This window comes from Metabacillus crassostreae, assembly GCF_016908395.1.
GTDB classification, from domain to species: Bacteria; Bacillota; Bacilli; order Bacillales; family Bacillaceae; genus Metabacillus; species Metabacillus crassostreae.
Map to the genome: position 1 here is coordinate 1 of NZ_JAFBDU010000009.1, position 115,343 is coordinate 115,343.

Consider the following 115,343-nt stretch of genomic DNA (forward strand, 5'->3'; position numbering starts at 1 on the left):
TGCGGGTGTGGCGGAATTGGCAGACGCGCTAGACTTAGGATCTAGTGTCCTTGTGACGTGGGGGTTCAAGTCCCTTCACCCGCATCAAAGTTTTTTCGCAAAGCGAAAATAACTTACAATAATTCACTTATGAGAATATTGCGGAAGTAGTTCAGTGGTAGAACACCACCTTGCCAAGGTGGGGGTCGCGGGTTCGAATCCCGTCTTCCGCTCCAGTAGAAAGTGCCGGGGTGGCGGAACTGGCAGACGCACAGGACTTAAAATCCTGCGGTAGGTGACTACCGTACCGGTTCGATTCCGGTCCTCGGCACCAAAGTTTTTTTGTGAAGTAAAAAAACTTACCTTAATTATCAAACAAAAATTAAGCAATCTTAGCGCCCGTAGCTCAATTGGATAGAGCGTTTGACTACGGATCAAAAGGTTAGGGGTTCGACTCCTCTCGGGCGCGCCATATAAACGGGAAGTAGCTCAGCTTGGTAGAGCACTTGGTTTGGGACCAAGGGGTCGCAGGTTCGAATCCTGTCTTCCCGACCATTCTATTCCTAGTTTAATGGGGCCTTAGCTCAGCTGGGAGAGCGCCTGCCTTGCACGCAGGAGGTCAGCGGTTCGATCCCGCTAGGCTCCACCAATTTTTAAATACTTGATTTTATTTACCATTATGGCGGTGTAGCTCAGCTGGCTAGAGCGTACGGTTCATACCCGTGAGGTCGTGGGTTCGACTCCCTCCGCCGCTACCATTTTGGACCTTTAGCTCAGTTGGTTAGAGCAGACGGCTCATAACCGTCCGGTCGTAGGTTCGAGTCCTACAAGGTCCACCATTATCCGAATATCCGGAGGAATACCCAAGTCCGGCTGAAGGGATCGGTCTTGAAAACCGACAGGGGTGTCAAAACCCGCGGGGGTTCGAATCCCCCTTCCTCCTCCATATTCTTATAATGTAAACTTTACACTTTATTATCGCGGGGTGGAGCAGTCTGGTAGCTCGTCGGGCTCATAACCCGAAGGTCGCAGGTTCAAATCCTGTCCCCGCAACCAATTTTTCTTAGAAGTATTTATTTCTCTAGAAAAGTACAATGATGTTTATTTTCACTACGTGAAAAAACTTGGTCCGGTAGTTCAGTTGGTTAGAATGCCTGCCTGTCACGCAGGAGGTCGCGGGTTCGAGTCCCGTCCGGACCGCCATTTAATTTTTAAAAGATTAGTTTACACTGCTAATTTTGTATAGTGTAAAAGGGTTTCAAAAAACGAGAACTTCGAAGAAGCGACTGATCGAGCACCGGAGCGTATGTAAATACGTGAGGATGTGAGTGAAAGAGCTGATGAAGAGATTCGAAGTTTAGTGGAAGCCGTAAACCTAGATCTATCCTGGTATAGTGTAAAAGGGTTTCAATAAGCGAAAAGGTCGAGAAAGCGACTGATCGAGCACCGGAGCGTATGTGAATACGTGAGGATGTGAGTGAAAGAGCTGACGAAGAGATTTGAAGCTTAGTGGAAGCCGTAAACTTATTTGGCTCAGTAGCTCAGTTGGTAGAGCAATGGACTGAAAATCCATGTGTCGGCGGTTCGATTCCGTCCTGAGCCACCTTTATAATTTAATTAATGTCTATGGCGGTTGTGGCGAAGTGGTTAACGCACCTGATTGTGGTTCAGGCATTCGTGGGTTCGATTCCCATCAGTCGCCCCATCTTGCGGGTGTAGTTTAGTGGTAAAACCTCAGCCTTCCAAGCTGATGATGAGGGTTCGATTCCCTTCACCCGCTCCAAAAATGGGCCTATAGCTCAGCTGGTTAGAGCGCACGCCTGATAAGCGTGAGGTCGATGGTTCGAGTCCATTTAGGCCCACCATTAAAATTTATTTTTCCGCAGTAGCTCAGTGGTAGAGCTATCGGCTGTTAACCGATCGGTCGTAGGTTCGAGTCCTACCTGCGGAGCCATATGGGGAAGTACTCAAGTGGCTGAAGAGGCGCCCCTGCTAAGGGTGTAGGTCGTGTAAGCGGCGCGAGGGTTCAAATCCCTCCTTCTCCGCCATATCAAATTTAAATAAATACGGCCCGTTGGTCAAGCGGTTAAGACACCGCCCTTTCACGGCGGTAACACGGGTTCGAATCCCGTACGGGTCATCCTAAAAACACTACATCATATATGTAGTGTTTTTTTATGTCTGCAATTTGTAATGGATCTAGGTAAAGAGTAACGTAGAGGATTTTTAATGTGCAAAGAACCTTAGAGGTTAGTAGTTGAAATACACTTCATGTAAAGCATTTTTACCTATTTAGCCAATGTAATGAAGCTATTATAGTTTTAATATATGAAAATTCTTAAGGTGTAGATGTACAAACGTTCTAAGGTGTTTTTAGATACCTTGTAGAGATAAATGAAATAACTTATTAAGATATATACATAGTGGGTCTCAAAGGTCTCTTCAGTCGTGCAGCTATGAGGAGTCTCCCAGAATGACTTTGGAAAGCAGTTGCATCTGTAACGGAAACCACCTGCAAAGTTTAACAGAATCTTAAAAATAAACGAACCTCTTCAGTTTTTCCACTTTTATAAACAACTTCAGTGAAACATGCATGCCAGATTCATCTTCATGTCATTAAGATGAATTCGATGAAACGAAATATATGTCATTTTATACAAAGACCATTTTTAGAAGTTATTTATTCAATAGCATTATTTAATGCCTAAATATACATTAACAGAAAGATCATTTTTCTAAAGGTTACGGCAGACGGTGATAAAATGAGATTAACTCCAACGATCTTAAACTACAAGCAAACACTCCTGTAATTAAGCCCTATTTGATAGCATCAAGGCATACATGCATATAGTATTGTCTATTGTTCTGTACAGGATTTATAAAATGTTTTTAAAAAAAGATGTTTATTCAAACACAAGTTAATAACTAGAACTTGATAATAGCTTAGCAAGATTATTATGTAATGAATAATTTTTTCTAGTAGCTAAATTTTAGTGTGTTATTGCCTTCTCATAAGATTATGATCCCCGAAAATTACTTCACTTTATTAATTTATTAGGTAAAGTTATAAAATTAATTATAATTTTTTTTTGAAAACCCTTCTACAAATTCCTACAAAATGTCGAATAAATTACTATTCAAAAATAATTATTGGGTTTTTTGATTATAGTCTTATCTACTAGTTTAACTGATTTTTATACATCAAATAACATTATTTTTAAATTGATTAATTTTAGCTACTTTTCTAGAAGTACCAAGCGTTTAAGTGCTTTTTATATAAAGGTACAGAATATAGTTTTTATTTTAAAAGAATAATAATTTACGATTTTTTAATTTTCTTTGTAATTTTATGTCGTAAGAAAGAACCGTTTACATTAAAGGGAATTGATAGTAACTCTTGAATATGTAGCATAGATAATAAAGGAAAGGGTGACTTGTGTGACGCTCATATGTCCAACAGACTTTGATATTCATTTGTTTCATGAAGGGCAGTCTTTCGAAAGTTATACGTTTTTAGGAGCACATCTTCAAACAAGAGAGGGTGAAGTGGGAACTAATTTTTGTGTTTGGGCACCACATGCGAAGGAAGTAAATGTTGTTGGTAACTTTAATAATTGGTCCGGTCAGGCAAATAAAATGATAAAGGTAAATGATGAAGGAATATGGAGTCTTTTTATACCTCATATCTGTGAAGGAGAGCTATATAAATATGAAATAGTGACATTTGATGGTCGTGTTTTGTTAAAAGCAGATCCCTATGCCTTCTTTGCAGAAGTAAGACCGAATACCGCTTCCGTTGTTTGTGATTTAGCAGGATATGAGTGGCAGGATCATAAATGGAAAAAAAGAAAGCGTCTAAGGCAGCCCTATAATCGTCCTGTGTCTATTTATGAAGTTCATTTAGGTACATGGAAAAAGAAAGAAGATGGTGAACTATATAGCTATAAAGAGATAGCAGAAATGCTTATTCCTTATGTGATAGAGCATGGATTTACACATATTGAGCTTCTTCCAATAATTGAACATCCATATGACAGATCTTGGGGCTATCAAGGAACAGGATATTTTTCAGCTACAAGCCGGTTTGGTTCTCCAAAAGAATTAATGGAGTTCATTGATGCATGTCATGAGGAAAACATAGGTGTCATTATTGATTGGGTACCAGGTCATTTTTGTAAAGATGCTCATGGACTATATATGTTTGATGGTTCACCAACATTTGAATATCAGAACGAATATGATCGGGAAAATATGATCTGGGGTACTGCAAATTTTGATCTTGGGAAACCAGAGGTGCAAAGCTATTTAATATCCAACGCTATGTTTTGGATAGAGAAATTCCATGTGGATGGATTTCGTGTAGATGCTGTTGCAAACATGTTATATTGGCCTAATTCAAATGAACTCGTAGAAAATCCTTATGCGGTAGCCTTTTTAAGAAAACTAAATGAAGCTGTATTTGCTAAAGATCCTGATTTATTAATGATTGCTGAAGACTCAACCGATTGGCCGTTGGTAACCTCTCCTACCTCGTCTGGTGGTCTTGGCTTTAACTACAAATGGAATATGGGATGGATGAATGACATTCTTTCTTATATGGAGGCCTCTCCAGAAGAAAGGGGTGATCTCCACCATAAAGTAACCTTCTCCCTTATTTACGCTTTTTCAGAAAATTTCATTTTACCACTCTCACATGATGAAGTTGTTCACGGAAAAAAATCTCTATTAAATAAAATGCCTGGTGATTATTGGCAGAAGTTTGCGCAGTTGAGACTTCTATATGCTTATATGATTGCTCATCCAGGGAAGAAATTGTTATTTATGGGTGGGGAGTTTGGTCAGTTTGATGAATGGAAAGATCTGGAACAATTAGATTGGATTCTAGATGATTTTGAGATGCATAGCAAAATGAGAGTGTATTTTAAACAGCTACAATCACTTTATCAAAAACAAAAACCTTTATATGAGCTAGATCATTCAGAGGAAGGCTTTGAATGGATTGATGTTAACAATAAAGAACAAAGTATTTTTTCATTTCTTAGAAAAGGTCAAAAAGAAAATGATGTTTTAGTTGTTATTTGTAATTTCAAACCAAATGTATACCATGATTTTAAAATTGGAGTACCCCTTGATACTGAATATGTTGAAGTTATAAATAGTGATGCAGAAGAGTTCGGAGGATCTGATCAACTAAATCCAAGAAATTTAAAGGCAATTGAAGGTGAGTTTCACGGTAATCCTTACCACATATCAATGACTGTTCCACCATATGGTGCTGTTATATTACGTGCTGTAAAAAAGAGAGGAGATAATAAACATGGTCAGAAAAAAATGCGTCGCGATGTTACTAGCAGGGGGTAAGGGAAGCAGATTAAGCTCACTTACAAAAAATTTAGCTAAACCAGCTGTTCCGTTTGGTGGTAAATATCGAATAATTGATTTTACATTAAGTAACTGTACGAATTCTAGCATTGATACTGTTGGTGTTCTTACACAATATCAACCATTAGTTTTAAACTCATATATTGGTATTGGAAGTGTATGGGATCTTGATCGTAAAAATGGCGGAGTAACTGTTTTACCACCCTATACAGAATCATCTGAAATGAAATGGTATAAAGGAACGGCTAGTGCTATCTACCAAAATATTAATTATATAAAACAATATGATCCAGAATATGTGCTGATCTTATCAGGTGATCATATTTATAAAATGGATTATTCAAAAATGCTAGATTATCATATTGCCAAAAATGCAGATGCCTCCATTTCTGTAGTAGAAGTTCCATGGGACGAAGCAAGCCGTTTTGGAATTATGAATACAGATGAAGATATGCAGGTAGTAGAGTTTGATGAGAAACCAGCTAATCCGAAAAATAATCTAGCATCAATGGGGATTTACATTTTTAAATGGTCCGTTTTAAAAGAGTTTCTTGAAATGGACGATCGAAATCCATATTCTAGCCATGATTTTGGAAAAGATATTATTCCATTATTACTTGATGAAGGACGCAACGTTGTGGCTTATCCATTTAAAGGATACTGGAAGGATGTTGGAACAGTCAAAAGTCTTTGGGAAGCAAATATGGATCTCCTAAATGATGAATCACAATTAAACTTATTTGACCGTGATTGGAAGGTATATTCTGTCAATTCAAACAATCCTCCGCAATTCATCGCTGATGATGCAGAAGTAACTGATTCCTTAGTCAATGATGGTTGTGTGATTATGGGAAATGTTGATCATTCCGTTTTATTTCAAGGTGTGCAGGTTGGAAGCCAGACGAAAATAAAAAACTCTGTATTAATGCCTGATGTTGTAATCGGGGAAAATGTGTTATTAGAGAATGTGATTGTACCAAGTGGGATAGAGATTCCAAACGGCACAGTTATTTGTCCATCAGATGTGAATGAAGTTATTCTTGTTACTGAAGATATTATTGACGAAATTTCTTTAGATATAGACACTCTTTCATCTAATTAATAGCTATAAATATATATAACAGAACCTGATTTGCTAGTTTTCAATGTGTAAAACTAGTCCTAATTGGGATTTCTGTTGACAAAAGGGGAGAATTTTATCATATGAATAGAATGTTAGGGATTATAGATGCAACAGCTTTTAGACCTGAAATAGAGGATTTAACATTACATCGCTCTTTAGCAGCGATACCATTTGCGGGCCGTTATCGTCTTATCGATTTTGTTTTGTCAAATATGGTCAATTCTGAGATAGATAGTGTTGCAATTTTTCCGAAATATTCTTATCGCTCGTTAATGGACCATATAGGTTCAGGTAAGCAGTGGGATTTAAATCGCAAAAAAGATGGTTTATTCTTTTTCCCGTCTCCTCATTTGCATAATGAGTATGATGAATTTGGTTCTTTTCGTCAGTTTTCAGATCACCTAGATTTCTTTTTAAGAAGTACACAGGAATATGCTGTTATAACTAATAGCTATACGGTGTGTAATATTGATTATAAGCAAGTGCTGAATCGCCATATTGAAAACCGTTGTGATATTACTGAAGTTCGTCAAAATGGTGAGTCACTTCAAATGTATATTATGTCTACAAAATTACTTATGGATTTAATTGAGGATAAAACAAAAACAGGTTGTAAAACCCTAACAGATATTATTTTGGAAAACCGTAAAAGTTTAACAATATGTGACTATGAATTCACTGGGTATGCTGCAGTTATTGATTCAATGGATAGCTATTATAAGCATAGCTTAGAAATGCTTAATCCTGCGATATGGAATGAAGTTTTCCTTAGTGATCGTCCAATACTTACAAAAGCTAAAGATGAGCCACCAACAAAATATGGCAAGAGCTCTTCAGTGAAAAATTCTTTGATTGCTAATGGATGCAAAATAGAAGGGACAGTAGAAAATAGTATTATTTTCCGTGGTGTGCATATTGGTAAAGATACGGTTATAAAAAATAGCGTGATTATGCAAAAAACAACTATTGGAGATAATTGTTTATTAGAGCATATTATTGCTGACAAAGATGTGAAGATATTGAACTCTTCGCAACTAAATGGAACTGAAGAAAAACCACATGTTTTAAGAAAGAAAACCATTCAAGGAGCGATGATGAATTCGTGAAAGTACTATTTACTGTTTCAGAATGCGTCCCTTTTATAAAATCAGGTGGCCTCGCAGATGTAACTGGGGCTTTACCGAAGGAATTAAAGAAGTTGGGTGCGGATGTTAGAGTCATTTTACCAAAATATAGTTTGATCCATGAGGAATATAGAGGCATGATGAAAAAGGAAACTGAAATAACAGTTCCTGTTGGATGGAGACAGCAATTTTGTGGTATTGAAACAATGGAATATGAAGGGATACGGTATTATTTTTTAGATAATGAATATTATTTCTATCGTGATTCTTTATATGGTCATTATGATGATGCTGAACGCTTCTCCTTTTTTTGTAGAGGTGTATTAGATGCTATTAAGGCAATTGATTTTCAGCCTGATATCATCCACTCCCACGATTGGCATACTGGGATGATTAGCTACTTATTAAAAGAAGAGTATATGCAGGATGATTTTTATAAAAAGATGAAGACGGTATTTACCATTCATAATCTACAATTTCAGGGTATTTTTCCATTCAGTATTTTACAAGATCTTTTAGGTATCAATCATGAGAAATGTGCAAGTATTGAATTTTATGGAAATGTTAACTTTATGAAAGCTGCCATTGAGACATCTGATTTCATTACAACAGTAAGTCCCACCTATAAGGATGAAATACAGACGGTTTATTATGGGGAGAGGCTAGATGGTCTTTTATCTGCGAAAAGCTCTTCACTATCTGGAATACTGAACGGAATTGATGATGAGGTATATAATCCCGCAACAGACACTGCTATTGTTGAAAATTATCAAGTTAAAACAAGTAATAAAAAAATAATAAATAAACTTGCTCTACAATCATTCTTTGGGTTACCTGTTAATGAAAATATTCCAATTATATCAATGGTAACAAGGTTAACAAAGCAAAAAGGTCTTGATTTGGTAACTCGTGTACTTGATACATTGATTAATGAGAACATACAAATGATCGTACTTGGAACTGGGGAAAAGGAATTTGAAGATTTCTTTAGAGAGATGGAAAGTCGCTATCCAACTAAATTTAAGGCATACATAGGTTTTGATGAGAAATTGGCACATCAAATATACGCTGGCACAGATATGTTCTTAATGCCTTCAAAATTTGAGCCATGTGGACTTGGGCAATTAATAGCCTTACGATATGGCACGATCCCAATTGTTCGAGAAACAGGTGGTTTAAATGATACAGTCCGATCTTATCGCGAAGATACGGAAGAAGGAAACGGATTTACTTTTAGAAATTTTAATGCTCATGATATGCTTCATACAATTCATCGTGCAATTGAATTTTTTAACAAGGAGCATGTTTGGCATCAACTCGTTCAAGAAGCAATGAGCCAGGATTATAGTTGGGGTCAATCTGCCCAAAAGTACCATGAGCTTTATAATCAATTAGCGACTAGGAGTGAAGTTCATGTTCTCTAACAGTGATCGGTTTAAGGAAAGTTTTCTGAAAAGACTTGAAAGCATGTGTGGAAAAGGGTTTGAAGAGACGACAAAGCGGGATCAATACCTGACGTTAGGTAATATGGTTAGAGAATATATTAGTAGTAAATGGATAGAAACGAATGAGCTTTATCGATCTGAAAATAAGAAACAGGTTTACTATCTCTCAATCGAATTTTTACTGGGGCGATTACTTGTCCAAAATCTATTAAACCTAGGGATAAAAGATGTTGTTGAGGAAGGATTAAATGATTTAGGCATCGATTTGGGTGATATCGAAGAATGTGAATCAGATCCCGCCCTCGGTAATGGTGGTTTAGGACGCTTAGCAGCCTGTTTTTTAGATTCTTTGGCAACGTTAAACCTTCCAGGTCATGGCTATGGAATTCGTTATAAACATGGCCTTTTTGATCAAAAAATTGTAGATGGATATCAAGTGGAATTACCTGAACAATGGCTAAGACATGGAAATGTATGGGAAGTAAGAAAGCCAGATGAAGCTGCTGAAATTTTGTTCTGGGGAAAAATCGAAACAAGCTATGATAATAATGAATTAACTTTTAAGCATGTTGGAGCTGAAAAGGTGTTAGCTGTACCATATGATATGCCTGTTGTAGGATATCATGTTGATACAGTGAATACGTTAAGACTCTGGAATGCAGAACCTGCAGCATTTGCTCCTAATCAGGATATTTTATCCTACAAAAGAGATACTGAGGCTATTACTGATTTTCTATATCCTGATGATACCCATGATGAGGGAAAGATCCTAAGGCTGAAGCAGCAGTATTTCCTTGTTTCTTCAAGCTTGCAAAGCATTATAGCATCGTATAAGAAGGAAAATTCAAATATTAAAGAATTGCATCATTCAGTTGCCATCCATATAAATGATACTCATCCAGCACTTGCTGTACCTGAGTTAATGCGTTTGCTTATGGATATAGAAGGTTTAACATGGGATGAGGCATGGAAAGTGACAACAAATACACTTTCTTATACGAATCATACCATTTTATCCGAAGCTTTGGAGAAATGGCCAATTTACCTGTTTAAGCCACTAATGCCTAGAATTTATATGATCATTGAGGAAATTAATGAACGTTTTTGTGCAGAGCTTTGGAATAAATATCCGGGAGATTGGCACAAAATTGAACATATGGCAATTATCGCTCATGATTTAGTTAAAATGGCACATCTTGCAATTGTCGGCAGTAACAGTATAAACGGTGTGGCAAAAATCCATTCAGATATATTAAAGCACAGAGAAATGAAATCATTTTATGATATTTATCCAACAAAATTTAATAATAAAACAAATGGAATTACTCACCGTCGCTGGTTATTAAAAGCGAATCCAGGGTTAACCAACCTGATTAAAAATACGATTGGTGAAGACTTTGTTCATCAACCTGATAAATTAATAGATTTAAAGAGACATATCTATCATCCAGATTTAAAAGAACAATTTGCCAATGTAAAACGTAAAAGAAAAGAAATTCTTGCGAAAAGAATTGCAGAGAAAAATGGTATTGTAGTTGATATTGATTCTATATTCGATGTTCAGGTTAAAAGAATGCACGCCTATAAACGACAACTATTAAATGTTCTTCATATTATTTATTTATATAATCGTCTTAAAGAGGATGCAAATTATACAATTCAGCCACGTACCTTTATCTTTGGAGCTAAAGCATCTCCAACCTATTATTATGCAAAAAAAATCATTAAGTTAATTCATTCTCTGGCAGACAAAGTTAATAACGATCCAAGGGTTTCTAAGGTAATCAAAGTGGTCTTTATGGAAAATTACCGAGTTTCCTTGGCAGAAGATATCTTTCCTGCTGCAGATGTTAGTGAACAAATATCTACTGCAAGTAAAGAAGCATCAGGTACAGGTAATATGAAGTTTATGATGAATGGGGCTTTAACTGTTGGAACCTTAGATGGAGCAAACATTGAAATTATGGAGGAAGTAGGAAAAGACAACATCTTTACTTTTGGGTTAACAGCTCAGGAGGTTTTAAATTATGAGGAAAATGGTCGTTATCGATCAATGGAATATTACCATCATGATTTAAGAATTCGTCAAGTTGTTGATCAATTAACAAATGGCTTTTTCTCTGAAGATGAAGGTGAGTTTGAATCAATTAAAGATTCATTACTTGTACAAAATGATCAATATTTTGTATTAAGAGATTTTGCATCATATATTGATATACAAGAAAAAGTTGGAGTTGCTTATCAGCAGCGTGATAAGTGGCTGGAGAAAGCATTAATTAATATTTCGCATTCAGGCTTCTTTTCTAGTGATCGAACGATCCAGCAATATGCTGATGATATCTGGAAGATTGACCCGATGGGAGTTAGAGTTTAATCCTTTTAACCTGAGAAGGTTTAAGTATTTAGTTAAAACAAATCTTTTATTCTTTCATATAGAATTAGTGTGTGGCTGATGGGTTTGATTACTGTTACTCACTTTCTGGAAGATGATATAGAAAAGCTCAGATTATCACTATCTGAGCTTTTTTAGACTAAATTAGATGGATAATGTTATTTTTTCCCGGAAAAACGAATGTCTGAAACGTAAATCAACAACTAAGGTTAAAGCCTTTCAGTGAACAAAATTTTAAAGTCAATCCATTAAATTTTGTTCAGTTTTTCAACAACATTTAGTCTAATAACCTACCAAGTCCACCAAGGATACTACCTTCTCCTCGAGAATCTCCCCCAGATGATGGTGCACTTGCAATCACACGGTCTGCTAAACGACTAAATGGAAGTGTTTGTACCCACACTGTTCCTGGGCCTTGTACTGTTGCAAAGAATAATCCTTCTCCACCGAAAAATGCTGATTTTATTTTACCGACATACTCGATATTATAATCAACCTCTTTACTTAGTGCGACAAGACAGCCAGTATCAATACGGAGCTTTTCACCTGGTTGTAATTCTCTGCGAATTATTGTTCCACCAGCATGTAAAAATGCTAATCCATCACCTTCAAGCTTTTGCATAATAAATCCTTCTCCACCAAAAAATCCAGTACCTAATTTTTTCTGAAAATCAATTCCTATTGATACACCTTTAGCTGCACAAAGGAAGGAATCTTTTTGACAAATAACCTTTCCTCCTAGTTCGCTTAAATCTACAGGTATAATTTTTCCTGGGTAAGGAGCTGCAAAGGATACTCGTTTTTTACCAACACGAGCTGTATTTGTAAAAACAGTCATAAAAAGACTTTCTCCTGTAATCACACGCTTCCCAGCTCCAACAAGCTTTCCTAAAAATCCTTTTTGATTATTATCACCATCACCAAAAATGGTTTCCATGTCGATTCCATCTTCCATCATCATCATTCCACCAGCTTCAGCAACAACACTTTCATTTGGATCTAGTTCGATTTCAACACATTGCATATCATCTCCGTGTAATATGTAATCAATTTCATGTGCATTCATTTAATATCCCTCCAATTATGTAGATAACAATCAATTCGCTAAATTTACTCGTTTCCCTGCCAACGTCATGAAATTTAGTGGTTTTTAAAACAATAAAAACTGGAGGCTGGTACATAATTAAAATGACATACAAAAAGACGAATAAATCTAAATTCAGCTAAGTTGAAAGAAACAAGTTCGTTCCATTGCGCTGCAGACATAAGATTCGCTGGGGCGGGTGCAGAGGAAAGGCTAAGACCCCACAGGCGCGCAGCTTACGAGGAGGCTTAGCTTCCTCCCGCAGGAGTCAAATGTCTTCCGCTCCATTCCACTAGTTCTTAAAAATAGTATGCACAATCAAAAAATCTATTCAAGATAGCAAATAAAAACCCGAAATATTAGGCGAATAATTAATTGGAATATTCCCTAATACTTCGAGTTTATTATTAGCTTGAATACTTATGTCCCAGCCTTATTTATGTCTTATCTTCTGTATATGGATCCTTCTCATAAGGAGGCAAATCTCCAAAGATTGTCATGCTTCCTTCTTCATCTAACATGTCTTCATACTCTTGATGAAGCTTAGAAGGAAATATTGTGATTTCTTTTCCTTCTATATCTGTGCCAATAAAGTTTTCATAATCCTCTACATATCCATCAGGTTCGTCTGATTCCATATAAACATCATTATAATGTTCTTGTGGATAAGAAAGATCTGAAGGTGTTTCAGATGAGCCAAAGCTATTGACAATTTGATAGGCATCTTCTGCATCAAATGCTACATTTTCATCTTGCTCATCATAGTTAAACTTTCCAAAAGGAGGCATAAGGACACCTTCTTCAACAGGACGATTATGTGAAACAACCTGTTCTGGTGCATGCTCTTTACATGTGGTGGCAGTTGGAATGACTTCAAGTCTTTCAAGAGCAATGTCAACTCCACAAACCTCACATTTACCATATGTTCCTTTTTCAATCGCTTGTAATGCTCTTTCAATATCAGCAAGCTCTTCTTCAGTATGTTCATTAAGAGCTATATCTTTTTCACGCTCATATAGTGCTGTTGCATCATCAGCTGGATGGTTATCATAACTTGAAAGCTCACCAATAGATTCATGTGGATGTGATTCTTCTAGTCCGAAATGTCCAGTCATTTCAAAGCGTTGATGTATTTCAGCTTTCATTGATGCAAGCTGTGAACGGAAGGTTTCTACTTGTTGTGAACTAAGCAATTATTCCACTCTCCTTCCTTTAATCTCGTTCTATACCTATTATGAGCAGTTATAGTTAAAACATGTTTGTTAAAAAATGTACAAAAAAACACGGCCAAAAAGGTCCGTGTTTTACACTGGAAAATTAAATAAACTTACATAAAGTAGCTAATAAATAAACCAAGAGCTAGTAAAAATCCAAATTGGATATTCGTTTTTGCTGTAGCTTTCATTGCAGGCATCATTTCGATTGGGAATTTCTTACCTATAAAAAGTTTTACTGCCGAGTATGCTTTTGGTAAGCTGATTAAGACAAGTAATGACCAAACAGAAATGAAGTTAGCAGCTATTAAAATAAAGATAATTAGATAAGAAACGATAAACATTCCTGCTAAGAAGACGATTGAATTCTTTCTACCTAATAATATTGCTAGCGTTTTTCTTCCATTTTCTTTATCTCCATCAAGATCACGAATATTATTTGCTGTTAAAATAGCTGCAACTAATATTGAGATTGGAATTGAGATAAAGAAGGCTTTGCTAGTTATTGTTTGAGTTTGAATATAAAAGGCTATTAATACAATAACATTTCCCATGAAGAAACCTGCTACTATCTCACCAAACGGTGTGTAGGCAATTGGGATAGATCCACCTGTATAAAAATAACCAGCTAACATACAAATAACACCAATAGCTGCGATCCACCAGGATGTCATAAAACAAATATAAATGCCAATAAGTGTTGCAGCAAAGAAAAAGACAAAGGCTAAGTTTAAAACAGTTTTTGCTTTTATACCATTTCGGACAATTGCACCACCTATACCAACTGATGCTTCATTATCTAAACCACGTTTATAATCAAAGTACTCATTAAACATATTTGTCGCAGCTTGAATTAATATTGAAGCAACAAGCATCGCGATGAATAATGAGAGCTTTATGGATCCTTCGTGCATGGCTAACACAGTTCCTATTGTAACAGGAATAAAGGCTGCTGATAAAGTATGTGGACGAAGAAGCATCCACCAAACTTTCCAGCCTGTATCCTTTTTAACAGAAGGAATGTGTGGCGATGTTTGAGGTTGCATACAATCTCTCCTTTTTTTTGCAAAAAACAAACGGTTCATAGAAACGACTCCATAACATAGTTTAGAAAAATAACCAAAGGGTGTCAATGGTTTTTCGAATTGTCATTACAGCTTATTATTACCAGATATCCCTGTAAAATCATTAGATGTTCGATACGTTTTCATTTTAATCCTGTTCCTCTAGTTATATAATAAGGATATAATATGATTTTAGTATGACAAAACAAGGTAAATATACAAAATAGATACTATTGACACACCTTCATGCTAGGTGTATCTTTATAAAAGCAATTTTTCGGTGTCGGGGGGATAAGCTTGATAACAACTTTGGATCATACAATTAAAGAATTAATACAACAAACATTGGAAGAGGCAAAGCAAACAAATCAGTCGGTCATCGTAAGTCACATAAAAGAAGTGGATGCAATTGACCCCCTACATTTCTTAGCTTCTAGTGAAGAACTATTTTTAGGAGAACGTTTTTTATGGTCAACACCTGAACGTGACTTTACACTGGCAGGAGTTGGAAATGAACTTATTTTAGAAAACAATCATTCAACAATCGAACGCTTTTCGGCAATTGAAAAAGAATGGAAGCGTTTTAAAAAGAGAATTATTAATACCAATAGCAAAGATAAACAAGATGGTACAGGTCCACTTCTATTTGGTGGCTTTTCATTTGATCCTATAAAAGAAAAAGATCCTTTATGGGAAGCTTTTTCAGAAGCAAAGTTTACATTACCAACAGTAATGGTCACTATAATAAACAGTAAAACTTATCTTACGGTAAATAAATTAGTTACACCACATGATGATTTATTGGATTGTTTAAAACATTTTGAGCAATCATATTCTCAAACAACACATCATCATCTTATAGATTGTGAAAAAGTTAACGAATTTTCTACTATTGAATATAAAACATCTCAGTGGCTTAAAGCTGTTGATAAAGCGACAAATGAAATCCGTCTCAAGGAAATGGATAAAGTTGTTTTAGCTAGAGAAGTTCACTTGAAGTTCGCTGAAAAAGTAAATCCATATCAAGTGTTAGATCGTCTTCATAAAGAGCAACCAACAAGCTTTATTTTTGGATTTGAAAACGGGCTGCAGCATTTTGTTGGAGCAACACCAGAGCGTTTAATCAAAAAGCAGGATAATGAAGTACTTTCTACTTGTTTAGCGGGATCAATTAAAAGAGGAAAAACACAAGAACAAGATATACAACTCGGAGAGCAGTTATTAAAGGATGCAAAAAACTTAATAGAACATGACATCGTTGTTAAAATGATTAAAGAAGCTTTAACAAATTGTTGCTATGAGGTTATTTCACCTAACAGTCCAACATTATTAAAGACAAAGAACATACAGCATCTTTATACACCAGTAAGAGGATATGTTCAAAAAGGTCATTCCTTGCTTTCAATAGTCGAAAGTCTTCATCCAACACCAGCTCTAGGAGGCTTTCCAAAAGAAAAGGCTATTGAAAAAATTAGAGAGCTTGAGCCAATGCATAGAGGCTGGTATGCTGCTCCAATTGGCTGGTTAGATGCTGATGATAACGGAGAATTTGTGGTGGCTATTCGTTCGGGTTTAATTGAAGGCCATAATGTTGCATTATTTGCAGGCTGTGGAATTGTAGAAGAATCTAACCCAAAGTCAGAATATCTTGAAACAAAAATAAAACTAAAGCCAATGATGTCAGCATTAGGAGGAGTAGATAATGAGTGATAATTCTTTAACACGCTATGTAGCAAGCTTTGTTGATGAACTTTCACGGGCTGGGGTTGAACAGATCGTTATTAGCCCTGGTTCAAGGTCTACTCCTCTTGCAATGTTATTTTTAGAGCACCCAGATGTAACAACATATATTAACATTGATGAAAGGTCTGCAGGTTTTTTTGCCTTAGGCTTAGCTAAGTCTGGAAACAAACCTGTAGCTTTAGTCTGCACTTCAGGTACAGCTGCTGCAAATTATTACCCAGCTATTATTGAAGCTCACTATTCCAGAGTACCACTACTTATCTTAACTGCAGATCGGCCTCATGAATTAAGAGATGTAGGTGCTCCACAAGCAATAGATCAAATCAATATGTATGGCAAGTATTCTAAATGGTTTGTAGATCTTGCGTTAGCAGAAGAAAATGATGACATGCTAAGGTATTCACGAACTATAGCAAACAGATCGGTTGGAATATCAACAGCAAATCCTCAAGGTGTTGTTCACTTGAATTTTCCTTTTAGAGAGCCTTTAATTCCTAACCTTATGCTGCCAAATTTATGGGATACTCATGAAAATCGAAAAACATATTTACATACATCAGTTGGTGTGTCTTCAATGAGAATCAAAGACATTTCAACAATTATTGAACATATTGAATTTGAACAAAATGGAATAATCATCTGTGGTGACAACCAAACTATTTCATATATAGATGAGGTAATAAAATTGTCTGATCACCTTAAATATCCGATTTTAGCTGATCCGCTTTCACAAATACGAGCGGGTAAGCATAGGAAAACTGGTGTGATTGATTGCTATGACACAATATTAAAGGATCCTGACATTACAAAACATGTAAAGCCAAATGTTGTGATTCGATTTGGAGCTATGCCTGTTTCTAAGCCCTTAATGAAGCTCCTAAAAAACAATCCTGGAATTATCCAGATTGTTGTCGATCCAAGTGGTGAATACCGAGATCCGACGTTAAATTCATCTCATTTGATCACCTGTAATGAAGATGAATTTTGTAAAGAAATGATAAAATCTATTTCTAGAAGAGAGATAACAGCTTATTATAAGAAATGGATTTTCTCACAATTAACTCATGATCAGGAAATAGAAGAAGCTCTAACAAAAATGACAGATCTTTTTGAAGGTAAAGTAGTACAAGCATTGCAAAAGTCTCTTCCTCAACAATGCAAATTAGTTGTTGGCAACAGTATGCCAATTCGTGATGTAGATACCTTTTTTCGAAATACTTCAAAGGAAATTGAGGTTTACTGTAACAGAGGAGCAAATGGAATTGATGGGGTTGTTTCAACCGCGTTAGGTATTTGTGCTAAAGAAAGTGAGCCAACATTTCTATTAATAGGAGACTTGTCATTTTATCATGATTTAAATGGTCTTTTAGCTGCAAAAATGAACAAGTTAAATTTAACTGTGATCTTAATAAACAATGATGGAGGAGGCATTTTTTCATTTTTGCCACAATCATCTGAAGAAAAGCATTTTGAAAGATTATACGGAACTCCAACAGGTTTAGAGTATGCAAAAGTTGTTGAAATGTACGGTGGAGAATTTAATAGAATAAATAGTTGGGAAGGCTTTCAGTCATATTTTGATTCAACTTGGGCAAATGAAGGGTTAAAAGTGCTTGAAATACAAACAAATCGAAATACTCGTGTCAAAGTTCATCGGGAATTGTTAGATCATGTTTCCCAGGAAATAAGAAAAGTGTTGAATGATGAAAATTAACGGTATCAATTATCATGTTGCAATCCAGTTAAGAAAACAAGAAGCTGAAACTCTTGTCTTTCTTCATGGTTTTACAGGTTCTTCAAGCAGTTGGTTAGAGGTGTTGAACTATTTTCCTTCATACAACCTTATTTGCATTGATATCATTGGTCATGGAAAAACAGAAAGTCCTCTAGATTCATCAAGGTATGAAATGAAAGAAGTTATCAAGGATATAATCACGATATTAGATAAACTAAATCTCGATCAAGTAAATATGATAGGATATTCTATGGGAGGAAGACTAGCATTATCTGTAGCAGCTTCTTACCCAAATAGAATTAAAAGATTAATTTTAGAGAGTAGTTCACCCGGACTAGATGACCCAGTTCAAAGAGAAAATCGTAAAAAAGCTGATTTACAATTAGCAGCCGATATTACTAATCATGGTATAGTAGAGTTTGTTAACAAGTGGGAAAACATCCCTCTTTTTGAGTCACAAAGGCTCTTGCCAGCTAAAAAACAGGAAAAAATAAGACAGCAAAGACTAAAAAACTCACCTACTGGTTTGGCAAATAGCTTGATTGGAATCGGAACAGGCACTCAACCTTCACTATGGGGAGAGTTATCACAACTATCAATCCCAGTGCTTCTACTATGTGGAGAATGGGATGAAAAGTTTTGTGATATAGCAATAAAAATGAATAATCTTCTACAAATTTCTGTGAAAAAACAAATAAATTTCGCAGGACATGCAATTCATGTAGAACAACCACAATTTTTTGGTAAAATAGTAAATGAGTTTCTTATTAATAATGATATTTTTGAATAGGAGGAAATAGAAATGGCAATTGAATGGGTTTCAGAACGAAAGTATGAAGAGATTCTATATCAAACATATAATGGAATAGCAAAAATTTCAATTAACCGTCCACATGTACATAATGCATTTACACCAAAAACAGTAATGGAATTAATTGATGCATTTGCTTATGCAAGAGATGATCAAAACGTAGGCGTTATTATCTTAACAGGTGAAGGTGGTAAAGCGTTTTGTTCAGGTGGAGATCAAAAGGTTAGAGGACATGGTGGGTATGTTGGAGATGACCAAATTCCACGACTTAATGTGTTAGATCTACAAAGATTAATTCGAGTAATACCAAAGCCAGTAATTGCAATGGTTGCGGGTTATGCAATTGGTGGAGGTCATGTATTACACATTGTATGTGATTTAACAATTGCAGCAGATAATGCTGTATTTGGACAAACTGGTCCAAAGGTTGGTAGCTTTGATGCTGGTTACGGTTCAGGCTATTTAGCACGTATCGTAGGACATAAAAAAGCTCGCGAAATTTGGTTTTTATGTAGACAATATAATGCACAGGAAGCACTTGACATGGGATTAGTGAATACAGTTGTGCCATTAGAGAAGTTAGAAGAAGAAACAGTTCAGTGGTGTGAAGAGATACTAGAAAAAAGCCCAACTGCAATTCGTTTCCTAAAAGCAGCATTTAATGCTGATACAGATGGGTTAGCTGGTATTCAACAATTTGCTGGAGATGCAACTTTATTATATTACACAACAGATGAAGCAAAAGAAGGACGCGACGCATTTAAAGATAAGCGTGATCCAGACTTTAAGCAATTCCCTCGTTTTCCTTAAAACTAGCTATATAAACAGGTTATTTCAGATTTTAGACAAATAAACAAAAACAGCTTGGTGATTTCATCTCATCAAGCTGTTTTTATTAATGCTTGGAGGTGCTAATTATGGAACAATATATCCCGAATTGGTTAAAGCAACGAGCCGAACTAACTCCGATGAGGTTGGCAATAAAAACGAAAACTAGAGAAATTACATATGAACAACTTTATGAAAAGGTACAGCAGCGAGTAAATTATTTTTCAACTAACAATATAAAAAAAGGACAGCATGTTGCTGTTTTAATGAAAAATAGTATCGAGATGATTGAAACCCTTCATGCTCTCTTTGCTATTGGAGCAATTTCAGTTTTATTGAATACACGTCTTTCGAATCAAGAACTAGCTTGGCAGATATCTGATGTAGAGGCAACTCACGTAATATGTCATAAAGAACTTGAACCAAAATTAATAGAGGTAGAAAAGAAAGTAACTGTCATTATTTGTGAAGATACTAAGTTGGATGAAAAATCGTTAGCCATTCATGGTTATTCATTTGATCAAGTTGCAACAATTATGTATACATCTGGTACGACTGGAAATCCAAAAGGAGTAATGCAAACCTTTGGCAATCACTGGTCAAGCGCAATTGGTTCAGCTTTAAATCTAGGTTTACAAATGAATGATCGTTGGCTATTAGCGGTCCCTCTTTTCCATATAAGTGGCTTATCAATTTTAATAAGAAGTGTAATTTACGGAACAAGTATTGTTTTGCATGAACGCTTTGATGCAAGAAGTATGAATGAAGCAATAATTAAAGAAGAAGTAACAATCGTATCAGTTGTAACAACAATGCTTCAACAAATGCTAGAAGATCTCGGATCGAAGCAATATCCAGTCAGCTTTCGCTGTATGTTAGCAGGGGGAGGTCCTGTTCCTAAACCATTGCTTGTTGAATGCTTACACCGGCAGATACCTGTTTATCAAACGTATGGTATGACAGAAACAGCATCTCAAATTGCGACATTAGCACCAGAATATTGTCTGGAAAAGTTAGGTTCAGCTGGTAAACCGTTATTTTCTTGTGATATAAAAGTTGAAAAGGATGGTAGAGAATGTAGTTCGAATGAAGAAGGAGAAATTCTTGTTAAAGGACCTAATGTGACAAAAGGGTATTGGAAGAGACATGATGCAACAGCTGATAGTTTATCTAACGGGTGGTTTCATACTGGTGATATAGGCTTTAAAGATGAAGATGGTTTTTTATTTGTTTTAGATCGACGCTCTGATTTAATTATCTCTGGTGGAGAGAATGTTTATCCAGCAGAAATTGAAGCGGTATTATTGTCACATCCTCTTGTGGTGGATGCAGGTGTTATCGGAGTTAAGGACTCTAAATGGGGAGAGGTACCACATGCGTTTATTGTAACAAAGAAACAAGTTAGTAAAGAAGAGTTGAAAGATTTTTGTTTTAAGAGCCTAGCATCTTATAAAGTACCTAAAGAAATCACAAGCATGAATGAGCTACCGAGAAATTCATCAAATAAATTATTACGTAGATTATTAAAAGAAACAATAAAGGATATGACAAATGATCAAAATTAAAAAAATCATATTACATCTTATTACGCAAACATTAAAAACACCATTTATCACAAGTATCGGTCAAGTAACAGAGCGTGAAAGTATCCTTGTTGAAGTGATTGATGTTGATGGATTTACAGGATGGGGGGAGGTAGTTGCTTTTTCTACACCATGGTATACAGAGGAGACTATTTCTACAAGTCTTCATCTTTTAAAAGACATATTAATTCCTTTGACGATTAAACAGAATATTAATCACCCTGATGAACTCCAGGATATTTTCAAGAAAATAAAGCGAAATAATATGGCCAAAGCCTCTCTTGAAGCAGCAATTTGGGATCTTTATGCCAAAAGGGAGAATAAGTCATTATCTGAGACTTTGGGTGGAACAAGGAAAGAAATTGATTGTGGTGTTGTGGTCGGAATTTCATCTACTGCTAACATGATTGAGCAAATAAATCATTATATTCAAGATGGCTATAAACGATTCAAAATTAAAATATCACCAAAACAAGACATTAAGATACTAGATGAGATCAAAAGTCATTTTCCAAGCTTACCTTTAATGGCAGATGCAAATTCTTCTTATACGTTAAAAGATAAGGATAGATTGAAAGAGCTTGATCAATTTAATTTATTAATGATCGAACAACCTCTTGGAGCAGATGATATTATTGATCATGCTAAACTTCAAGAGAAGATCGAAACCCCAATTTGTCTTGATGAAAGTATTATCAGTCATGTAGATGCAAGACAGGCCATTGAACTTGGAAGCTGTAGAGTGATCAATATCAAGCCAGGTCGAGTAGGCGGTCTAACAGAATCAATTAAAATACATAACTTATGTCAAGAAAACAAGATCCCTGTATGGTGTGGAGGAATGCTAGAAACTAGTATTTCTCGTGCACACAATATTGCTTTAGCATCACTTCCTAACTTTACAATTCCTGGAGATATTTCCTCTTCATCAAGATATTGGGATCATGATATCGTATACCCAGAAATTAAAGCAGAAAAAGGCAAAATGACTGTTCCAACAAAAGAGGGTATTGGATTTCAGGTAAATATAAAAGACATAGAAAAGCTAAGAAAAGCCAATATGGTATTTGAAGCTAAAGACATAATGTGAATTTTTATGAAAACTAATTTAATCATGCATTATTAGAGCTAAAATTGAAATTTGTTTATATAAAAATTCAATTTTAGCTGAGATTTACATTTTAAAATTTATTTTTAACAGTTAGTAGGTTTTATTTCATTCAGCTTATAATGTTGTGGAAGAAGAATCTTAGTCAAAAAATGAATTAAGTTTCTCTTTCTGCTCTTATCTTTAGAGTCTGACTCGAAAGTCCATGTGTTTAATCATGCGTGGATTTGGGTCAGACTCTCTTTTTTTTAGTACAGATATCACTATACATTGTTGATTTCACCAGCTTACGAAAGTAAGAGATTTTCCAGATAATAGTTATTTTCAAAAATAATATTGACAATCATGGTTGTATCCATTAGTTTTGTACTAAGGAAACTTTTTTAGTTTGATAAACAAAATGTGATATTAACTAAAATATTGGCGCATATACTACATATAGATCATAGACTACTTTTGTTATTGTTTCTGTAAGCATAGTGTTGAAGAAATGAGGATTGTGGAAAGCGGATGCTTGTAAACATAAAAGTACACAAAGCTTTCTTAAGTTACGTTTGAGATTTTAGTAATAGCTTTGTAAATCAATATTGTTGGAGATCTATAAAGTCCAGTAACTACAACAAAAAAAAGCTAACTAGATAAGTAAACAGCTATTTACAGATTCTTGAAATCAATAATGTTTAACAAAGCTAAAATAATATAAATGAGTGGAGGAATGAAAAGATGAAAAGATGGTTAGTAGTAATTTTTACAATTGTTTCAATGGGGCTTTTAGCAGCATGTAATAGTGAGGAAACAGCGACTGATGGTTTAGATGAAATTAATGTTACTACTACAACAGGTCAAGTTGCGGATGTTGTCAAAAATATTGGTGGAGATAAAGTAAAGGTTGATTCATTAATGGGACCTGGCGTTGATCCTCATCTTTATCAAGCATCACAAGGGGATATTAAAAAGTTAGACGAAGCAGAGATTATTTTCTACAATGGTCTTCACTTAGAAGGGAAAATGGATACCATTTTTGAAAAGATGTCAAAAGATAAACCAACTGTTGCAGTAGGTGATTCTGTCCCAGAAGAAATGTTATTAGGGGCAGATGATTCAGATGCTCATGATCCTCATATTTGGTTTGATATTGAAGCTTGGATTCATGTTGTGGATGCAGTTGAACAAGAGCTTTCTAAGCTTTCACCAGATGATAAACAGCTTTTTGAAGAAAATGCAGAAAATTATAAGAAGGAACTAGAAGAAATGCATGAATATGCTCTAGAACAAATTCAAACAATACCTGAAGAAAGTCGTGTACTAGTAACTGCTCATGATGCATTTAAATATTTTGGTCATGCGTATGGCATGGAGGTTATGGGATTACAAGGACTAAGTACTGATTCTGATTATGGTTTAAAGGATGTTCAAGTTCTGGTAGATACATTAGTTGATAGGAAAATAAAAGCTGTATTTGTAGAGAGTAGTATTTCTGAAAATTCGATTAGTGCTGTTGTTGAAGGTGCACAAAAGGAAGATCATGATGTAGTTATTGGAGGAGAACTTTTTTCTGATGCTATGGGTAAGGCAGGCACTGAAGAAGGCACGTATACAGGCATGTTTAAACATAATGTTGACACAATTGTAGGATCACTTAAATAAAAGGTACTAGAACTTTTTATCGTTATTTTGTTGAATTAAATGTTATTAAGAATAGAAAGTAAGACTGCTATTTTTTTGGTGAGTTTTATGGAATATTACTTTTTCAAGAACTGATTAAAGTAGAATCAATTCTTAAAAAGTTTTATTAAACAGCATATAAGGTTGGTGTGTATAGATGATTCCTGTTCAAGTTGATAATTTAACAATTGCATATCATCAAAAGCCTGTTCTTCAAGAGGTCAGCTTTGAGGTTCCAGAAGGAAAGCTAATAGGAATTATTGGACCTAATGGTGCAGGGAAATCAACGTTAATTAAAGGAATTTTAGGATTAATTCCTACTGCTTCTGGTGAAGTAAAGATATATGGAGATAAATATAAGAAAAGTAGAAAACGTGTCGGATATGTGCCACAAAGAGGATCGGTTGATTGGGATTTCCCAACAAATGCACTTGATGTAGTACTAATGGGGAGATATGGTCATGTAGGCTGGTTTAAGCGCCCAGGTAAGAAAGATGTAGACTTTGCAAGAGATTGTCTGAAAAAAGTAGGCATGCTTGAATACGAAAATCGTCAAATCAGTCAGTTATCAGGTGGTCAACAGCAAAGGGTATTTTTAGCTAGAGCTCTAGCTCAAGATGCTGATGTGTATTTTATGGATGAACCATTTGTTGGTGTGGATGCTGCAACAGAGAAAGCAATCATCGCACTTCTTAATGAATTAAAAGCAAAAGGCAAAACAGTACTTGTTGTTCATCATGATTTACAAACTGTGGATGAGTATTTTGATTGGGTATTGTTATTAAATATGAGAAAAGTTGCTTTTGGACCAACTAAAGAAACGTTTACCATTAATAATTTGCAAAAAACTTATGGTGGTAAATTAACATTTTTACAAGATCAATCGCTTGTGGTGGATGAAGTTAATAGTTAAAGTATAGAGATTTTGAAAAAATTCCTGAAAGGATGTGGATTTTTTTCACATCTGCTTCATTAAAAAAATAGGAGTGAAGCAAAAATGCTCGAACCCATATTATTACAATTGCAAAACCCTAATACACAATGGGTTTTACTAGGAACGATGCTTCTTGGAATAACTAGTGGTGTTGTTGGTAGTTTTACATTATTAAGAAAACAAAGCTTAATTGGAGATGCAATGGCACATGCTGCTTTACCAGGAGTATGTATTGCCTTTTTATTATACGGATCAAAGTCACTTTTATGGTTTTTGGTTGGTGCTGCAATTGCTGCATTGATTTCTTCTTTTATTATACAAGTAATTATTAACCATTCGAGGATAAAAGAAGATTCTGCGTTGGGAATCATTATCTCAGTCTTCTTTGGGTTTGGGATTGTATTATTAACTTATATTCAACATAATGGCTCTGGAAATCAAAGTGGATTAGACGATTTTATTTTTGGGCAGGCAGCCTCAATGGTAGCTGCTGATGTTCAATTGATTACAATCGTTTCTTTGAGCATATTAGTGGTTACAGCAATCTTTTACAAGGAATTTAAGTTGTTAACCTTTGATCCACAGTTTGCTAAAGGGTTAGGAATTCCTGTTAGTTTTTTTAATGGGTTATTGTTATTACTCATTGTTTGCTCAGTTGTTATTGGGTTACAAACAGTTGGCGTCATTTTAATGGCAGCTATGTTAATTACTCCAGCGATCAGTGCTAGATATTGGACAGATAAGCTAAGCCACATGATTATCATCTCTGGGTTAATTGGTGGATTCTCAGGAGTGGCAGGGACATTATTGAGTACCATTATGAAAGGTATGGCAACAGGTCCCTTGATTATAATTGCGGCTACCTTTATGTTTTTAATTTCCTTAATATTTGCTCCGAATCGTGGATTACTTGCTAAAGCACTTAAACAGCTATCTCTTCGTAAAAAGACAGCTATAGATCAAGTGTTTCTTAGTATATATGATATTGCAGAAGGTGGAACTCTACGTGGTATTAAGGATGAAGCCATACTGAAGAAAAGAAATGTACCACTTCGTCTTTTTCAGTATTCAAAAAATGAATTGAACAAAAAAGGATTTATACAAAAAGAAGCAAATACTTGGATGTTAACTGATAAAGGAATTGAAGCAGGTTACGAGCTTGTGTTACAACAAAGGTTGTTTGAAATGTATTTAATGCATGAAATGGAATTTGCTCATTTAGACTTAAAAACACGTGATGATCTTAATCTTCAGCAGCTATCTAAGGAAACGAAAGAACAGCTTTTGAAATTATTAAGCACACACAACAGATCACCACTTTTAATACCAAGATCAGCAGTTGTTAGGGATAGGAGGCTGATGGTGTAATGTCTTATGATGCTTGGATAATAGTAACTGGTTCATTAGTAGGCATTACATGCGCTATGATTGGGTGTTTTTTAGTGTTGCGAAAGATGGCCATGCTAGCTGATGCCATTTCACACACTGTTTTGCTAGGAATTGTTGGTGGCTATTTAGTTAGTCGAAGCTTAGATGGGCCTGCTTTGCTAATTGGCGCTGTTGTAGTTGGCCTTTTAACTGCATTGCTTGTTCAAGTCTTAAATGGAAAAGGAGTTCAAGCAGATGCAGCTATTGGAATAGTTTTCACATCATTATTTGCAGTCGGTGTAGTTTTACTTTCTCTCTTTGCAGGGAATATTCACTTAGATGTAGATCATGCTTTAATGGGGGAAATCACGTTTATTCCATGGGATACAGTAGAGATGTATGGAATGGATTTAGGTCCTAAAGCTGTATGGCTACTTTCATTTGTATTCATCGTAAATCTACTCATCATCATCTTTTTTTATAAAGAATTCAAGATTAGCTCTTTTGATCCAGAGATGGCAGTAGCGATTGGAATTCCTGTTCTTTTTATTCATTATTTACAGATGGGAATGCTATCGATTACAACTGTAGCTTCTTTTGACAGTGTTGGAGCAATATTAGTTGTTGCTATGTTAATTGTTCCAGCTTCAACCGCTTATTTATTAACAGATAAATTATTAAATATGCTGTTTATTAGTGCAGGAATTGGTGTATTTGCCGCTGTTTCAGGGTATTATGTTGCGACTTTACTCAATGTATCGATTGCAGGTGCAATGGCATCCTCAACAGGAGTACTCTTTGCGATAGCCTTCTTATTTTCACCTAAGCATGGCATCATTGCTAAAAAACGTGCACAGAAAAATCTTAAAAAAGTAGCCAGTGTTAGTTCTACAACGACAATATAGTTTGACACAAAACAGGCAGACTCATTTTTAAAAGTCTGCCTGTTTTGTTTGTATTATAATAAAATAGACTTATTTTTAGCATCTAACTCCAAACGACATGCACTTTTCTATTCCATTAACCCATATTCAACTGCACGACTAGCGACAAGCTGATCTACATCATGTGGAAGATCATCTAAAGAACCAAATTCATAATCCCAAATGTTTGTAAATGAATCGACAAACATTGGAAATGAATCAGCACTCGAATTTTTAACATCCTTACGAAATGCATCGATTAAATCTTCTCTCATCATGATTCCCCCTTCAAAATTTACTATAGTAGCATTTGATAAAACAGTGGAAAATATTTATTTTTTCAGCTTAAAAATCTCCAAAAGCTAGTAAAAAAGAGTTAAGATTCATTTTGCTTTAAATAGCGCTTATCCTTCATAAATAACTTCCAAAAGTAAATAAAGCCAGGGAAAAGTATTAAAAAGCCTACAAGATAAGTAATGATTAATGTTCTAAATGTATTAGGATGAGTAAAACCAGAAAGAATTGTTACATCAGGGTAAATCATATATGGAAGATGTGCTCTACCATAGGCCAAGCTTGCCAATAAATATTGAATCGTTACAGCAACTACTGCTAAACGAGGTCTTCCTATTGCAAGCTTATGCTTTTTAGATGGAAGAAACATAGCTGCACCAGCTATAACAAAAAAGATAACAGAGCCAATTAAAAAAGGTGTATATTCAAGCATGTTTGTGTAAAGCCAGTTTGCTTCATTTTTTAATGTGAACATGATCAAAAATGCCATTAGCAAAGAAATCGGACCAAGGATGATCGCATCACGACGATAAACACGATATGCTTCAGGCTCACCAGCCACATTAGAATAATCAGCAAGTAATAAGGAGGAGAGAAAAAGGGTACTGCTTATAGCAAAAGCCATAAAAGCATAGATATTAGGGCTTGTAAACATAGCTCCAAATTGGAGTTGATGAACTCCATTAACAACCTCGATATACTCACCATGTGTGATTGGTAGAACTAGCATAAGCAGAGCCGGAATAATAAATCCTGAAATTCCAGATACATATGTTAACGCCTTTTCGTAATCTTTTGCCACATGAGAAAACACTAAAAACCCACTTCGTAATGCAAGTAGTATTAAAATAAAGCTTCCGGGTAAAAGCAAGACGGTCCCTAAAATGAAGGTTGCTCCTGGAAAAAAACTAACTAACGCTATAACAATTGCTACTATAAATACATTTGTAACCTCCCATGTAGGAGAAAGATAGCGGTTTGCAATATTTGTTGCATTTGTTTTTTCTTTATTAATATAAATCATTGACCAAAATCCTGCTCCAAAATCCATCGTTGCCATAACGGCATAGATGAACACAAAGCCCCAAAGAACGGTTATTGCTAGTAATGAATCTGCTGTCATAATGATTCACCCTTTTCTTATATTAGTAGACACTCAAATTATTGTTGTTTGATCCACCAGCATCAATTTCATCCTCAACAGGATGTCTTTTAAAGTAGTATTTTAAAACAGCTAAAACGGCAACACCTAAAACAAGATAAATCAGTGAAAATAAGACAAATAACATACCAATTTGAGTTGATCCTGTCACAACATCTTCAGTGGCTAAGATACGATAAATAACCCAGGGTTGTCTTCCAGTACAAGCAAAGATCCAGCCAAATTCAATTGATAACAGGGACAGTGGTCCTGCTAAAACAAAGGCATACATAAATAACTTGGGGAAATGTGGTTTTTTTAATATCTTAAACCAAGCAAATCCAGCCATTGATAAGAAGATTAAGAAGCTACCAATTATAACCATGCCATTAAATAGTGTGTGTACAAATAAAGGTGGCCAATATTCTTCTGGAAAGTCATTTAAACCAACAACAACTGTTTTAAAACTATCTCCTGCTAAGAAGCTAAGTGCCCATGGTATTTCAATTCCATATTTAACTTCTTGGGATTCTCGATCTGTAAAACCTCCAATTGCAAGTGGCGCATACTCCTGTGTTTCAAAAAGCCCCTCAGCTGCAGCCAGCTTTTCTGGTTGATACTCATGGAGCATTTGTGCTGACTCATGACCATTGATAGCAGTTAAAAATGAGAAAATGCCACCGATGACAAGACTAAGAATCAATGCTTTTCGATGAAATTGATAAACTCGTTCATTTTTTCGACTTTTGAGCATTTTAAAAGCAGCAATTGTGCTAATCATAAATGCGCCTGTCATATAGGCTGAAACAGCGACATGTGCCGCGGAAATGAAAAAACTCGGATTGAAAAAAGCAGCCCAAGGATCAACATCCGTGATTTCACCATTATCAATACGAAAGCCAGCAGGTGTACCTTCGAAGGCATGTACATTTGTAATCAATATGGCTGAAGCACTAGCTCCTAAAAGTACAAGAGAAACACTAATTATTCTCATTCTTGGTGAGATCCGATCAGCTGCGTAAACATAAATGGACATAAATAAAGCTTCAATAAAGAATGCATAAATTTCAATTTGAAATGGGAGCGCCATCACTTTACCGATAACTTCCATAAAACCAGGCCATAATAATGCAAGTTGTACACCGGCAATTGTACCTGTAGGAATAGCGACACCTAACAGTACGGCTTGTCCCTTTGTCCAACGTCTTGCCATAATTGCATAATCCTTGTCCTTTGTTTTTTGAAAAAGAAGCTCTGCACAAAGTATCATTAACGGAAGGCCAACACCTAATGTTGCAAATATAATGTGAAAACCCATCGTTGTTCCAAACAATGACCGTGCTAAAACTAAATCATCCATAATGATCCGCCTTTCTTTTCCTGCCTTGTCGTAAACAACCATAGTGTCCACTATTTTCTAAATAATATTCTATGAAATCTTGTATGTAATGGAGGAGAAATGATAAACGATGAAGAAGATGAGATGAAGTTTGTATATAGGTAATAAAGAAGCTATTCACTAGTAGTATAAATTTGGATTGACCATTATTTTTCTAATAAGCTATGTTAAAGGTTAATGTTGATTTTTAGCACATTGTTGATTGGAGGTGAATATATGAGACTCCTGCTTAGAGAAGCGTGTCAAAGGGAGCCCCACAGGCGCGCAGCTTACGAGGAGGCTCCCTGGGAAAAAAGGTACTTTTTTCCCGGGAAAGCGAATGCCTGTAACGGAAATCAACAACAAAGTTTAACAGAGCCTATTAATAAAAAAAGCAGATCTATCACTGTTTTGTGATGATCTGCTTCTTCGTATAATGTTAGTAAAACAAACGGAATAGTTACATTTGTTGCTATCTATACAACTATTAGTTTAATGCCTGTTCTAGAGTTTTTAAATTTTTAGTCATAAGACTAAAATAATCTTCTTTATTTTTAATATTTTCTTCTGTTATTGATTCTAAGTTACTTAAAGTAAGAGCTTCAGCTCCTATTTCGGTTTGCACAATGTCAGTAACATTACTGCTTACATTTGTTTCGAAAATAATATATTTAAGTTTATGTTCCTTTGCTGTTTCAATAATGTTTTGCAGTTCTTTTTGGGAAGGCTCCTCTGTAGGAGAAAGGCCTAAAACACTAATTTGCTCAATACCATACCTTGATTCCCAATATCCATATGCAGCATGAGAAACAAGAATTTCTTTTTTCTCTGAATTTGCAACAACCTCTTCAAAAGAATGATCTAATTCTTCAAGTTGTGTTTTTAATGTTTCAAAATTCTTCTCAAAAGTCTCTGTATTAGAAGGATCTAAATCAATTAGAGCATTTTTAATATTTTCAGCTAATTGAATCGATAAAATTGGATCCAACCAAACATGTGGATCTGTATCACCATGGTCATGTGTTGCATCTTCACCAGCGTGTTCATCTTCTTCATGAGCGTGCTCATCTTCGTGTGCTGCTTCTTCACCAGCGTGTTCATCTTCTTCATGAGCGTGCTCATCTTCAGCGTGTTCATTAGTTGCAAGTTCAATGCCTTCTCCAGCATTTATAAAAGCTACATCTTCTTTTTCTAATGATTGTTGAACTTTATCAGCAAAGCTTTCGATACCAAATCCAGAATAGATAAATCCAGCAGATTTAGCAATGTCGACCATTGTTTTAGTTGTTGGCTCATAAGTGTGTCCGTCAACACCTGGAGGTAACACACTTTCAACCTCAATTAAATCTCCACCTATTTTTTTAGTGAAATCCTCAAGTGGAAAAATAGTCGTATAGATTTTTAATTTACTTGTATCAGCTTCTTTTTCTGTATCTTCAGTGTTTTGAGTAGTATTATTTGTATTACAAGCTACTAATAATAAAGACATAATTAGGGTAAAGCTTGTGATTAATATTCGCTTTTTCATAATCTTCTCCTTTCGACAAATCAGTATGATTCCGATTAAGACTAACTTATTATATCCTAATCATTCCGATTTGAGAACCATAATTTTTTTAGATATTTAGATCTTAGTAAAATTAAATAGTAATAGTTACGATTTACACAATTGATATGATACCTGATTAATAGTTAAAAAACAAGAGTTATGTTATATTAATTTTAATTAAAAAAATAATGGAGGATTCAGAAATGAGAATAGTTGATGAAATTTTAGTTCATAATGAAAAATTTGTAGCAAATAAAGAGTTCGAAAAGTTTGAGACAACTAAATTTCCAGAGAAAAAACTTGTTATCTTATCCTGCATGGACACTAGATTGGTAGAGCTATTACCACAGGCAATGAATCTTAAAAATGGCGATGTGAAAATTGTTAAAAGTGCAGGTGCAATTGTAGCTCATCCTTTTGGAAGTATTATGCGTAGTATTTTGGTTGCTGTTTATGAATTAAATGCTGACGAGGTCTGTGTTATAGGTCATCATGATTGTGGAATGAGTAAACTTAATGCAGATTCATTTTTATCAAAGGCAAAAGAAAAAGGAATCACTCAAGAAAAAATCGATGTCTTAAAATATTCAGGTGTTGATTTAAAAACATGGCTACAAGGATTTGATAAAGTAGAGGATAGTGTTAAAGATAGTGTTGAGAAAATAAAAAACCACCCACTTTTAGCAGATAACATTCCAGTACATGGTCTTGTCATAGATCCTGCAACAGGCAAATTAGATGTTGTAGTGAATGGATATGAGTAAGTAATAAAAGTATTTTAAGCTTTATTTTACATGCAAAGTAAAGTCATTTGCTGGCTTCTTTTTTTTCAGGAACTGGATCAAAACCACCTGGATGAAAAGGATGACATTTCATGATTCTAATAATTGTAAGATATAACCCTTTCCAAACACCAAATCGTTTAAATGCTTCTAAGCCATAATGTGAGCATGTTGGATAAAAGCGACATGTTGGTGGTGTAATCGGAGAGATGAATTTTTGATAAAAGCGAATTAGAGCTATAAAGAAATGCTTCATAATAAGTACCTACTTTAAAGTGAATTTTTTCAATATTTCTTTTATTGTAAAGCAAAAGGGTATAATTACTTTTATCTATCATACTAAAAGTAGTAGTAGATATGCTATTATTTCTTATCATGATAGATAGAATGTTGACAATATGATAAAAAATAGGAGTGAAATAAATGCCTTCAGTAGAAAGTTTTGATTTAGATCATAATGCAGTTAAAGCACCATATGTACGTCATTGTGGAGTTCATAAGGTTGGTAGTGATGGAGAAGTGAATAAATTCGATATCCGCTTTTGTCAGCCAAATAAGCAGGCAATGAAGCCAGACACGATTCATACGCTAGAGCATTTGCTAGCTTTTAATATTCGTGAGCATGCTGAAAAATACAATCATTTTGAAATTATTGATATTTCACCAATGGGCTGTCAAACAGGTTATTATTTAGTTGTTAGTGGAAACCCTGAAGTAACAGAAATTATTGATTTACTAGAAGATACACTAAAAGCTGCTGTTGAAATAACAGAAATTCCTGCTGCCAACGAAACTCAATGTGGGCAAGCGAAGCTACATGATCTTGAAGGTGCAAAAAGATTAATGCGTTTTTGGCTTGAGCAGGATAAAGAAGAATTAGCGAAAGTTTTTGGATAAATGAATTGATATTTTTGAAAAAGAGGCAATTGAGCTTAATCAATTGCCTCTTTTACTATTTAGTCCAATTTTTCTTACACAGGTTGATTGAAATCAAGTAAATCTAAGGTTATTCAATCAACTTTCATAGTTAATCGTTCAACTTTAGAAGATAATCGTTCAACTTTCATAGATAATCATTCAACTTTTATAGTTAATCCATCAATTGACAATCCTCGACAAGTTTCGAGGAGGCATTCTTACTAGTTTTACAACCAAAAAAATAAAAAAGCTCCAAATCATGATGTGATTTGGAGCTTCTATTAATTAAGTCCTTATTTACGATAACTTAAACTAGCAATTGCATCATGTAAATGAATTGATTCTTCGTTCCGACAATTAACAGTAAAGGCCTGGATGAATGGAAGTTCATATAAATCTGCTGCTACTAGTCTTACCATATCCTCAACGAAACGTGGGTTTTCATAAGCAGTTTCTGTAACCATTTTTTCATCAGGACGTTTTAGGACTGGATGAATCATAGCACTAGCATTTGTTTCAGCTGCTTCTAATAGTGCTGCTTTCCAATCTAGCTCTTCATGATAGTCCTCTGTGAACTCGACATCCATTGTAATATAGCCACGCTGATTATGTGCACTATATTCACTAATTTCCTTTGAACATGGACAGAGAGTTGTGACAGCACATGTTAATGAAGCTGTTGTAGTATAACCAACTGTCTCGTCATAGGTAACAGCAATTGTAGCTTCTGCATGATTTAATCCAACTAGCTCTGAGCTTGGTCCTTTTCTTTCATAAAACCATGGAAATGTTACTTCGATACTTGCGTCCTTTTGTTTTAGACGTTCTGCAAGCTCTTTTGTGAAATCATATAGATTTTTTATTGAAAGAACAAATCCACCATTTTGGCGATATTGTTCAAGCTGCTCAGTGAATCTACTCATATTCGTACCCTTTGAATCATGAGAGATTTTACTAGTCATTTTAAAAGTAGCAATTGTTGTTTGTTGTTTTGGATTTAAATCAGATTCTATAATGATAGGGTGTTTAACATTGCTTATTCCTACTGAATCTATAGTAAAAAGGAAATCCTTTTTAGAGTTTTGTAAATCTGGCATTTGGTCTTTTTCAGTAGGCTTTAATTTTACGCCAGGCTCAACTGAACCAAAAAGAAGATGACGTTCTTTTTTGGGTGGCAAGTTTATCTTTCTAGTCATAATGTTCTCCCTTCACTTACTCGATATTGAGAGTATACTTTAATATGATAGAAAACTTCAACGATTATCTCTTTCCAATGTGTTGATATTTGTAGATGTTGGTAAAATTGTGTTGAAAGATTGAATTGTATCAGAAAAACAGTTTTTAAATATGATAGACATAATCTCGTAACTAAATTAGTATGATATAGTACGAGATGAATTAAAAAGTTAGGAGAAAAATAGATGAATAAATCTGTATCACCCTTTTTAAGAGAGTTTATTGGACTAGGTTTACTAGGGTTGTTTTTCTACTTGTTTTTGTTTGTTGATTTTCAGGACATTTCGTTAAATATTCCTTCTGAATTTTTGACTGTTAATACAATGTTTTTAAGTATTTTACTAGAAGCTATACCTTTTATTATATTGGGAGTATTTGTTTCAGCTCTTATTCAAACCTTCGTTTCAGAAGACTTCATTAAACGTACTCTACCAAAGAATGCAATTGTTGCCATTTTGCCAGCTGCTCTTCTTGGAGCGTTATTCCCTATTTGTGAATGTGCAATTGTACCTATTGTAAGACGATTAATGAAAAAAGGGATGCCATTACATTTAGGAGTTGTTTTTCTAGTAGGTGCACCAATTTTAAATCCTGTTGTGTTTGCATCTACCTATTATGCATTTGGTTCACAACATTATATGGCATATTCAAGAATGGGACTAGCTTTTATTCTTTCGATTGTGATAGGTTTTATAATTTACCTTATTTTTAGAAAGCAACAAGATCAGTTAAAGTGGACAAAAGAGGATTTAGTCATAACTACATCAGATGAAGGAAAAGAAAAAGTTGGCAAGATAAAATCAACTATTTTCCATGCAAGTGATGAATTTTTTGAAATGGGAAAATTTCTAATTATTGGGGCATTTATTGCTAGCCTTTTTCAAACATTTTTAGATCGAACACTTTTAACGGAAATTGGTTCGAATGACTTTTTATCACCAGCCGTTATGATGGCATTTGGGTACATCTTATCTTTATGCTCAGAAGCAGATGCTTTTGTTGCTGCTTCATTCGGGAGTTCCTTTACAACAGGTTCACTATTAGCATTTTTAGTGTATGGACCTATGCTTGATTTGAAAAATACCATCATGCTTTTCGCATTTTTTAAAGCTAGATTTGTTGTGATATTTATGATAGTTGTTACCATTGTGGTATATGGAAGCATTGTTGTTTTTCAACAATTCTTATTGTGATCGGAGGGTAGATAAAATGGAAAATCAAAATAGCCAGTATCGGTTCCATATCTATATAAGAGGCATTATTTTAATTGGTTTTACCTTGTTAATGACTAAATTAGTTGTTACAGGAGATATGTTACATTTTATTGCTCCGAAGATGATGCCTTTTATTTATTTTGCGATTGTCGTATTTTTAATACTAGGAATAATTCAAATTTGGAGAAGTGGATCAAAGAAAAGAGAAGAGCTCTATTGTGATTGTGGTGTTGACCATACAAGTGGGAGTTCTCCATTAAAATCAATTGCCGTTTATTCACTATTTGTTATCCCGATTATAACCGGCTTTCTGTTTCCTGAAGTTGTTTTAGATAGCTCTGTTGTAGCGAAAAGAGGATTTAAATCTTTGGCTGTAAATGAGGAAAAGATAAATGAAAACGAAGATGAAACAAGTGAAGCTGATGAATATTTACAGGACCCTGAAGCATATATGGAGGAACTTGAAGAGAGTGTTGGTGATAAGGTTGCACAATCATCAAATATTCCAGATGTGCCTTTAGAGCATCCAGAAGGATTTGAAATCCAAGAACAGCCTGAGGAATTTTATGCTCAATTAAAAGCAAAGATGCTAAAGGCGGATACTATCGTTTTTACAGAGGAAAATTATATAGCGATGACAACAATACTAGATGAAGATCCTGATGCTTTTTCAGGGAAAACTGTTGAACTAACAGGTTTTATCTTTAGAGAAGAAGATTTTGAAGAGGATCAATTTGTTATTGCAAGATTTGGATTATCCTGTTGTGTAGCAGATGCTTCTGTATTTGGAACTCTTGCAACACTTCCTGATGCAAAACAATATGGCGATGATCAATGGGTAAAATTAAAGGGGACATTATCAACAGTAGCTTATCAAGACTGGATGCTTCCATCTATATCCGTATCATCCATTGAAGCAGTAGAACAACCAAAAACCCCATATGTTTATGAATCTTATTAAAAGTAAAGTAGTTTTCCCTTAATTTTTAGTGTTTTCTATTGTTAGATTATTATAGTTGTACGAAAGTATATCACAATGAAATAATAGCGTGAATTCATATAAGAGTTCGCGCTATTATTTATTATTGGAAATTCATAGTATGGGTATTTTTTAAAAATACTTAGTGGGATTATTAGACACTTTCTTGAAAAGAGGATACTAAATGAAAATTGTAGGTAATGGTATGGGATTAGGATATCGAAATTAAACTTAATTAACCTAAAGGGTAGGTTTTAGTTGGAGATAAATAACTGGTAATGGGAACTGAAAAACCAAATTAAACTTTCATAAGTGGATTTTAAAATTGAATTGCAGCAATAAACGAATTAGTAGAGCTTTATATAATTTAAAGGTTTTTATAAAAGTTTGTTGTTTTAAAAAAATAATTGAACAAAACTATTTAAGGTTGATTGGAGCGGAAGGTGTGAGACTCCTGCGGGAGCAGCGGGACAGGTGAGACCCCACAGGCGCTTGCGCTGAGGAAGCTCTCCGCCCGCCCCAAGGAAAAATCGTTTATTGAAAAGCCGGTAGTTTGGCTTTTTAATATTTTTCCCGCGGAAAGCGAGCAGCCTGTAGCGGAAATCAGCCACCAAAATACTTGTTAAAGAGCTTTAAAAATAAACGCTGTTCAATATATTTAGTATACATATTTATGTAAGTTTATTTTAGGGATTTCAAAGAGAAACATTGCTTATACAATGTTGGTTACACCCCCAATAAGAAACCCTAAAATTGTCATTCCTTGTCTCTTTGTTCCAATCGCTCATCAACAGACGAATCTACCTCATTAGATTTTTCTTTAGGCTTATTAACAGGATCAACTGTATGTTTATATTGATATGCTTTACTTGTTGTAAGAACACTCAAAATTAGAACTACCAAAACAATAATAATCGATATAATAAAAACTACCTTCACGTTAAACCTCCCGTTGAATTGAAATTTTAACTGATATTGATTTCAGCTTTTAAAAATACTAAATCTCTACCATATATCTTAACATGAGTAAATTGATCTCGGTTTAAAAAGTTATGCAATAAAATATCATGTTTTGTCACAAACTATACCGGGTAAAGATAAGTAGAAGACAAGGGAGGAATTTAATATGTCAGAAAAATTAATTGCAACAGTAAATAAGCAGGTTGCTAACTGGACTGTACTTTATGTAAAACTACATAATTACCATTGGTTTGTAAAAGGAAAGAACTTCTTCACGCTACATGAAAAGTTCGAAGAGTTTTACAATGAAGCAAATGTTCATATCGATGAACTAGCTGAACGTTTACTAGCACTTGAAGGCAAACCGGTTGCTACAATGAAAGAGTGTTTAGAATTAACGTCAATTAATGAAGCTGAAGGTAACGAAACAGCCGAGCAAATGGTTAAGAATGTATTTGATGACTTTAGCAAGGTAGCAGACGAGCTCAAGGAAGGTATGGATCTTGCAGCAGAAGTTGGCGACGAAACAACTGGTGATATGTTATTAGCTATCCACCAAAGTCTAGAGAAGCATAACTGGATGTTAAAATCTTTCTTAGGAAAATAAGTTTTCATAAAAAACCGGGTGAAGAACAACCTTCACTCGGTTTCTCTATGTACAGTTTTTCACAAAATGATTTATTGAAAATTAATGAAAAAGAAACCAAGGTACCTTTATGAAAGCGATGTTTTGTTCAGATAAGTTACTAGTTAACATAAATTACAAAAACTCTTTTTCAGCAATCTCTTTAGTTATTTTATCAGAAATATACGGTGCTATTATTTCTTGTAATTCCTGAGTTGACATACTTTGTATCCATTCAAGAATTTGTTCTTTATTTGTTTGGTGTAATATAGATTGTACATATGCAAAAACATCTTCTTCATCAGCTCGAAATCTACTTAAATCATCGTTAATAAACTGACTTTTTCCCATCTGTATCCTCCCAGTAATCATCTATTTCCTTCCACATTATCACTATATTTTTTACAAAAATCTCATGAAATATTCCATTATAACTTAGCGCATAAACCGAATACTATAGGCAAACGCTAAAAAAAGGACGAAGAGAAGGAGCTGTCTTTTATGAATAATGGAAAAAAAACATACTATATAAATGTTGGTAGTGGTGAAATATCTCAATTAAGTACTGCATCACCATGGCATTTTAAAATAGAAGCATCAGATGATGAGATTATTACGTTAAGAGAATATTTTGATCAAGTATACTCTTCAGATATACAAGGTTTCCTTAGATCACATACACCATATATTCAATACCATTATGATCGTGAAAATGATGCAATAGATGACACGAACAAGCAAATTTATCGAATGATTTATGAGCTTGGAGATGAGGAAGCCAAAAACCATATTCGCACACAAGGATTGATCTCCAGAATAGACGAACAAGAATAAACCTTATACAGAGCTTTAACATTGTGATAAGATTTTATTAGATTAGGAAGAAAATTGAGGGATTACTTATGTACCGATTTACTGATTATTATCACAATGAAGTTACCTTATCATTTGAGAGCTATCCATTTTCAAGTGATCCTAAGCATGTTTGGGTTGTTTGTCGATATGAAGATCAATGGTTATTAACAGAGCATTCTGACCGAGGCTATGAATTTCCTGGTGGTAAGGTTGAGAAGGATGAAACGGCTGATGAAGCAGCAATTAGAGAAGTAAAAGAAGAAACAGGTGGGATTGTTAAGAATTTAACTTATCTAGGACAGTATAAGGTTCAAGGTAAGGAAAAAGTAATCGTTAAAAATATTTATTTTGCAACGATTGAAATCCTTGAAAAGCAGCAGCAATATTTTGAAACATTCGGACCAATTCTTCTCGAGAAAATTCCTAAAAACATCAAATATGATAAAAAATATAGCTTTATCATGAAAGATGATGTTTTATACCACAGCTTATTAGAAATTAATAAAAGATGGAATATTGAATAAAAGAGGCAGCACCAGAATACCCTCATGATCAGAGGGTATGTGGTGTTAGCCTCTTTTTTCTGTTGTAATAAGTCTTTTTTCTAATAACTCTACCCCTTTATACATGATCGTCGCGAAAAAGGCGATGATGATTAAGCTTAGAAGTACTAATGTGAAATTAAAAACCTGAAAGCCATATATGATCATATATCCAAGTCCGTTAGCTGAGACAAGAAACTCCCCAACAATTACACCTACCCATGATAAACCAACATTAACTTTTAATGTTGAAACTATTGTTGGATAAGATGCAGGAAGAATGACCTCCTTGAAGATTTGATTTTTCTTTGCATCAAAAGTATGAAGCACCTTCACATAATTGTTATCTACCTCTCTAAATGCGGTGAATACGACAATGGTTGTGATGATAACAGAAATAATTGTTCCCATTGCAATGATAGATACAAAACCTGGACCTAAGGCAACGATCAATATTGGACCAAGTGCTACTTTAGGCATGGCATTTAAAATGACTAAATATGGATCGAGAATTTTTGATAATCTAAAGGACCACCATAATATTGCAGCAAGTACTGCTCCCAGTAGTGTGCCTAATATAAACCCTAGAACTGTTTCGAATAGTGTTACACCGATATGTGATAAAAGAGTACCATCAGTTATTTTTGTAATAAAAAGATTCCATATCTTTGATGGTGAACTAAAAAGCAATGGATCAATCCAAGCTTTTTGGCCGGCAATTTCCCATAATCCAAAGAAACTAATGAAGATTAAAAACTGGTAGAAAAGTACCCAGTTTTTTTCTCGTTTTAAACCACTTTTATATTGCTTATGAAGAAGTTCAATGGCCTCATTCTGTTTCATATTGATCAACCTCCTTCCATATTTGTTGAAAGAGAGTGTTATATAATGGGTGCTGTCTTGCTTGAAATGGTGAAAGCTCTCTAATTTCCTTTGGTACAAGATACGTTCTGTTTACTTTACCTGGTCTTGCTGAGAATACAAAGATTCGATCACTCATTGCAATGGCTTCACCAATATCATGTGTGACAAGCAGAGCTGTTTTTTTGTATTTCTTTAAAGTTTGAACAACTAAATCCTCTAGCATTAATTTGGTTTGATAATCTAATGCGGAAAAAGGTTCATCAAGTAATAATATCTTAGGATTAGTTGCAAGAGTTCTTACTAAAGCAGCTCGTTGTCTCATTCCACCAGATAGCTGACTAGGGTACAGTTTTTCAACATTATCTAGTCCCATATCCTTCAACATTTGCATTGTTGCTGCAGTTGTTTGTGGGCTTTTTTGTCCAGTAATCTTAAGACCAATAGTTACATTTTCATCAATTGTCTTCCAAGGAAATAAATAATCTTGTTGAAGCATATAGCCGATCATCGTATCTGGTTTGATGATTTGTTTATCAGCTATTTTCACTACACCTTCAATAGGTTTAATTAACCCGGCTATAATCGATAATAACGTGGTTTTTCCACAGCCACTTGGGCCTAGGAAGGAAATAAACTCGCCTTCCTCGACAGCAAGATGAACGTCCTCTAAAGCAACAGTTGCTGATTCTTTTGTTAAGTAAATATGATGAACATTCTCAACTGTTAAAAATGACATAGGTGTTCCTCCTAACTACTCGATCACTTCTTTGGCAAGATCTGTATTAACAAGTGTGTTATAATCAATACGCTTTGGTAACTCTCCTGCTTCGTCCATGATATTCTGTAGGTTATTCCACTCATCTTCATCTAAAATTGGATCAGTGGCAAACGAGCCCTGTTCTTTGTAACGATTTACGACTGTTTCAATTAGATCTATTTCTGTATCTTCGAACTGAGGAGCAATAGATTTAGCAATTTCTGAGACTTCTTTTTCTTCAACCCATTTTTGCGCTTTATAGATTGCAGCTGTAAACTTCTTAGCAGACTCTTCATTTTCAATCAAAAACCTATTTTTACTCATGAATGTTGTATATGGAATCATACCGGATTCAGTACCGAATGAAGCGACAATATGACCAGTTCCCTCTTTTTCGAATACACTAGCAGTTGGTTCAAAAAGTTGAACAAAATCACCAGTACCTGAAGCAAAGGCGCTTGGAATGTTAGCGAAGTCAACATTTTGAATAAGCTCCAAGTCATTTTGTGGATCGATATTATGTTTTTTAAGAACAAATTCCCCTGCCATTTGCGGCATGCCGCCTTTTCGTTGACCTAAAAATGTGCTGCCTTTTAGTTGATCCCATTCAAAATTGTCAATCTTCTCGCGACTTACTAGGAAAGTACCATCTGTTTGAGTTAATTGAGCAAAGTTAATAATAGAATCACTAGATCCTTGTGCTTCAACATAGATGGATGTTTCAGATCCAACAAGGGCTATATCAGCTCCATCAGATAGTAGAGCTGTCATTGTTTTATCTCCACCCCAAGTTGTTGTTAATTCAACATCAAGTCCTTCTTCTTCAAAAAAGCCCTCTTCCATAGCTACATATAACGGGGTATAGAAAATAGAGTGGGTAACTTCAGCTAATCTAATTTTTTCAACCTTGTTTTGATTACAAGCTGAAAGTGGTAAAACAATAAGTAGCGTTACAGATAATAAGTACAGCCATTTTTTCATTACCTTTGACCTCCCAGATGCATAGCATCATAATGTTTGTAAAATCTTAAAATAACTTGTAGTACTTTGATAATATGAGTAGAATATTTTTTTGATCTAAGTTAAAATATGTTATTTTATAAAAATGTGTGAATGCCTATTATGATGTTATCGTTATCATATTTTAAATGTCTGTGAAGAGAGTGTGATTCTGCAATGAATGGAAAAATAGTAAGTAAAATCAAATTTCCATCACCTAATCCAAATATTCGGCTATGGATTGTGACATATCTTTCAAATAAGTTAAAAGTAAAAGGGTTGTTAGCTGAACCTATAGAGCAGGGAAGCTACGATGGTTTTTTATATTTACGAGGTGGTATTAAAAATGTTGGAAAGGTAAGAGTAGGACGTATTGTTCAGTTTGCATCAGAGGGTTTTGTTGTAATGGCACCCTTTTATCGAGGAAATCAAGGTGGAGAGGGTAATGAAGATTTTGCTGGTGATGATCGATTTGATGCAATTGCTGCATTAGAAATATTGAAAAAGCATCAAATGGTTAAACCACAGCGTATTCATGTTTTCGGCTTCTCAAGGGGCGGTGTTATGGCTCTATTAGCAGGTATTGTCTCAGAGGAGGTTCGCTCGATAGTTACATGGGGCGGTGTTTCTGATATGTTTCTAACATATTTAGAGAGAGTAGACTTACGCAAGATGATGAAAAGAGTAATTGGGGGATCACCAACAAAATTTCCAAAACGCTATGTATGGAGAACACCTCTTTACGAGCTGGAAAAACTTAATTGTTCAGTTCTAATCATTCATGGAGTAAGAGACAAAAATGTTTCCGTTGAACATGCGTACCGCCTTGAAAAAAGATTAAAAGATCTTCAGAAGCCTGTGGAAAGCTGGTATTTTCAAGAATTCACACATTATTTCCCTCCAGCTATTAATCGGGAAACGGTACATAAGCTCTGCAATTGGATGAAAAATCAGTAACATTTTCTAAAATAGGACAAGGGTGGTATGATGAAGATATAAAAAACTTGTCATAATAAGGAGGTTTCTTTATGGGAATGCCTGTTGAATTTAATACAATGATCGTAACTAAAGGAAAAGAACAGCGTATAGCAGAAAATACGTTTCAATTAACAAAAGATGGCTTTAGAATTTATCCTATTGATATTCCAATTGAAGTCCGTAAAACAAAAACTGGTGAAGTAACAGGAGAAGCAATAGTAGAAAAGCTCCAACTGTCAGAAAACCAAACAATGATCACATATAAATTAATCAATTTGAATTCTACAAATTAATTTTGAATTTGCAGATACAATGAAATCATGCATGTAAATTGTTGATGGTTAATATTGGATAGGTAATTGGTGATTGTGTAGACACAATTTGAAGGTAAAGAAATGATAGAATGTATAAATCAATTACATCCTTTAAAAGAGGTATAGTGATGGCTGATTTCCGCTCCAATCAACCTTAAATAGTTTTGTCCATTAACCTTTTAAAATGAAAGTATGTATGAAGCAAATAAAAACCGCTGTTGTATCAAATCAACAGCGGTTTTTTATGTGGTTATTTGTTAGCTTCCCTTATATTCTCAATCGTGATAAAACATAGATTATTTTATTTGAGATTCTAATTTGAACCTCAAATCTATTTTGTATTTAATGCTAAGGTAGCTGACTAAGTTTCCTATCATTATAAATTCTACATGCACAATATCAGTTATTCTTGCACTGTAGATGTGTACTAATGTGTTTTGAAAAATATAATTACAATTTAATAATTCATTTTATAAATATTCATAATTTGATTTTCAAAGTAATTTGGTGAAGAAATAGTATATCATCAAAGTTTGAAATGATTACCTATCAGAAATCAATCAGGATATTCTATATAAAACTATCACATTGGGACTACCTTCAACTTAAAAATTGTAATTAATATAAAACAAACTAACATAAGTATTTAAGCTAATGATAAACCCTAATTATAAGATAATATTTCATTTAATCATTCGCTTAATAGTTCGGGTTTTTGTTTGCCGTTTACAATAGATTTTACGATTTTGCGTACACTATTTTTAAGAAGCAGTGTAATGGAGCGGAAGACATTTGACTCCTGCGGGTGCAGAGGAAAGGCTAAGACCCCACAGGCGCTTGCGTCGAGGAGGCTTAGCTTCCTCCCCGCGGAAAGCAAATATCTGCAGCGCAATGAAACGAACTTGTTTCTTTCAACTTAACTGATTTAGATTTATTTGTCTTTTTGCATAATTTCTTTAATAATGTCCCAGTTTTTAAACATGAGTGATTTTAATATTGTATAGGTCCACCTAATTTTTCTATGGTTGGAGAAACATTCTTAAACTTCTTAAAATTATCTTTAAACTCTGTAGCCAATTCCTTTGCCTTTTTTAAATAGTCTTCCTGTGAACTCCATGTTTTCTGTGGCTGTAGGACATCATCAGGAACACCTGGAACATGAATAGGAATATTAAGACCGAATACTTCGTCTTTAATTGTTTCAATATGATCAAGGTCACCTTCAACAGCAGCCTGAACCATTGCTCTTGTATACTGTAATTTCATCCGTTCACCAACACCATATACACCACCAGTCCAGCCTGTGTTAACTAGAAAGACTTGAACCTCATGTTCATCTATTTTCTGCCCAAGCATATTAGCGTACACTGTTGCAGGAAGTGGTAGAAATGGAGAACCAAAGCATGTTGAAAATGTTGCTTCAGGTGCAGTGACCCCACGTTCAGTTCCAGCTAGTTTACTAGTATAACCACTTAAAAAGTGATACATTGCTTGTTCTCGCAACAATTTACTTATAGGAGGGATAACACCAAAAGCGTCAGCCGTTAAATAAATAATTGTTTGTGGATGTCCGGCAATACTAGGAATAATGATTTTGTCTAGTGCAGATAATGAATAAGCGGCACGCGTATTTTCAGTATAAAGTGAGTTACTATAGTCCGCTTCTCTAGTATCAGGATCTAACACAACATTTTCTAGTACAGATCCATAGCGAATCGCATTAAAAATTTGTGGCTCTTTATCTTCTGTTAAATTAATGCACTTAGCATAACAACCACCTTCAATATTAAAAATACCAGAAGTAGACCAGCCATGCTCATCATCCCCAATTAAGCGGCGATTAGGGTCTGCTGATAAAGTGGTTTTTCCTGTGCCAGATAAACCAAAAAATAATGCAACATCACCTTCAAACCCAACATTTGCAGAGCAATGCATTGGTAGAATATTGTTGTCAGGTAATAATAAATTCATTACTGAAAAAACAGATTTTTTCATTTCTCCTGCATATTCAGTTCCTCCGATTAAGATTGTTCTTTTTTCAAAGGAAATAATAATAAAAGTTTCAGAATTAGTACCATCAATCTCAGGATCTGCTTTAAAATTTGGAGCTGATATTATTGTAAAAGGCTTTTCTTTTGATTCAGTATTTTGGTTGTTTCCTTCTATAAAGAGCTGTCCGGCGAATAAGTTATGCCATGCAAACTCATTGATTACTTTTAGTGGTAGCTGAAAACGGCTGTCTGCTCCAGCAAATCCGTTAAAGATGAAAAATTCATCACGGCTTTTCAAGTATTCTGTAACCTTGCTATATAAACGATCAAAAACTTCTTCTGAAATAGGTTGATTTGTAGATCCCCAATTAATTCTATTAGCTATTGAACGTTCTTTCACTATGAATTTGTCTTTGGGAGATCTTCCTGTGTAGGCACCAGTAGTTGCGCGGATAGCTCCAGTTGAAGTTAAAATGCCTTCTTTCCGCTCTAAAACTTTTTCGACCAGCTGAGATACTGATAAATTATGTTTTGCGTTGTTTCCTTTAATAAGTGTCTCAAGCTCATTGATTGTCTCTGCAATATTCATCCCCATTACCTACCTTTTTCTAAATAATCAGAAGTTATAGTGTTACATCATGCATTTTTAATAGTATAACACATTAATATTATTAAAACATACTACTTGTGAAAGTTTTTATGTAAGAGTTTTCACTTTTTTATAACTATTTTTATTTAAATTGGGAAGAATATAATTTAGTTACACTTTGGATTATTTTAATATCTATGTAATGCCTGTAACGCAAATCAACAACAATGTTTAACAGCACCAAATTAAAAGAAATAATGTATGCAAGGCTTGTCGTTTTTTGTTGACACCAGTAGGTTAGTACGCTATGATATGTCCTTGAACGGATTCTCTTATCCCGAGCTGGTGGAGGGACAGGCCCGATGAAACCCAGCAACCTGCTATCAAAGGAAAGCGATGAGTGCGCGATTAATTGAAATGCTTCAAATTAAGGCGCAATCAATTATTATATTTTCCGATGCAAAGGTGCTAACCTGAAGCAAGGTGCAAACCCTTGATCGATAAGAGCGAAAGGCGATGAACGATTACAAACCTTTCCTCATGTGGGAAAGGTTTTTTTGATAACAGAAACAGTACTTCTTCATTAGAGTTTTACCAGGACAAGCATGTGGTAAAGGTACATAATACTTCTGTTCACAAAACATGCCAACGTGATTCTTTAAAGATAGTGTTCAACCATGAAAAACCTATTTTTTTGGTGAGAACATACTTAGGGAAGAGTTCCGGATCAAAACATGAAAAAGAAATATGAGGAGGAAGCATTAATTATGACTAAAAAACGTCTTTTTACTTCAGAGTCTGTAACAGAGGGCCATCCAGATAAGATTTGTGATCAAATTTCAGATTCTATTCTAGATGCTATTATTTCTAAAGATCCTAATGCACGTGTAGCGTGTGAAACGTCTGTAACAACTGGTTTAGTATTAGTTGCTGGAGAAATCACAACTAGTACATATGTAGATATTCCGAAAATTGTTCGTGAAACAATTAAAGAAATTGGCTATACGCGTGCAAAATATGGTTTTGATGCAGAAACCTGTGCTGTATTAACATCAATTGATGAACAATCAGCAGATATTGCAATGGGTGTTGATCAAGCACTAGAAGCTCGTGAAGGTCAAATGTCTGAAGAAGAAATTGATGCAATTGGTGCAGGTGACCAAGGTCTTATGTTCGGATTCGCTTGTAATGAAACAAAAGAGTTAATGCCTCTACCAATTTCATTAGCACACAAGCTTTCTCGCCGTTTAACAGAGGTTCGTAAAGAGGATATTCTTCCATACTTACGTCCAGATGGAAAAACACAGGTTACTGTTGAATATGATGAAAACAATAAGCCTGTACGTATTGATACAATTGTAATTTCTACTCAGCATCACCCAGAAATTTCACTTGAGCAAATTCAACGAAACTTGAAAGAACATGTAATTAATCCTGTTGTTCCAAAAGAATTAATTGATGAAAATACAAAATACTTTATTAATCCAACTGGCCGTTTCGTTATAGGTGGACCTCAAGGTGATGCAGGATTAACAGGTCGTAAAATTATTGTTGACACGTATGGTGGATACGCTCGTCATGGTGGTGGTGCATTCTCTGGTAAGGATGCAACAAAAGTTGACCGTTCTGCTGCATATGCTGCACGTTATGTTGCGAAAAACATCGTTGCATCTGGTTTAGCTGATAAGTGTGAAGTTCAGTTAGCTTATGCAATTGGGGTAGCTCAACCAGTTTCAATTTCAGTTGATACATTTGGTACTGGAAAAGTTTCTGAGGAAGTTTTAGTTGATGTTGTTAGCAATAACTTCGATCTTCGTCCTGCTGGAATTATTAAAATGCTTGATCTAAGACGTCCGATTTACAAGCAAACTGCTGCATACGGACACTTTGGTCGTAATGATTTAGATCTTCCATGGGAAAGAACTGACAAAGCAGATATTTTAAGCAAGCAAGCTCTACAATAATAATGAAAAAAGGTCTAATGCATTAGGTGCATTAGATCTTTTTTTGTATTTTACACGAGACTAAAGAAAATGATTGGAAATAAACAAAAAAATTTCAAAGAGCTTTCTTTTAAAGTTATTTGAAGAAATTTGTTTATCCGGGATTTATATTGTGAATAATTAATGAAGTTTACTTTTACAATCATATCAAGTTAACATATATACGTTATGATATAAGCAGGATAAATGGAGGTTGACATAGATGAGAAAATTCTTGTTTGTTACTGTTTTCGCTGTTTTGTTAGGTGGATGTCAAGAATCAGATGTACATAATGAACAAAGTGAGGCAACAAAAGCTAAAACAGAAGATATAGAGGTGAAAGCACCTAAAGTCGAAATTATAGCTAAGGAGCATGTTTCTCTTAATGAAGACATTTCGATTGTAGCGAATGTATATTATGGAGAAGAATTAGTTGATGATGCTGAAGTAACGTTTGAAATAAAAGATGAAGAAAAGAAATCTGAAAAGATAGAAGCAGATTTTATAGGTGATGGTCAATATAAAATAACGTATCAATTTTTAGAAAATGGTCTTTATAATGTGACTGCACATACTAATGTCAAAAGCTATCACACGATGCCAACAAAGACAATTCAGGTTGGTGAGGGTGGTGCAAATGAATCCACAAATCAAGAAGGAAGTACTAGTAATCACGAAGACCATGCAGACCAAGAAGAACATCAGCATAGTTCAGTCAAAATTATGACAGAGGATTTAGCTGATTTTTCGGTAAACAAAGAAGCAGAATTAAGTACAATGATATATAAAGGTAATGATCCTTTAAAAGATGCTACAGTTCGGTTTGAGATATGGAAGGAAGGAAACGATCATCATTATTATGTTGATGCAAATGAATCAACAACGAAAGGGTCTTATATTTCCAATTTTATTTTTGATGAAGTGGGACTGTATCATATTATTGTTCATGTTGAGAAAGCCGAAATTCATGATCATGCTGAGGTTAAAGTGAAAGTACAATAATTTGATATAAGTGCTGTGTATATGTTCTATTTGCTATGGAATATTACCTCTAGAATGGGAGACTTTAGGTCTCCTTTTTTCTTTCACTTTTTTACAGCTTTTCAAATATGCACAATAAATATATAAAAATAGCTTATATAAATAATGGATAATATTCCATTGTTTACAATTTTTTTACTTAACAGCTACCAAAAAATGATAAAATAGATGATGTTGACAAAAATTTTTAGTGGAGGAAATGACATATGAACTCATTATTTAATAAACCAAAAGGGTTTGGAGAAATTCTCGATCATACCTTTCGTCTGAGTAAGCAGCGTTTTTCAGACTTCTTTCTAATACTTCTTATTTTAGTAGGACCAATCTATGTTGTTCAAGCTGTTGTTCAATTATTATTCGGAACAAGTTTTTTTAGAGAAACAGGGACTGGATCAAACTGGTTTGAGCAAGTACTCTCAAGTTTCGAACAAGGTACATATGAATATACTGACACATCAGGAAGTCTCGGTACGGATATTAGTTTACTATTAGTAAGTTTAGTTAGTTTAATATTTTTGCCTGTTGCTCAAGCTGCTATTATTCTAGCTGTTAACCATATTCGAAAAGATGAAGAATATACAGTAGGGTCAGTGATTAAAGGAGCTTTTTCAAGATTTTGGCCATTGATTGGTAGTAGTATTCTATTTTTCTTAATTGTGTTTTTCATGATTACTATACCTCTTGTTGTAGTCTTTATTGCTGGTTTTGTATCAGGAGCGATGAATCCAATTTTAGGAATATTACTAGGCATACTTCTATTTTTAGCATTTGCTGTGGGAATTGCTTATCTATTAACTAGATGGAGCTTTTACTTTGGCTCTGTCACATTAAAAGAAGGCTCACCAGGATTTACAAGAAGCTGGAGATTAACAAGAAAACGTGCTTGGCCTTTAATTGGTCTTTATATTATTTTTTCACTTATTACTAGCACTATTAGTGGAGCCTTTCAATTATCGTTTTCTGTTTTATTAGGAAATAGTGTTTTATTAGGGCTTATTGTTAATACAGTGTCGTTAATAACAGCTTTATTTTTCGCAGTTGGATATGCGGTCATATATTTTGATTTGAAAGTAAGACATGATGCTGATGACTTAAAAGATTTGATTGATGAATATGAAGAACTACAATAACCATAAGACTTCTAACATGAAAGAGGATCGGTTAATTACCTGAGGGGGGAGTCTGATGCTAAATGATGAAAAAGCAAAAAAAGAACTCCAGGAAATCTTAAATCAACGGGAATATTTGGTGTATGAAGAAAAGCCTCCTAGCTTTATTGAGAAATGGTGGAATTCGGTTGAAGATTGGTTATCTGAATGGTTAGAGGGTCTATTTCCTACGATAGAGCCAGCTAGTGGAATTGGTGGTCAAGTTTTATTAACTTTAATTGTTATCATGATTTTGCTACTTTTGGGTGTATTTGTTTTTATCATTCTTCGAAATGGAAAACGTAAACGAGCTCTAAGGAAATATCAACCACTTCAAACAATTGATGAAATGAAATGGTCCTATCAAAAGCATCTTAGAGAGTCAAATAGGCAGGAATTGCAGAGAGAATTTAATTTATCAACAAGGCATTTGTTCTTGGGACTTCTCCTTTATTTTCATGAAAAGAATCTGTTAAAAGCGAGAATTTGGAAAACAAATTGGGAGTATTATGATGAATTAATGAAAGTAAATAAACAATGGGCTAACCAATTTTATAATCTAGCACAATTGTTTGACGAGGTTACTTATGGAGAAAGAATCATTGGGGAAGAAGAATATCATCATTTTAAGAAAATTGTCTTAAACTTAATTGAGGATGAAGAATTTCATCATCATTTATCTGAGCAAGGTGAGAGAAATGGGGTGTAAGCTTTGGCAAATGTATCTATAAAGATGAAAAATTGGATTCTCATTCCTATTTTTTTACTGATTATTTTATTTAGCAGCTATTTCCTTGCCTCAGGAAAGCCAGAGTATTACCAAAATTATGTTTCAAACTCACCTTCCCCAACAGGAACAAAAGCATTTTTTACGTATTTAGAAAACGAAACAAACTCTATTTCTGCTTGGACTAGACCACCTAATTTACTTCCAGCAGAGGATAAAAATCAAGTACTTCTGATGATTGAACCAGCTTTTGTGCCAAGTACTGAAGAAATGGAAGCTTATAAAAATTATATGGAAGCTGGTAATACGATCATTTTATTTAGTCAAAATCCTAAAGGTTACTTTGATGTGAATGTTATCTTTGATCAAGAACTACTGCCAGAAGGAACAATTTATGATGACCAAGGTAATAGCTACAAGGCCGAAGTGAATTCTAGTATAACTCTTAAAGCTCATAATGATGATGAAATTTTATTACATAGTAAATCTGACGGTGTACTAGCTTTGAAACGTTCTTTTGGTGAAGGTCAGTTTATTGTTGCAACTAGTCCTGAATGGTTAATGAATAGAAATATTATCAATGATGATCATACATCACTTATTTTGACATTGATTAATAGCATTGATGGTGAGAATTACTTGTTTGATGAATATATTCATGGACAGCAAAACTCTTCTTCATTTATTGCTGTATATCCAAAGTGGTTTTTATTATTGCTATTACAAGGATTAATCATTACTATCTTGTTTTTATGGTACCAAGGAAAACGATTTGGACCTATTATAGTAGCTAGAGAAGAAAATGTGAGATTTAGTGATGAAAAAATTAAAGCTATTGCTGCATGGTATCTTAGAAGTAAGAATTATCATGATTCTTTATTGATTCAAGCAGATTTTGTTAAGTCACTTCTTCAGGAGAAGTGGAGTATTCCATATAGTAAAGCATGGGAAGATGTATATAGTGATTTAGAAAGAAAGTGGAAACAGCAAAGTAACAAAGAAATAAAAAATTTTCTTGAAGGTTTATCTGAAGCTTTAACTAAAAAGAAGCTAACGAAACAAGAATATTTACTATGGTCTAAAAAACTTGATACCTTAAGGAAAGAGGTGGAAGAAGGATGAATTCACAATTAACATCCTTATTTGAAAAATATGAACAACGAATAGTTGGGCAAGATCTAAATCTTAAACTTTTGTTATCTTCTATTCTAGCTGGTGGACATGTGTTAATAGAAGGTGTGCCAGGAACAGGTAAAACACAAATGGTTAAAACATTGGCAGGGCTTTTAGGTGGAGAATTCAACCGAATTCAATTTACTCCTGATCTACTTCCTAGTGATATAACCGGAAGTACAGTTTATAATATGAAAGAAGGTTCTTTTCAAACCTTGAAGGGACCGATTTTTACAGATGTACTTTTAGCTGATGAAATTAATCGAACTCCTGCTAAAACACAAGCAGCTTTGTTAGAAGCGATGGAAGAAAAGCAGGTAACGATTCAAGGTGAAACCTATCAATTATCAGAAATGTTTTTTGTTGTTGCTACACAAAACCCAATCGAATTTGAGGGAACATATCCTTTACCAGAGGCACAGCAGGATCGTTTTTTATTTAAATTATTAATTGACTTTCCAACTTTTGAAGACGAAAAGCAAGTACTGAAACAAGTATTGGAAAATGAAATGAAAAGTACGTTGAAACAAATACTCAATATGGAATCATTTTTAATGATAAGAAATGAGATCGAACAAATAACCTTAAGTGATAGTGTTTTAGATTATATTATGCAACTTGTAAGAAGAACAAGGGAGACAGATTCAATACAATTTGGAGCAAGTACTAGAGCTGCTATCTCAATAGGAAAAGCAGGAAAAGCTTGGGCATATCTATCTGGACGAGATTATGTCACACCAGATGATATTAAAATTGTTGCAAAGCCAAGTTTAAGACATCGAATTCAATTATCTCCACATGTAGAATTGGAGGGAACAACCGTTGATCAAATTATTGAAGAACTTGTGGGGGCGACTCCTGTTCCGAGATAAAGGAATTCTACCTACAAAGAAATTGCTTGCCTTTTTCTTGATAATGTCTACAGGATTGCTCCTGTTATCAATCTGGGATGTTTCTTGGGTGGTATTAATCTTAATTAATCTACTTTTTTTATTGCTTAGTTTAATAGATTTAGCTTTCATACCAGCTACTAAACAAATCATTGTTGAACGCAGAATTCCTGATGAAATGGAAAGAGGGATTTCTTATCCTATTTCAATCAATATAACAAATCACTCTAAACATCAAGTTAAGTTTAGAGTGATTGATGGAATTCCTCAATCCTTTCAAACGGATTTTCCTATTATGGGATTTGTTCAAGGAGAAAGTTCAACAACTGCTTCTTACAAGGCAATTGCAAAGATAAGAGGTATGTATACTGTAAAAGAGATTTATATAAGATATAGAAGTTTAGTGGGGCTATGGGAAAGGCAAGCCAAAACACATCAAGAACATACAGTTAAAGTCATTCCAGATTTAACATCAACGAGAAATTATCTCGAAAGTGCACAGAAGTTCTTACTACACGAAGGTATGAAGGTACGTAAACAAAAGACAGGGAGCGGAGAATTTACAAAGATTAGAAGCTTTGTTGTAGGGGATGATCCGCGTAAAATAAATTGGCGTCAGACTGCAAAATTACAAGAGGTTATGACAAATGAATATGAGCCTGAACATGGAAAGTATATTACAGTTTTAATTGATTGTGGAAGAATGATGGGTGTTGAGCTTTCCAAAAGTAACAGATTAGAAAAGGCATTAGAGGCGGCATTAACTCTTATCACAGCAGCTCTTCAAAAAGGTGATTATGTCTCTGTTCTAGCTTTTTCTAAGAACGTAAAGGTTTATGTCCCACCTGCTAAAGGGATGGCACATTTACAAACAATTCTTGAGGCAGTATACAATCTAGAAGTTGATGCTTCAGAGTCAAATTATGCAGCTGTTTTAACATATTTACAGACGTTACAAAAGAAGAGGAGCTTACTTCTATTATTTAGTGATGTTCAAACCTTTCTACACGAAGAAAGTGCACTAGTTTATTTAAAACGATTACGTAAGCGTCATTTGTTTTTAATGTTAGGTATCGAGGATGAGTTTTTGTTGAATGAAGTGAGAGCTGTGCCATCTGATGTACAAAAAGCAATGAAAAAAAGCGTTGCTCAGCAGCAACAGCTTTTTAAGAAGCGCGAAAAAATAAAATGGGAAAAGCAAGGCCTCCAAATGGTGGAAGCAAAAGAGGAGAACCTTGCAACTGTAGCAGTTTCCAACTATATTTCAATGATGAATCAAGGGATTTTATAGATTAGTCAATTTTTTACGTTCAAGAAGGGATCTTCCGATTAAAACATAAAAAACTAGTCCGAAAACAGTTAAAATAGCAACAATATATTTTGCTTCTAATGAAATAGGAGCAGGTGTGATATATCCTTCAATAATCCCAGCAATAACAAATAACGGAATGGTTCCAAGTAATAATTGTACAGAATGTTTAGCTTGTTTTTTAAGCTGATATGCTCTTGTATATGGACCAGGGACAAAAAGCTTATATCCCATTAACAAGCCTGCTCCTCCTGCAATAAAAATGGCAGTAAGCTCGATCATCCCGTGCGGAACTATATATGCCCAAAAGTCATATGCTTTATCATGCTGCCAAAATAGAGCAGCTAAAGCACCGATGATAATTCCATTGTAGATTAATAGATAAACAGTTAGAATTCCGAAGGTTATACCACCAGCAAAAGCTAATATAGCAACCTGTATATTATTTGTCATAATGGTCGCAGACATAAAAGGTGAATCTACTGCTCCATCATGATCACCTAAGCTTTCTGGATCAACTCCTTGAGCGATATCAGCAGGTAAAATGGAATAGATGTTAAGTGAATCATTTAAAACTGAAAAATAGCTTCCTACTGCTCCTAATATAAATAAAAGCATAGCAATGATCACAAACTTCCATTGCTTTAAAAATAGTCCGATAAATGTCGTACTAAAAAAATACCGAAATTGTTTCATACTTGAAGTTTGGTCTTTATACAATAAATTATGAGCTTTAGAAACAAGTCCATTTAAATATGTTGTAACATCTTCTGTAGGAAAATAAGTTTGGCTGTATGAAAGGTTTTGCGCTGTTTTTTGATATAGGCGATTAAATTGCTCGATATCATTACCAGTCAATGAACGCCTTTTTTTACTTAATAAAGAGATAAGCTGTTCAAGCTGCTTCCAGTCATCTCGATGTTGTTTCATAAACTGCTTGATATTCATCGTTCCACCTTCTTATCTAAATATATGTATATATCACTTTACCTATCTTATTATAGTGATATTATAGAAAAATAGAAACCATATTAGGGAAAAATATCCAAGAAAGTAGTGAGTGTGTTGCAGCAACATGTTGATATAAAAACACCTGAATATGTTTCATTAAAATTTCAACCTGCCGGGTTAGGAAGTAGGACGGCAGCACTACTAATTGATCATCTAATTTTAACGACCGTTAGTGTGTTGATACTTATTGGAACATTTATCCTGATGTACGATATGCCTGTTGAGTTTATTTTTATGTATGAATTCTATTCCTATCCATTTGCCATTACCATCATTGTTCTTTTCGTTTTAAATTGGGGCTACTTTTTTGCGCTTGAGTTCTTTTATGGTGGAAAAACATTAGGTAAGAAAATGATAGGAATACGTGTTATTCAGGATAATGGACATAGCTTAACTTTATTATCTAGTTTTATTAGAAATTTATTAAGAATAATTGATACCCTACCAGCAAATTATTTATTGGGAATGATTATGATTTTCTTTCACTCAAAACATAAAAGAGTTGGAGATATAGTTGCGGGTACAATTGTTATTCATGAAAGAAAAGCTAAAAATAGTAAGAAGCTTTCACCAATTGAGAAGGAAATTGCTAGGAAGGGTCTGAGAAAAGAAGATCTTGTGATTGAGGAATGGGCATTAAAATCGTTAACATCAAAGGAATGGGAATTGCTCAAGGTTTATAGTAATCGTATTTTGCAATTACCGGTAGATGAAAGGAAGCAATTAACAGAGAGAATTGGAAATATTGTGTTTTCTAAAATTGGTATGGATGTTGTTGGGAAAACAAATGAAGAAGTTGAAAATAATTTATTGATTCTTTATTTGATTTTAAAGGATGAGTGGGAATTTGAGTTGTGATATTTGGGACAATGCGCTTTGGGGTATTGTTCTTTTTTTTGAATAAAATGCTTTTTGACTTTGTTGCTTCTGAATTTATTTGTTAGTAGTAACTGGTTCGTTACATTTCGCTGCAGACACTTGCTTTCCGCGGGGAGGAAGTCAAGCCTCCTCGGCTTCGCCTGTGGGGTCTTGACCTTTCCTCTGCACCCGCAGGAGTCAAGTGTCTTCCGCTCCATTTCACTATAAACAATAAACTACAATAGCTTCAATAACTAAGTTATTGGGGTGTTTAAAAAAAGGTGAATCATTGTGATTAATTTTTCACTTTTTCTTATTAAACATATAATGGACCCCTGCAAAAAATGATCTACTCACATTCAACCAGACGTCCCAAACCAGTTAAATATTCCAATAATTGTATATGTTGACTTCATACTTTTAAATCATTTCCCAAGCTCTATTGTCAATAAAAAATATTGTCACCATAAGTTTGTTTGTAAGTTTTTATCCAATCCTCAATCCAATCCAGTCCGTTTAATTTATCGAGAAAATAACAAGCGTGAATTCGTACTTGAATTCACGCTTGTATCTTTGTAATTTACTTTTTGCAGTGATTATTTGTCCCTGATTAATGTAATGATTTCATGAGGTATTTAAGCATATCTAAACTGATTTTTTTCTGTTATTGCGTCTTCGTATTCTTTTAGCAATTCTTCGAAAATATGATTCCATGTTTGAGTTAATGCGTATTGTCGGGCTTCTTTTTCCATATTTTCTCGTAGTGCTTTGTTTAGAAGTAATTCTGAAATGCGTTCTTGGAATTCTATGACATTTTTAGGCTCACAAAGGTAGCCGGTTTTTGCTTGTTTGATGATATTTTTAACTCCACCAGAATTAGATGCTATTACAGGTGTACCAGATGCTAATGCTTCTAGGACGACATTTCCGAATGTTTCTGTTGGAGAAGGAAAAATAAACAAATCTGAGGATGCATATATTTTTGCAAGCTCAGTACCTTTCAAATACCCTGCAAAGGTCATATTATTTGGTGCTTTTTTCTTCATATCCTCTTTTGATGGACCATCTCCTACAATTAACCAATGTACATCATTTTTAATTGAATCAGGAAGCTGATGTGTGATATTCATTAGTGTATCAATATCTTTCTCCGGAGCTAATCTTCCTACATAGGTTAAAACAAACTTTTCATTAATCTTATAGTTATGTCGAACCTCATCATGGGAATAATTTGGATGAAATAAATTGCAGTCTACACCTCTACCCCATATACGCAATTTAGAAAAGCCTTTTCTCTTTAATTGCTCTAATGTTTCATTAGAGGGAACAAAGATTTTGCGATGTGGTTTATGAAACCAATGCATATATTTCCATAAAACTTTTGATAAAAATTGAAGATCATAGTATTCAAGGTATTGGTCGAAATCAGTATGATAAGATCCAACAATAGGGATATTTAATTTTTTAGCGTAATGTAAACCACACACTCCAATATTAAAAGGTGTTGCGACATGAATTAAATCAGGCTTGAAGCTTTGTAGCTCTGCTTTAACTTGAAGCATATTTGGTAATGCTAGCCTACATTCTGGATATAAGAAAAAGGGTAAGCTTGTGAAACGATGAATATGACTTGAAAACATTGATTCTTTTGTACTTTCAGGTGCAAAAACTCGAAATTCATAATTGTTTTCTTCTAAGTAGTCAGTAAGTCGTTTTAATGTACGTGCAACTCCATTAACATCAGGTGCAAAAGTATCTGTGAAAATAGCTATTTTCATCGAATCCCCCCGGTTACACTTGTAAGTGAAACGTATTTGCAAATATGACTAATGGTTATTTAGAGCAGTTCACTCATAGTGAAGCAGTATAGAATAATTCAGTTAGTATAGTGTATGTTAGAAACCCTGAAGAGCTTCCAAGTAAACATCCAGCTAAAACATCTGAAGGGTAATGAAGTCCTAAATACATTCTTGATAAGCCTATGCTTACTCCAAGAGGAATTAATATCATAGTCAATTGAGGCATATATAAGATAAAAGGTATAATAACCGAAAAAATCGCCGTCGTATGGCCTGATGGAAAAGAATGATCCTCTAATGGATTAGCTGGGACCTTTGTTTCAATAAGTGAGATATAAGGTCTTTTACGCGGATAGAGCTTTTTAACCAATGCAACAGGAAGATGACTAATAAGTAGTGCAGTTGCACTTGCAATAGCTGTTGCTTGAATATGACCTCTAGAGAAAATAATGATGCTCAAAGTGATGGCTATTGTGGCAATGGCGCCTCCAAGATGTGTTATATTTCGAAAGTAGAAATTCAATAGCTTTTGGTCATACAATTGATTCACAATTCGAAAAAGCTTGCATTCAAAATCATACATGTTGGAGATAAGCTTTGTTTTCATTGATTTAGACACTCCTTTAGTTAACCTCTCTTATACTATTTTAGTTCAGAAATATTTAGTTAATAATAAGAAATTGTAAAATATTCCTTCACATAATTTTCACAAAGTTAATGTTTTCTAAATAAAAGGTTACCCTGTGGTTAATATAATCATTCACAGCAGTCACTACGCACAATGGGAATCAATTTTCTAGATCGATAAGTGGATATTAGGAGCTTTATTCGGTATTCAAAAAAATAAACAAACAATAATTTTGCAGTCTTGTCTTTTTATGATTATGACTATTTGAAGAAAGTGAAAAAGAGAATTGTGAATAAATTGAGGGGGAGGAGTTTATGACAATTTCATAAACATTCATGGAAATAACGTGTATGTTCGTTCAGAGGGTGATACCATTATTGTTGTAGTGATTAATACAATTTTGTGAAAAAGGCAACTGGGTTTAACCAATTGCCATGTTAATTATAACTTCGTTGTTTGTTGAAGAGATTTGTAATACTTCCCTTTTTCAACATATTCTTGACGAATACGATCCATGTCATTTAGATCATCATTTGTTAAAGTTCTAACAACTTTTGCAGGTCTACCTAGCGCTAGTGAGTGGGGAGGAATCTTTTTACCAGGTGGAACTAAACTACCGGCTCCTATAAAAGCTCCTTCGCCAATTTCGGCTCCGTCTAAAATAATGGAGCCCATGCCGATTAAAGCCTTTTCACGAATAATTGAACTGTGTAGGATTACACTATGACCAACAGTCACATCATTCTCAATGATAAGAGGTTTGTTGGGACTTTGATGTAAACAGCATAGATCTTGAATATTCACTCGATCACCAATAATCGTAGGTGCTACATCGCCTCTTATTACCGATTGAAACCATATGCTTGTCTCATCACCGATAACAACATCTCCAGTGATCGTTACATAATCAGCAATAAAAGCTGAATCTGATATTTTGGGGCTTTGATCTTTGTAAGGATAAATCATGTTTGTTCGTCCTTTCTTATGGGAATAATATACTTTTTATCGTTAGTTTTATTATAACAAAGGCTCTATTAAACTTAATAGGAGCGATTGAAAAATTGAAACAAACTTATTTTTTAGGCTATTGAAAAGGGAGGCAGCAATTATGTGGAAATGGGAAGCTGAAGTAGAGCTAGCAAAGGGTGTAATCGTCATTGTTCATGGAGCTGCTGAACATCATGGTCGTTATAAATGGCTTGTTGAAATGTGGAGACTAGCTGGTTACCATGTCATTATGGGCGATTTACCAGGTCAAGGAACATCTACGAGAAGAAGAGGACATATTCAATCCTTTGACGAATACATTATAGAGGTTAATGAATGGATTAAAGAAGCAAAAAAGTTCAATCTGCCTTTATTTTTAATAGGACATAGTATGGGTGGTTTGGTTGTTATTCGTTCTTTACAGGAGAAACATCAGGAAGTAAAAGCCGTAATATTATCATCACCTTGTTTAGGTATTTTATATAAGCCTAATAAAGCATTGGAACTTGCTTCAAGAGGGTTAAATATTATTGCACCTTCTTTTAAGGTTGAGTCAAATTTAAATGTTTCAATTGCAACGAGGAATAAATCTGTGCAAGATAATGATGAAAATGATTCTTTATATGTGACAAAGGTTTCGGTTAGATGGTATCGTGAACTGATACATGCAATGGAAGAGGCACAAAAGCAGGTCGGTAAATTCCAGGAAGTTCCGTTGCTACTTATGCAAGGAGGAGCGGATAAAATTGTTGATAAGTCACTTGTAAAAGAGTGGTTTAACAAAGTTGATCTTCTTGAGAAGAGCTATAAAGAATGGGAAGGCTTGTATCATGAAATTTTTAGTGAGCCAGAACGTGAACAAGTATTTGAGAGAGCGAAGCACTTTTTCGATACTCACTGCTTGAATGATAGACCAGAAGATCAATCAGATACTTAAATATAAAAATTTATAATTAAGAGGTGACACCCCCTTTGACAGTACCGCAGCATCCATTAAGATTAATGACGAAAGTGTATCGTGAAATTTTCCCAATTGTCCATTTTTACATTGGTCATTGGCGAGAATATGCAGAAAAAATTCCTAATAAAGAGTTAAGAACTCAAGCAATCAATAGTATAAATGAAAAAGAATTTCACTGTGAGGGTGGAGGAATATTAGCAATTATCTCTGGTACACATAAACAGCAATGTATTGAATTTATTGTTGCGTATCAAACGATAAGTGATTATTTAGATAACTTATGTGATCGAAGTACATCCTTGGATCCTGAGGATTTCAGAATGCTACATCAATCTATGCTTGATGCTTTAACCTGCGGAGCCCCATGTAAAAATTATTACCAATACAGAGAAGATCAAGATGATGGTGGGTATTTACACAGTCTTGTGCAAACTTGTCAAAATGTTTTAGCTGAGTTAAAGCATTATCCTATCATTGCAAAGCATCTTATTGAATTATCTGGTTATTATTGTGATCTTCAAGTACATAAGCATGTAAAAAAAGAAGAACGTGTACCAAGACTTGAAAATTGGTTTCAAAAGCATAAATCAAATCTTCCTGACATGGAATGGTATGAATTTTCAGCATGTACTGGTTCAACATTAGGTATATTCTGTTTAGTTGCGTATGCTTTCCAAGGTGATTTTGAAGAAACGCAGGCCTTACAAATTAGAAATAGCTATTTCCCATATATTCAGGGATTACATATTTTACTGGATTATTTGATTGATCAAGACGAGGATGAGCTTGGTGGTGACTTGAATTTCTGCAGTTATTATTCCTCTGAATCTTCTATGATGAAAAGGCTAGAGTACTTCGTGGAAAAAGCTGATGACCACTTGAAGGGGATACCACATGAGAATTTTCACAAATTGATTAACCGAGGATTATTGGGTGTTTATTTATCAGACGATAAAGTAGCTACACATAAGGATCGCAATAAGCTAGCTAAAAAGTTAATTAGACTCGGAGGAATGACTACTTATTTCTTTTATTTTAATGGAAGAGCCTATAGAGCATTTCAAAAGTTAAATTGGAAAAAAAGCTCTTAATTCTTTAATAATTTGTGGCTGTTTATTGTGGGAGTTTAAGAAGTGTTGTTTACACCTCACAAAGTTAGAGTGGATCTAATTTTGTGAGGTGTTTTTGCTATAGTATTAACATTTTTCTATTGCAACGATATAAGGAGGATTATTTTGTTTGTTTAGAAATTGATATTGAATGACATGGGCTACTTGTGGATCAATTGAAGTGACGTAATTCATCAGTTCATCTCGTTCAAGTTTCCCTTCAGTATGACCATGATAGATCACGATAACAATGATACCCTCTCGCTTCATAAGCCTTAATAATTGCTCAATAGCAGCTTTTGTTGTATCTGGTAATGTAACGATTGAGGGATCTCCACCTGGTAAATATCCTAGATTGAAGATTGCTCCACCAACTTTGCCTACAAGCTGTTGTGGTATGACTGATGTAACTGTTTCATGTCCTTGTTGTACAAGAGTCACACGTTCTTCCAACTTCTCAGCTTTTAGTCGATCATTCGTGTTTATAATTGCCTGCTGTTGTATGTCAAATCCATAAACATGTCCACTTTCGCCTACTAATTTCGCTAAAAAAGCGGTGTCATGACCATTTCCAACTGTTGCATCTACAACAATATCCCCTGCATTTACGGAATTTTGTAAAAGCTGTTTGGCAAACGGTAATATTCTCTGAAGCTTCATATTATGTTTCCCTCAGCTTCTAAATAATACTTTCCTTGGAAGCTGTTACGTCTTTTTAATTCAGCATCAATTGAATTTAATACATCCCATTTATTAACACTCCACATTGGTCCAATCATTAAATCAATGGGACCATCACCTGTTATACGATGAACAATCATTTCAGGAGGAATAATTTCTAATTGATCACATACAAGATTTACATATTCATCTTGTGATAAAAACTCTAGCTTGCCTTTTTCATATTGTTTAACCATTGGAGTTCCTTTTAATAAATGCAATAAATGGATCTTTATTCCTTGCACATCAAGTTGTGAAACAGCTTTAGCAGTTTCCATCATCATTTGGTTATTTTCTAATGGCAATCCGTTAATAATATGAGAGCAAATTCGAATTCCATGTTTTCTTAGCTTATTCACACCTTCTATATAGCATTGATAATCATGTGCTCGGTTGATTAAAAGCGCTGTTCGTTCATGGACAGTTTGTAAGCCTAGCTCAACCCATAAATAAGTTCTTTCGTTTAACTCAGCTAAATATTCAATCACATCATCTGGTAAACAATCTGGTCGTGTTGCTATTGATATACCTACAACACCTTCTTGATTTAATACCGATTCAAACTTTTCTCTTAAAACATCTACTGGAGCGTGTGTATTTGTATAGGCTTGAAAGTAAGCCATGTATTTACCATCTTTCCATTTATGATGCATTTTATGTTTAATTTCGTTAAATTGAGTCACTAAATCATCTGCTCGATTACCTGCAAAATCACCAGATCCAGCTGCACTACAAAAAGTACAGCCACCATGTGCAACTGTGCCATCTCGATTAGGACAATCAAATCCACCGTCTAGAGCCACTTTAAATACTTTATGTCCAAAATGCTGTCGTAAATGATAATTCCATGTATGGTATCGTTTATTATCAGTTGCAAAAGCAAACGGAGAAGCTTGATTCAAAGCAAATCCCTCCTTTTTAGTATCGATCATGGATATTTCATCTAAATATCTTATCATGATGCCTTTTAAAAAAATAGCCATTTGGATTGTTACCATTATTTAAAACACAAGTTTTTAAGAGTACTGTTCATAATAAACTATGATGAAGCTTTCATTAACTTCATATCGTTTGGAGGAGATACAGATGGCAACAAGACAATCCGTTGACGAATATTTACAAAGATGTACAGACGCCCTTGATTACGCTCGTGATCAATATAAAACAGGTATGAAGCAAGAACATTATAATGAGACAGAATATACAAAAGCTCTTCAACAATTAGAAGATGCGGTAAATGATATTAACCACCTATCTTTAAGTGCGAATGATCAACAACAAGATCAGCTTTATCGTATGAGATTACAATTACAGCAAGTTCAAAATGAAATGATCTTAAAGGGGGATACTGAACGATGAAAAAACGTTCCAAGCAAAATAACCCTGAGCAAAAAACGAAAAATGGAATCAATAATAACGACTTAGAGGTTGGACAAGATTATGATCCTATAAAAGAAACAAAAGCTAAAAATGCCAAAAAAGGTCAACCAATAAAATCAAAGCAAAGAGTTGAAATGGAATAAATGAAAAAGGACCTTCTATGGTCCTTTTTTCGTGTTAACTCTTCTACATAAAATAATTATTGACAAATAGTTACCAACATATTATCGTACTAAGTGTACTACATTATATAATACACTTAGTTCAATTTTAACTTGAGAGAAAGAAGGGAGAAACGATGATCCAAATAGATCCGAGAAGTTCTACTCCCATTTATGAACAAATCATTCAACAAATGAAAGAGCTTTGTTTTAAAGGGTTATTAAAATCTGGTGACAAGCTACCATCAGTCCGGGAATTATCAACAATGATTATTGCTAATCCAAATACTGTTAGTAAGGCTTACAAGGAATTAGAAAGACAAGGCATTATTGAAACATTACGAGGACGAGGGACATATGTTTCCGAAAATGCAAGAGTATCATTAGATGAAAGGAAGATGGAAGTGATAAAGGAACAATTAAAGCCTTTGATTATCGATGCATTTTATGCGGGTATTGATTTTAACCATATTCATGAATGGATTGATGAAATAAAGAAAGAAGTAGGGGGAGAATCCCATGCTCGAAATAAAGAATCTCACGAAAAAAATTGACAATATTGAAGTCATAAAAGATATCAATTTAAAGCTAAAGTCTGGTGAAATTTTTGGTTTGCTAGGACGTAATGGCTCTGGAAAAACAACTTTACTACGTTGTATCCAACAAATCTTGAATGTAGACCAGGGTCAAATTTTATTTGAAGATATATCGATTTTAGATCATCCACTAATGAAACGTAATGTGGTTTATCTGCCCGTGCAGAATCCAGCATTTGATCGTTATACATATAAACAATTAGTGAGGTTGTTACGGACCATCTATCCAGATTTTGATGTGACCTATGCTAATGAATTAGTGAATCGTTATGATTTACCAGAAAATAAAAGATACAGAGAATTATCAACAGGCTTAAAAAAGCAATTATCTTTGATTTTATCATTCTCCATCAGACCAGCTGTTATTATGCTAGATGAACCAACTGATGGAATTGATGCCGTTACAAGATATGACTTACTTCAATTAATGATTGATGAAGTGGCTAATAAAGGAACAACAATTTTAATAACATCTCATCGATTAGAAGATATTGAGCGGATTTGTAACCGGATTGCTTTTTTAGAAGACAATAAGTTATCTGAAGTGATAGAAGTTGAAGACTTGAAGGAAGATTATGTAAAGGTACAACTTGCATATGACAATGATGTTGAATTAAAGATTAGAAAAAGAGGGATCCCAATTTTAGAATCAACTGGTGTATTCTACACAGTAATACTAAAACGTGATGATGAAGATAGTCATGAATTTTTAAACCTTCTTGCACCAAGAATTTGGAATGAACTTTCCGTTTCGTTAGAGGAAGTATTTATTGCAAAGTTTGGAGGAAAGAGAAGATGGTAGCGGTGGAATTGATGAAAGTGGAAATGAGGAGAAATTGGATTCAATTACTGATTACTTTTTTAATTCTATCCTTTTTTACACCTTTAAATATTTGGTCTCAATATATGAATTATCATAACTATGAATTTGTTGATTTTCTATATACGGAAGTAACGTTTATTTTCATCGTCTTAATCATAGCATTAGCTCTTGTTCAAATTGGCAGTGAACGAAGCAATGGCATATTGGAGTTTACTTGTTCACTACCATATTCAAGAGCTCAAATTTATTTGACGAAATGTTTCTTAGGTTTAAGCGTTATTTTAATAGGTTGGTTATTTTCTTTTTCTTTAACCGGGCTTATCCTGCGGTTAAATGAAATACACACTATTTATTTTATAGAATACTACTTAGATGGTTTAGGAGCTTTGTTACTATTTTATTCGATCACGATTTCGGCGGGAGCATTTACTGGTACAGCTTTTGCTCAAGGTTTAGTTACAATTACAGTAAGCATTCTTCCACTATTATTAGTTTTGTTAACTATTATTCAGATAGATATACTTTTTAATCTCGAAATAGCTCTTGATGATAAGTTACAGAATGTGTATAGCATATCACCAGTATCTTATCTATTATTTGATTCTGCTCGTTATTCAGAGCTATACATGCCATTTCTTTTAGCATGTTTATTTCTTATCGCTGGTTATTTTGCTTTCATTAAACATCCGATAGAACGGACCGGAGCTTTTTTTACATGGAAATCAATGAACAGACCTGTGCAAATTATTGTCATTTTTATAGGGGTTATAGGTTTTAGTGCGTTTGGTTATTTAACAGATGAACGAATGCTAGGTTATTTGATCGGCGGAGGAATTGGAGCATTTATCGGTTTTATTGTTAGTTATTATCTCATTTTTAAAAAGAAAAAATAGCTAAAGCAAATTGGAGGAGAAAATATGATCGAGGTTCATCAGTTAAGCCATTCGTTTAAGGTTGGTAAAAAAGGCAGTGAAAAAGAAATCCCTGTTTTGAAGAATATCTCCCTGAAAATTAATAAAGGAGAAATTGCTTCAATAGTAGGAAGAAGTGGCTCAGGTAAATCAACTTTGCTAAATTTACTTTCAGGCTATATATCGCCTACATCAGGTGATATTTTGATCCATGATACAAATGTTACAAAATTTAATGAAAAGAAATGGGCAAAATTCCGCTTGGACAATCTTGGCTTTATCTTTCAAAGTTTTCAGCTTATCTCAAGTTTAACAACGTTTGAGAATGTTGAATTACCATTAACTTTAAAAGGGATTGATTCTGCTGAACGTAAAAAAATGGTTATGTCTTTACTAGAAGAAGTAGGCTTACATGAACATACTGAGCACTATCCAAATGAATTATCAGGAGGGCAGCAGCAACGTGTAAGTATTGCTAGAGCTCTTATTACTAAGCCGAGTATCATTTTTGCAGATGAACCAACAGGCAGTCTAGATTCAGAAACAGAAAAGGAAATTTTAGATTTGATAAAACAATTAAATAAAGAGCAAGGAATTACGTTTTTCATCATTACACATGATGATGAGGTAGCAAGTATTAGTAACCACAAGTTTCACTTACAAGATGGTGTCTTAGTTAAAGGGGGTGCTGTTGTTGAAGTTTAACGATCAAATTAAATTCATGTTTAGAAATATGAAAAAAAATCGACTAAGGGTATTTATGACCATATTAGCTACAACAATGGCGTGTGCTTTTTTAATTGTATTGGCATCTGTTGGATTTGGCATTCAAAAAAGTATAACGGAAGAAATTAAATCACAGCAATTGATAACGGAAGTAACTGTCTATGGTAAAGCAGAAACAAAACCAGACGAGTCAGCATTTTTAAGCAGCGAAGACTTAGGAGAACTAGCTGATGTAGAAAATGTTACAGCTGTTGTTCGTCGGAACACAATTGAAATGGAAGCAGAGGTTGCTGTTGATGATCGTACTGGAAGTACATATCCAATCTATATTACAAACATGGAAGAAGAATTAAAGGCTAATTTATCACTATCAAAGGGAGCAATTCCTAAAGAAGAAAATGAAGTTATTGTTGGTTATCATTTTGCACAAGCATTGCTTACTGAAAAGGAAAGAGAAGAATATGATAAGAAGCAAGAAGCTGCCCCTGAAGGAGAGATGATTGAAGAGCCTGTTGGTTTTGAAGTTGATTTGATTGGTAAAGAGTTAACTGTAAAAGTGACGAAATATACCGAAGAAAAGAATGAAGAAAAAAGCGAAGAAAAATCGTTTACCTTTAAAATATCGGGAATAGGCAAAGAACCTTCAAGAGATTGGGAGACAGACCAGAGTATCTATATAAATGATTCTCTTCGTGAAGAAATTTTAGGATTTACTTTTGTAAGTGAAGAAGAAACAAAGGTAGAAGAAATTCCATATAGTCAAGTATTAGTTTATGCGACAAGCTTAGAAAAAGTGGAACAAGTCACGAATGATTTAAAAGATAAAGGCTACAACGTGTATTCAATAACAGAAGAATTAGATAGTGTAAATTTATTTTTTACTGTTTTTAAGGCAGGTCTAGTGTTTGTTGGAACAATTGCTATTATCATTGCATCCATTGGAATTTTTAACACAATGACAATGGCAGTAACAGAACGAACACAGGAAATAGGAATTATGAAAGCCTTAGGTGCTCAGCCAAGCACAATTAGAAGGATCTTCTTAATGGAAAGTGCTTATATCGGGATAATGGGAGCATTAATCGGAGTAGCCATTTCTTATGCAATAAGCTTCGCAGCTAACATGTTATTACCAATTATTTTAAGTGCTGCATTAGGCTCAGAAAATAGTTCTATCGATTTTGTTTTCTCATATATTCCATTTAGTCTAGTGGTAATTGCATCTGCTATAAGTATCGGTGTAGCTATGATTTCTGGTTTTAGACCTGCAGCTAAAGCAACAAATATTAATGTTTTATCTGCTTTAAGAAGAGAAATGTAAAGGTATGTTGGTCATTGTTTAGGAAATGTTAATTGATAGAAAAACATACTTAATATGAAAATGACGATCAAACCAAATCGAAAAGTAATTTGGTCTGGTCGTCATTTTTCATTAGTAAAGGATTTTAATTATTATTATCGTTGCTAATGATCTCTATTTTTTAGATAATTAAATTAAAAAGAGGAATTAACATGACAATCAAAATTAGATTTTCTAAAAAAAGCGACTTTGAGCAATTAATAGATTTAGACCATAAAGTTTGGAATATGAAAGCAACACCTACAATTATAAAATGGAATTCTCTTAATGAATTTAGTGAGAAAAATCCTGAGGGAAGTCAGCTTGTAGCTATTTTAGAAGATAGAGTTGTTGGCTATTTAGGATTCCATCATCCAACACCATTGAAAACAAATCAGCATGTGCTGGAAATAGATATTGCTGTTGATCAACATTATCAAGGAAAAGGAATCGGTAGAAAGCTGCTTGATGAATTAATGAAAATGGCAAAGGATAAAAACATTCACAAATTAGCACTTCGTGTTCTTTCGTCAAATGAAGGAGCAATAGATTTTTATAAAAAATGCGGTTTTACTGAACAAGGAAGATTAGTAAAAGAGTTTCTAATTGATGGTGAATTTGTTGATGATCTGCTTTTGTATAAATTAGTAGAATAGTAAGTAAATACAGCGTTGAAAAGTCGGTAAATTCACATTATTACAACATTAAGTATCTTCATTGCAAAACAAAAGAAAAGGGGCTAATATTCTCAGAAGGATAATAAAAATGTACGGTATTAATTAAAAATCGTTATTTTTATACAATATCTTTTCTAGAGGAGGAGAAATATGCCACGTTCCCTTTGGTTGCTTATAATTGGGATGATGATTAATGTGACCGGAGCCTCTTTTTTATGGCCACTTAATACAATTTATATCCATGAACATCTCGGGAAATCGTTAACAGTAGCTGGCTTTGTGTTAATGCTTAATGCAGCGGCTAGTGTTATTGGTAACTTAGTTGGCGGTATTTTGTTTGATAAAATCGGTGGTTATAAATCAATACTATTAGGTATTATCATTACGCTTGTGTCTGTTATAACTCTTATGTTTTTTCACCAATGGCCTGTTTACATGTATCTACTTATACTCATAGGCTTTGGATCTGGGATTGTATTTCCTGCAACATATGCACTTGCAGGTACAGTTTGGCCAGAAGGTGGTCGAAAATCATTTAATGCCATATATGTTGCTCAAAATGTCGGAGTAGCAGCTGGAGCCTCTTTAGGTGGAATTGTTGCTTCTGTATCTTTTAATTATATATTTATAGCGAATGCAGCACTGTATGCTGTCTTTTTCTTAATTGCATTCTTCGGGTATCGAAATATTGATGGAGCACAAGGTAGCCAAACTTCAATATTAGAGCAAAAAGGTGTTGTCAAAAATCGCACAAAATTCACGGCTCTTGTTATTTTATGTATAGGGTACCTATTATGCTGGGTTGGATATGTGCAATGGCCTTCAACAATTTCTTCTCATACACAAAGTTTAAATATTCCTTTACATCAATATAGCTTGTTATGGACAATTAATGGTGTACTAATTGTATGTGGTCAGCCACTTATTTCATTATTTGTTAAGCGTTTTGCAAAAACCATAAAAAAACAGATGGTGATCGGATTTGTCATTTTTATTGGATCTTTTATTGTCGCATCATATGCTGAACAATTTACAGGATTCTTAGTTGCAATGGTGATATTAACAATTGGTGAAATGCTTATTTGGCCTGCTGTCCCTACAATTGCAAATGATTTAGCTCCTAAAGGAAGACAAGGCTTTTATCAAGGCTTTGTGAACAGTACTGCAACTGGTGGAAGAATGATCGGACCCCTTCTTGGCGGCTTTGTTGTAGATTATTACAATATGAATCTACTTTTCTACATTATCATCGGTCTTTTAACAATTGGAATCTTCACAACCATCCTTTATGACAAAAAACTGAATGTAGCGGTAAAAGGGGATCAAACACCAAGCGAAATTGGGGTCTGACCCCTTTTTGTTTTGTGCAGCATATTTGGGGGAGGCGGTGGATATGGCTTAGCGAAATTTGTCGAATGATGGATTATACATGAAAGTTGAATGATTAAGGTTGAAAGTTGAACGATTATTAGTAAAAGTTGAATGATTAACGTCAAAAGTTGAACGATTACTTAAAAGGACTTTATTTTGCAGCCAACTATATAGAAAAAATGCATTAAAAAAACTCAATTTAGATAAGATGAAAAGTTAAATGTTGTTCTCCAATATAATTTACAGCAATTTATGAGAAGTTTACTCTTATTTTCCTCATGTTGACGTAAACAACCGTGCTTCTTCGATCATTTCCTGCTATTTTGATAAGTTTCTTTATGATACGATAATAGAAAAACAGTTTACTAGGGGGAGGTATCATGTTAAATCAACGTTTTCCATATGCGAAGGAAATTTTTGAGACAGTTATTGAAAACGCTTACGTCTGGATTGTTATTGTTGATGCTGAAGGTAAAGTTATTTATATGAATGAAAATTATTGCCGTTTTTGTGAAGTGAATAAAGATGAAGTGATTGGCCAGTATGTAACCAAAGTAATTGAAAATACAAGAATGCATATTGTGGTTGAAAGTGGAGAAGAGGAAATAGCGGATCTTCAATATATTCGTGGAAATTATATGATTGCAAATCGAATTCCGATTTTTGCAGAAAATAAGGTTGTTGGAGCTTTTGGCACTGTGATGTTTCGTGATACGAAGGAATGGCATGAGATGAACTCCCATGTACGTCATCATCTTTCTTCTATTCAATCATTTATTGATCAACAAGAATCTACTGGAGCCAAATATACCCTTAATGATATCCATTCTAACTCGACCATAATGAACGAATTAAAAGAAAGAGTAAAATCCATTGCAGCGACAGACAGCTCAGTGTTAATTAGAGGTGAAAGTGGAACAGGAAAGGAATTATTTGCACACAGCATTCATTTATTAAGTCATCGCAGTGAAAAGCCTTTTATTAAGGTCAATTGTGGAGCAATTCCAGAGCAGCTTCTTGAATCAGAGCTATTTGGATATGAAGATGGTGCTTTCACAGGAGCTAAGAAAGGTGGAAAAAAAGGTAAATTTCAATTAGCAAATGGTGGTACTATTTTTCTAGATGAAATTGGTGATATGAGTGCACATATGCAGGTGAAATTACTTCGTGTTCTGCAAGAAAAGGAGGTTGAACCTGTAGGCTCATCTAAAACCATTCCATTAGATGTTAGAGTCATTACAGCAACTAATCGCCCTTTAGAAGTACTTATGGAAAGCAATAGTTTTCGTAGTGATTTATATTACAGAATTAGTGTGATTCCTCTGTTTATCCCTCCACTTCGGGAACGGCTAGAAGATCTTGAAACTCTTGTTCGTCATTTTATAAAAAAAGTTTCATTAAGAACTGGAAAGCGAATTTCACTTATTCATGAAGATGTGATGAATACCTTTCATCATTACCACTGGCAAGGAAATATTCGTGAGCTAGAAAACATAATTGAAGCTGCGATACACCTGGCAAAATCTGATGTTATCACACTTGAAGCTATTCCAGATTACATAAAGGAAAAAACTATTTTTCATTCGAAAGAAACTTCATTAAAACAAATGTTAATTGAGGCGGAAAAGAATATTTTGCTATCAACATTAAAGAAATTCGAAGGAGATAAAAGAAAAGCTGCAAAAGCTCTTGGAATCAGTAAATCTAGCATATATGAAAAAATTCAAAAGCATCATATAACTTAATCGATTCCAGAAAATCGGAAAACAGTCCAGAAAACTGGACTGTTCTTTTTTATGTTGCTGTATAAGTCATTATTGATCATGGACAAGTTATCATATTTTAACCAATTCCAGGAATTCGGAAAAAATCGTTTTATATGTGTCTGTTTTCTTAAAGATTAACAGCATAATAGATGTTGGCATATATCTTGCAACTATATACATGTATAAGAAAGGAGGAAGAATATGAAACACATTTTTCAATCATTTCACGAAGCAGTTCAAGATGTTCAAAATGGATCAACAATTATGGTAGGTGGATTTGGACTTTGTGGAATTCCCGAAAACTTAATTTTGGCTTTAGTTGAAACAGGAGTAAAGGATTTGACCGTTATATCCAATAATTGTGGTGTTGACGATTGGGGACTTGGCTTACTTTTGAAAAATAAGCAAATAAAAAAGATGATCGCATCCTATGTTGGTGAAAATAAAGAGTTTGAAAGACAAGTATTAGCAAATGAAATTGAGGTAGAGTTAATTCCTCAAGGCACGTTAGCAGAAAGAATTCGAGCAGGTGGAGCAGGTATTCCTGCATTTTACACTCCAGCAGGTGTTGGAACGCAACTAGCTGAAGGAAGAGAAGTGCGGACATTCAATGGAAAAGAATACTTATTGGAAACAGCTCTAACAGCTGATGTTAGTTTTGTTCGAGCATGGCGAGGAGATCGTCTAGGAAATCTTCAATATAACAAAACAGCTCAAAACTTTAATCCGATGATCGCAGCGGCTGGAAAAATAACAATTGCTGAAATTGAGGAAGTGATGGAAATAGGGGGAATTGCTCCAGATCATGTTCATACACCAAGTATATATGTGCAGCACCTAGTTGTGGGGAAGCAAGTAAAACGAATTGAAAGGCTAACAGTTCGAAGGGAGGAACTATTATGAGTAAAGGTACTATTCGTGAGATCATTGCACGTCGAGCTGAACAGGAAATTGAAAGCGGTTACTATGTGAATTTAGGTATTGGTATGCCTACGTTGGTAGCAAATTATATTCAAACTGGAAAATTTGTTGTTTTACAATCGGAAAATGGTTTGCTTGGTATAGGTCCATATCCAAAAGAAGAAGAGGTTGATGCAGACCTAATTAACGCAGGTAAAGAAACGGTCACAGCAATCCCTGGTTCAAGTTTTTTTAATAGTGCAGAGTCTTTTGCGATGATTCGTGGAGGACATATTGATCTAGCAATATTAGGTGGAATGGAAGTTTCAGAGAACGGTGATTTAGCAAACTGGATGATTCCAGGGAAGATGATTAAAGGAATGGGTGGTGCCATGGATTTAGTTCATGGTGCGAAGAAGATTGTAGTCATTATGGAACATGTTTCAAAAAATGGTCAACCTAAAATCGTTAGAAAATGTAGTCTTCCACTAACAGGAAAAGGTGTTGTAGACAGAATTATCACTGATCGAGCGGTCATTGATATAAGAAATGATGGAATGTTCTTAAGAGAGGTTTTTGAAGGCTATACAATAGAGGATGTTTTAAAATCAACTGAGGCTAACTTAATAGTTTGTGAGAATGTTAAAGTTTCGTCTTCTTCATAAAAAAGTGAAACAAAGGGGGATTTATCATGTTTAGTATGATCGGATTAATAGGCGGTTTAGCACTCTTAATTTTTTTTACGATGAGGGGAATGAATTTATTAGTAGCAGGACCGTTGTGTGCTTTGTTTGTAGCTGTGTTTAGTGGGTTACCACTATTTCCTCAATTAGTTGGTGAAGGAGAAGCTAATTTTGTAGGAAACTATATGACTGGCTTTTCAGGGTTTATCGCTTCTTGGTACTTGATGTTTTTACTAGGAGCAATCTTTGGAAAGGTTATGGAGGATAGCGGTGCAGCTGATAGTGTTTCTAAGTGGATTGTAAGTAAGCTAGGGATGAAAAGAGCTGTTTTAGCAATCGTTATTGCTTGTGCAGTTCTAACTTATGGTGGAGTTAGTTTGTTTGTTGTAGCGTTCTCTGTTTATCCAATGGCAGTTAGTTTATTTAGAGAAGCGAACTTGCCAAGAAGATTTATTCCAGCAGCATTGGCATTTGGTTCTGTGACTTTTACGATGACCTCGGCTGGATCTCCTGAAATTCAAAACTGGATTCCAATTGAATATTTAGGAACATCTCCATATGCAGGCTGGGAAGTAAGTTTGATCGTTGCTGTGTTTATGATGGTATTTGGTTATTGGTGGCTAGGTAAAATGATTAAAAAAGCTATTTCACGAGGAGAAAGCTTTGTCGCACGAGATAATGATCCTGTAAATGAAGATAAAGCACTACCACATCCTTTAACAGGATTAGTTCCATTATTAGTTGTTCTTATTATTTCTTTTATTTTTCATGACTCCCTTCAGCAATCTGCTTTAATTATCGCCTTACTTGGAGGAGTAATTGCTACGTATTTGCTTAATCGTAAATATTTTAGATCATTTTGGAACGCTGTTTCTGAAGGTACACTTGGTGCGTTATTAGCTTTAGGAAATACTGCTGCTGTTGTTGGTTTCGGGGGAGTAGCAAAGGCAGTACCAGCATTTGAGGTTGCAGTAAATGCGATGACAAGTATACCAGGAAGTCCACTTATAGGTGGAGCAATTGCAGTAAGTGTTATCGCAGGTATGACTGGCTCAGCTTCTGGAGGTCAAGCAATTGCTTTACCATTACTTGCTCCACATTACATGGATATGGGTGTTAATACTGAAGCATTACACCGTGTAGTAGCGATATCTTCTGGTGCGTTAGATTCTCTACCTCATAATGGATATGTTGTAACAACAGTTCGGGCAATTTGTGGTGAATCACATCAAGATGCCTATAACCCAGTAGGAGCTGTAACAGTCATTGTTCCTCTTTTAGGAGTTTTATTAGCAATTATTTTATTTTCTCTTGGGTTAGGAATATAAAGAAATCAATAGATTTGGAGGTTAATAATGATGGTTCAAAATCAAGTAGTATTAGTTACTGGTGCGGCAGGAGGAATTGGCTTTGAACTAGCAAAAGCATTTGCAAGTGAAGGTGCTAAAGTAGTTTTGACCGATTTAAATGAAGCACAAGTAAAAGAAAGTGCGAGGGATATTCAAAATGAAGGTAATCAAGCACTAGGATTAAAGTGTGATGTGACAAAGGAGCAAGATATCATACAAGTAATTAACACAACGGTAGATGAGTATGGAAGAATTGATACACTTATAAACAATGCAGGCTTACAGCATGTTGCACATATTGAAGATTTTCCAACAGAAAAGTTTGAGCTACTAACAAAAGTGATGCTTGTCGCACCATTTATTACGACTAAATATGTTTTTCCAATTATGAAAAAGCAGAAATTTGGAAGGATTTTAAATATAGCATCCATTAATGGATTGATAGGATTTGCTGGAAAAGCAGCTTATAATAGTGCGAAACATGGTGTTATTGGTTTAACAAAAGTAGCTGCGCTTGAAGGAGCAGAGCATGGAATCACAGTGAACTCGCTTTGTCCGGGTTATGTTGATACCCCACTTGTACAAAATCAGCTTCAAGATTTAGCAGAAACAAGGAATGTTCCTATAGAGGATGTTCTTGAAGAAGTATTATACCCATTAATTCCACAAAAAAGATTGTTAGCTGCAAAGGAGATAGCTGATTATGCAATCTTTTTAGCAAGTGATAAAGCAAAAGGTGTAACAGGTCAGGCGATTGTTATGGATGGTGGGTATACAGTACAATAAATTTTGAGGATGGACCTAATTAAAGAAATCATCCAAAAAGACGAATAAATCTAAATTCAGTTAGGTTGAAAAACAGGTTAGTGCTATTGCGCTGCAGACACTCGATTTCCACGGGCGGAAGCTAAGTCTCCACAGCTATGCCTGCGGGGTATTGACCTTTCCTCTACACCCGCAGGAGTCAAGTGTCTTGCTCTCCATTCCACTAGTTCTTAAACATAGTATGCAAAATCAAACAATCTATTGAAAACTGCAAATAAAAACCCGAACTATCTGGCGAATGATTAATTGAAAAATCACCTAATAATTAGCGGTTAACATTAGTTTAACTAGTTATGTCCCAGCCTCTTTGTGTTATTCTCTATTTTGAACAAGTCATAATTAAGTTACGTCTTTCTAATTGACTTGCATATCCCGACAAATTTATATAAAATAACCTTAACATGTATACGAAATGAACGGAGAGAAGGAATAGTAATTAGCAAAAATTGTTTCAGAGAATTGACGGGTGGTGCAAGTCAATCAATTTAGCTAATGAACTCGCCTTTGAGTTACAAATGTGAACGCCAAATTGGTGAAGTAATGTTTGTCGTCTATCCACGTTACGGATGTCAAAGTGGACATAATCATTATGTCAATGTTGGGTGGTACCACGGGATTTAAACCTCTCGTCCCTTGTTTGGGATGTGGGGTTTTTTCTTTTTAGTACTATTAATAATTTAAATGGGAAATTCTTTTAAAATTAGAACCACTTTGTCCCGTTCAACTAAAATTTATAAATAATTCTAACCATACATAGCATTAAGGAGGAAAACGAATGAGCTTCAATCACCAAGATATTGAGAAAAAATGGCAAGATTACTGGCTTTCTAACAAAACGTTTAAAACAACAGAGGATGCAGAAAAACCAAAGTTTTATGCACTTGATATGTTTCCATATCCTTCAGGTGCAGGTCTTCATGTAGGACATCCAGAAGGCTATACAGCTACAGATATTTTATCTCGTATGAAGCGTATGCAAGGCTTTAATGTTCTACATCCAATGGGGTGGGATGCATTTGGTTTGCCAGCTGAACAATATGCACTTGATACTGGTAATGATCCTGCAGAATTTACAGAGCAAAACATTAATAATTTCAGAAGACAAATCCAAGCACTTGGATTTTCTTATGACTGGGATCGTGAAGTAAATACAACTGATCCTGAGTATTATAAATGGACACAATGGATCTTTTTACAACTTTATAAAAAAGGTCTAGCTTATGTAGATGAAGTGCCAGTTAACTGGTGTCCTGCACTTGGAACTGTCTTAGCAAATGAAGAAGTAATAGACGGAAAAAGTGAGCGTGGTGGACATCCTGTTGAACGCCGTCCAATGAAACAATGGATGTTGAGAATAACTGCTTATGCAGACCGCCTACTTGAAGATCTTGAGGATGTAGATTGGCCTGAAAGCATTAAAGATATGCAACGCAATTGGATCGGACGATCAGAGGGAGCTCATGTGACGTTTGAAATTGAAAAGCATGACGAGAACTTTACTGTGTTTACGACACGTCCAGATACGTTATTTGGTGCAACTTATGCCGTTTTAGCACCAGAACATTCTTTTATTGATAAAATTACGACTCCAGAACAAAAAGATGCTGTAGCAGCTTATATTGATGAAGTAAAGCACAAAAGTGACCTTGAGCGTACTGAGCTTTCGAAAGAGAAATCAGGTGTTTTCACTGGAGCTTATGCAATCAATCCTGTTAATGGTGAAAAAATGCCAATATGGATTGCGGACTATGTACTTGTTACTTATGGTACAGGTGCAATTATGGCTGTTCCTGCACATGATGAGCGCGACTATGAATTCGCTGCGAAGTTTGATCTGCCAATTAAAGAGGTTGTTAGTGGTGGCGATGTAACAAAAGAGGCTTACACAGGTGATGGAGAGCATGTAAACTCTGATTTCTTAAATGGACTTGCTAAACAAGAAGCAATTGAAAAAGCGATATCTTGGCTTGAGGAAAATGGTAAAGGTGAAAAGAAAGTCACTTACCGTCTTCGTGATTGGTTATTTAGCCGTCAACGTTATTGGGGTGAGCCAATTCCTATTATCCATTGGGAAGATGGCACAATGTCTGCTGTTCCAGAAGAAGAGCTGCCACTTGTTTTACCGAAAACTACTGAAATCAGACCTTCAGGAACTGGGGAATCACCACTTGCGATCATTTCTGATTTCGTAAATGTGGTTGATCCAGAAACAGGTAAAAAAGGACGTCGTGAAACAAATACTATGCCACAATGGGCAGGAAGCTGCTGGTATTACTTAAGATATATTGATCCAAAAAACAGTGAAGCACTTGCAGATGATGCAAAATTAAAGCAATGGTTACCAGTAGATATTTATATTGGTGGAGCAGAACATGCTGTTCTTCACTTACTTTACGCACGTTTCTGGCATAAGTTCTTATATGATATCGGTGTTGTTCCTACAAAAGAGCCATTCCAAAAATTATTTAATCAAGGAATGATTCTTGGAGAAAATAATGAAAAAATGAGTAAATCTAAAGGTAATGTTGTCAACCCAGACGAAATTGTTGAATCACATGGTGCAGATACATTGCGCTTGTACGAAATGTTCATGGGGCCTTTAGAAGCTTCAATTGCATGGTCAACAACTGGTCTTGATGGAGCTAGACGTTTCTTAGATCGAATTTGGCGCCTATTTATTGAAGACAACGGTCAGATAAGTCCAAAGGTTGTTGAAGAAGCAAATGAGGATCTTGAGCGAGTTTACCATCAAACAGTGAAAAAAGTGACAGAAGATTTAGAGGGACTTCGTTTTAACACAGCTATTTCTCAATTAATGGTATTTATTAATGACGCTTATAAAGCAACAACACTTCCTAAGGAGTATGTTGAAGGCTTTGTAAAATTAGTTTCGCCAATTGCTCCTCACTTAGCTGAGGAATTATGGAGCAAGCTTGGTCATAGCACAACAATTACTTATGAAGCATGGCCTGCTTTTGACGAAGCAAAATTAGTCGAAAATGAAGTGGAAATTGTTGTACAAGTTAACGGAAAAGTTCGTGCTAAGCTACTAGTTGCAAAAGATGTAACAAAGAATCAGCTTGAACAAATTGCTCTTGAAGATGATCGTGTTAAAGAACAGGTAGAAGGCAAAACAATTCGCAAGGTGATTGCTGTTCCTGGAAAACTTGTTAATATTGTTGCAAATTAAGAATCCAATTAGCGGCTCGTAAGGTGAAACTATCTTGCGAGCTGTTTTTGTAAGATCAAAAAGCATAAGACTTAAACATCGCTTTGTTCTTGATAACTTAAAACTTGAACGCCTTGCTTACTGGTACTACATCGTATACATTTGTTATAATGCATATATTAAAATTGAAGGGGTGTACACAATGTACGAAATTAAAGAGATTTCTCCTGAAGAAATTCAACAAAAGCTTGAAAAAGGTGAGAAATTAGAATTAATAGATGTTCGAGAAGATGAAGAGGTTGAAGCAGGGATGATTCCTCAAGCAAGACATATTCGAATGAATGACATACCAGACCAAATAGACGCAATTGATAAAGAAAAAGAAACGATTTTTATTTGTCGCTCTGGTGCTCGTAGTGGAAATGTTTGTGCATATTTACAAGATAAAGGCTATAACGTTGTGAACATGGCTGGCGGTATGCTTGATTATAACGGAGAAACAAAACCAAAAAGTCAAATAGTTTAAAATATGATTTGATTGTCAAATTGTACATATTCGAGCAAGAGATTAAAACCATAGTCTGTATTACAAGTTCCCTGACCTACACTAAAAAAAATAGAATAGGTTAGAAAAAAGACTACCTATCCACTTTGGAAAGGTAGTCTACTTTTGTAATGGCTCTTCTCTGAAAGATTGTTGCGAAATGATCTTATAATCTGTTAGAAACAGTGTTTTATCGCATAAAATGTACGATTTCTAAGAAGAAAAGATGCCACTAGACTAATACATTGCTGTTTCCTTCAAATTCCTAAAAGTAACAATGTTTACGAAACAGCCCTTGTATTTGTTTGTTTGCTTAAAGAGTATTGCTTGTGACTCTAGTAAAATAGGACAGTGTAATGGAGCGCAAGGCACTTGACTCCTGCGGGTGTTGAGGAAAGGCCGAGACCCCGCAGGCGGAGACGAGGAGGCTTGGCTTCCTCCCCGCGGAAAGCAAGTGTCTGGAGCGAAATGGAACGAACACTCTTATATCACCATTGTATTAAAACAAAAAGTATGAGAAAATAACCCTTTGCATTAATTTTCACGATAAATAATAAGTGCAGAAAAACAGTAAAGCTGATCTCCTTCATCATCTGTTGTAACAGCAACACTGTATTTTATATCTTGAACCTGTCCTTCACTCAAATCTGCTAAAAAAATATTTAACCCTTCTTCTAAGTCTTTCTCATGTTCTTCATCAAATAAAGCAACCTTTAACATCTATTCACATCCTTTATATGAAAAAATGTATCAATATACTATATTTGATTAATGAACTTAATATGACCAGAAGTTATAATGAAGGTTGATCAGTTTGTGAATAAATAGCAGCATTCATTCCGGCAAGACGACCAGTTACTAAAGCTGATGTAATATTATATCCACCTGTATAGCCATGGATATCTAGGATTTCTCCACAGAAATAAAGACCAGCTTTGAATTTTGATGACATTTCACGTGGATGTATTTCTTTTACAGAAACACCACCACCAGTCACGAATGCTTTTTCAAGTGATAATGTTCCATGAACATTAAATTGAAATTGCTTACAATCCTTCACAAATGATCGGAGCTTTTCATTTGAAAGATTATCGTATGTTACTAGTGTATCAATATCATTTTTTTCTAATAAATATAGTAAATACCTTTCTGGTAAAAGGCCTTTTAGGACATTTTTAATTGCCTTTTTTGCGTCTTGCTTTAAATCCTTGACAATCGATTGAAACAGTTGTTCTTCGTTTATTGAAGGAACAGCATCAATACTAACTGTAATAGCATTTGTTTTAAATTTTTTCATTGCTTTTACAACATACTGACTACATCTTAAAACTGCTGGACCTGAAATTCCAAAATGGGTAAAAATCATATCCATTTTATGAGTAATAATAGCTTTTCCTTTTGGATTCAAAACACTTAAGGCAACATCCCTTAAAGAAAGACCTTGCAGCGTTTTATCCTGAATAAAACGTTCATTTGATGTAAGTGGTACTTCAGTGGGGAAAAGCTCAGCAATTGAATGTCCTGCCTTCTCAGCCCAAGCATAACCATCTCCGGTACTTCCTGTATGTGGTACACTTTTTCCTCCAACTGCTAGTACAACTGCCTTTGTTCGTATTGCTTCACCACTAATAAGCTGTACTGTCTGGACTTTTTCTTCATCATAAATCACATCTTTAACAGGTTCATTTGTACGGATGGTTACATTTAATCGCTGTAATTCACTTAGTAAGGCATCGACTACTGATTGAGCTTTATCACTTACTGGAAACATTCGTCCATGATCTTCTTCTTTTAGCTGTATACCTAGATTTTCAAAGAATTTAATAATATCCTCATTACTAAATTCAGAGAAAGCACTGTATAAAAACCTTCCGTTACCAGGTATATGTTTGATGATTTCATCTATTGGTAAACGGTTTGTCACATTGCAGCGACCTCCACCAGAGATAGCAAGCTTTCTTCCAAGTTTATTACCTTTGTCTAAAAGAAGAACCTTTGCTTTTTTTTCTCCAGCGGCAATTGCTGCCATTAATCCTGATGGTCCACCGCCTATTACAACAACATCATACTTCATTGAGTTATTCACACCTTCATTTCTTAAGTTTGCTTCTCATATTATACTTGAAGAAAAAGAAAAACCAAAAAAAATGTAAAATAAGACATATTTATGATATATGAAATCTGGTTAAGCTAAATACAAACTTATGGTATAAGCGTAGGATTATGGTAAAATAGAAAAGTTGAATCTTCATAGAGAAGAATGGTGAAGCAGAATTATGTCGAATAAACTTTTAAGAGGAACGTTTATATTAACGTTAGGTACATATGTTTCAAGAATCTTAGGAATGATTTATCTTATTCCTTTTGCTGCAATGGTTGGAACAACGGGTGGTGGTTTGTTTCAAACTGGTTACGCACAATATACGATCTTTTTGAGTATTGCAACTGCGGGATTTCCGGCAGCTATTTCAAAATTCGTATCTAAATATAATTCAATGGGAGATTACCAAACAAGTCGAAGGATGTTTAAATCTGGAATCGTGGTGATGTTAGCTACTGGATTTATTGCCTTTGCTCTTTTATATGCACTTGCACCTATGCTAGCAATAAGTGCACTTGCAGATGAGAATCTTAATGGTGTGACAGTAGAGGATGCAATTTTTGTTATTCGAATGGTCAGTATCGCCCTTATAGTAGTTCCATTAATGAGTCTCATTCGTGGCTTTTTTCAAGGACATCAATCGATGGGACCAACAGCTGTTTCACAGGTTGTTGAACAATTAGTAAGAATTGTGTTCTTATTAACATCAACATATTTAATTCTCAATGTTCTAAATGGTGATCTTGTCTTAGCGGTTGGTTATGCAACATTTGCAGCATTTGTAGGTGCGATAGGTGGGCTCCTAGTTTTATTAGTATATTGGATACGCCGAAAGCACTCACTTTTAGCGATGCAGACAGAGCATGTGGAGTCAGAGCCAATACCAATTAGAATCATGTTTAAAGAAGTGTTTCGGTATGCTGGTCCATTTGTGTTTGTTGGCTTGGCAATCCCGATCTATAATTATATAGATACGAATACATTTAATCGTGCCATGTTAAGTGTTGGAAATGAAAAATCCTATACTTTAGATATGTATACAGTTTTGCTCCTGTACGTTCCAAAATTAGTTATGATTCCAGTATCACTAGCAACAGCATTCGGTTTAACACTAATTCCAACTATAACTGAATCATTTACTAGTAATAATCGAGCATTGCTACATAAGCAAATAAATCAAACATTACAAATTATTATGTTTTTAGTTTTACCAGCAGTTGTAGGATTATCTGTTTTAGCGGGTCCTGCGTACAATATCTTTTATGCAGGTACATCTGAAGAGATAGGTAAACATATTTTAATGTGGTATGCACCGATTGCCTTACTGTTTTCTCTTTTTACAGTGAATGCTGCTATATTACAAGGAATAAATAAACAAAAGCTGGCTGTTATTAGTTTGGTCATAGGACTGATAGTAAAGCTTGCTTTAAATTCCACATTCATTCAATTGTTTGAAGGAGTTGGATCTATTTTAGCAACAGCTGCAGGCTATTCTGTATCCTTATTATATGGTTTTGCGATGATTAAGCGCCATGCAGGATTTTCATTTAAATTATTAATCAAACGATCAGTGTTAATTATTATGTTATCAATATTTATGGGTCTAGCAGTGTCTGTGTCTCAATCTGTTTTAAGTATATTTATTAACTATACTGATGGTAGGATGCAATCTGTTATTGTGGGTGGTTGTTCGGTTATATTAGGTGCAGCAATTTATTTATACTTAGCTTATCGCTCACACCTACTTGAAAAACTATTAGGAAATAAGCTAAATCGTTTCTTTCCTAAAGCAAAATCGGTTGAATAGATTGAAACAATTGAATTCCGGATAAAATATAGGTAACTTTATAGTGCGAACTCGGCATGCTGCCGAGTTTTTTTCTAGGCTCTGTTAAACGTTGTTGTTGATTTTCGTTACAGGCATTCGCTTTCCCGGGGAAAAAGTATCTTTTTTCCTAGGGAAGAATAATGAAAAATCCCAACTGCCGGCTTTTTCAAAGGACAATTCTTCCTAGGTCCGGGAGCCTCCTCGTATGCTGCGCGCCTGTGGGGTCTCCCTTTGACATGCTTCTCTAAGCAGGAGTCTCATATATTCACCTCCAATCAACAATATGCAAAAAATCAACATTAACTTTTAACATAGCCTTTTTCTAAGGATATTATAGGGGGTAAGGAAATGAGAATTGATAAATTATTAGCGAATTCTGGATTTGGAACTCGTAAAGAAGTGAAGAAAATGTTAAAAACAGGTGTTGTAAAAGTGGATGGTGTAGCAATAAAGGATCCCAAAACTCAAGTGGATCCAGATGCACAGACAGTTACTGTTAATGAAGACAGAGTTGAATATAAGGAGTTTGTGTATTTATTAATGAATAAACCGGCGGGGTATCTTTCGGCTACAGAGGATGAAGTACAAGAAACAGTTATCGATTTGCTTCAAATGGAGGATGCTGTTTGTCAGCCATTTCCTGTAGGGCGTCTTGATAAAGATACAGAAGGCTTATTGTTATTAACAAATGATGGTCATCTGTCACATCAACTACTATCACCAAAAAAACATGTGCCTAAAACTTACTTTGCTGACATATTAGGGGAAGTAACCGATGAAGATATAGACTCATTCAGACGAGGTGTAGAGCTTGATGATGGGTATGTCACAAAGCCTGCTATACTTGAAATTCTGACATCTGGAGACTCATCAACGATCCATGTCACGATTACTGAAGGGAAATATCATCAAGTAAAAAGAATGTTTGAATCTGTAGGGAAAAAGGTTACGTATTTAAAAAGAATTTCTATGGGACCTATTTCTTTGGATGAAGATGAATTGAAAACAGGGGAATATCGCGAATTAACAGAAGATGAACTAGAATCCTTAAGAAACGCTCAACCTATTGATGTTACGAACGAGTAGTAACTAGTAATTTCATAGCAAAAAAGAGGAACCTTTTACGAGAAGGTTCCTTTTATGTATAGTTTAAATAATTTTTAATAATAAGATATTACGAAGACATTTTAACTTTTTTATTTGTAGTTGACCATTTACCTCTTGTTGGGCTGTGAACCAAATCGTTGTATGCTAATACATTTAGATCACGTTGAATCGTTCTAGGAGTTATACCAAATTCGTCAACGAGTTGTTGTGTTGTCACAGTTCCTCGTTCATTAATAAACATGTAGACTGATTTGATTCTGGTTAGCATACGGTTTGTTGAAGGTTTCAAAAAACCACTCCTTATCGTTTGATCGCACTGGCTATGCCTACTACAACCTTTCGATGACTGCAACTTCAGATGTCACTTCATACATATGTTATTAAGTGGTAAAACGTTACAACAATATTTTACACGATTTCGACACAAATAATCCAGAGAAATGTTTCAATTTACGAAATATTTACATTTTAAATAACCATTTAAGTCAATTATTTTGATTATTATTATCCTTAAGGCAGTCCAAATTTAAAAATAAAGTTTGTGATGAAATAAGAGTTAATGATAAAAAACGAGGACCTTTGATACAACTAACTTATGTAAGCACGCGCGTACTTAATATAATAAATTTATATGACTCCTATTCTGAATACTATGACAATTAATTTGTTTTTCTTGAATATTTTTATGAATCTTTTTTTCTATTGTTATCGTATTAAGAAAGAAGGAGTGGAAATGGATGAATATGTTAACTGTTAAAATAAATGAAGCAGGATATGAAGAAAAACAATCAATTATAAAGGACATTGACTTTTCTTTATCAAGTGGTGAGTTGATTGGAATTATCGGACCAAATGGTGCTGGGAAAAGCACAACGATTAAAACAATATTAGGAGTTATTGAATATGTTAATGGTGAAGTTATGTGGAAAAAAGGAAGTGTATATGCATATATCCCTGAAAAGCCGATATTTTATGAACATTTAACATTATGGGAACATCTAGATTTATTAGCTTCTATTAACGGAATTGATGATATAACCCTTGAACAAAGAAGCCATGAATTTCTTGAAGCTTTTAAAATGGAAAAAGTGAAGCATGAAATGCCAGCAACTTTTTCAAAGGGCATGCAGCAAAAAGTAATGATCATACAAGCCCTTTTACTAAAGCCTGATGTTTATATAGTTGATGAACCATTTATTGGTTTAGATCCTAGTGCGATTAAAAGGTTTTTAGAAATAATGGAGCAGGAAAGAAAAAGAGGAGCAAGCATATTAATGTCTACACATGTTCTTGATACGGCTGAGAGGATATGTGATCGCTTTATCCTTATTTCAGATGGAACAATTGTAGCAGAGGGAACTCTAGATAAAATACAGCTAGCGAGTGGAGTACCTAATTCATCTTTACTAGACTGTTTCCACATTATAGCTGAAGGAAGATCTTCGAGATGAATGGAAAACAATTATGGATAAAACGTGCAAAAATTGATTGGCGTTATCAATCTAACATTCTTCTATCTGTTTTTGATTGGACAATAATCGTCTATCTTCTTATTCCTTCTCTGATTTTTGGAGGAATTGCTTATCATTCCTTTTGGCACTCACTTCCAATTTGGTTAAGTAATGTTCCAATATTCGTGTATTTCTTAGGCTGTTATCTATTATCAGGGCAAGGATTAATTCGTACATATATGGAGGAAGCGGATCAGCTATATTTAATACAACACACCTCGAAAATGGTGGAGCTAAGATATATAAGTGCACTATATTCTATTTGTTTAATCTTATTTAAATGGCTGTGTATTTACTTTCTTTTGTTACCACTAACAAATCATTTTGATTCAATAAAATTAAGTCATTTTGTTCAGCTTATTTTTTATTTCTTTAGCTTAAATATGTTAATCGTGTCCTATAAACAAGCCATATATCATTTAAGTACTATTAAGAAAGTGTTTATAGATATTTTCTCGTTTTTGCTTTTTGCATGTGTTTCTTATTTCGCTGTACGATCACAATTAAATAACGTGAATTTCTCTATAGTAATCTCTGTTCTATTTATTTTCTTATCTCTATGGCAAATTAGGGTTTATCAAGGTCAATATAAAACATTTTATACTGATGTCGAAAAGGAACAAGTGAATAAAGGGAAGTTAATCAGATTTTTGTTTGCGGTAAATCCTGAAATAAACGTACCAAGGGTAAAAAAGCTAAAAAAGAAATCTTGGTTATTATGGCGTAATTCTACAAGGATTTTTAGTGACCGTAATCCTGTAAATGGTGTTACAGAGCTTTTTATCAAGGAATTTCTTCGAGGGAAATCAAATGTAATTAATTATCTACAGCTTATTTCCATTACGAGTACGATGGTTTTATTAACACCAATATGGTTAAAATGGCTTACTTTTATAGCCTTTTGGTTTTTCTTTAAAGAATGGCTTGTTTTACTCTTTAAAGAAATAATCAAGCAAAATCCATATTTATCTAAAGATTATGGTAAGGAGGATTATGTGTTTCTTTCACAAAAGAAATGTGAAAAATTAATTGTGCTACCAGCTATTTTATTCGTTTTATTCTTAACCATTCTTTCAACAGTATTTTCATATCTGATATAGCTACTTTATTGGTTGTGAAAATATGGTAAATGAAAACAGCTTAGTTCTAAAGGGTATAATTCAAAATAACTTGAAAAGACCACATTCATTTTGAATAGTGTTTCATCTTGTGGTACTCTTTTGCATATATAAATAGATATGAGTGGCTAACGGAGGGAAATGTTTTTGATTATATTAAAAAGTAAACGTGAAATAGAATTAATGCACAAAGCTGGGCAGCTATTAGCAAACTGTCATAAAGAGATAGCTAAAATGATACAGCCTGGTGTTACAACTCTTGAGGTTGATAAATTTGTTGATGAGTATCTAGCTCAACATGGTGCTACTCCTGAACAAAAAGGTTATAAAGGTTATGAATATGCAACTTGTGCATCAATAAATGATGAAATTTGCCATGGATTCCCAAGGAATACACCATTGCAGAACGGCGATATTGTGACAATTGATATGGTTGTTAATCTAAATGGTGCATTAGCAGATTCAGCTTGGTCATATGCTGTTGGTGAGGTTTCAGAAGAAGCAACTCGTCTTTTGCATATTACAGAAGAAGCTTTGAATCGTGCTGTTACTCAATCAGTTATTGGTAATCGAATCGGAGACATCGGTTATGCAATTCAATCGTATGTTGAAGGTGAAGGTTTATCTGTTGTAAGAGATTTTACTGGTCACGGTATTGGCAGAACCATCCATGAAGCTCCAACGATCCTTCATTATGGAGAACAAAATAAAGGGGTTCGTTTAAAGGAAGGTATGGTTATTACAATTGAGCCAATGGTCAATTTGGGTGCATGGCAATCAAAAATGGATGATAACAAATGGACGGCTAGAACAATTGATGGTAAGCTATCAGCTCAATATGAACATACGATTGCCATTACAAAAGAAGGACCACTTATTTTAACAAAACAATAACATAAAAAAGTCCGATTACAAGGAAATAGTAATCGGACTTTTTTCGTTTGAAATTTGTTTATTTCTTTATCTAGTAATTAATGTCCACCAATAAATGCTAGTTGTATGAAGAAAAGTACAGCGAAAAGATAAACAAATGGATGAACTTCTTTCCATTTTCCTTTTGCAATTTTCATTAAAGGATATGAGATAAATCCTAAAGCAATACCTGTTGCAATACTAGATGTTAGAGGCATACTTAGAACAACTAGAAATGCTGGAAAAGCCTCATCAAGTTCTTTCCAATTAATTTCAGATATAGCACCCATCATTAGGCTTCCTACAATGATAAGTGCAGGAGCAGTTATAGCTGAAATTCCAGATACTGCACCAATTAAAGGACTAAATAACAAAGTGAAACCAAATAATATGGCTACTGTAAGTGTAGTTAATCCTGTTCTTCCGCCTGCTGCAACTCCTGCAGAAGATTCAATATAAGCACTCGTTGGACTTGTTCCAAACATTGCTCCAACAGTGGTAGCTGCAGAGTCAGCTAATAGAGCAGTACGTGCTTTAGGAAGTTCATTGCCTCTCATTAAACCTGCTTGTTGGGCTACACCAATCATTGTACCTGTTGTATCAAATATAGTAACTAATAAGAAAGAAAACACAACTGCATATAAGCCATGTGAAATAACATCACCAATAGCAGTGAATGGATTTGCTACAATTAATCCTTCTGGTAAGCTCGGTAAAGCGAAGAACCCTTGTTTAAAAACAAGTTCCCCAGTGAAAAAAGCAATTAACGCTGTAATCACCATACCGATAAAAAGAGCACCATGAACATTTAAGCTCATTAATACTAATGTGACTGCAAGTCCGATTAAAGCTAGTACAACTGATGGAGAATGAAGATCACCTAATGCAACTAAGTTGTTAGGATCAGATGTTACAATACCAGTTAAGCGCAGACCAATAAATGCAATGAAAAGTCCAATACCTGCTGTAATACCATGCTTTAAATTACTTGGAATTGCTTCTATTAATTTTTTACGAAATGGTGTTAAAGATAAAATAACAAATAAAATACCAGCAATAAATACTGCTGAAAATGCTGTAGAATAAGAAATATTTTCATTTGCACCTACTACAGAATAAGCAAAATATGCATTTAAACCCATTCCAGGAGCGATCGCAATTGGATAGTTTGCTGATAAAGCCATCCAGAGAGTACCAATAACTGTTGCAATAATTGTAGCTGTAAATACTTGATCAAATGGTACTCCAGCATCAGCCAGAATAATCGGGTTAACGACAACAATATAAACCATTGTTAAAAAGGTCGTAATCCCAGCTATGATTTCAGTACGAGCATTTGTGTTGTTTTCTGCTAATTTGAACATGTGAACCCCCTGTGTTTTACGAACAATGATGAAAACCTTTATAATAATATTCGTTTTTAGGTGTTTTTGCAAGTGATTTTTTGAAATTTAGAGGTATAAAAGTATATTTCTTTATTTTTATTTCATCTTAATCTTATGTAGTATTAGAAGAAGAAATAGTTTCTCTCTTTTATCTACTGTAAGTGTCTGGTATGTTAGTAAAGGATTAAAAGATTTGTACTACTAGGAGGTATACATAATGAATTGGAATCATGAAGTAGAAAAAAGAAAACAGGATTTAATAAAAGATACACAATCATTTTTGAAAATAAAAAGTGTTTTAGATGAAGACTCAATAAGGGAAGGTGCACCTTTCGGAGAAGGAATAAATGAGGCGTTCTCTCATTTGTTAAAATTAGGAGAAAAAGAAGGGTTTCAAACAAAAAACCTTGATGGATATGCTGGTCATATTGAATTACAGGGAAGTGGGGAAGAAATTGTTGGCGTACTTTGCCATGTGGATGTTGTTCCAGAAGGTGATGGATGGACAAGCGATCCTTACGGGGCAGAGATAAGAGATGGTAAAATCTTTGCTAGAGGAGCAATGGACGATAAGGGACCAACTATTGCTGCATTTTATGCAATGAAGATCGTAAAAGACCTTGGTTTACCTCTTACAAAGAATGTAAGAATGATTATAGGTACTGATGAGGAAAGTGATTGGCGTTGTGTTGAGCATTATTTTAAACATGAAAAAATGCCTGAACTTGGATTTGCACCAGATGCAGATTTTCCAATTATCTTTGCGGAAAAGGGGATTATTGATCTAACGTTAAAACAAGAATTCATTAATAACAAGGGTACTAGTGATTATGTTCTTGAGTCATTTAACTCAGGAAGAAGATTTAATATGGTTCCTGATTTAGCGAGTGCAGTAATTAAGAACTGTGATGAATTCAACTCTATTGAGGGTGCTTTTAAAACATATATTGAAAAAGCGAATGTCAAAGGTCGCTGTGAAAGTAGTAACGATGTTTTGCATTTAGAAATAGAAGGTGTTTCTGCACATGCTATGGAACCAAACAATGGTGTAAATGCTGGTCTATTGCTAGCTGAATTTTTATCTCATTATGCATTAGATTCAAAAGGTAGTCATTATATTAAAACTATAGTGGACAATTTTTCTAATGATACACGGGGTGAAAAATTGAACATTGCCGTTGCAGATGAAATAAGTGGTGAATTAACTGTTAATGCAGGAGTCATGTCTTATCAGGAAAATCAGTTAGGCACAATTGGAGTAAATATTCGTTATCCTGTAACAGGAGACTCTGATCAAATAAATGAAGGGTTTTCAAAGGTGAAAGGCTTTAAATTAGATACATTTTCAGATTCGAAGCCACATCATGTAGAGGAAAGTAATCCATTAATTCAAACCCTGAAAAAGGTATATGAAGAACAAACAGGTGAAAAAGCTGAATTAATCGCTATTGGTGGCGGAACATATGCAAGATCATTAGAAGCAGGTGTTGCATTTGGTCCGTTGTTTCCTGGAAGACCAGATGTTGCTCACCAAAAGGATGAACATATCATAATAGAAGATTTGTTAAAAGCAACAGCAATCTATGCACAAGCTATTTATGAGCTTGCAAAATAAAAAACAGTTTTGTTAGTGAAAATGTGGTAGGATAAATATGGAATTTTATAAAGGTAACTCAAAAGAACTCTTCTCTTTAAAAATATTCTATTTTAAAGTAGGTTATTTAGAGATCGTTATTTGAGTGTACCTTTTCTTTTTATTTTTTGGCTATGTTACAGCATAATGTTGATTTTTAGCACTTTGTTGATTGAAGCATAATACCGGTAACGGACATCAACAGCAATGTTTTAACAGTGCCTATCTTTTAAGAAGCTATGTAGAAAGAAGGAACATTATGGGTTACTCATTACCACAGCAAGAAGCTAGAGCTATTAATAGGAATTTTTATTTGTATTACTTTTTTATTTTTTTTGGCTTTGGTTCTCTTTTTCCATTATTATCAGTTTACTTAAACGATGTGATTGGTTTAACAGGAAGTCAGATTGGAACAATTATGTCTTTAAGCCCTGTTATTATGATTCTAGTTCAGCCGCTTTGGGGTGTATTAAGTGATATGACTCAGCGGCCAACTTATTTGCTAACCATTGCGTTAATTTTCACAGCAATTTTTGGCTTGGTTTATTCATATGTCGCTAATTATTCATGGATTATCATTATTGCTATTCTCCTAGCGATAACACAAAGTGCTCTTATTCCTTTATCAGATAGTATTGCTATGAACTATGTCCAAAAAACTAAGGCTCAATATGGATCTATACGCCTTTGGGGAGCAGTAGGCTTTGCTGTTTCTGTGTTAATTGTTGGTTGGATTTCAGATTTAACTAATTTGTCTATCATTTTTTATGGTTTCTCTATCACATTAGTCATTGCGTGTGTATTTGCTTGGAGATTGCCTAAAGAAAATCAATCAATGAAGATTAGTATAAAAGATGGATTAAAAGAGCTTTCAAATGTACCGAGGTATTTTATCTTTCTGTTTGTCACATTTTTAGTATTAGGACCTATATTAGCTAACAATATCTATTTTGGTATATTAATCTCAGAAGTTGGTGGAGGATTAACTGGGATTGGTATTGCTTTTCTCCTCGCTGCGGGAAGTGAAGCACCCTTTATGAAAGTTGCGGGAAGAATGATTGCGAAGATGGGAATCATTAAGATCATTATTTTGGCAACGATTGTTTCTGCACTTCGATGGTTTTTATATTTTATTGAACCACCATTATATGTTATTTATCTATCAACCATTGCCCAAGGATTTTCCGTTGGATTATTCATACCAGCTGCTATTCAGTATGTAAGGGATTTAGCTCCAAAAAAAGTAGGGGCAACAGCTATTTCACTATACTCTGCTATTGGCAATGGGTTAGGAAATTGGTTTTGTACATTTGTTGGAGGGTTAATCATGGAAGCTTATACGGTCATGCATGTGTATTTATTTTTTGGTTGCTTGTCAACAATAGCGATTCCTGTATTAATCTGGTTTCAGTATAGTAAAAAAACATAAGGTTTTTTCTTTTTGGTTTCCATCCGAATACAGCTAAATGTAAATGTAAAAAGGAGAGAAATTATTTTTCTCTCCTTAAGTGCGCAAGCTTATTCTCTATTCAAATGAGAATACGTCACTTGATAAATATCGCTCACCTGTGTCACATACGATGCAGACAACAACATCATTAGGTGTTAGTCGCTTTGCTACCTCAATCGCAGCATAACATGCAGCACCTGATGATGGACCAACTAATAGACCTTCCTCACGCGCTAGTTTTCTTGTTATATCATATGCTTGCTCATCTTCTATTTTGAAAATTTCATCGTAGACATTTTGGTTTAAAATTGATGGAATAAAGCCGGGACTAGTCCCAACTAACTTATGCATTCCAGGCTTACCACCTGATAGGACTGGTGATCCAGCTGGTTCTACAACATGAACTGATAAATCTTTGTAGTGCCCTTTTAAGGCTTCACCTGTGCCAGTAATCGTCCCTCCTGTACCAGCAGTTGCAACAAAGGCTGAAAGAGGTTTTCCTATCTCATCCATTGCATCAATGATTTCCCTAGCTGTCGTCAAACGGTGTGCGTCAGGATTTGCACTGTTGTCAAACTGCATTGGCATAAAGGCATTTGGTATTTCCTTCGTTAACTGCTCTGCTTTTCTTATTGAACCTGGCATCTTTTCATCACCAGGTGTTAACACAACTTCTGCTCCATATGCCTTTAAAAGATTAATTCGTTCTAAAGTCATAGTATCTGGCATAACGAGTATCGCTTTATATCCACGAGCAGCTGCATTCATCGCAATCCCAATACCAGTATTTCCACTTGTTGGTTCAATAATCGTTGAATTGGGCTTTAATAGGCCTTGTTTCTCAGCTTCTATAATCATATTATAAGCAGCACGATCTTTTACACTTCCACTAGGATTGAAAAATTCTAATTTTAAGTAGATGGCTGCACCTTCTTTTGGATTTATTCGATTTAATTTAACTAAAGGTGTATTTCCAATTAATTCTGCAACATTATTTACAACTTTCATTACTTCACATCCCTTTTTATTTCTTGCTCTTAAACCTGTAGATTGATTTCTGCTAAGGCTAAAAATCAATCTACAGGTTATCATAAGCCATTCTTTATCAAATACTTTTGTAACCAGTCTAATTAAAGTATTTCTATATAATGTTGAACCTATCAATAAAATTATATTATACCAAAACATAATTTCATATGAAAATACGAGGATTAGCCTTTAGTTATATGTTTCTTTGTAGGATCATTAGAATCTATTTCTTATACTTTTAATACACAGATATGTGGGATAAAATATAGTAATAAATAGTGGTCATTTCTTAACGGTTGATATTAAATTTAGGTAGCATCATTTTAAAGTCTAGTGGTAGATGCTTATTAATAACATTACGATGTCTTTTAACAGCAAAAGCCTTAAGAAAAGGGGTTTAGTTTATGCAAAAACAGAATAACACTCATTTTTTTATTGCAGTTCCAATAGATGAGTACAATAAAGAAATCATACATAAATGGATTTTGTTTAATAAAGAGGATTTACCATTCAAATCATGGGTTCATCCAGAGGACTACCATATTACATTAGCATTTTTAGGACATGTAGAGGAAACAGAAAAGCTGGAGAAACTAAAATTAATCTTACACGAAACTACTTCAGTTTATTCACCTTTTCTATTGAATTTAAATGGAATTGATACATTTGGAAAACAGGAACACCCTAGGATTTTATGGATTTCTTTAGAAGAATCTGCTGCTTTAGCTGATTTGCAACAAAAAGTATATAATGTTTGTAAAGATATTGGAATTCATCTTGATTCAAAACCATTTCGCCCACATATTACAATTGCACGAAAATGGATATCGGAAGATAATTTCATTAAACCGATAGATTATGAAGAGCACTTTACAAAAAGTACAAAAAATTCCTTATATGTTGAACAAATTAACCTCTATCAAACACATCTCAATAGAGCTCCAAAGTATGAAGTGAAAGTCAATTTTCCTTTTCTAAACAAGGAGAAATGGGGATGAATATAGTTAAAATTTCATTTCAAATTATTCTGCTGTATGGAATCTATTTAATAGGTGAATATATTCAAACTGCAAGCCAAATTCCCGTGCCAGGAAGTATTATAGGAATGCTACTACTATTTACTGCACTGCACTTTAAATTTATAAAAAGGAAATGGTTTTCACTGGGAGGAACCTTTTTACTAAAGCATTTACCTTTATTATTTATCCCGGCGACTGTAGGGGTTATCGATTATCTCGAGCTATTTAAGGGAAAAGGCTTATTAACAATAGCTATTGCCTTTATAAGTACTTTTATTGTAATGGTTACGTCCTCTTTAATTAGTGATTTTATATTAACTAAAGGTGAAGAAATGAAAAAGGATAGAGGACTGTCATTATGAAGATCATTCTTGGTATTTTCTTTATTATTATGACAATTTCTTTATATGCGCTGATGAAAAAAGTGTATGTTCACTTTAAATACCCGATTCTGGTCCCAATTTTCACGGCTAGTTTTATTGCAGTTTGTTTTTTACTTACTTTAAAAATACCTTATACAAGTTATATGTACGGTGGAAAGTGGATTGATGGACTTTTGGGTCCAGCAGTTGTAGCTTTAGCTATTCCATTATATGATCATCGGAAGCTGATAAAAAGTAACGTAGTCAATATCTTTATTAGCGTATTTATAGGATCGCTAATTGGAGTGATAAGTGGAGTCATATTGAGTGTGATAGTTGGTGTTAATAAGGAGCTATTGTACTCAATTGCGCCTAAGTCTGTGACTACTCCCATTGCGATGGAAATAAGTGAATTACTTGGTGGTACGCCAGCTATGGCTGCTGTTTACGTTATGGTAGCTGGTATATCGGGAGCTGTGATGGGTCCCTTTGTATTAAAAACGCTGAAAATAAAGAATTCCATCTCAAAAGGAATTGGATTTGGTACTGCTTCACATGGTATAGGAACAGCAAGAGCTCTTGAAATGGGGAGTGTAGAAGGTGCTGTCAGTTCTATTGCATTAACTATAAGTGCAATTTTCACTAGCGTTTTATGTCCTGTTATATTATCTTTTATCAACTAAAAATAATCACAACTATATTTATGAATAACACTCTTTTTGAAGGCTCTTTTCTTAAAGATTATTGCTAATTATCTGTTAGAACAAGTGTTTTATCGAATAAAAGGGACAATCTGTAGAAGAAAAGATGCCACTAGAATTTATACAGAGGTGTTTCGGATAGGATGCTAAAAATAACAAAGTTTACGAAAACAGCCTAATTAGATTATTTATTGTTTTATAGATCCTGAGGAGTTGAAAATCGATTGGCACAATTAATTAAACTATATGATTATATTTCACGATATGAAATTGATGCTTTTCGTTATCCAAGTCAATTTATCCGTTTGAAAAGACAGCAGTGGGATAAGGTATCAAAAGCATGGGAAAACAATATGTTTCACACAGTAATGAAAGTTAGTGAAATCCAAATAGAGCAAGAAGAAGAAAAACAAACTTTTCTACAAAAAGTGAAAAATCGGTTTTCAAAAGATGAGGTTGAGATAGAACAGCAAGAGATTAAGCCACTAGTAAATGAGGCAGCTCTTGATGACGAAGAATTGCAGTTTCAGTTTACAACAATTCCGAAAACTGTGGATGATTTGAAACACTTGTTTTTAGATTATATTTTTCGGTTTCAAATAAGGTGGGCAAGCTCAACAATAAGAGAAAAATCCTCTGTTGATATAGCGATCTACAGAGACAAATATCTTCCTTATTTCATGAAACGCCTTCCTGATCAGTTTCTATTACTATATCGTCCAATTTTTAAATTGAAAAATGCACCTGTTGAATTAGAGATTATTCTAATTGGAACAACAGAAATATATTGTCTGTCCTTTGTTGAGCAGCTAGATGAAGCTATTTTCACAGGATCAAAGGAGAAGTTTTGGGTTGTGAGAAGAGGAGAACATGAAAAGAAATTTTTAAATCCTCTCATTAGCTTAAATCGGACGGGAACAGTTGTAGAGAAACTTCTTTCTTCACAAGGGGTAGAACTTCCTGTAAAAAAATTAATTATTAGTCGAAATGGATATATCGATTATCCGTTTGCTCCTTACGATATTACTATTTTAGATAAACGCACATATGAAAACTGGTTTCAAAGATTACGACAATCTTCTGCACCACTCAAGCACGCTCAGTTAAAAGCAGCACAGGTGTTATTGTCTCACTGTCTAACAAATTCCTACTATCGATCAGAATGGGATGAATCTAATTGATTTCTCGAGGAAGGGTATTTTGTAAGGCTCTTACTCGAGAGCCTTGACAAGCCTTATTTAAAGAAAAGAGCTTCTATAAAACTAGAACATAATAGGTTAACATACATAAAATAATATGGATAATGGAGCCATAACATGAATGGATTATTTTTTATTATTAATATAAAAGCTGGTCATGGTAAATCATTGAAGACATGGAGAAAGGTGAAAAAAGAGCTTGAGAAAAATAAAGTATCTTATCGCTCCTTTTATACTGAATATGCAGGACATGCAGAGGTTCTTGTTAGACAAATTGCAGCTATCCAAAACTATCGTTTAAAAACCATTATTGGTATTGGTGGGGATGGAACCATCAATGAAATAATTAATGGCTTAACTCCAGTAAATAAAATTCAAATAGGTTTTATTTATGCAGGAAGTGGAAAAGATTCTTCTAGAGGAACGAAACTACCGAGTAATTCAATTAAGGCAGTTAAATATTTAAGACAACAATTTACAAAGCCATTAGCATCTATGGACCTTGGAGATTTTCATTTAGAAAGAAAAGGCTCAAGCAGAGCATTTATTAATCGTTTTGGGATTGGATTAAATGCTGAATTAGTTGATACAAAAGCCAAAACATTAACAAACACAAGTAAATCTTTTTTAATAAAGCGTATTAAGTTTATGACAAGCTTAATTAAGGTACTATTGAATTATCAGCCTTTTGACATACACATGACAATAGATGGAGAGCTCATTAGTTACGAAAATGTATGGTTTATTACCATTTCAAATCGTCCTAATACACAATGGAATATGCTTATTTCACCTAAAGCTAATTCAAATGATGGATATATAGATGTAGCGGTTGTTAGTGATATTAATAGATATCAACTTTTTCTTATGTTATTGACACCAATTTTTAGTAAGAAATTAAAGAGAAAAGCTGTGAAGGAGACCATTTGTCAAGAAGTAGCAGCACGATCTGAAGTGAATATCCTGTTACATGCCGATGGTGATGTTGTAGGGGAATGCCCAGTGAAAATATCTGTAAAAAAGTCGCATGCTTCAATTATTATTTAGGGACGTTATAGTATATTTTTAATTTAGTAGGCTTTGGTAAAACTCAGGTGTAGGTTGAGTGAATGCATGTGAGTTGAAGCAATAAATAGTAACTAAACCAAAATAAAGAGCGTTTTCAATCCAATTTTCATCTAATTAAGCTGTATAGAGCTCTATTTGTCATAAATAAAAACTCTCGTCTGGAGGGCATAACATGTTAAGTATAAATAGGTCATTTGAAGCGTTCTTAGATACGATGGATGAAATAACGATTCTTATCCCAATCGATCAAGATTGTGAAGATAAAACCTTCTATCTTAAGTTAGAAGACTATAGTGAAGCATTATTAATTAAAGAAAAAGTATTTATAGAAGGCTATATAAAATATATATGTAAGCCAGATTGCGATATTGAATTTGGTAAAACATACAATATTGTTGATGATGATGGAAGCGAAACAGATTTGCAAATAGGAGCTGTTATTCGGTTAAATGAATTTGACAACATGTTTGCTTATGAAGGTCATGATCTAGGTGTTACCTATTTCAATGAGAAAATAATCTGTAAAGTATGGGCTCCAACTGCAACAGAAGTTAAGCTTAGACTTTATGATCAAAACATCAACGAGTATGGAACATATGAGATGGTAAGGTGTGAAAAAGGAACCTGGTCAATCACTCTTGAAGGTGATTACGAAAAAAGCTATTATACGTTTCTCACCTGTATAAATTTAATGTGGAATGAAGTCATTGATCCTTATGCAAAAGCTGTATCAATAAATGGATTATATGGTGTAATTATTAATAAAGAAAAAACAGCTATTCAAAAAATAAGTACCCCTCTCCTCGAAAATAAAACAGACGCAATTATATATGAAGCTCACATAAGAGATTTTTCAATTCATCCTGATAGTGGAATAGTGAATAAAGGACAATATGACGGCTGGTTAGAAACAGAAACACTCAATAGCTATGGTGATTCAACAGGTCTATCCTATTTGTCAGAGCTAGGTGTTACTCATATTGAGTTATTACCGATAAATGATTATGAAGAAGTAGATGAAACAAATCCACTAGATTCGTATAACTGGGGTTATAATCCTCTACATTTTTTTGCACCAGAAGGCAGCTATTCACAAAATCCAAGAGATCCTTATAAACGAATTATCGAGGTCAAAAAGCTCATTCAAAAGCTCCACGAATGTGGTTTTAAAGTTATTATAGATGTTGTATACAATCATGTTTATTCCAAGGAAAATTCATCTTTTGAGAAGCTACTACCAGGGTACTACTTTAGACATGATGAAAATGGATTTGCTTCAAATGGAACAGGCGTAGGAAATGATCTTGCTTCAGAACGAAGCATGGTAAGAAAGTTTATTCTTGATTGTGCTCAATATTGGTTAGAAGAATATGATGTTGATGGCTTTCGGTTTGACTTGATGGGGATTATGGATATTGACACAATGAAAGAGTTGCAGAGTAGAATTTTATCGATTAAAAAAGATGCATTTTTACTAGGAGAAGGCTGGGATTTAAATACTCCATTAGCAGGTGATAAGAAAGCAACGATTGCCAATGCGAATACAATTCCCAAAATCAGCTTTTTCAATGATCAGTTCAGAGATGTGATCAAAGGTAGTACATTTAGTGTGGATGATTGTGGATTTGTTTACACTAATTTAGAAAAATATGAACAAATGAAAAATATAATAAGTGGGTCTGCAAATATGTTTTTAGATCCTCACCAGTCAATAAATTACGTTGAATCACATGATAACCATACAATGTGGGATCGTTTCCAGCTTTACGCGCCTGACGAGGATAACAGGCTACGAGAAGCAAGACATCGATTAGCAACTAGTATCGTGCTTCTTTCGCAAGGAGTTCCTTTTATCCATGCAGCACAAGAATTCTTTAGAACAAAACAAGGTGTTGAAAATAGCTATAATTCATCAGATGAAATTAATTGGATCAATTGGAATGAGCGTTCTACTCATAAAGAAAATATTGAATATGTTAAAGAGCTAATACAACTGAGAAAGCTTCATGGAGCTTTCCGTTTACCATCTTCTTCTTTAATAAAAGAGCATTTATTATTTGATGATCGGGAGCAGGAATTGATTTGTTACCTTTTAAAAGATGTAAAAACACTAGGGCCTTGGAATTTCCTATATATTATTCACAATAATCACCCAGATGCTTCTTATTCAATAGAGCTTCCTTTGGGAGAAGGATGGAAAGAAATAGTTAATCCTCATAGGGTAGTATTATATAATCCATCACCAGTAAATAATCAGGTGGATATACGAGAATTAGGAACGTATGTTTTCTGTAAAAAGTAGGATTTCGACTTTTACTTGACGACCGTCATAATTAGGAGATAAAATTTAATAGGATGGCTATAGTGTACGTTCTATAATCACTATCAGCTATCTTTTTTATTTTTGGCTCTGTTAAACTTATTCGATTGATACTAGCTCCTTTAGAAGTAGAGGCAAGGTCATGATGAACTGTAACATATTCTTATTTATCAGCAAAAATCATTTTAGACAATGTAAGGCTTATCAAAGCTTTTAATAGAATGTTGTTGTACTTTTTATTAAAGAAAGTTACTATAAATTTTATGCTGAATTTGCGGATGTATTTTTGAAGTCAATATATATTAATAGCATAAGTAATATGTATAAGTTTTTTTACTTGATGTTTTAGAGTCTAGTTCAAGCGTCTGATGTGACTGTGAAATATAGAGTATTTATTAATTCTTGTGGTTGGAATAAAGATGCTTGTGCTTTTCAAATACTTATATGAAATGTTGGGTTGAAATTGAAGGTGAACTGGTTGGAAGAAGTATTAGGTAGCGAGTGGAAAATCACACCTGCTGGTGGTGCAACAGGTGATGCATATTTTGCAACAAAAGATGAACAGCAGCTTTTTCTAAAGCGTAACAGTTCTCCGTTTTTAGCTGTGCTTTCAGCAGAAGGTATTGTTCCAAAATTAATGTGGACGAAGCGGATGGAAAATGGAGATGTTATAACAGCCCAACATCGGCTTATTGGGAGAGAATTAAAAGCGGTAGATATGCATGGTCAGCATGTGGCTGAGCTTCTTCGAAAAATACATCGCTCTAAAGAGCTGTTGGATATGTTAAGAAGATTAGGAAAGCAACCGCTAACTCCTAACTCCATAATTGAAGATATACAGCAAGCGGTTGTTTTTGAGAAAATCGAGACCCCAGAAATTAGGGATGCTATTGATTTATTAATTGAGCAGCTTCCAGATGTACAATGTAATGACCAGGTTGTTTGTCATTGTGATGTTAATCATAATAATTGGTTAATATCTGAGGATAATCAGCTTTACCTAATCGATTGGGATGGAGCTATGATTGCTGACCCGGCTATTGATATAGGTATATTATTATATTGGTATATAGATGAAGCAGATTGGGAAGCATGGCTTTCAGCATACGGATTAGAGCTTAATTTAAACCTGAAAACGAGAATCTATTGGTATGTTCTATTACAAGCTATTACATCTTTTTTATGGTATCATGCAAAAAATAATAACAAAGAAATGGATAATTGGATCGAACATATTTCAATCATTATCAATAAGATCAAAAGCAGTTCTCAGGAATAAGTGTTAATATCTTCAACCCATTGAGATAGTTGTTCTTGATGTGATTGGATATGTTGATTTAACTCAGTTGAGTTTTTCCCTGACTGACTATAAGTATAAATGTCTTCAAGCATATTTTTCACATTAGGATTTGTGTTAGAGTTTACCATAAGGGATTTTATGACTCTTTCAAGTTGTTCACACTCTGCTACAGTTCCACAGCATTCGCTTTGATGCTCTGATAATATATCTTTTAGTAAATTTACTTGATCATGATATTGAATTGGCAAAATAAACACTCCTTTTCATAAAACATATAACTATAATTTGTCATTACTTGAGTAAAAATATACAGGTATAAATAGATGATATAAAAATTAGGAGGTTGACTTTATAGTCAGCCTCCTAGTTTTTAGTCTATCTGTAATATAGTTAGACAAAATTGCCACAAACTTAAAATTCGTTTTACACTTTTTCATACTTGATAACATGTACCATTCATGGTATCTTTTAGAACGATAATAAATCGATAGAGGTGTCTTCATGCGTTTACGTCATAAACCTTGGGCAAATGATTTTATTACAGAACATTCTCAATATGCTATTTCAAATCCAGAGCAATATAAAGGAAAATGGCACGAGATATTCGGTAATCATAACCCAATTCATATTGAAGTTGGTACTGGTAAAGGACAATTCTTAGCGGGAATGTCTCAACAAAATCCAGACATTAATTATATAGGAATTGAGCTTTTTGACAGTGTTATTGTAGCAGCAGTTCAAAAAGCAGTAGATTTACAACTTGAAAATTTCAAATTGTTAAATGTTAATGCAAAGGATTTATCAGAGTATTTTGATGAAAATGAAATTGATCGAGTATATTTAAATTTTTCCGATCCATGGCCTAAAGTTCGTCATGCAAAAAGACGTCTAACGTATAAGGATTTCTTATCTTTATATGAAAAGATATTAATAAAGGGTGGAGAAATTCACTTTAAGACTGATAACCAGGGATTATTTGAGTATTCTTTAATCAGCTTCTCGGAATATGGTTTACAGCTGAAATATCTAAGCTTAGATCTGCATAATAGTGATTTCGAAGGAAACATTATGACTGAGTATGAAGAAAAGTTCTCAGGCAAAGGTCAAAGAATTTATCGAGTTGAAGCAAAATACATGAATGAAGATATATAATATTTAGCTAGAGAAAACAGTGATATTCACTGTTTTTTTGTTTTTTCTTAAATAATTTCTGTGAATCCCCCTCTCATTTAAGATTATTCTCAATAGAATAGCTTGGTTTGCTTCAAGGTATTAAAACGTAAAACGAAAAGGTCAGTGCTTATGTAGAATTTACATAATGAGACCTAACTTCTCCTTTCCATCATAGAATATAGTTATGATAAGATAATAAAGGGAGGGATTTAAGTGGAAATACTTCAATTTGGTCAAACAAAAATCACATGGTTAGATGGTGGGGTAACATTTCTTGATGGTGGTGCAATGTTTGGTGTTGTGCCGAAACCGTTATGGTCTAAAAAATATCCGGTCAATGATAAAAATCAGATTGAATTAAGAACTGATCCTATGCTTGTGCAAAAAAATGGACTTAATGTTTTAATAGAAACAGGTGTTGGTTCTGGAAAGTTTAATGAAAAGCAGCTTAGAAATTATGGTGTAAGAGCAGAGTCAATGGTGGAAGAATCATTAAAGAAGTTAGGATTGGAAACAAATGATATTGATATTATTCTTATGACACATATGCATTTTGACCATGCATGTGGTTTAACAAAGTGGGAAAATGATAAGTTAATATCTGTTTTTCCGAACGCAAGAATTATTACCTCTTTTATTGAATGGGAAGAAATGAGAAATCCGAATATCCGATCACGTAATACATATTGGAAAGAAAATTGGGAAGCAATTCAACATCAAGTTGAAACATTTGAAACTTCGATCAAGATTATAGAAGGTATAGAAATGCATCATACTGGTGGTCATAGTGATGGTCATAGCGTAGTTATCCTTCAAGATGAGAAAGATACTGTTGTCCATATGGCTGATTTAATGCCAACACATGCACATAAAAATCCACTATGGGTCCTAGCCTATGATGATTATCCAATGACATCCATTGAAAATAAACAAAAATGGCTGGAGTTTGGGGAATCCCAAAATGCCTGGTTTATATTTTATCATGATGCATTTTACCGGGGAATAAAGTGGGATAAAGAAGGTAATATATTGGAAAAGGTAGAGCGTAATAGAGCTTAACTATTATAACAAAGGGGATGTAAAGTAAATCATCCCCTTTGTGAAAAACTCATTTATTATCAAATGGTAATATCGTATAATATTTAGTTGGCTAAGAAGAAGACTAGAAGCAATTCGATAATTTTTCAGTTAAGCAAAAAGTTTTATAGAATACATTCTGTCATGCTTAATGAAGCTGTTCAACGTGTACAATAACTCCAGTGTAGATATCGATATAAGCTTCATATTGCTCAAGTTGATTATCTACAGAGCGAGAAATACCAGCTTTATAAACTTCATATGTCAAATGATCATTAGAGTAGATTTCTGGGATTGTGTAAATCCATGATCCATCAATTGGACCTCTTTCTTTAAAGGCTTTTTTAACGATTGCAAGTGCCTTATCAGAAGAGATTTTCGATTGCTCCACTCGTTTTTTTACTAAATATGTACTTGTAATGCCAAGTCCTAAGCCTAATAAAAAATATTTACCTTTCATTTTGTCACCCCTTAATTTCGGTCATCGTATAAAATTTATACAGGATTGTGTTAATGCGTATATTTTTACAGTTTACATTATATCATGTTCAGATAAATCAATTGCATTCCAATGTTAGCAAAGCTAGAAAGTAGTTTATATAAGATCTTACCTAATATACATATTTGAAATGAGGGTTAATATGAATAAAGAAACGTTAGACATGTTTAAAACATTAACTGAATTACCAGGTGCACCTGGTAATGAGCATCAAGTAAGGAATTTTATGAAGCAAGAGCTTGCGCAGCTGTCAGATGAAATCGTCCAGGATAAACTCGGAAGTATCTTTGGCGTAAGGCGAGGTAACACAGGAGATCCAACAATTATGGTAGCAGGACATATGGATGAAGTAGGTTTTATGGTTACTGCGATAACTGATAATGGAATGCTACGCTTTCAACCACTTGGTGGCTGGTGGAGCCAGGTTTTATTAGCTCAAAGAGTACAAATTATTACAGATAATGGTCCAGTTATTGGTGTAATTGGTTCAATTCCACCCCATCTGTTAAGTGAAAGTCAACGTTCAAAGCCAATGGAAATAAAAAATATGTTAATTGATATTGGTGCAGATGATAAAGAGAATGCTAAAGAAATAGGTATAAAGCCAGGTCAACAAATAGTACCTGTATGTGATTTTACACCTCTAGCTAATCCGAAGAAGATATTAGCAAAAGCATGGGATAATCGTTATGGCTGTGGATTAGCAATTGAATTATTAAAGGAATTAAAGGGTGAAACGTTACCACATACTCTCTATTCTGGAGCAACTGTGCAAGAAGAGGTAGGTCTACGAGGAGCTCAAACAGCTGCAAATTTAATCAATCCTGATCTGTTTTTTGCATTAGATGCAGGACCTGCTAATGATATGAATGGAGATAAAAAAGAATTTGGGCATTTAGGAAAAGGTGCAGTACTTAGAATTCTAGATAGATCGATGGTAACTCATCGAGGGTTAAGAGAATTCGTCCTTGATTTAGCTGAGACACATAATATTCCATACCAATATTTTGTTTCACAGGGTGGTACAGATGCAGGAAGAGTACATGTTTCTAATCAAGGTGTGCCATCAATCGTGATTGGTGTTACATCTCGCTATATACATACATCTGGCTCAATCATGCATGTTGAGGATTATGCTGCAGCAAAAGAGCTATTGGTTCGTCTTGTAAGATCTTGTGATGCAACAACAGTGAAAACGATCAAGGATAATTCTTAATTGATTTTTTTACAAAATAGCAAGTATTAGCATTTGATAATAGAGTCTGATTGGAGTAGGAAATTTGATTATAGCAATTGGAACGAAGAACCCAACCAAAATCAATGCAGTTACAAATGCATTTTTCCAATATGTTAAAGGTGAGTTTATCTCTGTAAATGTTTCTTCAAACGTTTCTGATCAGCCACTATCTGACGAAGAAACGATGTTAGGCGCAATTAATCGTGCTAGAAATGCACGTGAAGCAGAGAAAGCGAATATAGGTGTCGGCTTAGAGGGTGGTCTTGTGAAAACTGAAGTTGGTTACTTTTTATGCAATTGGGGTGCACTTGTTGATAATAGCTTGCAGCCTGTTGTAGCTGGTGGAGCAAGAATTATTATTCCAAATGAAATAGGAGATCAAGTTTTTGCTGGTCAAGAGTTAGGTGATGTAATGGATAGCTATGTAAAAAAGCATAATGTTCGCCAAAATGAAGGAGCAATCGGTATCTTTACTAATGGTTTAGTTGATCGTACACAAATGTTTTCTGAGTTATCGACTTTATTAATTGGTCAATATTTATACAAAAATAGATAGCTATTAACACCCCCTTCTTAAAAAAAGTCAATGAGAAAGGGGGTTTTTTATTTTACGGGATTGTAAGAAAGGGAATTCGGCATGCAAAAGAGAGGGCATGGTCGACAATGATGTTAGAATGGTCTGCAAAGTGTAATGAGTGGTTTGGAAAAGAACAAACGGCGTGCAAAGCAGAGAACATGGTCGATAAGTAAGTCAGGATGGTCGGAAAAGTGTAATCACTGGTTTGTAAGACGTAAAAAAGACATGTAAAAGATTGAACATAGTCACAGGTGAGCAGCAATGATCAGGAACGTCAATAAGCCTGGCTATGTTAAGGTTTTAACAAAGCCAAGCCATTATATTTCCTTTAAGGTGACACTTATAAAGGATCAGATCGTTGGGGCAGCCACTCGGATAAAAAAGAAGGTAATCCCTTATCAGTTGCGAGTGTAGTATGTCCTCCATTTACAAGAGAAAATGTTTTATCATTACTTGAAACAAAGTCAATTACGCGAATATTTTGCTCTTTTACGACAAGCTGATCTAAGTCTGTGGAGATAACAAGCAGATTTGCATGTATATTTTTTAGATCTGCTTTTTTATCATGAATATATAGCTCACCATTTATTAACTTATTTTCTTTTCCTAATTCATTGATGAGTTCTTTCATAGCAGCTCCTGTAAAAGGAATATGTTCAGATGTCCACTTATTTAGACGTTTCCATTTGTCAACGTATTCGTCATCATATGCTTTATTTAGTAAGGAAAGGTAAGGTGTGAAATAAATAGGACTTGTAACCATTCTCATTGCCCATTTGATCATTTTTGCTGGAATAATTCCAGTTGTTTCTAGTAAGCTAGTAATATCCAAGTGCCCCTCCTTAGTAGCTTGTGCGAGCTTATCAAAATAGGGAGCAGTTTCAAAATCAACTGGAGAGACAGATAAAATTAAATTTTTAATAGGTTCCTCAGCAATGGCTGCATACATTGTAGCAAGTGTTCCACCAAGACAATATCCAATAATGGTTATTTCTTTTGCATTAGAGTGACGAAGTGCCCTTTTGACCCCTTTTTGAATATAGTTAACAACATAGTCGCTTGCTGTTATATCCTGATCTTCATAGCCCGGTATACCAAAATCAAGTAAATACACATCAAAACCATTCGTTGTGAAGCTTTCAATCATACTATTGCCAGGAGCCATATCTAAAATATAGGGCTGATTTACTAACGAATAAACGAGAAATAATGGGATACTGTATTTTTTATTTGGCGAGGGATAATACCACAAGGTTGCTTTATTCTTTTTCCAAACAGCACTTCTGGGCGTTAAACCTACTTCAATTTCTGGGTTTGCTATTGCTTTGAAAAATCCCTGCCATCTCTTCATTTCTTGATCAAGATTATATTGATGACCGAGGTCAGACTTACCCATTTTTACTTCCACTATTTCTTATTTTTTCTTGAAGAAGTTTAGTAAGAAGATTATTTACTTCATTAAAGTCCACATTTGTTGTTGGTTGTAATAGTTGATCTAGTAGTTCTTGCTTTATATTTGCCATGTTAGAATTAGAATGGCTATCCTTTAGTTTTGAACAGATTGAGTGCTTTGACGTGATATCAATTACTGAATCTTTTAGTTTATCAATTTTTTTACAAACATGTTTATTTAGATATACATGTTTATTTTTCCATTGTTTTTTGCCTTTATGACAAGCTGGCTTTATATACTTGGTTGCATGGATTGCTTTTTTATCAATTTCCGTTTTAAGTTCTCTAAGTAGATGTATCGCTTCTTTAATTTCATCCTCAATATCATCTAACTTATCCTCTGATTGGACAATTAACTTACCTAGTCTTCCGATATCTTTCTTCGTTGGAAGGTTAAGCTGTGAAGATACTTCTTCCACATATTCTTGAATCGCCTCACTAATTTGAGCAATCACTTTACCACCTGAATTCATTGCCATAGCAATATCTTCATTATTAAGATTATCTTTAATAGATGTGTTTAAAGTATGTTCTAGTTTAAATCCAATCTGCTTTAGTAATTTGAACACATCAGTTGTTTTTTTACTCATTAAAATTATTCCTCCTTGATTGCTGTATTCAAATAAACATGCAAAACTGATAGGTTTATAAATACAAGCAACATTTTTCTATAGTATAAGAAGGTAGAATTGAATTAGTGCTTAAAATGATAGAAACACCCCTGCCTTTTTTTAAAATGAGCAATGTTATTCATTAAACTGTGAAGAGTGGACTGAAGTTTTTCTCTATTTAGTCAAAACCATCAATCACATCCTATTAACAATGAATAAGATATATTTGTTCGAATTTTTAGGAAAAGGAGTGATTTTATACTGTGAATAAAAATCAAATAAAAGATATATTTCAGGAATATGGGAATGAAAGAGTTTTTGAAAAAGTAGAATACATGAAGATTAATTTAGAAAAAATCGAAGGATTTAATCAAGATAGCTTGGAGGCCTTTTTTAATTTATTTGAGGTTGATGAAAATATGACAGGTGAACACTTTGTATTTCTATTTTGTATGTTTGCAACGTTTTATGAGAAGGAAAAGTTTCCTATTATCTTTTGATTAGCTCCTAACTAAGAAAGTATTAATTATTTATTTAGTTTTAGTGCCTAGCACAAGACGCCCACGAGCGAGCCGATAGGCGGGCGTCTTGTGTTATTTTTATTCAACTAGATACGAAAGTACAGCAAGTGCTTGTTCTACATTTTCAACCGTTACATTAGCTTTGTTTGATAGTTCCTTTAATGGATGGTGGAGTTGTTCAGGTCGAATGATAATAAGTGGCTTATTTAAGGAGATTGCTGTGCTTGCATCCATTGCAGTATTCCACTGTTTGTATTCTTTACCAAATAAAGCAATTACGATATCTGCTTTATTCATAAGTACACTTGTTCTGAAATTATTAATTCCTGAAGCCATATCATCCTTGATAATAGAGTTAGGCTGTTTGCCAAGTATATTTTCACCAATAGAGTCAGACAAATCGTGGTTTTCCATCGGTCCTACAAAATGAAATGGAAGTTGTTTGCTAGATGCTTCTTGTTTTATTTGATCTCTCCAGTTTGAATGTATTTCTCCTGCTAGATAAACAATAAATTCCATAAAATCCCTCCTAGATCAATATTACTCAATATTAACATATTTTTCACCCATTATTGTGATAGGTTACTCTACTTTTTCTTGTCACTTTTTTATGAAAAAGGTTATTATTAAATAGGTTCTTTTTTGGTTAACTAAATAATGCTACTTTTTAATAAGTATTTTCGTGAATCTTTTTTCAATAAACAATACCTAATGTAAGATCTTTTTATAAAGAAAGATAGTATCTTTAGGCTATAAAGCAATGTAATCATCGCATATTTAGGTCAATGGCAGCTAAAGAGCCTTTGAACCTATCTTTTCATTTATCAGTTTTTGAGGGGGATTGGTGTGAATAAATTATTTACCTTATGTTTTAGTTTTTTTTTAATTCTCACTTTAACAAGCTGTAATATCTCTGATGAAGATTTATCAAAAACAACGATCAATCAGGCAAAAATTGCTTTTGAAGAAAAACCTAAGAAACCCAATAAAGAAACAAAACTTTTTTCATATTATGTTCCGGAGAAATTTGAAATAAAAGAAACTAATAAATATAATGTAATACTTGAACAAGGAAAACAAAGCTATATTTTATTTGTGAATTTAAAGGAAAAAGTGAATAGCCAAGTTTCATATGAAGCCTTGTCAAAACAATATAAAAATCCTTTAATTTTAAAAACATTTGAAAACGAGGAAAAATTTGGTTATTTGTTTGTAGATGAGGTAGAGAAAAATCAGTATGAGATTACTGTAGGTATCGGTGGTACTAAGTTGACAACAGAAACCAATAAAAGTGACATTGAAGAAGATGCACAAAATATGATGGAAATTGTGAATTCAGTGAAAAAATAGGTTAAAGTGGATGACTCAAAAGGAGCTTACTTTTGCTTTTGTGTTATCCACTTTTATTTTATATTGAATATGTTAAAGCTTACTATTGATTTTAGATGCATGTAACGGAAATCAACCATAAAGATTAACCAGAGCTTCTATACTAATAACCTATGCTCCTTCATATATCTCTCAAGTTGGTTAACTGGAAACAGGATCGGCAATCATATACACTATAATGATAATAGCCTCAACCAATACAGATATAATGAACAAATAATTTAACCTTAGTAATCAAGCTAATGTGGAGGGAAATAATATGAAGAAATTACAGTCAATTGAAGAATATAAGAATGTTATACAGGAGAAGAATACTATTTTAATGTTTTCAGCTGATTGGTGTCCTGATTGCCGAATCATAGAACCAGTTTTACCAGAACTAGAACAGGAAAATACTGATTTTACATTCTACTATGTTGATCGTGATGAATATATTGAGCTTTGTCAAGAACTAGATGTTTATGGAATTCCTAGCTTTGTTGCATTTAATGATGGAAAAGAAACTGGTCGATTTGTTAATAAAGATAGAAAAACAAAGGAACAAATTCAAGAATTTATTGATTCGATTCACAATTAAATAAAAGCCTCTGTTAAACTTTGTTGTTGATTTCCGTTACAGGCATTCGCTTTCCGCGGGCGGTCCGGGAGCCTCCTCATAAGCTGCGCGCCTGAGGGGTCTCCCTTTGACACGCTTCTCTAAGCAGGAGTCTCATATATTCACCTCCAATCAACAATGTGCTAAAAATCAACATTAACCTTTAACATAGCCAAATAAAAAAACAACTGATTTATAAAAACAAATAATTCATATATGTCATTGATAAAGAGGTGTTAAGCACCTTGCTAGTAAGATTTGAAAGTATAATTCTGTAATAGTGTCTAGCTTCAGCAGCAATTGATGCTCCTTTAGTTTGTATGGTGATGTGCAAGGCGCTTTTGCTTTTCTAAAGAGGAGGAAAAGAAAAATTGAAGATGACTTCTAGAAAGTTAGTAGAGATGCTTAAGGAAAAGCTAAATAAACCCGAATGGCAATTCAATTATGATCGTGAAAAAGATACCTTAAGAGTTGAGGATTCTCAGTCAAATAAAGGTGTTACATTAACTTTACCAAGAATCATAGCAAAATGGGAAAATACAAAGGAACAAGCAATTGATGAGGTTGTGTATTATGTAAAAGAAGCACTTACTGTTATGAATGAGGAGCAGGAGATAACAGGGAAAGAAAGATCGGTTTATCCTGTTATTCGTTCAACATCCTTTCCATCAGAAAGCAATGAAGGAATTAAATTGTTTTATAGTGAGCATACAGCGGAAACAAGAATTTATTATGCACTGGACCTTGGAAAAACATATCGTTTAATCGATGAGAAAATGATAGAAAAAGAAGGTTGGACTAAGGAACAACTTAAAGAAATTGCCTTATTTAATGTTAGATCATTAAAGACAAGTGTTAAAGAAGATGTTGTAGCAGGTAACGTTTTTTATTTCCTTAATGCAAATGATGGATATGATGCAAGTAGAATTTTAAATGAAAGCCTTCTGCAATCTTTTGAAGAGAAAATTGAAGGTCAAATGGCTGTAGCTGTACCACATCAAGATGTACTTCTCATAGTTGATATAAGAAATGACACTGGTTATGATATATTAGCTCAGTTAACTATGAGTTTCTTTGCAAGTGGAACAATTCCAATTACGGCTTTATCATTTTTATATGAAGAAAAGAAGCTTGAGCCTATTTTTATATTAGGTAAAAATAAACCACACACTAACCAATAGATCCTTTTACGACCTGAACCCCAACAAGAAAAGGGTCAATAACGAATGGTATATTATAGCAGGAATTTTTCTGTTAGCTTTTTATTAATAAGTTTAGTGAAAATAAAAGAGGTAGCTCATACATGTGCATTAGTGAGCTATCCTCTTTTTTCTATTTTACCTGTTGCTAGTGATCTCAAGCGTGTACTAGTTAGTTATGAACACGGACAGTTTTTTAATTGACTAATAAAAAATAACAGTAGATTTTTTTCTTATCTACAAAACATGACATTTATTGATACAATAGTAAGCAGGATTATATGTTCTATTAGGATATATAAATTGAAATTCGAAAGTGAAAATCGGTTCTACGAAGATGAGCTCTGATTTATTAGAGTAATAATTGAAAGTACGGAAACTCGTTGTATGTTTCTGAGCTGGGTATTTAATTTCAATAAGGTTTAACAGATTCGTAGTATATACAACGATTTTTAATTATGTGAAAGAGTGATTAAGATGAATTGGGTCAAAAAACTAGTAACCTTCTTTTTAGGTGATGATGAAAAAGAATTTAATAGAACAGTTGATGATTTAAAGAATGATGAGCAACTTAATGTAAAAAATGTTTTTAATGAACGAAATATGACTGCAGGACAATCAAATGATCATCAAAAAGCTGAAGCTAGAGTATCTTACCAATATCCAAAAGGTAATTTTAAATTTCCCGTTATTCCAGATGAAACATATACAAAAAAAGAGAGAGATGAAAGACCTAAGCGGACTGTTCGTAATCAGAGCCAAACTCAACAAACAGCCCAAAAGCAGCAAGCTACACCAACCTTTGATTATTCTGAATCTTCATTTGAAGAAAAGAAATCTGTTGTTGAGAAGATGAAAAAGCCTTTCCACCCGACGTCAACACCATCTCCGATATACGGGTTTCAAACAGATCATATCAGGTATCCCAATTCCTCTCGAATCGTAACGGAAAAAGCGAATGAGGAAAAAGTTCACTTATTCAATAGACAAGATGAAGCTGTTATGGAAGATAGACATGTTGAAGCAGAGTTTGAGATCAGTTCTTCTTCAAAAAATAAAGAGTTACAAGAAAGTTCACATCAAAGTGAAACAGAAATAGTGGACACTGAACATACTGAATCTAATATTAGAGATAACAATTACACCTTAGAAGAACGTAGTATAGAGCTCTTCGACGATGAGAATAACGATACATCAATAAATAGTGAAACAAATGAAGATGTTGAGGAGGAGGTTCTTCAGCTACTTCTTAAACCTGATGTTCAACCAATTGGTGATCAGCTTATTAATGAAAACTTATTATCTGAATCTCAATTACCTAGCTTTGATACTGAAGATGATGTGGTTAAACATCAAGAAATTGAAAGTAGTCATACGAATTCAGTGTCTTTTGAGGAATATAAATTAGCTGAATCTAATAAAGAAAAAGAAGCTAATGACATTCAGGATCAGTCGAATGAAGTTAAAGTCGAACATAAACAAGCTATTCCACAACAGAAGGAAAGTAGAAAAAGCTCACATCCTTTTAATGTAATGATGCTAGGAAGAGATAAACAACGGATTCATGGTAAGGAAAAAAACGAAGACAGCTATCAATTTCCCTTACTTTCTTACTTGAATGTTCCGACACAAGAACTAACAGAAGATAATACATGGCTTGAATCACAAAAAGAATTACTAGATCTTACGTTAACAAACTTTAATGTGCGGGCAAGTGTAGTAAATGTAACACAGGGTCCGGCAGTTACTCGATTTGAAGTACATCCTGAGCCAGGAGTAAAAGTGAGTAAAGTAACAAATCTAAGTGATGACATCAAATTAAGCTTGTCTGCAAAAGATATAAGAATCGAAGCTCCAATACCAGGCAAAAATACAATAGGAATTGAAGTGCCTAACAAAGTAAGTAAGATGGTTTATCTGCGTGAAATTTTAAGAAGTCAAGAATTCCGAAATAATCCTTCTCCAATGAATGCTGTTCTAGGTTTAGATATTTCTGGACAGCCGGCAGTTACTGATCTTAAGAAAATGCCTCATGGATTAATTGCAGGTGCTACAGGCTCAGGTAAGAGTGTATGTATTAATACAATTCTAATTAGCTTACTCTATAAAGCAGCACCACATGATGTTAAGCTCATGTTAATTGATCCAAAGATGGTTGAATTGGCACCATATAATGATATACCACATTTAGTTAGTCCTGTTATAACAGATGTAAAAGCTGCAACAGCCGCATTGAAATGGGCGGTTGAAGAAATGGAAAGACGTTATGAATTATTTGCTCATTCTGGAACAAGAGAAATCACGAGATATAACCAGCTTGTTAAAGAACATAAGCAAGGTGAACATCTTCCATACTTAGTTATTATTATCGATGAATTAGCAGATTTAATGATGGTTGCACCTAATGATGTAGAAGAATCAATTTGTCGTATTGCCCAAAAGGCTCGTGCATGTGGAATTCACTTAATTGTTGCAACACAGCGTCCATCTGTAGATGTTATCACTGGTTTAATTAAGGCGAATATCCCAACTAGAATCGCCTTTTCTGTTTCTTCACAGGTAGACTCAAGGACAATTATTGATGTTAGTGGAGCTGAAAAACTATTAGGAAAGGGCGATATGCTATTTTTAGAAAACGGCTCTTCTAAAGCTGTGAGACTCCAAGGAACCTTTGTTTCTGATGAAGAAATTGAAAGAGTTGTAAAACATGTTAAACTACAAGCTAAGCCAGACTACCTATTTCATCAAGATGAGTTAGTGAAAAAGGCAACAATTCAATCTGAAGAAGATGAGTTATTTGTTGAGGCGTGTGAGTTTGTCGTGAATCAAGGTGGAGCCTCCACATCAAGTCTTCAAAGACGTTTTCGAGTTGGTTATAATCGTGCAGCCAGGTTAATTGACATGATGGAAGAGCAAGGTATTGTATCAGAAAACCG

The 115,343-nt window shown here is 34.3% G+C and carries 104 protein-coding genes, 18 tRNA genes, 1 riboswitch and 1 other annotated feature (1 of these 124 running past the window's edge); of the genes, 91 read left to right on the forward strand and 31 right to left on the reverse strand.

What is annotated here, in order from left to right:
• The first annotated feature begins 1 nt into the window (after position 1).
• From JOC75_RS19860 to JOC75_RS19970, 23 genes are all read left to right on the forward strand, one after another.
• A tRNA-Leu gene (locus JOC75_RS19860) sits at positions 2 to 84 on the forward strand.
• 56 nt (positions 85 to 140) lie between these two features.
• Positions 141 to 215, forward strand: a tRNA-Gly gene (locus JOC75_RS19865).
• A 9-nt stretch (positions 216 to 224) separates the two neighbouring features.
• Positions 225 to 313, forward strand: a tRNA-Leu gene (locus JOC75_RS19870).
• 61 nt (positions 314 to 374) lie between these two features.
• A tRNA-Arg gene (locus JOC75_RS19875) sits at positions 375 to 451 on the forward strand.
• Between the two features lie 6 nt (positions 452 to 457).
• Positions 458 to 534 (forward strand) — tRNA-Pro (locus tag JOC75_RS19880).
• A gap of 18 nt (positions 535 to 552) precedes the next feature.
• Positions 553 to 628, forward strand: a tRNA-Ala gene (locus JOC75_RS19885).
• A 32-nt stretch (positions 629 to 660) separates the two neighbouring features.
• Positions 661 to 737: transfer RNA gene (locus JOC75_RS19890), tRNA-Met, on the forward strand.
• 4 nt (positions 738 to 741) lie between these two features.
• Positions 742 to 818 (forward strand) — tRNA-Ile (locus tag JOC75_RS19895).
• Positions 819 to 832: 14 nt separating this feature from the next.
• Positions 833 to 925, forward strand: a tRNA-Ser gene (locus JOC75_RS19900).
• A 33-nt stretch (positions 926 to 958) separates the two neighbouring features.
• Positions 959 to 1,035, forward strand: a tRNA-Met gene (locus JOC75_RS19905).
• 70 nt (positions 1,036 to 1,105) lie between these two features.
• Positions 1,106 to 1,182, forward strand: a tRNA-Asp gene (locus tag JOC75_RS19910).
• Positions 1,183 to 1,509: 327 nt separating this feature from the next.
• Positions 1,510 to 1,582, forward strand: a tRNA-Phe gene (locus tag JOC75_RS19915).
• 26 nt (positions 1,583 to 1,608) lie between these two features.
• Positions 1,609 to 1,684, forward strand: a tRNA-His gene (locus JOC75_RS19920).
• 4 nt (positions 1,685 to 1,688) lie between these two features.
• Positions 1,689 to 1,762 (forward strand) — tRNA-Gly (locus tag JOC75_RS19925).
• A gap of 5 nt (positions 1,763 to 1,767) precedes the next feature.
• Positions 1,768 to 1,844, forward strand: a tRNA-Ile gene (locus JOC75_RS19930).
• Positions 1,845 to 1,858: 14 nt separating this feature from the next.
• Positions 1,859 to 1,933: transfer RNA gene (locus tag JOC75_RS19935), tRNA-Asn, on the forward strand.
• 3 nt (positions 1,934 to 1,936) lie between these two features.
• Positions 1,937 to 2,027 (forward strand) — tRNA-Ser (locus JOC75_RS19940).
• Between the two features lie 20 nt (positions 2,028 to 2,047).
• Positions 2,048 to 2,119 (forward strand) — tRNA-Glu (locus JOC75_RS19945).
• 1,298 nt (positions 2,120 to 3,417) lie between these two features.
• The gene (gene glgB, locus JOC75_RS19950) at positions 3,418 to 5,340 is read left to right on the forward strand and encodes a 1,4-alpha-glucan branching enzyme (RefSeq protein ID WP_204955734.1); all 1,923 of its coding nucleotides are present in this window, start codon (positions 3,418 to 3,420) and stop codon (positions 5,338 to 5,340) included.
• Positions 5,297 to 6,463, forward strand: a complete 1,167-nt coding sequence (locus JOC75_RS19955) for a glucose-1-phosphate adenylyltransferase (protein WP_204955735.1) — start codon at positions 5,297 to 5,299, stop codon at positions 6,461 to 6,463. The genes glgB and JOC75_RS19955 overlap by 44 nt, the downstream gene beginning before the upstream one ends.
• A gap of 101 nt (positions 6,464 to 6,564) precedes the next feature.
• Positions 6,565 to 7,590: a GlgC family sugar phosphate nucleotidyltransferase gene (locus tag JOC75_RS19960; protein WP_204955736.1), complete on the forward strand. Its 1,026-nt coding sequence runs from the start codon at positions 6,565 to 6,567 to the stop codon at positions 7,588 to 7,590.
• Complete coding sequence (glgA, locus tag JOC75_RS19965; protein ID WP_204955737.1) at positions 7,587 to 9,032, forward strand: glycogen synthase GlgA; 1,446 nt, start codon at positions 7,587 to 7,589, stop codon at positions 9,030 to 9,032. The genes JOC75_RS19960 and glgA overlap by 4 nt, the downstream gene beginning before the upstream one ends.
• Positions 9,022 to 11,427 carry a glycogen/starch/alpha-glucan phosphorylase gene (locus JOC75_RS19970; RefSeq protein ID WP_204955738.1) on the forward strand — a complete coding sequence of 802 codons (2,406 nt, stop codon included), beginning with the start codon at positions 9,022 to 9,024 and terminating at the stop codon, positions 11,425 to 11,427. The genes glgA and JOC75_RS19970 overlap by 11 nt, the downstream gene beginning before the upstream one ends.
• A gap of 295 nt (positions 11,428 to 11,722) precedes the next feature.
• On the opposite strand, the gene JOC75_RS19975 is transcribed toward JOC75_RS19970, so the two are convergent.
• The 3 genes from JOC75_RS19975 to JOC75_RS19985 form a co-directional block, all read right to left on the reverse strand.
• Positions 11,723 to 12,511 carry a TIGR00266 family protein gene (locus JOC75_RS19975; RefSeq protein ID WP_204955739.1) on the reverse strand — a complete coding sequence of 263 codons (789 nt, stop codon included), beginning with the start codon at positions 12,509 to 12,511 and terminating at the stop codon, positions 11,723 to 11,725.
• A 455-nt stretch (positions 12,512 to 12,966) separates the two neighbouring features.
• Positions 12,967 to 13,722, reverse strand: a complete 756-nt coding sequence (locus JOC75_RS19980) for a TraR/DksA C4-type zinc finger protein (RefSeq protein ID WP_204955740.1) — start codon at positions 13,720 to 13,722, stop codon at positions 12,967 to 12,969.
• Between the two features lie 134 nt (positions 13,723 to 13,856).
• Entirely contained in the window at positions 13,857 to 14,789 is a 933-nt protein-coding gene (locus JOC75_RS19985; RefSeq protein WP_204955741.1) for a 1,4-dihydroxy-2-naphthoate polyprenyltransferase, read from the reverse strand.
• Positions 14,790 to 15,104: 315 nt separating this feature from the next.
• On the opposite strand from JOC75_RS19985, the gene JOC75_RS19990 reads away from it, so the two are divergent.
• The 10 genes from JOC75_RS19990 to JOC75_RS20035 all read left to right on the forward strand — a co-directional run bounded on the left by JOC75_RS19990 (position 15,105) and on the right by JOC75_RS20035 (position 27,487).
• Positions 15,105 to 16,517, forward strand: a complete 1,413-nt coding sequence (locus tag JOC75_RS19990) for an isochorismate synthase (protein WP_204955742.1) — start codon at positions 15,105 to 15,107, stop codon at positions 16,515 to 16,517.
• Positions 16,510 to 18,264, forward strand: coding sequence for a 2-succinyl-5-enolpyruvyl-6-hydroxy-3-cyclohexene-1-carboxylic-acid synthase (gene menD / locus JOC75_RS19995; RefSeq protein WP_204955743.1), 1,755 nt, complete (start codon positions 16,510 to 16,512; stop codon positions 18,262 to 18,264). Before JOC75_RS19990 ends, menD begins: the two co-directional genes overlap by 8 nt.
• Positions 18,251 to 19,075, forward strand: coding sequence for a 2-succinyl-6-hydroxy-2,4-cyclohexadiene-1-carboxylate synthase (gene menH / locus JOC75_RS20000; protein ID WP_338036614.1), 825 nt, complete (start codon positions 18,251 to 18,253; stop codon positions 19,073 to 19,075). Before menD ends, menH begins: the two co-directional genes overlap by 14 nt.
• Before the next feature lie 12 nt (positions 19,076 to 19,087).
• Complete coding sequence (menB, locus tag JOC75_RS20005) at positions 19,088 to 19,906, forward strand: 1,4-dihydroxy-2-naphthoyl-CoA synthase (RefSeq protein WP_146950797.1); 819 nt, start codon at positions 19,088 to 19,090, stop codon at positions 19,904 to 19,906.
• A gap of 107 nt (positions 19,907 to 20,013) precedes the next feature.
• Positions 20,014 to 21,489: an o-succinylbenzoate--CoA ligase gene (locus JOC75_RS20010; protein ID WP_204955744.1), complete on the forward strand. Its 1,476-nt coding sequence runs from the start codon at positions 20,014 to 20,016 to the stop codon at positions 21,487 to 21,489.
• Entirely contained in the window at positions 21,479 to 22,597 is a 1,119-nt protein-coding gene (menC, locus tag JOC75_RS20015; RefSeq protein ID WP_420828043.1) for an o-succinylbenzoate synthase, read from the forward strand. Before JOC75_RS20010 ends, menC begins: the two co-directional genes overlap by 11 nt.
• A 741-nt stretch (positions 22,598 to 23,338) precedes the next feature.
• Positions 23,339 to 24,262 carry a metal ABC transporter solute-binding protein, Zn/Mn family gene (locus tag JOC75_RS20020; RefSeq protein WP_204955746.1) on the forward strand — a complete coding sequence of 308 codons (924 nt, stop codon included), beginning with the start codon at positions 23,339 to 23,341 and terminating at the stop codon, positions 24,260 to 24,262.
• Positions 24,263 to 24,437: 175 nt separating this feature from the next.
• Positions 24,438 to 25,193 (forward strand): metal ABC transporter ATP-binding protein, encoded by a 756-nt coding sequence (locus JOC75_RS20025; RefSeq protein WP_204955747.1) that lies wholly within the window; start codon positions 24,438 to 24,440, stop codon positions 25,191 to 25,193.
• 84 nt (positions 25,194 to 25,277) lie between these two features.
• Complete coding sequence (locus JOC75_RS20030; protein WP_204955748.1) at positions 25,278 to 26,582, forward strand: iron chelate uptake ABC transporter family permease subunit; 1,305 nt, start codon at positions 25,278 to 25,280, stop codon at positions 26,580 to 26,582.
• Positions 26,582 to 27,487, forward strand: coding sequence for a metal ABC transporter permease (locus JOC75_RS20035; RefSeq protein ID WP_204955749.1), 906 nt, complete (start codon positions 26,582 to 26,584; stop codon positions 27,485 to 27,487). The genes JOC75_RS20030 and JOC75_RS20035 overlap by 1 nt, the downstream gene beginning before the upstream one ends.
• A 107-nt stretch (positions 27,488 to 27,594) precedes the next feature.
• Here the strand turns inward: JOC75_RS20035 and JOC75_RS20040 are convergent, their stop codons facing one another.
• From JOC75_RS20040 to JOC75_RS20055, 4 genes are all read right to left on the reverse strand, one after another.
• Positions 27,595 to 27,780 carry a hypothetical protein gene (locus JOC75_RS20040; RefSeq protein WP_239589594.1) on the reverse strand — a complete coding sequence of 62 codons (186 nt, stop codon included), beginning with the start codon at positions 27,778 to 27,780 and terminating at the stop codon, positions 27,595 to 27,597.
• A gap of 101 nt (positions 27,781 to 27,881) precedes the next feature.
• Positions 27,882 to 28,922 carry a cytochrome d ubiquinol oxidase subunit II gene (locus tag JOC75_RS20045; RefSeq protein ID WP_204955750.1) on the reverse strand — a complete coding sequence of 347 codons (1,041 nt, stop codon included), beginning with the start codon at positions 28,920 to 28,922 and terminating at the stop codon, positions 27,882 to 27,884.
• A gap of 22 nt (positions 28,923 to 28,944) precedes the next feature.
• Positions 28,945 to 30,300: a cytochrome ubiquinol oxidase subunit I gene (locus tag JOC75_RS20050; RefSeq protein ID WP_204955751.1), complete on the reverse strand. Its 1,356-nt coding sequence runs from the start codon at positions 30,298 to 30,300 to the stop codon at positions 28,945 to 28,947.
• 505 nt (positions 30,301 to 30,805) lie between these two features.
• Positions 30,806 to 31,846 (reverse strand): metal ABC transporter solute-binding protein, Zn/Mn family, encoded by a 1,041-nt coding sequence (locus tag JOC75_RS20055; protein ID WP_204955752.1) that lies wholly within the window; start codon positions 31,844 to 31,846, stop codon positions 30,806 to 30,808.
• Between the two features lie 224 nt (positions 31,847 to 32,070).
• Here JOC75_RS20055 and JOC75_RS20060 point away from each other — a divergent pair, with 224 nt between their 5' ends.
• The gene (locus JOC75_RS20060) at positions 32,071 to 32,631 is read left to right on the forward strand and encodes a beta-class carbonic anhydrase (RefSeq protein ID WP_204955753.1); all 561 of its coding nucleotides are present in this window, start codon (positions 32,071 to 32,073) and stop codon (positions 32,629 to 32,631) included.
• Positions 32,632 to 32,674: 43 nt separating this feature from the next.
• Here JOC75_RS20060 and yidD read toward each other — a convergent pair whose 3' ends face one another.
• The gene (gene yidD, locus JOC75_RS20065; protein WP_204955754.1) at positions 32,675 to 32,905 is read right to left on the reverse strand and encodes a membrane protein insertion efficiency factor YidD; all 231 of its coding nucleotides are present in this window, start codon (positions 32,903 to 32,905) and stop codon (positions 32,675 to 32,677) included.
• A 167-nt stretch (positions 32,906 to 33,072) separates the two neighbouring features.
• Here yidD and JOC75_RS20070 point away from each other — a divergent pair, with 167 nt between their 5' ends.
• A complete protein-coding gene (locus JOC75_RS20070) occupies positions 33,073 to 33,546 on the forward strand; it encodes an S-ribosylhomocysteine lyase (RefSeq protein ID WP_204955755.1) in 474 nt (157 codons plus the stop codon).
• Between the two features lie 314 nt (positions 33,547 to 33,860).
• Here the strand turns inward: JOC75_RS20070 and folE2 are convergent, their stop codons facing one another.
• Positions 33,861 to 34,763, reverse strand: coding sequence for a GTP cyclohydrolase FolE2 (gene folE2, locus JOC75_RS20075; protein WP_204955756.1), 903 nt, complete (start codon positions 34,761 to 34,763; stop codon positions 33,861 to 33,863).
• Positions 34,764 to 34,988: 225 nt separating this feature from the next.
• On the opposite strand from folE2, the gene JOC75_RS20080 reads away from it, so the two are divergent.
• Together JOC75_RS20080 and JOC75_RS20085 are read left to right on the forward strand one after the other, a co-directional pair.
• Positions 34,989 to 35,996, forward strand: a complete 1,008-nt coding sequence (locus JOC75_RS20080) for a permease (protein WP_204955757.1) — start codon at positions 34,989 to 34,991, stop codon at positions 35,994 to 35,996.
• A gap of 16 nt (positions 35,997 to 36,012) precedes the next feature.
• Entirely contained in the window at positions 36,013 to 36,978 is a 966-nt protein-coding gene (locus JOC75_RS20085; protein WP_204955758.1) for a TIGR03943 family putative permease subunit, read from the forward strand.
• A gap of 774 nt (positions 36,979 to 37,752) precedes the next feature.
• On the opposite strand, the gene ytzI is transcribed toward JOC75_RS20085, so the two are convergent.
• Positions 37,753 to 37,935, reverse strand: a complete 183-nt coding sequence (gene ytzI, locus JOC75_RS20090) for a YtzI protein (RefSeq protein ID WP_204955759.1) — start codon at positions 37,933 to 37,935, stop codon at positions 37,753 to 37,755.
• Between the two features lie 187 nt (positions 37,936 to 38,122).
• Between ytzI and JOC75_RS20095 the strand changes: the two genes are divergently transcribed.
• Positions 38,123 to 38,563: a Dps family protein gene (locus JOC75_RS20095; protein WP_146949418.1), complete on the forward strand. Its 441-nt coding sequence runs from the start codon at positions 38,123 to 38,125 to the stop codon at positions 38,561 to 38,563.
• Between the two features lie 153 nt (positions 38,564 to 38,716).
• On the opposite strand, the gene JOC75_RS20100 is transcribed toward JOC75_RS20095, so the two are convergent.
• The gene (locus JOC75_RS20100; protein WP_204955760.1) at positions 38,717 to 38,932 is read right to left on the reverse strand and encodes a DUF6154 family protein; all 216 of its coding nucleotides are present in this window, start codon (positions 38,930 to 38,932) and stop codon (positions 38,717 to 38,719) included.
• A gap of 150 nt (positions 38,933 to 39,082) precedes the next feature.
• Here JOC75_RS20100 and JOC75_RS20105 point away from each other — a divergent pair, with 150 nt between their 5' ends.
• Positions 39,083 to 39,415 carry a hydrolase gene (locus JOC75_RS20105; protein WP_204955761.1) on the forward strand — a complete coding sequence of 111 codons (333 nt, stop codon included), beginning with the start codon at positions 39,083 to 39,085 and terminating at the stop codon, positions 39,413 to 39,415.
• Positions 39,416 to 39,483: 68 nt separating this feature from the next.
• Positions 39,484 to 39,960, forward strand: a complete 477-nt coding sequence (gene ytkD, locus JOC75_RS20110) for an RNA deprotection pyrophosphohydrolase (protein WP_204955762.1) — start codon at positions 39,484 to 39,486, stop codon at positions 39,958 to 39,960.
• A gap of 45 nt (positions 39,961 to 40,005) precedes the next feature.
• Here the strand turns inward: ytkD and JOC75_RS20115 are convergent, their stop codons facing one another.
• The 3 genes from JOC75_RS20115 to JOC75_RS20125 are packed head-to-tail and all read right to left on the reverse strand — an operon-like array spanning position 40,006 to position 42,580.
• Entirely contained in the window at positions 40,006 to 40,821 is an 816-nt protein-coding gene (locus tag JOC75_RS20115) for an ABC transporter permease (protein ID WP_204955763.1), read from the reverse strand.
• Complete coding sequence (locus JOC75_RS20120; protein WP_204955764.1) at positions 40,808 to 41,578, reverse strand: ABC transporter ATP-binding protein; 771 nt, start codon at positions 41,576 to 41,578, stop codon at positions 40,808 to 40,810. Before JOC75_RS20120 ends, JOC75_RS20115 begins: the two co-directional genes overlap by 14 nt.
• Before the next feature lie 15 nt (positions 41,579 to 41,593).
• The gene (locus JOC75_RS20125) at positions 41,594 to 42,580 is read right to left on the reverse strand and encodes an ABC transporter substrate-binding protein (protein WP_204955765.1); all 987 of its coding nucleotides are present in this window, start codon (positions 42,578 to 42,580) and stop codon (positions 41,594 to 41,596) included.
• A 195-nt stretch (positions 42,581 to 42,775) separates the two neighbouring features.
• On the opposite strand from JOC75_RS20125, the gene JOC75_RS20130 reads away from it, so the two are divergent.
• Positions 42,776 to 43,555 (forward strand): alpha/beta hydrolase family protein, encoded by a 780-nt coding sequence (locus JOC75_RS20130; protein WP_204955766.1) that lies wholly within the window; start codon positions 42,776 to 42,778, stop codon positions 43,553 to 43,555.
• 71 nt (positions 43,556 to 43,626) lie between these two features.
• Positions 43,627 to 43,869, forward strand: coding sequence for a DUF2584 domain-containing protein (locus JOC75_RS20135; RefSeq protein WP_204955767.1), 243 nt, complete (start codon positions 43,627 to 43,629; stop codon positions 43,867 to 43,869).
• A gap of 1,011 nt (positions 43,870 to 44,880) precedes the next feature.
• On the opposite strand, the gene pckA is transcribed toward JOC75_RS20135, so the two are convergent.
• Positions 44,881 to 46,470, reverse strand: a complete 1,590-nt coding sequence (pckA, locus tag JOC75_RS20140; RefSeq protein WP_204955768.1) for a phosphoenolpyruvate carboxykinase (ATP) — start codon at positions 46,468 to 46,470, stop codon at positions 44,881 to 44,883.
• A 329-nt stretch (positions 46,471 to 46,799) separates the two neighbouring features.
• A riboswitch (SAM riboswitch) is annotated at positions 46,800 to 46,977 on the forward strand.
• Between the two features lie 260 nt (positions 46,978 to 47,237).
• On the opposite strand from pckA, the gene metK reads away from it, so the two are divergent.
• From metK to JOC75_RS20175, 7 genes are all read left to right on the forward strand, one after another.
• Positions 47,238 to 48,434, forward strand: coding sequence for a methionine adenosyltransferase (gene metK / locus JOC75_RS20145; RefSeq protein WP_204955769.1), 1,197 nt, complete (start codon positions 47,238 to 47,240; stop codon positions 48,432 to 48,434).
• Positions 48,435 to 48,675: 241 nt separating this feature from the next.
• Positions 48,676 to 49,455 (forward strand): FixH family protein, encoded by a 780-nt coding sequence (locus tag JOC75_RS20150; RefSeq protein WP_204955770.1) that lies wholly within the window; start codon positions 48,676 to 48,678, stop codon positions 49,453 to 49,455.
• Between the two features lie 245 nt (positions 49,456 to 49,700).
• Positions 49,701 to 50,624, forward strand: coding sequence for a hypothetical protein (locus tag JOC75_RS20155; protein WP_204955771.1), 924 nt, complete (start codon positions 49,701 to 49,703; stop codon positions 50,622 to 50,624).
• Between the two features lie 55 nt (positions 50,625 to 50,679).
• Positions 50,680 to 51,351: a DUF4129 domain-containing protein gene (locus tag JOC75_RS20160; RefSeq protein ID WP_204955772.1), complete on the forward strand. Its 672-nt coding sequence runs from the start codon at positions 50,680 to 50,682 to the stop codon at positions 51,349 to 51,351.
• Between the two features lie 3 nt (positions 51,352 to 51,354).
• Positions 51,355 to 52,491 carry a DUF4350 domain-containing protein gene (locus JOC75_RS20165; protein WP_239589595.1) on the forward strand — a complete coding sequence of 379 codons (1,137 nt, stop codon included), beginning with the start codon at positions 51,355 to 51,357 and terminating at the stop codon, positions 52,489 to 52,491.
• The gene (locus JOC75_RS20170; RefSeq protein WP_204955773.1) at positions 52,488 to 53,414 is read left to right on the forward strand and encodes an AAA family ATPase; all 927 of its coding nucleotides are present in this window, start codon (positions 52,488 to 52,490) and stop codon (positions 53,412 to 53,414) included. The genes JOC75_RS20165 and JOC75_RS20170 overlap by 4 nt, the downstream gene beginning before the upstream one ends.
• A complete protein-coding gene (locus tag JOC75_RS20175) occupies positions 53,365 to 54,723 on the forward strand; it encodes a DUF58 domain-containing protein (RefSeq protein ID WP_239589596.1) in 1,359 nt (452 codons plus the stop codon). The genes JOC75_RS20170 and JOC75_RS20175 overlap by 50 nt, the downstream gene beginning before the upstream one ends.
• On the opposite strand, the gene JOC75_RS20180 is transcribed toward JOC75_RS20175, so the two are convergent.
• Complete coding sequence (locus tag JOC75_RS20180) at positions 54,718 to 55,689, reverse strand: stage II sporulation protein M (protein ID WP_204955774.1); 972 nt, start codon at positions 55,687 to 55,689, stop codon at positions 54,718 to 54,720. The genes JOC75_RS20175 and JOC75_RS20180 overlap by 6 nt on opposite strands.
• A 114-nt stretch (positions 55,690 to 55,803) precedes the next feature.
• Here JOC75_RS20180 and JOC75_RS20185 point away from each other — a divergent pair, with 114 nt between their 5' ends.
• On the forward strand, positions 55,804 to 56,610 hold the full coding sequence (locus JOC75_RS20185; protein ID WP_204955775.1) for an RDD family protein: 807 nt from the start codon (positions 55,804 to 55,806) through the stop codon (positions 56,608 to 56,610).
• A gap of 635 nt (positions 56,611 to 57,245) precedes the next feature.
• Here the strand turns inward: JOC75_RS20185 and JOC75_RS20190 are convergent.
• From JOC75_RS20190 to JOC75_RS20200, 3 genes are all read right to left on the reverse strand, one after another.
• Positions 57,246 to 58,388: a glycosyltransferase family 4 protein gene (locus JOC75_RS20190; RefSeq protein ID WP_204955776.1), complete on the reverse strand. Its 1,143-nt coding sequence runs from the start codon at positions 58,386 to 58,388 to the stop codon at positions 57,246 to 57,248.
• A gap of 73 nt (positions 58,389 to 58,461) precedes the next feature.
• A complete protein-coding gene (locus tag JOC75_RS20195) occupies positions 58,462 to 59,016 on the reverse strand; it encodes a phosphatase PAP2 family protein (protein ID WP_204955777.1) in 555 nt (184 codons plus the stop codon).
• A 462-nt stretch (positions 59,017 to 59,478) separates the two neighbouring features.
• On the reverse strand, positions 59,479 to 60,003 hold the full coding sequence (locus JOC75_RS20200; protein WP_204955778.1) for a gamma carbonic anhydrase: 525 nt from the start codon (positions 60,001 to 60,003) through the stop codon (positions 59,479 to 59,481).
• 142 nt (positions 60,004 to 60,145) lie between these two features.
• Here JOC75_RS20200 and JOC75_RS20205 point away from each other — a divergent pair, with 142 nt between their 5' ends.
• Entirely contained in the window at positions 60,146 to 60,961 is an 816-nt protein-coding gene (locus JOC75_RS20205; protein ID WP_204955779.1) for an alpha/beta hydrolase, read from the forward strand.
• A gap of 35 nt (positions 60,962 to 60,996) precedes the next feature.
• The gene (locus JOC75_RS20210; protein ID WP_204955780.1) at positions 60,997 to 62,076 is read left to right on the forward strand and encodes a tetraprenyl-beta-curcumene synthase family protein; all 1,080 of its coding nucleotides are present in this window, start codon (positions 60,997 to 60,999) and stop codon (positions 62,074 to 62,076) included.
• Positions 62,077 to 62,181: 105 nt separating this feature from the next.
• On the opposite strand, the gene mnmM is transcribed toward JOC75_RS20210, so the two are convergent.
• A complete protein-coding gene (mnmM, locus tag JOC75_RS20215; RefSeq protein ID WP_204955781.1) occupies positions 62,182 to 62,754 on the reverse strand; it encodes a tRNA 5-(aminomethyl)-2-thiouridylate-methyltransferase MnmM in 573 nt (190 codons plus the stop codon).
• Entirely contained in the window at positions 62,751 to 63,716 is a 966-nt protein-coding gene (mnmL, locus tag JOC75_RS20220; protein WP_204955782.1) for a tRNA modification radical SAM protein MnmL/YtqA, read from the reverse strand. The genes mnmM and mnmL overlap by 4 nt, the downstream gene beginning before the upstream one ends.
• Before the next feature lie 184 nt (positions 63,717 to 63,900).
• On the opposite strand from mnmL, the gene JOC75_RS20225 reads away from it, so the two are divergent.
• The 16 genes from JOC75_RS20225 to JOC75_RS20300 all read left to right on the forward strand — a co-directional run bounded on the left by JOC75_RS20225 (position 63,901) and on the right by JOC75_RS20300 (position 80,016).
• Positions 63,901 to 64,173 carry a YtzC family protein gene (locus tag JOC75_RS20225; RefSeq protein ID WP_146949393.1) on the forward strand — a complete coding sequence of 91 codons (273 nt, stop codon included), beginning with the start codon at positions 63,901 to 63,903 and terminating at the stop codon, positions 64,171 to 64,173.
• Complete coding sequence (locus JOC75_RS20230; RefSeq protein ID WP_204955783.1) at positions 64,170 to 64,337, forward strand: glycogen biosynthesis protein GlgD; 168 nt, start codon at positions 64,170 to 64,172, stop codon at positions 64,335 to 64,337. Before JOC75_RS20225 ends, JOC75_RS20230 begins: the two co-directional genes overlap by 4 nt.
• 155 nt (positions 64,338 to 64,492) lie before the next feature.
• Entirely contained in the window at positions 64,493 to 64,909 is a 417-nt protein-coding gene (locus JOC75_RS20235; RefSeq protein WP_146949391.1) for a GntR family transcriptional regulator, read from the forward strand.
• Positions 64,875 to 65,753 carry an ABC transporter ATP-binding protein gene (locus JOC75_RS20240; RefSeq protein ID WP_204955784.1) on the forward strand — a complete coding sequence of 293 codons (879 nt, stop codon included), beginning with the start codon at positions 64,875 to 64,877 and terminating at the stop codon, positions 65,751 to 65,753. Before JOC75_RS20235 ends, JOC75_RS20240 begins: the two co-directional genes overlap by 35 nt.
• The gene (locus JOC75_RS20245; protein WP_204955785.1) at positions 65,747 to 66,667 is read left to right on the forward strand and encodes an ABC transporter permease; all 921 of its coding nucleotides are present in this window, start codon (positions 65,747 to 65,749) and stop codon (positions 66,665 to 66,667) included. The genes JOC75_RS20240 and JOC75_RS20245 overlap by 7 nt, the downstream gene beginning before the upstream one ends.
• A gap of 24 nt (positions 66,668 to 66,691) precedes the next feature.
• The gene (locus tag JOC75_RS20250; RefSeq protein ID WP_204955786.1) at positions 66,692 to 67,390 is read left to right on the forward strand and encodes an ABC transporter ATP-binding protein; all 699 of its coding nucleotides are present in this window, start codon (positions 66,692 to 66,694) and stop codon (positions 67,388 to 67,390) included.
• A complete protein-coding gene (locus JOC75_RS20255) occupies positions 67,380 to 68,732 on the forward strand; it encodes an ABC transporter permease (RefSeq protein ID WP_204955787.1) in 1,353 nt (450 codons plus the stop codon). The genes JOC75_RS20250 and JOC75_RS20255 overlap by 11 nt, the downstream gene beginning before the upstream one ends.
• A 191-nt stretch (positions 68,733 to 68,923) precedes the next feature.
• A complete protein-coding gene (locus JOC75_RS20260; RefSeq protein ID WP_204955788.1) occupies positions 68,924 to 69,406 on the forward strand; it encodes a GNAT family N-acetyltransferase in 483 nt (160 codons plus the stop codon).
• Positions 69,407 to 69,577: 171 nt separating this feature from the next.
• On the forward strand, positions 69,578 to 70,777 hold the full coding sequence (locus JOC75_RS20265; RefSeq protein ID WP_204955789.1) for an MDR family MFS transporter: 1,200 nt from the start codon (positions 69,578 to 69,580) through the stop codon (positions 70,775 to 70,777).
• Positions 70,778 to 71,178: 401 nt separating this feature from the next.
• Positions 71,179 to 72,543, forward strand: coding sequence for a sigma-54 interaction domain-containing protein (locus JOC75_RS20270; RefSeq protein WP_204955790.1), 1,365 nt, complete (start codon positions 71,179 to 71,181; stop codon positions 72,541 to 72,543).
• 222 nt (positions 72,544 to 72,765) lie between these two features.
• A complete protein-coding gene (locus JOC75_RS20275) occupies positions 72,766 to 73,467 on the forward strand; it encodes a CoA transferase subunit A (protein WP_204955791.1) in 702 nt (233 codons plus the stop codon).
• Positions 73,464 to 74,129 (forward strand): 3-oxoacid CoA-transferase subunit B, encoded by a 666-nt coding sequence (locus JOC75_RS20280; protein WP_204955792.1) that lies wholly within the window; start codon positions 73,464 to 73,466, stop codon positions 74,127 to 74,129. The genes JOC75_RS20275 and JOC75_RS20280 overlap by 4 nt, the downstream gene beginning before the upstream one ends.
• Positions 74,130 to 74,155: 26 nt before the next feature.
• Positions 74,156 to 75,475: a GntP family permease gene (locus JOC75_RS20285; RefSeq protein ID WP_204955793.1), complete on the forward strand. Its 1,320-nt coding sequence runs from the start codon at positions 74,156 to 74,158 to the stop codon at positions 75,473 to 75,475.
• 30 nt (positions 75,476 to 75,505) lie between these two features.
• Positions 75,506 to 76,282, forward strand: coding sequence for a 3-hydroxybutyrate dehydrogenase (locus tag JOC75_RS20290; RefSeq protein WP_204955843.1), 777 nt, complete (start codon positions 75,506 to 75,508; stop codon positions 76,280 to 76,282).
• A 449-nt stretch (positions 76,283 to 76,731) separates the two neighbouring features.
• Positions 76,732 to 76,958: a binding site (T-box leader), on the forward strand.
• Positions 76,959 to 77,096: 138 nt separating this feature from the next.
• Positions 77,097 to 79,511: a leucine--tRNA ligase gene (gene leuS / locus JOC75_RS20295; RefSeq protein ID WP_204955794.1), complete on the forward strand. Its 2,415-nt coding sequence runs from the start codon at positions 77,097 to 77,099 to the stop codon at positions 79,509 to 79,511.
• A gap of 181 nt (positions 79,512 to 79,692) precedes the next feature.
• On the forward strand, positions 79,693 to 80,016 hold the full coding sequence (locus JOC75_RS20300) for a rhodanese-like domain-containing protein (protein WP_204955795.1): 324 nt from the start codon (positions 79,693 to 79,695) through the stop codon (positions 80,014 to 80,016).
• A gap of 552 nt (positions 80,017 to 80,568) precedes the next feature.
• Here the strand turns inward: JOC75_RS20300 and JOC75_RS20305 are convergent.
• A complete protein-coding gene (locus JOC75_RS20305; protein ID WP_204955796.1) occupies positions 80,569 to 80,754 on the reverse strand; it encodes a sporulation protein Cse60 in 186 nt (61 codons plus the stop codon).
• A gap of 73 nt (positions 80,755 to 80,827) precedes the next feature.
• Complete coding sequence (locus tag JOC75_RS20310; protein WP_204955797.1) at positions 80,828 to 82,108, reverse strand: BaiN/RdsA family NAD(P)/FAD-dependent oxidoreductase; 1,281 nt, start codon at positions 82,106 to 82,108, stop codon at positions 80,828 to 80,830.
• Between the two features lie 202 nt (positions 82,109 to 82,310).
• Here JOC75_RS20310 and JOC75_RS20315 point away from each other — a divergent pair, with 202 nt between their 5' ends.
• Together JOC75_RS20315 and JOC75_RS20320 are read left to right on the forward strand one after the other, a co-directional pair.
• Complete coding sequence (locus JOC75_RS20315) at positions 82,311 to 83,942, forward strand: putative polysaccharide biosynthesis protein (RefSeq protein WP_204955798.1); 1,632 nt, start codon at positions 82,311 to 82,313, stop codon at positions 83,940 to 83,942.
• Positions 83,943 to 84,311: 369 nt separating this feature from the next.
• Entirely contained in the window at positions 84,312 to 85,049 is a 738-nt protein-coding gene (locus tag JOC75_RS20320) for a pseudouridine synthase (protein ID WP_204955799.1), read from the forward strand.
• 88 nt (positions 85,050 to 85,137) lie between these two features.
• Here the strand turns inward: JOC75_RS20320 and JOC75_RS20325 are convergent, their stop codons facing one another.
• Positions 85,138 to 85,359 (reverse strand): DeoR family transcriptional regulator, encoded by a 222-nt coding sequence (locus JOC75_RS20325; RefSeq protein WP_146949375.1) that lies wholly within the window; start codon positions 85,357 to 85,359, stop codon positions 85,138 to 85,140.
• A gap of 448 nt (positions 85,360 to 85,807) precedes the next feature.
• Here JOC75_RS20325 and JOC75_RS20330 point away from each other — a divergent pair, with 448 nt between their 5' ends.
• The 3 genes from JOC75_RS20330 to map all read left to right on the forward strand — a co-directional run bounded on the left by JOC75_RS20330 (position 85,808) and on the right by map (position 88,593).
• Positions 85,808 to 86,521 carry an ABC transporter ATP-binding protein gene (locus tag JOC75_RS20330; protein WP_204955800.1) on the forward strand — a complete coding sequence of 238 codons (714 nt, stop codon included), beginning with the start codon at positions 85,808 to 85,810 and terminating at the stop codon, positions 86,519 to 86,521.
• Complete coding sequence (locus JOC75_RS20335) at positions 86,518 to 87,681, forward strand: ABC transporter permease (RefSeq protein ID WP_204955801.1); 1,164 nt, start codon at positions 86,518 to 86,520, stop codon at positions 87,679 to 87,681. Before JOC75_RS20330 ends, JOC75_RS20335 begins: the two co-directional genes overlap by 4 nt.
• A gap of 165 nt (positions 87,682 to 87,846) precedes the next feature.
• Positions 87,847 to 88,593: a type I methionyl aminopeptidase gene (map, locus tag JOC75_RS20340; RefSeq protein WP_204955802.1), complete on the forward strand. Its 747-nt coding sequence runs from the start codon at positions 87,847 to 87,849 to the stop codon at positions 88,591 to 88,593.
• Between the two features lie 77 nt (positions 88,594 to 88,670).
• Here the strand turns inward: map and JOC75_RS20345 are convergent, their stop codons facing one another.
• Positions 88,671 to 89,975: an NCS2 family permease gene (locus JOC75_RS20345; protein WP_204955803.1), complete on the reverse strand. Its 1,305-nt coding sequence runs from the start codon at positions 89,973 to 89,975 to the stop codon at positions 88,671 to 88,673.
• A gap of 238 nt (positions 89,976 to 90,213) precedes the next feature.
• Between JOC75_RS20345 and pepV the strand changes: the two genes are divergently transcribed.
• Both pepV and JOC75_RS20355 read left to right on the forward strand, forming a co-directional pair.
• The gene (gene pepV, locus JOC75_RS20350; protein ID WP_204955804.1) at positions 90,214 to 91,611 is read left to right on the forward strand and encodes a dipeptidase PepV; all 1,398 of its coding nucleotides are present in this window, start codon (positions 90,214 to 90,216) and stop codon (positions 91,609 to 91,611) included.
• Between the two features lie 277 nt (positions 91,612 to 91,888).
• On the forward strand, positions 91,889 to 93,058 hold the full coding sequence (locus JOC75_RS20355) for an MFS transporter (RefSeq protein ID WP_204955805.1): 1,170 nt from the start codon (positions 91,889 to 91,891) through the stop codon (positions 93,056 to 93,058).
• Positions 93,059 to 93,154: 96 nt separating this feature from the next.
• On the opposite strand, the gene cysK is transcribed toward JOC75_RS20355, so the two are convergent.
• Entirely contained in the window at positions 93,155 to 94,087 is a 933-nt protein-coding gene (gene cysK / locus JOC75_RS20360; RefSeq protein ID WP_204955806.1) for a cysteine synthase A, read from the reverse strand.
• 425 nt (positions 94,088 to 94,512) lie between these two features.
• On the opposite strand from cysK, the gene thpR reads away from it, so the two are divergent.
• The 7 genes from thpR to JOC75_RS20395 all read left to right on the forward strand — a co-directional run bounded on the left by thpR (position 94,513) and on the right by JOC75_RS20395 (position 102,056).
• Positions 94,513 to 95,106 (forward strand): RNA 2',3'-cyclic phosphodiesterase, encoded by a 594-nt coding sequence (gene thpR / locus JOC75_RS20365; RefSeq protein WP_204955807.1) that lies wholly within the window; start codon positions 94,513 to 94,515, stop codon positions 95,104 to 95,106.
• Positions 95,103 to 95,489 (forward strand): CidA/LrgA family protein, encoded by a 387-nt coding sequence (locus JOC75_RS20370; RefSeq protein WP_239589598.1) that lies wholly within the window; start codon positions 95,103 to 95,105, stop codon positions 95,487 to 95,489. The genes thpR and JOC75_RS20370 overlap by 4 nt, the downstream gene beginning before the upstream one ends.
• A complete protein-coding gene (locus JOC75_RS20375) occupies positions 95,486 to 96,172 on the forward strand; it encodes an LrgB family protein (RefSeq protein ID WP_204955809.1) in 687 nt (228 codons plus the stop codon). The genes JOC75_RS20370 and JOC75_RS20375 overlap by 4 nt, the downstream gene beginning before the upstream one ends.
• 242 nt (positions 96,173 to 96,414) lie before the next feature.
• Positions 96,415 to 97,371 (forward strand): NERD domain-containing protein, encoded by a 957-nt coding sequence (locus tag JOC75_RS20380; protein WP_204955810.1) that lies wholly within the window; start codon positions 96,415 to 96,417, stop codon positions 97,369 to 97,371.
• A gap of 135 nt (positions 97,372 to 97,506) precedes the next feature.
• Positions 97,507 to 98,436 carry a diacylglycerol/lipid kinase family protein gene (locus tag JOC75_RS20385; RefSeq protein ID WP_204955811.1) on the forward strand — a complete coding sequence of 310 codons (930 nt, stop codon included), beginning with the start codon at positions 97,507 to 97,509 and terminating at the stop codon, positions 98,434 to 98,436.
• 193 nt (positions 98,437 to 98,629) lie between these two features.
• Entirely contained in the window at positions 98,630 to 100,759 is a 2,130-nt protein-coding gene (pulA, locus tag JOC75_RS20390; protein ID WP_204955812.1) for a type I pullulanase, read from the forward strand.
• Positions 100,760 to 101,246: 487 nt separating this feature from the next.
• The gene (locus JOC75_RS20395) at positions 101,247 to 102,056 is read left to right on the forward strand and encodes a phosphotransferase (protein ID WP_204955844.1); all 810 of its coding nucleotides are present in this window, start codon (positions 101,247 to 101,249) and stop codon (positions 102,054 to 102,056) included.
• Here the strand turns inward: JOC75_RS20395 and JOC75_RS20400 are convergent.
• Positions 102,047 to 102,325, reverse strand: coding sequence for a YtzH-like family protein (locus JOC75_RS20400; RefSeq protein ID WP_204955813.1), 279 nt, complete (start codon positions 102,323 to 102,325; stop codon positions 102,047 to 102,049). The two genes, JOC75_RS20395 and JOC75_RS20400, sit on opposite strands and share 10 nt — an antisense overlap.
• A 253-nt stretch (positions 102,326 to 102,578) precedes the next feature.
• Here JOC75_RS20400 and trmB point away from each other — a divergent pair, with 253 nt between their 5' ends.
• Both trmB and JOC75_RS20410 read left to right on the forward strand, forming a co-directional pair.
• Positions 102,579 to 103,229, forward strand: a complete 651-nt coding sequence (gene trmB, locus JOC75_RS20405) for a tRNA (guanosine(46)-N7)-methyltransferase TrmB (RefSeq protein ID WP_204955814.1) — start codon at positions 102,579 to 102,581, stop codon at positions 103,227 to 103,229.
• Positions 103,230 to 103,463: 234 nt separating this feature from the next.
• Positions 103,464 to 104,309 (forward strand): YtnP family quorum-quenching lactonase, encoded by an 846-nt coding sequence (locus tag JOC75_RS20410; protein ID WP_338036615.1) that lies wholly within the window; start codon positions 103,464 to 103,466, stop codon positions 104,307 to 104,309.
• 166 nt (positions 104,310 to 104,475) lie between these two features.
• Here JOC75_RS20410 and JOC75_RS20415 read toward each other — a convergent pair whose 3' ends face one another.
• Positions 104,476 to 104,787, reverse strand: a complete 312-nt coding sequence (locus tag JOC75_RS20415) for a PepSY domain-containing protein (protein WP_204955815.1) — start codon at positions 104,785 to 104,787, stop codon at positions 104,476 to 104,478.
• Between the two features lie 181 nt (positions 104,788 to 104,968).
• Here JOC75_RS20415 and JOC75_RS20420 point away from each other — a divergent pair, with 181 nt between their 5' ends.
• Together JOC75_RS20420 and JOC75_RS20425 are read left to right on the forward strand one after the other, a co-directional pair.
• On the forward strand, positions 104,969 to 106,042 hold the full coding sequence (locus JOC75_RS20420; protein WP_204955816.1) for a M42 family metallopeptidase: 1,074 nt from the start codon (positions 104,969 to 104,971) through the stop codon (positions 106,040 to 106,042).
• A gap of 64 nt (positions 106,043 to 106,106) precedes the next feature.
• Positions 106,107 to 106,619: a DUF84 family protein gene (locus JOC75_RS20425; RefSeq protein ID WP_204955817.1), complete on the forward strand. Its 513-nt coding sequence runs from the start codon at positions 106,107 to 106,109 to the stop codon at positions 106,617 to 106,619.
• Between the two features lie 361 nt (positions 106,620 to 106,980).
• On the opposite strand, the gene JOC75_RS20430 is transcribed toward JOC75_RS20425, so the two are convergent.
• Entirely contained in the window at positions 106,981 to 108,036 is a 1,056-nt protein-coding gene (locus JOC75_RS20430; protein WP_204955818.1) for an alpha/beta fold hydrolase, read from the reverse strand.
• Positions 108,029 to 108,682, reverse strand: a complete 654-nt coding sequence (locus tag JOC75_RS20435; RefSeq protein WP_204955819.1) for a magnesium transporter CorA family protein — start codon at positions 108,680 to 108,682, stop codon at positions 108,029 to 108,031. The genes JOC75_RS20430 and JOC75_RS20435 overlap by 8 nt, the downstream gene beginning before the upstream one ends.
• 284 nt (positions 108,683 to 108,966) lie before the next feature.
• Here JOC75_RS20435 and JOC75_RS20440 point away from each other — a divergent pair, with 284 nt between their 5' ends.
• A complete protein-coding gene (locus JOC75_RS20440) occupies positions 108,967 to 109,203 on the forward strand; it encodes a hypothetical protein (protein ID WP_204955820.1) in 237 nt (78 codons plus the stop codon).
• A gap of 99 nt (positions 109,204 to 109,302) precedes the next feature.
• On the opposite strand, the gene JOC75_RS20445 is transcribed toward JOC75_RS20440, so the two are convergent.
• A complete protein-coding gene (locus tag JOC75_RS20445; protein ID WP_204955821.1) occupies positions 109,303 to 109,743 on the reverse strand; it encodes a YtoQ family protein in 441 nt (146 codons plus the stop codon).
• A gap of 327 nt (positions 109,744 to 110,070) precedes the next feature.
• On the opposite strand from JOC75_RS20445, the gene JOC75_RS20450 reads away from it, so the two are divergent.
• From JOC75_RS20450 to JOC75_RS20465, 4 genes are all read left to right on the forward strand, one after another.
• Positions 110,071 to 110,574 carry a hypothetical protein gene (locus JOC75_RS20450; protein WP_204955822.1) on the forward strand — a complete coding sequence of 168 codons (504 nt, stop codon included), beginning with the start codon at positions 110,071 to 110,073 and terminating at the stop codon, positions 110,572 to 110,574.
• 298 nt (positions 110,575 to 110,872) lie between these two features.
• Positions 110,873 to 111,190 (forward strand): thioredoxin family protein, encoded by a 318-nt coding sequence (locus JOC75_RS20455; protein ID WP_204955823.1) that lies wholly within the window; start codon positions 110,873 to 110,875, stop codon positions 111,188 to 111,190.
• Between the two features lie 389 nt (positions 111,191 to 111,579).
• Positions 111,580 to 112,389 (forward strand): DUF1444 domain-containing protein, encoded by an 810-nt coding sequence (locus JOC75_RS20460; RefSeq protein ID WP_239589600.1) that lies wholly within the window; start codon positions 111,580 to 111,582, stop codon positions 112,387 to 112,389.
• A gap of 495 nt (positions 112,390 to 112,884) precedes the next feature.
• On the forward strand, positions 112,885 to 115,343 hold the 5' portion of the coding sequence (locus JOC75_RS20465; RefSeq protein WP_204955824.1) for a DNA translocase FtsK. Its footprint extends 73 nt past the window's final position; only the first 2,459 of its 2,532 coding nucleotides appear in the window; its start codon is at positions 112,885 to 112,887; its stop codon lies beyond the right edge, outside the window.

Bases quoted from the DNA above. Each gene is read 5' to 3' on its own strand.
- ytkD (WP_204955762.1), top strand. From the start codon at position 39,484: ATGTACCGATTTACTGATTATTATCACAATGAAGTTACCTTATCATTT.
- JOC75_RS20120 (WP_204955764.1), bottom strand. From the start codon at position 41,578: ATGTCATTTTTAACAGTTGAGAATGTTCATCATATTTACTTAACAAAA.
- JOC75_RS20020 (WP_204955746.1), top strand. From the start codon at position 23,339: ATGAAAAGATGGTTAGTAGTAATTTTTACAATTGTTTCAATGGGGCTT.
- JOC75_RS20415 (WP_204955815.1), bottom strand. From the start codon at position 104,787: ATGAAAGGTAAATATTTTTTATTAGGCTTAGGACTTGGCATTACAAGT.
- JOC75_RS20240 (WP_204955784.1), top strand. From the start codon at position 64,875: ATGCTCGAAATAAAGAATCTCACGAAAAAAATTGACAATATTGAAGTC.
- JOC75_RS20190 (WP_204955776.1), bottom strand. From the start codon at position 58,388: ATGAAAATAGCTATTTTCACAGATACTTTTGCACCTGATGTTAATGGA.
- JOC75_RS20205 (WP_204955779.1), top strand. From the start codon at position 60,146: ATGTGGAAATGGGAAGCTGAAGTAGAGCTAGCAAAGGGTGTAATCGTC.
- JOC75_RS20070 (WP_204955755.1), top strand. From the start codon at position 33,073: ATGCCTTCAGTAGAAAGTTTTGATTTAGATCATAATGCAGTTAAAGCA.
- JOC75_RS19955 (WP_204955735.1), top strand. From the start codon at position 5,297: ATGGTCAGAAAAAAATGCGTCGCGATGTTACTAGCAGGGGGTAAGGGA.
- JOC75_RS20195 (WP_204955777.1), bottom strand. From the start codon at position 59,016: ATGAAAACAAAGCTTATCTCCAACATGTATGATTTTGAATGCAAGCTT.
- JOC75_RS20290 (WP_204955843.1), top strand. From the start codon at position 75,506: ATGGTTCAAAATCAAGTAGTATTAGTTACTGGTGCGGCAGGAGGAATT.
- JOC75_RS20095 (WP_146949418.1), top strand. From the start codon at position 38,123: ATGTCAGAAAAATTAATTGCAACAGTAAATAAGCAGGTTGCTAACTGG.
- JOC75_RS20100 (WP_204955760.1), bottom strand. From the start codon at position 38,932: ATGGGAAAAAGTCAGTTTATTAACGATGATTTAAGTAGATTTCGAGCT.
- JOC75_RS20180 (WP_204955774.1), bottom strand. From the start codon at position 55,689: ATGAATATCAAGCAGTTTATGAAACAACATCGAGATGACTGGAAGCAG.
- JOC75_RS20430 (WP_204955818.1), bottom strand. From the start codon at position 108,036: ATGGGTAAGTCTGACCTCGGTCATCAATATAATCTTGATCAAGAAATG.
- JOC75_RS20060 (WP_204955753.1), top strand. From the start codon at position 32,071: ATGAGAATAGTTGATGAAATTTTAGTTCATAATGAAAAATTTGTAGCA.
- JOC75_RS20305 (WP_204955796.1), bottom strand. From the start codon at position 80,754: ATGTTAAAGGTTGCTTTATTTGATGAAGAACATGAGAAAGACTTAGAA.
- JOC75_RS20375 (WP_204955809.1), top strand. From the start codon at position 95,486: ATGAAGATCATTCTTGGTATTTTCTTTATTATTATGACAATTTCTTTA.
- menB (WP_146950797.1), top strand. From the start codon at position 19,088: ATGGCAATTGAATGGGTTTCAGAACGAAAGTATGAAGAGATTCTATAT.
- JOC75_RS20270 (WP_204955790.1), top strand. From the start codon at position 71,179: ATGTTAAATCAACGTTTTCCATATGCGAAGGAAATTTTTGAGACAGTT.
- pepV (WP_204955804.1), top strand. From the start codon at position 90,214: ATGAATTGGAATCATGAAGTAGAAAAAAGAAAACAGGATTTAATAAAA.
- JOC75_RS20320 (WP_204955799.1), top strand. From the start codon at position 84,312: ATGAGAATTGATAAATTATTAGCGAATTCTGGATTTGGAACTCGTAAA.
- JOC75_RS20335 (WP_204955801.1), top strand. From the start codon at position 86,518: ATGAATGGAAAACAATTATGGATAAAACGTGCAAAAATTGATTGGCGT.
- JOC75_RS20245 (WP_204955785.1), top strand. From the start codon at position 65,747: ATGGTAGCGGTGGAATTGATGAAAGTGGAAATGAGGAGAAATTGGATT.
- JOC75_RS20160 (WP_204955772.1), top strand. From the start codon at position 50,680: ATGCTAAATGATGAAAAAGCAAAAAAAGAACTCCAGGAAATCTTAAAT.
- JOC75_RS20310 (WP_204955797.1), bottom strand. From the start codon at position 82,108: ATGAAGTATGATGTTGTTGTAATAGGCGGTGGACCATCAGGATTAATG.
- menH (WP_338036614.1), top strand. From the start codon at position 18,251: ATGATGAAAATTAACGGTATCAATTATCATGTTGCAATCCAGTTAAGA.
- folE2 (WP_204955756.1), bottom strand. From the start codon at position 34,763: ATGACTAGAAAGATAAACTTGCCACCCAAAAAAGAACGTCATCTTCTT.
- menD (WP_204955743.1), top strand. From the start codon at position 16,510: ATGAGTGATAATTCTTTAACACGCTATGTAGCAAGCTTTGTTGATGAA.
- JOC75_RS19970 (WP_204955738.1), top strand. From the start codon at position 9,022: ATGTTCTCTAACAGTGATCGGTTTAAGGAAAGTTTTCTGAAAAGACTT.
- JOC75_RS20260 (WP_204955788.1), top strand. From the start codon at position 68,924: ATGACAATCAAAATTAGATTTTCTAAAAAAAGCGACTTTGAGCAATTA.
- JOC75_RS20455 (WP_204955823.1), top strand. From the start codon at position 110,873: ATGAAGAAATTACAGTCAATTGAAGAATATAAGAATGTTATACAGGAG.
- cysK (WP_204955806.1), bottom strand. From the start codon at position 94,087: ATGAAAGTTGTAAATAATGTTGCAGAATTAATTGGAAATACACCTTTA.
- JOC75_RS19960 (WP_204955736.1), top strand. From the start codon at position 6,565: ATGAATAGAATGTTAGGGATTATAGATGCAACAGCTTTTAGACCTGAA.
- JOC75_RS20315 (WP_204955798.1), top strand. From the start codon at position 82,311: ATGTCGAATAAACTTTTAAGAGGAACGTTTATATTAACGTTAGGTACA.
- JOC75_RS20345 (WP_204955803.1), bottom strand. From the start codon at position 89,975: ATGTTCAAATTAGCAGAAAACAACACAAATGCTCGTACTGAAATCATA.
- JOC75_RS19975 (WP_204955739.1), bottom strand. From the start codon at position 12,511: ATGAATGCACATGAAATTGATTACATATTACACGGAGATGATATGCAA.
- JOC75_RS20235 (WP_146949391.1), top strand. From the start codon at position 64,493: ATGATCCAAATAGATCCGAGAAGTTCTACTCCCATTTATGAACAAATC.
- JOC75_RS20330 (WP_204955800.1), top strand. From the start codon at position 85,808: ATGAATATGTTAACTGTTAAAATAAATGAAGCAGGATATGAAGAAAAA.
- JOC75_RS20225 (WP_146949393.1), top strand. From the start codon at position 63,901: ATGGCAACAAGACAATCCGTTGACGAATATTTACAAAGATGTACAGAC.
- leuS (WP_204955794.1), top strand. From the start codon at position 77,097: ATGAGCTTCAATCACCAAGATATTGAGAAAAAATGGCAAGATTACTGG.
- thpR (WP_204955807.1), top strand. From the start codon at position 94,513: ATGCAAAAACAGAATAACACTCATTTTTTTATTGCAGTTCCAATAGAT.
- JOC75_RS20115 (WP_204955763.1), bottom strand. From the start codon at position 40,821: ATGAAACAGAATGAGGCCATTGAACTTCTTCATAAGCAATATAAAAGT.
- JOC75_RS20370 (WP_239589598.1), top strand. From the start codon at position 95,103: ATGAATATAGTTAAAATTTCATTTCAAATTATTCTGCTGTATGGAATC.
- JOC75_RS20435 (WP_204955819.1), bottom strand. From the start codon at position 108,682: ATGAGTAAAAAAACAACTGATGTGTTCAAATTACTAAAGCAGATTGGA.
- JOC75_RS20385 (WP_204955811.1), top strand. From the start codon at position 97,507: ATGAATGGATTATTTTTTATTATTAATATAAAAGCTGGTCATGGTAAA.
- JOC75_RS20285 (WP_204955793.1), top strand. From the start codon at position 74,156: ATGTTTAGTATGATCGGATTAATAGGCGGTTTAGCACTCTTAATTTTT.
- JOC75_RS20035 (WP_204955749.1), top strand. From the start codon at position 26,582: ATGTCTTATGATGCTTGGATAATAGTAACTGGTTCATTAGTAGGCATT.
- metK (WP_204955769.1), top strand. From the start codon at position 47,238: ATGACTAAAAAACGTCTTTTTACTTCAGAGTCTGTAACAGAGGGCCAT.
- JOC75_RS20105 (WP_204955761.1), top strand. From the start codon at position 39,083: ATGAATAATGGAAAAAAAACATACTATATAAATGTTGGTAGTGGTGAA.
- JOC75_RS20275 (WP_204955791.1), top strand. From the start codon at position 72,766: ATGAAACACATTTTTCAATCATTTCACGAAGCAGTTCAAGATGTTCAA.
- JOC75_RS20200 (WP_204955778.1), bottom strand. From the start codon at position 60,003: ATGATTTATCCTTACAAAGATCAAAGCCCCAAAATATCAGATTCAGCT.
- JOC75_RS20030 (WP_204955748.1), top strand. From the start codon at position 25,278: ATGCTCGAACCCATATTATTACAATTGCAAAACCCTAATACACAATGG.
- JOC75_RS20040 (WP_239589594.1), bottom strand. From the start codon at position 27,780: ATGAGAGAAGATTTAATCGATGCATTTCGTAAGGATGTTAAAAATTCG.
- JOC75_RS20445 (WP_204955821.1), bottom strand. From the start codon at position 109,743: ATGGAATTTATTGTTTATCTAGCAGGAGAAATACATTCAAACTGGAGA.
- trmB (WP_204955814.1), top strand. From the start codon at position 102,579: ATGCGTTTACGTCATAAACCTTGGGCAAATGATTTTATTACAGAACAT.
- JOC75_RS20055 (WP_204955752.1), bottom strand. From the start codon at position 31,846: ATGAAAAAGCGAATATTAATCACAAGCTTTACCCTAATTATGTCTTTA.
- JOC75_RS20080 (WP_204955757.1), top strand. From the start codon at position 34,989: ATGAATAAATCTGTATCACCCTTTTTAAGAGAGTTTATTGGACTAGGT.
- JOC75_RS20280 (WP_204955792.1), top strand. From the start codon at position 73,464: ATGAGTAAAGGTACTATTCGTGAGATCATTGCACGTCGAGCTGAACAG.
- JOC75_RS20025 (WP_204955747.1), top strand. From the start codon at position 24,438: ATGATTCCTGTTCAAGTTGATAATTTAACAATTGCATATCATCAAAAG.
- JOC75_RS20155 (WP_204955771.1), top strand. From the start codon at position 49,701: ATGAACTCATTATTTAATAAACCAAAAGGGTTTGGAGAAATTCTCGAT.
- JOC75_RS20130 (WP_204955766.1), top strand. From the start codon at position 42,776: ATGAATGGAAAAATAGTAAGTAAAATCAAATTTCCATCACCTAATCCA.
- mnmM (WP_204955781.1), bottom strand. From the start codon at position 62,754: ATGAAGCTTCAGAGAATATTACCGTTTGCCAAACAGCTTTTACAAAAT.
- JOC75_RS20170 (WP_204955773.1), top strand. From the start codon at position 52,488: ATGAATTCACAATTAACATCCTTATTTGAAAAATATGAACAACGAATA.
- JOC75_RS19985 (WP_204955741.1), bottom strand. From the start codon at position 14,789: ATGCAACCTCAAACATCGCCACACATTCCTTCTGTTAAAAAGGATACA.
- JOC75_RS20420 (WP_204955816.1), top strand. From the start codon at position 104,969: ATGAATAAAGAAACGTTAGACATGTTTAAAACATTAACTGAATTACCA.
- JOC75_RS20050 (WP_204955751.1), bottom strand. From the start codon at position 30,300: ATGGATGATTTAGTTTTAGCACGGTCATTGTTTGGAACAACGATGGGT.
- JOC75_RS20250 (WP_204955786.1), top strand. From the start codon at position 66,692: ATGATCGAGGTTCATCAGTTAAGCCATTCGTTTAAGGTTGGTAAAAAA.
- JOC75_RS20135 (WP_204955767.1), top strand. From the start codon at position 43,627: ATGGGAATGCCTGTTGAATTTAATACAATGATCGTAACTAAAGGAAAA.
- JOC75_RS20085 (WP_204955758.1), top strand. From the start codon at position 36,013: ATGGAAAATCAAAATAGCCAGTATCGGTTCCATATCTATATAAGAGGC.
- JOC75_RS20355 (WP_204955805.1), top strand. From the start codon at position 91,889: ATGGGTTACTCATTACCACAGCAAGAAGCTAGAGCTATTAATAGGAAT.
- pckA (WP_204955768.1), bottom strand. From the start codon at position 46,470: ATGAATATTGCAGAGACAATCAATGAGCTTGAGACACTTATTAAAGGA.
- JOC75_RS20230 (WP_204955783.1), top strand. From the start codon at position 64,170: ATGAAAAAACGTTCCAAGCAAAATAACCCTGAGCAAAAAACGAAAAAT.
- JOC75_RS20010 (WP_204955744.1), top strand. From the start codon at position 20,014: ATGGAACAATATATCCCGAATTGGTTAAAGCAACGAGCCGAACTAACT.
- yidD (WP_204955754.1), bottom strand. From the start codon at position 32,905: ATGAAGCATTTCTTTATAGCTCTAATTCGCTTTTATCAAAAATTCATC.
- pulA (WP_204955812.1), top strand. From the start codon at position 98,630: ATGTTAAGTATAAATAGGTCATTTGAAGCGTTCTTAGATACGATGGAT.
- JOC75_RS20300 (WP_204955795.1), top strand. From the start codon at position 79,693: ATGTACGAAATTAAAGAGATTTCTCCTGAAGAAATTCAACAAAAGCTT.
- JOC75_RS20265 (WP_204955789.1), top strand. From the start codon at position 69,578: ATGCCACGTTCCCTTTGGTTGCTTATAATTGGGATGATGATTAATGTG.
- JOC75_RS20125 (WP_204955765.1), bottom strand. From the start codon at position 42,580: ATGAAAAAATGGCTGTACTTATTATCTGTAACGCTACTTATTGTTTTA.
- JOC75_RS20150 (WP_204955770.1), top strand. From the start codon at position 48,676: ATGAGAAAATTCTTGTTTGTTACTGTTTTCGCTGTTTTGTTAGGTGGA.
- JOC75_RS20045 (WP_204955750.1), bottom strand. From the start codon at position 28,922: ATGACAGCAGATTCATTACTAGCAATAACCGTTCTTTGGGGCTTTGTG.